Here is a 115,343-nt window from a genome sequence, read left to right as displayed (position 1 = left end):
CAGAAGCAATGTGCCTAGAATACATGCTTTCCTGTGACGTACCTGAGGGTTCGCTTTTCTATCAACACACAAAACGACGAGAAATTGTTACATTCAATACTGAACTGCGTGAACAAGTGCAACAATACTGCAAGCAAATGCACGACTACTTCAACAGAGGCTACACTCCCAAAGCAAAGTTTCGTCCACGTTGCAAATCATGTTCACTACTTGACATATGCCAACCCAAAATGTTGAATTCAACAAGCGCAAAAGCGTATATTCAGCAAACTATCAACCAGTAGCATTGCCTAATAGCAGCAGAACAGGTTCTCTTTTTTACCCATAAATAGCGCCCACACATATGTAATGGATGCAAAAACTAGGTCCTTAAATTCCCTTGAGCAAATCAATTACAAGAGATCCGTATTACTGTTACCGACCTTTTGTAACAAGCCAGATTCGAGAACAATATGAAACAATTATTACGAACGCTCTTCATACTGAGTGAAAATACCTATCTAACCTTGCACCAAGACAATGTGGTAGTCAAGCAAGAGGAACGCACACTTGCCTCTATCCCCTTGCGATCTTTAGATGCGATTCTATGTTTCTCTTACAAAGGAGCTTCTCCAGCTTTAATGGGAGCTTGCTGTGAGTTTGGCGTACAATTGTCGTTTTTCAAACCAACTGGACGCTATCTTTGCTCAGTACTAGGAGAACATCAGCGCAATATTATCTTACGTAAAGAGCAGTTTGCCATTAGCAGCGCTCCTGAAATGGCATTACCATACGCACAGTCATTTATTACTGGAAAAATTTACAATGCTCGATGGGTTGTTGAACGTACAAAAAGAGACCATGAACTACGTGTTAATGTAGAGCGTTTACAACATACCAGTGCAACACTGCAAAAACTACTTACTGCTCTAAAAGACTGCGAATCCATTGATCAGTTGCGTGGTATAGAAGGTCTCGCAGCGCACGAATATTTTGCAACATTTGATGATCTCATTTTGAGAGATAAAGAACATTTTTATTTCACAGAACGAAGCCGCAGACCTCCATTAGATCCCATGAATGCGCTACTTTCCTTCATTTACGTACTCCTACAGTCAAGCTGTGCAAGTGCGCTTCATGGCGTTGGATTAGATCCTTATGCTGGTTTTATGCATACAGATAGACCTGGAAGAGCATCATTATCGCTTGATGTAATGGAAGAATTACGTCCATGTCTTGCCGATCGATTTGCGCTAACCTTGGTGAATACAGGAGTTATTCAATATAAACATTTTGAGACACAAGAAAATGGAAGTGTCTTGCTTAGCGAGCTGGGGCGAAAAACTGTACTTACAGCATGGGAAAAGAGAAAGCAAGAAACTATTACTCACCCATTTTTACAAGAGAAAATCTCTTGGGGACTGCTTCCCTATACTCAAGCACTGCTCTTAGCACGAACAATTCGAGGTGATCTAGATGCATACCCGCCATTTTTGTGGAAATAAAGATACACGATGCACTGAGTGTTTGAGAAAATTGAGCAAGAAGGTATTGCTGAATACTTTCAAACTATGTTGTACTTTTGCACAATTCCACACCTTGGTTGGAGAGTAACATGCTCGTTTTAGTAACCTATGATGTTAATACTGAAACTGCACAAGGAAAACGTCGGCTGCGCAATGTTGCAAAAGCCTGTACAAAATACGGGCAACGCGTGCAGCAAAGCGTATTTGAATGCGAAATTACGTCATCCCAAAAGCTGGAGTTGATTCACGAACTGTTGGAAATAATAGATAGCGAAAAAGACAGTATCAGGTTCTATAATTTAGGCAGCAAATATTCAACAAAAGTAAGCCACTACGGTAGGCAGACTCATCACCCCTTAGATGAGGTGTTGATTATTTAGACGTAGGTGCATAGCGGGGCATAATGCATAGTTATATGTGGGTACGAAATTATGCATGCAATGCGAATTGGAAATGCTGCGAATGCCCCTAAGTGTTACCATAAACTTCTTGCTAAGAACCTATGCGAACCGCAAGTACTCATCAATACACGGAGTGTTCGCACCAGATAAAAGCATATTTTGGTATTCGCCGACGTTGTTTGTTCATTATTGCAATCGTTGTTTGATAATTTCAGAGTGAGATATAAGGACAACATAAACAAGGAAGTAGTATTTATGCTTCCTCGTGGAAATTATTCGTCACATATGGCATAATATGTGCTCGTATAGTGGATAATTTGTCCATCTATGCGGTCGCACCCCTCACGGGGTGCGTGAATTGAAATGATGACAGTGGTGCGTGTTTTCAGGTCGTCAAAGTCGCACCCCTCACGGGGTGCGTGAATTGAAATATTGAACGAGGAAAGCGCATCTTTAACTCCACAATCGTCGCACCCCTCACGGGGTGCGTGAATCGAAATTGTGCTTGATGGTAAACCAGTGCCGCATTCTGGCGTCGCACTCCTCACGGGGTGCGTGAATCGAAATCACAGCACATGCAAAACGCCGCCAACAGTATTGAAGTCGCACTCCTCACGGGGTGCGTGAATCGAAATGTTTGACGATTGGGCAAACGTAGTGGACGACTTTGTCGCACTCCTCACGGGGTGCGTGAATCGAAATCAAACATGGCAAGCGAACTCACGCACATAGGGCAGGTCGCACTCCTCACGGGGTGCGTGAATCGAAATACATTTGGTACTACGAGTGGTGATTTACGACTCTGTCGCACTACTCACGGGGTGCGTGAATCGAAATAACACTTAAGCGTGCGCTCACTCGCATTTTTATCGGTCGCACTCCTCACGGGGTGCGTGAATCGAAATAAAAGTGGTTAGGCACTCCGTATGACATACCCGTGTCGCACCCCTCACGGGGTGCGTGAATTGAAATACCACACGTGAGCTCATGCGCGGCGCTTGAAGGTCGTCGCACCCCTCACGGGGTGCGTGAATTGAAATTTGACGGTAACGCCTTCATTCGTTTAGTGCGTTTGTCGCACCCCTCACGGGGTGCGTGAATTGAAATACGCTTATAGACATTATTACTAATCGTATGCCATGGTCGCACCCCTCACGGGGTGCGTGAATTGAAATTTCGCAAAGTTGTTTGATTATTTGTTCTTGGCTTGTCGCACCCCTCACGGGGTGCGTGAATTGAAATGTAACCACGCCACCACATGACGTGTGTTTGTAACGTCGCACCCCTCACGGGGTGCGTGAATTGAAATAACTCAGCATTCACTCGCTTCACCGTTTGTAAGGTCGCACCCCTCACGGGGTGCGGTTCATATGTGGATGACGTATGGGTTGTACTGCTGCTTCTCGTAATGCTGCCTGAGCTTGTTCGAGTCGTGCCGCAAGCTTTGCAGCACGCACAGTCATCTCTTCTTCACTTCCCTCACCAATAAGCGCCTTGTCTTCATCAGTAAGGATAGGGTGGGCTTGCTTAATAGACACCCAAACTTGTTCCTTCTTATAATTCGCGATAGCCTGATGCGCCTCTTCAAGATCACGTTGCAACCGCTCTGTCTCACTGAGTTTCTCATCCTCATAGGTTTTCAACTGCAATTTATAACTATCGTTCATTTCTTTGATTTTGGCGTTATCAGCACGCAAGTTCTGAATAAGATTCCACGCTTTAGCAGGGTCGAAGTCCACGCCGTCACGCTCCCACGGTGGCGTGGATGCTTCTTGGTCTGTTTGACTCTCACTATGTTCGCCTGTGGTTGGTTCTGTCTGCTCTTCTTCTGGTTCTTGATTATCCAATCGTATTCCTTTCTACTCCTGGTAGTAAAAGTTGAGCCCACAATGCGTATCTCACACACTGTGGGCTCAACTGTTAAGGATTACTGTTTTACTTATCGTTTCGGCTCATGCTCAAATAGGTAGTCCGCAAAAACATGCAAACGATCTTTAAGGTAATCGTTCTTCCGAACTTCTTCATACAAAGCAGCGGGCAATAAATCATACAACTGAGGATGATCTTGAGCATAGATGATGATATCCATTATCGCCCCATCACCCTCACCAGCTTCCGCTTGATCTCGCGCTAGTTCAGTATCAAACTTTTTATCAGTTTCATCAGAGAACGAAGCTGCCACATCAACGCATTCATCAACAAGCTCCATGAAAGCAATAACAGATGCAGTATCATAATTATTACTCATCATGCTCCAATCCAAACTTTAGCACGTGACTTCTTTACCTCGATTTTATCACCATTTTTCATATTCATAATAACGCCCTCACCACCAACAGGGTATGCACGCTCAATAACATAACGACCTTGATACAAGAATGCTTTTACTTCAATTTGCACACCATCAATTTCAGCACCAAATGTTGTAGGTCTAAACTCGTGAGCAGCTTTCCTTACCCATAATGGACGTTCCATCACTTGCGCTATCGAACGCTTAATACGCGTAGCATCCCAGCTTTCAGAAAATTCCCGTTTGCCAACAATACCCTGACCATGCAGATGCCCACCAATATTACGCTTTCTATCCCCATATAGAACGTGATCAAGAATCTGGTCGCCTATCGGATGCGTGGTTGCTGGCCAGTCTATACGAGGTTTCCCATCTCTCTTGATAAACGACTGCATATCAGTAACAAACTTACTACTCCGCTGCTGCGCACTGATTTGCTGCCGAACAAAAAATGAAAACTTCCGTAACCTATACTCTAGAATAATTATCATATTGTATTCAAAAAGTTTGTTATCCAACAAACAAACGCAAAACTTAAGCAGACACTTCCCTACGGCAGTTTGCACCACAGTTTACAGCATACTTGCGGTACGATAAGAGCAGTTATAAAAACACTATCGAAAATTTGATAAGCACAAAGAGCCATTAAACAGCCTCATAGCGCGTGAAGAAATACCATCTTTGATAGGTGTACCTTATGTGCCATAATAATGACTGGATAGTGGACACACTTGTTCATTTACCACTGTCGCACCCTTCACGGGCGGCAGTAGTGCAAAATACAAATACTTTATATTTAATCCAAATAGTAGGGTTAGAGTGCCACGGACGATAGTCAAAAAGTCTGTATTAATTGCTAATGTCTCCACTAGTTGTGACATGGCGCATAATTTTATGTCATAGCAGATTAAGCAAATCAAAATGTACAGGTAGGACGACCTATCTGCTTCTTTCAAAGAGGACGGCCTCATAAAGAAAGGAGTATCATGTTTTCTTGGATCGTCTTAATTCTTTCAGGTTGTTTAGAAGCTGTTTGGGCTACAGCACTGTCCTACAGTGAACATTTCACACGGCTTATCCCTACTGTGGTGTTTTTTGTTGCGTGCATCTGCTCAATGTTGGGGTTGAGTTATGCCCTCAAAATAATTCCTGTTGGCACAGGCTATGCTGTATGGGTTGCTATTGGAGCTTCTATTACTGCGCTATGGGCTATGATTACCGGTGCAGAAGACTTTTCGATACTCAGAGTACTGTTTATTATCGGGATTATTGCTTGTGTCATTGGATTGAAACTTACAGCATCAGCAACACATTAATTATTCCATCAAATAAGAACGCTCAGCATGACAATGTTCAACGCGCCTATCGACTTGTAGTTTCGTATTTCACTGAATCGGCATGAAAAAAGGGTTTCAAGCGTTTGCCTGAAACCCTTAGAAGTGGAGCCGCCGGGAATTGAACCCGGGTCCGATAATCGCACCCATAGTCTTCTACGTGTGTAGTCTGCTGACCATTTGGTTATCTGTCTGCCCCTATCGATGACGCAGACAACTGATAGCGGGCATAGCTACTGTTAAAGTCCTTGATTCATCCAGCAACTCAATGAACCAAGCAAGTTCTCTAAACGACGCCCAGATTCCTTCCGAGAACGAGTTGGAGTGGACGGAGTGATATCTTGCCGGTTAAATCCTAGCGCGAAGCTTAGGCAGCAAGAGCAAACTCAGTGCGGTTAGATTTAGCACTTATTTTTTACAGGAGCACGTTAACGAGTGGACCCCTGCATTCTCGACACGCTTCCCTACAGCGAACAGATCACCGTCGAAACCGATCGACCCCATATTGTGTTATCAATCACCAATGTGTTTATAAACACACGAGCTAAGCTCGAACACTTTATAATACACTATATACGATATTCTCGCAAGTCGTCCTCTCAAGAAGTTACAACCCATCTAGATAAGTGTTTTCAATTCGCAGTCGCTCAAATAACAGTCACTCCAATACAACCCTCTCCTAAAAACTACCCACCATAGTACACACCACATAAAGCACGCTACCTTAAATCAGTCCTGCCGATACAATACCCATATGCAGCAAGAACAATTACTTCGCACCACAGTTATTTGGGTAGCAATATTAAATTTTTCGTATTTTATTCTTGAAGGCATTGTTGCGCTAACGATAGGTTCTGTTAGCCTATTTGCCGATAGCGTAGATTTTTTCGAGGATTTTGCCGTCAATACGCTCATAGCCATTGCTCTCGGTTTTTCACTACGCACACGAGCTATTATTGGCAAAATCATGTCAGGTATTATACTGCTTCCAGCAATAGCAGCCCTCGTGCAAGCTATTATCAAGTTTTCACACCCCACCGCCCCAGATCCATTACGTTTAATGATTACTGCCGGTGGAGCTATTGTTATCAATACAGTGTGCGTACTACTTCTGGCACGCTGCCGCAATGAGGGTGGTTCATTAAGTATTGCAGCATTCCTTGCCGCGCGCAATGATATCGCCGCAAATGCAGCCATCATTATCATGGGTATTGTCACGTATTACACCCTTTCTGGCTGGCCAGATATCATTGTTGGACTGTGTATTACTGCACTCAACTACTCAGCCGCCAAAGAGGTTTGGGAAGCCGCAACCAGTGAATCACTCAAAGCTCGCGCCCTAGCCGGAGAAGATATTGACTAGCTAACTACTCATTGCGTGTTTCTACCAAAACCCAGTAATATTACTACTACAATCGAAGTTGATACCCTACTCCACAGCATGTGGCACACAGTATTGCATTGCTTTACGTCTGCCATAGAGCCGTGTCTTGCAGTAATGCACTTATAGACGACATTGGTAATTACAACCTCAAATAGCGAGAACTTACCATCCAGAGAGCAAGAGTAGAACCCGAATCTGCTACCGCCATGCACGCGCTTGGTACGTGATATTTCTGACATATATAGTATGTGTGTCACGGTTATATTTCGTGCTTAGCCCCTGATACCCTTGGGTTCTTATGTGGATTTTTATAAGGAGGCAACGATGAAACATCGTCTCAACACCACGTTCATTTTTGTGTTCGGAGCCTTGGGCGGTATGCTATTCGGTTTCGATACCGGTATTATTTCTGGCGCCTCACCTCTTATTGAGAAGGACTTCCATCTAGGAGCTGCACAAACAGGATTTATCACCTCGTCCGTGCTGATTGGCTCAATGATTGGCGCGCTTGTTATCGGCGGACTTTCTGATAAGTATGGTCGTAGAAAGCTACTTATAGTCTCTGCAATACTTTTCCTCTTGGGATCAGGTTTGTCGGCAACAGCTATTGGATTTTTGCCAATGGTGCTGGCTCGTATCCTCTTAGGCCTAGCTGTAGGTGCTGCATCTGCACTCACTCCAGCTTATCTTGCAGAACTTGCACCTAAAGAGCGACGCGGTTCCCTATCGACGCTATTCCAGCTTATGGTTACTTTTGGTATCCTGCTGGCATATGTCTCTAATCTTGCATTCCTCAATCATAATTTGCTCGGATTTAGAGATTGGCGCTGGATGCTTGCATCGGCTTTAATTCCTTCAGCTCTGCTGCTTATTGGCGGTATCCTTCTTCCAGAATCTCCTCGCTATCTCGCTAAGCTTGGACACACTGAAGAGGCATATCAAGTACTCTTGGCCATTCAAAAAGACGATGCAGCTGCCTCACAAGAACTCAACGATATCACTCGAGTTGCGTCTGAAGAGTCTCATACTGGTAGCGCTACAGAGCTCTTCACCGTTGCTCGCCCTGCAATTATTGCAGCAATTGGCATTATGCTTTTCCAGCAACTTGTCGGTATTAATTCAGTTATCTACTTCCTGCCCCAAGTGTTTATTAAAGGCTTCGGATTCCCCGAGGATCAGGCTATTTGGGTTTCTGTTGGTATTGGTATTGTTAATTTTGCTTCTACTATTATCGCCACAATCTATATGGATCGCTTTGCTCGCAAAACCGTACTAATCTTTGGTTCGGTAGTGATGGCGGTGTCACTGTTTGTACTTGCTGCAATCAATTTCTTCGGCGATGTATCACACGCTGCTATCCCAACTATGGTGCTTATTGGTATTTATATTCTGGGCTTCGCAGTTTCATGGGGACCTCTTGCTTGGGTAATGATTGGTGAAATCTTCCCACTTTCTGTCCGCGGCATTGGCACGTCTATCGGTTCAGCAGCAAATTGGATTGGCAACTTCATTGTTTCACAATTCTTCTTGATGCTCCTTGCCGCATTCCACAATAATGTAGGTGGACCATTTGCTATTTTTGCTGTGTTTGCTCTACTTTCTATACCATTCGTAATCCGCTTTGTTCCAGAAACAAAGGGACATTCTCTCGAAGAAATTGAAGAAGAGCTTACAGCACATGCACGCAAATAAACATATCAATTAGTCATTTAAGCCAGCCTACTTTTGGCTAGCTTTTCTCATTAATATACAATTTTCTATTTTCCTATTGCCAAAACTCGCCCTCCATGCTACTTTAAGAGCGAGGCACTTTGACCCTGACTTATGGCTACACTCCTGCCACTTAGTCAGGGTTTTACTATAACTACTGTTACTATCTGATGCTATGCGTATTATTCTTCAACGAGTTAGCCAAGCAAGTGTTACCAACCTTGATACACAGGAACAAACCACTCGCAGTATTACACAAGGTCTGCTACTACTTGTTGGCATTCAAGACAGCGATACTGAACAACAAGCTCGATGGTTGGCACACAAAATCACTCACCTACGTGTTTTCCCAAGCGATCGTAACCCACAAGATAACTCTGTGCTTGACCTTAGAGGGCAAATACTATCTATCCCACAATTCACCTTATTTGCGCATACCAAGCATGGCAATCGTCCTGATCATACTGCAGCAGGAACGCCTGAACATGCTGAACAATTATGGCATCAATTCAATACTCTATTAGAACAAGAAGGCGCAACTGTCCATGAAGGATTCTTTGGCGCTCATATGAGCGTTAATCTCATAAACGACGGCCCTTATACGATTATTTTTGATACACAAGAACTTGGAATCTAGCATCCACTGTCACTACAATGCTACTTAATAATTGGTCGGTCGGGGGCAGAGACATCGATAGTCGTTGCTCCCGCAAGAGTATCAGGCTGAGACAGCAATGTAGTAACAATAGCCATCTTAAGTTTTAATTTACTTGCATCTCCCCAAATAATAGTCAACGCATTATCATCAAGCTTTGTAGTAATCGAATCACGTGTTTTTGCTTCCACAGTACTAATCCGCTTTCGCGTATTTTCATCAAGTGAACCTAAAATTTGTACAGCTTGATTGACCGAAGTCTGCTTAAGTGCTGATTCAATTTGTGAAACTTCAATAACTGGGATACCGTCAACTGCAGTATGCACATCGTTGAGGATACGACCCTTATTATCAACTGCAACCATAGTGCTATCAGCCTTCAATATTGCAGCAGGAACTTGCGCCTGCACATGTACTGTTAGCCCATGCGGATAGTTTTTAGTAACTTCAGCTTGTGTAACTCCAGGCAATGCACGAATTTGCTCTTCAAGCTTGCCACTTTGAATAAGCAATAATGACTTGCCTGCCTGATCAGTTACCAGTGCTTTTACTCGAGCATCAGAAACCCAAGTATTTGTCCCTCCGATATGAATTTGAGTACTATCGAGCACTAGTAGCGGTGAGAATAACAATCCCCAAACTAGAGCGCATACTGTTGCAATAGCAAGCACTGTACTTACTATACGAATAGTGAGGACTCTATGTTTGGTGTGAATACGCTCACGTTCACGCTGAGGAAAATGAATTACCTTAGACCTAGCTAAAAATCCATTATTACCGAATGTAGACTCATCAATTTGTGAGCCCACACTCCTACCTGAAGCCATACTACGCGCATCAACAAATTCGCCAGGTTTGCTAGCACTCTCCCTAGCTTCTGACGCAACAACACGACCAACTCGCTCCGCGGAAATATCACGCACATCAGAGGTCTGATCTTGTTCTTTAGTTTGTGACAAATGCTGATCACGATGTGAAGATGAACGTATAGTACGACCCGCCATAACAACTCCTACACCGCGTTATTACCGCTGTTGCAACGCAGTAAGCATTACTGATGCCATATTCGTAATATCGCCAGCACCTACCGTAATCAGCACATCTCCCGATTGCGCACGACCAGCCAATCGTACTGCATCCTCATGCATATCACTTCCGGCCTCAATATGCTGCCCAGTACTAGCATACTTGACAATAGTTGCAGCACTAATGCCAGGATAATCACTAGCTTGCTCACGAGCTGCAAAAATACCAGTAACAATAACATCATCCGCGAGCGCTAATGCCGACGCGAAATTTTGCGCAAAAAACTTGGCACGAGAATACAAATGAGGTTGGAATAATACTCGAATATTGGCATCTGGGAATCTTCTACGAGCCGCGTGAAGCAATGCTGCAATCTCTGTTGGATGATGTGAGTAATCATCAACCACAGTAATGCCATCAACTACTCCGCGGATTTCAAAACGTCGAGCAGCCCCATAAAATTCTGTTAATGCTTGTGCTGCAGCTTGAGCAGATACTCCCACTAGCACACTTGCAACGACAGCTTGTGCCGCATTACGTGCATTATGTACACCAGGAACACGTAATTGTAAAGTAACGCTACGCTCTTGATCTCCAGCTACAAACTGTGGTAGGTGGACAAGGCATGATTCAACAATGCCACTTGCTGCTTGCTCAACAGTACGTTCACGTTCTTGTTCAATACTCACTATATGAGCTCCTCGCAATTCGCGCTCATGGTGAGTAGCAAAAACTTGAGCATCCTCAGTTGTAACAATAACGGTATGCGCAGCTTCATCATCTGATAGGCTTTGTAAAAGCCTCCACGAATTAGCGTCATCTCCACAGAGCACTATTGCTCGCTGAGCGTGTTGTGCATGCGCGACAAATGCCTCAATATAATGAGCCTCATCACCATAGTGATCTAAATGTTCTGCCTCAATGTTTGTGATCACTGCAACCTGTGGGCGGTATTTCACAAAGCTGCCATCCGATTCATCAGCTTCCGCAACAAATACTGACCCTTTGCCAGCGTGACCACCATCAGTATGACCATGAGCTGATTGCAAAGACCCACCAATCGCATACGAAGGATCAGCAAGCGCTCCTTGACCCGCATGAGTAATAATAGTTGCAATCATGGCGCTCGTTGTCGTTTTCCCATGAGCGCCAGCCACAGTAACCGTATCACGCGCTCTCATCAGCCAAGCCAGCACATCTGAACGATGCCAAAGTACACTACCCTGCTGCGCAGCTGCAATAATTTCAGGATTATCCGCTTTAATTGCGCTCGACCAAACCACAATATGAGCATGGGCAACATGTTCGGCCTGCTGTCCAATAAATACGCGAATACCAAGCTGCTCTAAACGATCAGTTTTTGCACTACGTTCACGATCAGAACCTTGCACATCAACGCCCATGCCATGCAAAATCTCAGCCAGTACACTCATTCCGGCTCCACCAATACCGATAAAATGCACTGTTCCCAAGCCATCAAGTTTCGTTGTATTCCAGTCTGTTGGTACTGCTGTTGGATCCAAAATAATATCTGTCATATCGTTATCCTTACTACCACAATGCATTACTTACTGAGGTGTATTACATCACGCATTATGTGTATGTTGATAATCTTTGGCCACGCGAACAATATGTTCAGCCATAGACTGTGCCGCATCACGAATACCATGTTCAAAAGCATGCTGTGCCATAAATTGCAAACGTTGTGAATCTGCTAATAAAGCCGGAATAGTATGCGATACCCATTCGCTAGTGAAATCTCGGTCAGCAACCATAATACCGCCACCAGCGTCCACAACACCAGCAGCATTAAAACGTTGTTCACCATTGCCAATAGGTAATGGCACGTATACTGCTGGAACGCCAAGTGCTGCTAATTCAGCACAAGTACCGGCACCAGCCCTACAAATCACCAAATCAGCACACGCAAAAGCTAAATCAATTCGCTCTAAATAAGGTGCGATATGATAGTCTCCCTGATTGGCGAATTCGCTGCCAACACCAGCAATAACATCAGTACCCGCAGAAGCTTCAACCAGGGTTTTAACCTGTTGATCTTTAGACCTTCCAGTTAAATGAATAACCTGAGCGGTGCGTAAAATCTCTTGCGCAGTATTAGCTACTGCAGTATTCAAGCTTTGAGCCCCCAATGATCCGCCAGTTACTAATACAATAGGACGATAAGGATCAACGCCAAGCTCCATAGCTGCTTGAACACGTGTTGCAAACTTATTATTCTGCATACGTTGAGCAATATCTGCAATAGCAGGACGAAGAGGTAAACCTACTCGGCATACTGTTGCACCGCGAGCGCTCTGCAAACCGGTGTGCTCATATACTGTACCTACGAACTGTGCCCATCGTGCACCAAGTTTATTGGCCATACCAGCTCGGGCATTTTGCTCATGAATCACCAGCGGGATACCCAGCTGATGTGCGGCAATATAGGCTGGCGCAGAAGCATAGCCGCCTACGCCCACAACTACATCGGCATGTGAAGCGATTATAATTTGCTTTACTCGTTTGATCTGCCGAGCGAGCTTGAATGGAAATACAAATGTTTGCGGAGTAATGCTACGTGGAAATGGAACTTTCTCAATTGTTTGTAGCGGATATCCTGCCTGCGGAACAAGTGTATGTTCTAGTCCTACTGCTGTTCCAATCACATTGATTGATGCAGTTGGCTCCTGCTCACTGATTGCTTTCGCAATCGCAAGCAACGGATTGACATGACCAGCAGTACCGCCGCCGGCAAGCACAATATTTACTCCTTGAGACATATGTCGAGCATAGCGCGAACGGCAGTCACAATTAACGCTTTGATGTTGCTGCACGAATCTCGTCCTGAGAACGCGCCATAGCAATAGCCGTTCCTGCAGCAGCTAGACACATAACCAACGCAGTACCACCATATGATACAAACGGCAGTGGCAAACCCATAACTGGAAGAATACCTACTACAACAGCGATATTGATAAAGCCCTGTCCAACGAGCCAAACCATAATGCACATTAAAACCATACGCGCATACGCATTTTGGTGTCGCATCGCAATATTAATCAAACACCAACCCATAATAATGAACAGCACTATTACAGCAAGCGCACCAAGAAAACCAAGTTCCTCGCCAATAACAGCAAAAATAAAATCATTGAATGCAGCTGGCAAATAATTCCATTTCTCTCTGGAATTCCCTAATCCAACACCAGTTAAGCCACCAGAAGCCAATGCATAATTACCATGGATCGCTTGATAACACAATCCTTGCAAATCGTCTCCAGAGCACTCAGTATACGTTGCAAGAATACGATTCATTCGATTTGAACTGCCTTGCACAAAAACCAAGACCACACCTAATGCGCCAACTACTCCTAGACCGACAAACCAACGTAGCGGAAAACCACCCACAAATAATGCTACTGCGCCAATAAGCACAGTAATCATTGCGCTACCCAGATCACCGCCAAGCATAATGGCACCAAATGCTGCCACAAACGAGACAATTGGCACTGCGTATTGACGGATAGTGCCAGCATGCTGGTTTTTTCTCGTTAATTGCAATGCATACGGCATCCACACGCAAAGTGACCATTTGAGAATTTCTGCAGGCTGGAATCGAAGTGGACCAATAACAATCCAGCCAACGTTACCGCCAGCTGCAGAACCCAAACCAGTAATAGTTAATGTCTGCAAAAACAAACCAACGCCAAGCACAATTGGCGAAGATCCTCGCAACATATCAGGTGAAATACGCGAAAGTATAATAGCAGCAATCAGTCCTAAAATAGCAAAAATGCCTTGCTGAAGCACCTGTGCCCACGGATTGTCTCCTTGTGCAATGAGATCAACTGTGGAACTGGAAAATACCATAATCAAACCGAATACGCATAATGCCATCACGCTGAGAATGAATCCATAATAGCACCATACTGGATTCATAATTATGCGCCACCCATGCCACGAGACCATCTGCTGATGGCGTTCTCGATCTACCGGTGCGCCTTGTACCACAGCATGGACAGCCCGATCCCATCCGCGCAATGAACCTTCTTGAGACTTAGACGTTGTTTCGGACTGACGATCACGCAGCTTCAGTGATTGCGTTTTCCTGCGTATAGGCTTATCTGCCATGAGCTTCCACCCATGTACGTGCTGCTTTCGCGAATTGATCGCCACGATCAGCATAAGACACAAACTGATCCATTGATGCGCATGCCGGCGCCATCAGCACTACCTGCCCACCGCGCGCATATTGCCCTGCAGCTTGTACAGCACGTTCCATTACTGTTCCTTTTGGTTCGGTAGCAATCCGCGTTACAGGAATGTCTGGAGCTTCTTGAGCAAGCGCATGGAGCATTGGCTCTTGATCGACACCGATAACTACCACTGCTGACAGCTTGTTGTGCATCTGTGCAATTAAATCTTCAAAACGAGAGCCTTTAGCAAGACCACCTGCAATCCAAACCACCTGCCCATCAGCAAAGCTTGATAATGAGGCAAGAGCAGCATGTGCGTTCGTTGCTTTTGAATCGTCAATAAAGCGTATTGATTGCTCTCCTGCCCCTAAAGAAGCAACTGTAGCAATACGGTGTCCGCCTGGCGAAAAAGACTTCAAAGCCTCAACAACATCTTCTACAGCAATGCCATAGCCCAGTGCTAAAGCCATAGCACACAAGGCATCAGCAAGTAAATGTGGATAGACTGTGCCATCAGGCTCGCATAAATGAGTAAACTGACTGATAGAAGCAAGAGCAGATCCTTGCTCATCGCTCACAAGTCCAGATCTGTCTATAATTACGCCGTCAACAACACCAATTTGACCAGATTGAGGTTCATGTAAGGTAAATCCTACCGTGCGGCATCCAGGCGCTGGTTTGGCATTCATTGCAAGTGCAGTCACCCGCTTATCATCAGCATTGTATACCAAAACATCAGTAACACCGTGATACACCTTAGCTTTTGCAGCAGCATATTGCTTAAACCCACCATGCCAATCAAGATGATCATCTGCGAGGTTTGTTATTGCCGCACAACGCAAACGCAAACTATCAGTGGTATGCATCTGGAATGAACTTAATTCAACCACACACGCATCAACGCTACTATCAGTAACAACTTGGGATACTGGAACACCAATATTACCAACTGCTGGAGCATGAAGTCCTGCATGCTGCAACATTGCTGCTGTCATTTCAGTTGTTGTTGTTTTGCCGTTTGTACCTGTTATACCAATCCATGGTGCATATGAGTGATCAGGATGTTCTACGCGAATATGCCACGCTAATTCAACTTCACTCATCACGCGAATATGGTGTGCTATAGCTTGTTGCATTAACTCACTTGTTGGCGCAAAAACAGGGGACACCACCATTATGGTAATTGATGACCAGTCAATATCACGTTCATTATTCCAAGTAGCTTGCGCATGAGCATCAAAAGTGCTGACCATTGCCCCTAAATGTTCACATTGGGCTACGGCGCTCTTGCCAGAAACACCAAGCCCAGCTACAAGTACATGCTCGTGCTGCCAAAGAATTGGATTATTGTGATTCATCGCTACCTACTTATGTTTAAAACTCAAATTCATGGTTCAATGTGTACACAATCACATGCACATACTCGCAACTACTCAACTACACTAAGCCTGATTCTACAACCCAATGCGCATAGAATACACACAAACCAATAAATACAAACATCATTTCAATCATCCAAAAGCGCACTACAACTGTGTTTTCACGCCAACCTAGTAATTCAAAATGATGGTGAATTGGCGCCATCTTGAACACACGTTTATGAGTAAGTTTGAAATAGCCTACTTGAATAACATCGGAGCATGTTTCTAGCACGAACAAACCGCCAATAAGTACTGCAAGAATTTCTGTATGTGTGGTAATAGATAGTGCTGCAAACAATCCACCCAATGCAAGAGAACCGGTGTCTCCCATGAAGATTTGTGCCGGATTCGTGTTATACCATAAGAATCCAAAACAAGCAGCAACAGCACACGCCGCAATAATTGCTAAATCCTGTGGATCTGCAACATGATATTGCATACCAATCGATGGGCTACCAAATAAATGTTTACCTTGCCACACAGCAATAAATGTATATCCTAGGAATGCAATCATGGAACTTCCTGCAGCAAGCCCATCGAGACCGTCTGTCAGATTTACAGCGTTCGTCCACGCAGTCATCAAAAAATTAACCCAAATAATAAATAGAACAAGTGCCGCAATTTTACCAAGCTTAGCGAAATCAATAATCGGATATTCAATAAAGGAAACTGCTGCCTGTGCACTTGGTATACGAGAATGGGTTGGCATCAGTACAGTAACAATAGCCAATACTGTTGCAATAATAAACTGCCCGGTGAACTTGCCAGCAACACTCAATCCTTCATTTTGTTTTTTTCGTACTTTGGCAAAATCATCAATAAAACCAAGCAATCCCATACCAAACATTGCTAAAAGCACAATAATTGCAGTAGTAGAAATCGGCTCGCCATTGGCGAAGAAACGGTACAGCGCAGAAACAAGCCAACCCAAAATAATGGCTAGTACAATAACTACACCACCTAATGTTGGAGTGCCGCGTTTTATTTGATGCGATTGCGGACCATCTTGGCGAATGAACTGACCATAATGCAACTTATGTACCACACGAATGAGTGCTGGTGTTCCTGTCAGTGTAACTACAAGTGTAATGGCAACAGCAAGCAGTAAAGCTATCACTGCAATATCCCCTCTCGTGTTTGCACATCATGATGCCACTGTTCGGCAAGCTTGCCTAGACCGGAAGCATGTGAACCTTTTAATAAGATTACAACATGCGCATGAGGCTGAGCTTGCAAAGCCATAGTCATATACTCTTCAATAGCGTGTTGGGCAGATTCAATTGTTGGTACATGGGTAGCAAAGCTCTTGTGCTCAATCTCGTAATGTGCCTTACCATCATAGACAGTTTGGGCAGTTGTGACTATTTCTGCTTTTTGCTCAGCTCCTTGAACTAAGGCTTTTGCAAGAGGAGATAGCTCCTGACCTTCTCCAACACTAATCAACGCATCAATGCCTAAATCCACAACTTCTGCGCCAATTTGCTTATGGAGTTGTTTACTCTTTTCTCCGAGCTCAAGCATTGCGCCTAATACAGCAATACGAACCATAGGAATGGCATTACCTTGCTCATCAGTATCTTGCCAGTGAGCCAAAGCCTGTAAACCTGCACGCATAGAATCTGGATTAGCATTAAAAGAATCATCAATAACAGTACATACTGCAGTACTACTCCCATCTTGCTGGTCAGCATCTTGATGATCGAGTAGCGTAAACGCTTTAGTAAACACATCCATGCGATGTGCACTTTGTGCTCCAGCATGTGCAAGCACGCGCACAATATTATCCATGCTCACGCCCACATATTGGGCAACTGCAGCAGCAGCAAGAGCATTCATCACATGGTGCTGACCTGATAATGTCAAAGTTAGTTCTGCAGTATTGCCTTGCGTATCCATAAGAGTAAAGTGCGCATGATCATGACCATCGAGCGTGATATTGCGAGCAGTAACGAACTGTTGTTGCAACGCACTATCGTGTTGGCATTCAACCCCAAACCAAATAATCGATCCAGGTGCTACATGAGCCATACTAGCAACTCGTTCATCATCGGCATTAAGTACTGCAACACCATGTTCATCTAATGCTTCAACAATCTCTTGTTTTGCTTTTCTAATATTGTCTGGCGAACCAAATTCACCAACATGAGCAACGCCCACTTTTAAGACCACTGCAATATCCGGGCGCACTAGAGAGGTTAAATATCGAATCTCTCCCATGTGGTTGGCACCCATTTCAGCTACCAAAAACCGTGTATGTTCATCTACACGCAATGCAGTAAGCGGCAACCCGATTTCATTATTGAACGATCCTACTGGAGCAATAGTGGGGCCAACAGTGCTCAACAAGTTGTTCAATAAATCTTTTGTGGTAGTTTTTCCTACAGAACCCGTTATTCCAACAACGCTAAATGGACCATATGTTGCAATGCCACTGCGACGCAATGCGATATTCTCTCGCGCAAGTACCCCTAATGCCTTAACAGTGTCTTTAACAACAATCTGCACCATTTGTCGAGCCAACTGCTCATCTGCAATATCGACTGGATGTGACACCAATGCAGCACGCGCACCAAGTTTTGCCGCTGCCTCAAGAAAATCGTGACCATCTACATGCTCGCCTGCAATCGCAACAAAAACACTATCAGGCTGTACTTGACGAGAATCAGTTACTGCACTAGTCACAACCGCCTCAAGATCGCTCTCTGTACATGGTGCAACCTGACCACGGTACGCCGTAACGCATGAACCCTCAACTGTCTTAGCAACATGTGCTACTGTCATCTGCAGCATATCGACCCCTTAATCCATCTCTTTAGCAACTTTAAGCGCGCTACGAATATTATTTTTTCGTACTCCTGCGGCCATTACCATAGCCAGGCATGTTGATAATACTGCCAGCTCATCAGGATCAGCATGAGGCTTAAATAACTCAGCCAGCTCATCGGAATCTGCAGTGCGCGTTGCAATGGCGATTTTCTCACCAATAACTGCCCCATAGTACGCAGCTGCTTCATTAATACCCGCATGACCAATATGGTCTTCATCACGAATTAGAGCACAAATATCTACGCCAATACAAGAAAGCGCACCCTGCTGTAAGGTCTGCTGATCTACACCAATAACTGCTGCCGCAGCACCGTCCTCTACAATTACCGAAAGAAGTTTCTGCATTGCCACCGAAGAAAGTGGCATATGCGTATACAAATCAGTATCAAGAGACTTGGTCATAGTGCTACTAATAAGACCCACTGGGTTACCCAAAATATGTAAAATATATGCAAGCTGACTAGCATAACGTTCTGTGTGCTGACCAATAATCGCAAAAATTGCAATTGCTTGTGCAGGATAATGATATAGCGTAGCCGCTAGAGTTCCTAGCTCCTGAGCAGATAGTGACCCAAAAAGCACTGGAATACTAATTTGAGCACTATCAACTACAGTCTGACGGTCAACTAGTACAGCATATGCTCCGCGCGACTGTGCCTGCATAAAATAGGGATCTTCACTTATCGCTTGTTTGCTAGGTATATACAGCGATCCTTGAGTTACATCATCGAGTGACAAAGCTATAGAAGTGATCGTCACCGGTCCATAGTCATGATGCAGTGTCTCTATGCCATACTGCTCTCGCAACAGTTGAATAGTAATATTCGAAGAACCCGAATCATTTGCGTAGCTCACGTTGTCCTCAATTCCTCAACACTGCACTCATTGATGCTTACCACTCTGTAGGAATAGCATCTGTTCTTGGAGCAGAAGCTGGAATCTGGTATTTCTGCATAAGGAATTCACCAATCTGCGCAAAAACAGGACCTGCAGTAACAATACCATATAGACCTTCAGGATCTCGGTAGACCACAGTAATGACAAACTGAGGATTATCAGCAGGAATAGCTCCAATAAAGTCAGCCATAATACCCGATAAAGAGCCACCTTCACCAGCAACTTCTGCTGTGCCAGATTTTCCAGCAATGCGATAACCTGGCATATTAAGAAGCTTCTGAGAGGCTTGTGCTACAGATTCCATCATATTCATCATTTTATTAGCATTATCCTCATCAATAACACGAACAGGTTGAGCACTTTGAGGAGTAACGTTATTACCCTGCGCATCAGTCGCAGAAGCAATAAGTCGCTGGGCATTGCGCACACCTTTATTGGCGATAGTAGCGACAACATTCGTCATCTGTAGTGCAGAAGCAGAATACCCCTGACCAAATAGTACCGTTTGACGAGTGCGCAAATCCCACTGGCTAGCATTATCAACAATCTGACCAGATGACTCGCCGGGGAACTGAATGCCTGTAGATTCACCGATACCAAATTTTTTAATATATTCAAGTCGTTTATCATATGAAAGATTTTGCGCAGACATCAGTGTACCAACATTTGAGGAAACCTTTAATATACCGCCGAGAGTAAGCTGTTCGACGCCATGTTCGTGCGAATCATGAATAGTTTGCCCATCAACTTTAATAGAGTACGGTACAGAAAAATGATCTGCCGGCTGATGTAATCCTTCTTGTAGTACAGCTGCTGCCGTAATTAACTTGCCCGTTGAACCTGGCTCAAAAACTTCTGTAATTGCTCTCGATGTATGCGTTTTTGCATCATCGCTACCAGCTTGATATTCATCGGTATCAGCAATAGCAACAATTTGTCCATCAGAAACTCTTTGTACAACGGCAATGCCATATTGCGCATGGTATTTGTTTTTGCCATCCACAAGCGCTTTTTTCACATACCATTGCACATCACGGTCAATGGTAAGCTGCACTGTGCCACCCTGTTTAGGATCGCTCGATTCAGTACGTGTTCCAGGAATTTCCTGCCCATTACGACCTCGTTGATACACCACATGACCATCATGTCCGACAAGTGCTTCATTTTCCATGAGCTCTAAGCCTGCAACGCCATTGCCGGTGTTATCAACTCCTCCAAGAATCGTTCCTAAAAGACCATCATCCGAATATTCCCTATTTGAAGTCAGCTCAAAACCAATGATACTGCTAATATTGAGTTGATCAATCTGCCGTTTAACTTGAGGTAGCGCGTTACGCTGTAAAATCACATAACGGTTTGACCCTGTTAATTTGGCTCCAAGTTCCTTAACATCCATTTGTAGAATAGGCGCAAGCATACGGGCTATCGATGCAGGCCCTTCAACTTCAAATACCTTCTTCTGCGTAGTTTCCTGGCATATGCCGTTATTCCTACCTTTGCAAGCTACCGGTTTAAATTGAGATGCAGCCTGCTGATCGGCAAAAATCGTATAACTCTCTATGCTCTGCGCAAGCGTTACATTATTGATATCTGTTATCGTACCGCGCACACCTTGTAATCTACGATCTACTGTCCTCGATTGTGCTGCTTGACTTGCTAAAGCAGAACCGTTGTACAACTGAATATATGACAGCTTCACCACACAAGAAAGTGCTATTACTACAATAACAAGCCCGATAGCAAGGGTGCGCCGTCTGAAAATATCGCCAAAACTTCTTGTTCGTTTTGCCATTAGTGCGTAGCCTTCACTGCCCCAGAAACGTCAATAGTAACCGATTCAGCACCAGGAACCATTCCTAAATCTGAAGCCTTATTGGGTAGTGATGCTTGCAGTTTTTCAAGTTGTACTTGCTTCTCTTGAATATCCTGTGTCAGCCTACCTATTGACTGTTGCGTTTGTGTAATAGCAAATGAATCCTGAACCATCTGCGTACGCAGTAATAGCGAACCAAATAAACTAGAAACAAGTATAACTACTGCAAGTACTACATGGACAGCTCGTACTCGCGCAGCAGCAATAGCTTTTCCTATACGCATAAGAGCTGAAACACTATTGGCACGATGCGCTGTTTTCGCCTTAAGCCTGGGTGCCCCATACATTGCAATACCGCTATTGCGTGATTGTGGTCGTGATTTCGCAGATCGTTCACTAGCGGATCTTACTGGGGATGAAGTACCTGATAACAGAGTAAGTTGCGATCGCCGCATAGATGAACTGCTTCGAGAACTTATCGTAGACCTCGTAATGCGTGGTGCTGCACTTGCGCTCATTGCTTACCCCTGTCAATGTGTATTCGTATTACAAAATCGGTTGGATTTGAAGTATCTGCAATTATTCGGTTCGTTTGTGCCTTATCTACGTTTATGACGTGAACCTCGATGATGCTGTACGCTATAGTATTCAGCCTGCGATTGCTGCATAAAGGTTTTTCGCCATTTATCTGGAATTGGTCGCGTGAGTTCAACGGCTCGAAGTCTTACCGATCCTGATCTTGAGTTTCTCTCGATTTCCTCACGGCCTGCTTGTAATGCACCATGTGTAATATCTGCCAAAAATGGCTCTGCATCCTTTGGAATTACTGGCATATCAGGCGGCACATCAACGGTCAGTCCCTGTGCCATAGCTCTTTTTACGATGGTATCTTCCAGCGAGTGGTATGACTCCACAACTAATCTGCCATGCATTGCTAAATGCAACATCGCCTGTGGCAGCGTTTGTGCAAGTTTATCCAATTCGCCATTTACTTCAATTCGCAATGCTTGAAACACTCGTTTAGCAGGATTTCCTGCAGGACGATGGGCTTTAGGTACCACACGATCAACAAGTTGGACAAGCTGAGCAGAAGTCTCAAAAGGAGTTACTTCACGTTCTTTCACTATCGCTTTGGCAATAGGCCCAGCAAATTTTTCTTGTCCGTATCGTTGGAATATTGATTTTAACTGAGCAACATCATAGGTACGCAAAATATCACTAGCACGCATTGATGTTGAAGTATCCATACGCATATCAAGCGGCGCATCATGAGAATAGGAAAATCCTCGTTCCGCAGTGTCAATTTGCAGACTTGATAACCCCAAATCCATAAACACTGCATCTACATAGTCGATATGGTGTTCTGTTAATGCATTACTTAACTGGTCGAACGGCGCATGTACTGGTATGAAACGGTTTTGAAGCCCTTCTTGACGCATACGTTCAGTCGCTAATGCTAGTGCCTGCTCATCCCTATCAATACCGAGCAAAATCGCCTGCGGTGCAGCGTGCAAAAATGCCGTAGCATGTCCAGCAAGCCCTAGAGTACAATCAACTATCACAGGATGATGGCGCACACTATCTGCATTCCAAATATCCTGCTGAATGTGGTCGGTAACTAATGCAACGCACTCACGAAGCAATACCGGTTGATGGATAGAAGATGTTGTTCGTTGCAATTGTTCGAATTGTAGAGTTTGTTCATGCGCAGTGGTTACGTCAATATCACTCATAGTTGACCCTCCTGCGGCATATCAAACGGCGCTAACACATCCATTTCCAAATTGGCGTATTCCTGTTCCTGATTGTGTAAGTATGTTTCCCAGGACTCACGATTCCAGATTTCAGCACGTGTACCTACTCCGATAACAACAATGTCGTCACCTAATGAAGCATATTCACGTAAATTTGGGGCAATTAACACACGACCTTGCTTATCGGGCACTTCTTGACTTGCACCAGAAAGAAACACACGTAAATAACGGCGTGCAGCCATATTGCCCATTGAAGTTCGTTGAATTTGCTGAGCCATACGGCGGAACTCATCTTGTGGCAAAATAGTCACGCAGCGCTCTTGACCACGAGCAAGCACGAGTCCAGAGCCAAGACGTTGTCTGAATTTAGCTGGAAGTGTTAAGCGCCCCTTTGCATCAATTTTTGGTGTATAGGTACCAAGAAATAAGTCTGGCATTGCACCTTCACCAAGAATATCGTCAATCACATCAGATGATTGCGTTGCACGGTTATCGCTCATCACACCTCCTTTACATTCAGTCGTTTTCGTACTCTGTGCCGTTATTCAGCATGCTGTTGTGGATACAGCATACACAATATGCTCCACTTTACCCCACTTCCAACTACTTTTCCCCACAAAACACCATATTAATACATTTATTTGCACGTCACCACGCTATACATTCATCAAATATCGCCATCTGAAAATAAGCCATGACCCAAAAATCGCTATTTTGCAATGTTTTTCCAACAAACTAAGCATCGTGGAGCAAAGTGGGGAATTATATTGGAATGCGGATATAGATTTGTGGGTAGCTGCCCGTATACTAGAATGCCGAATTATTGACAACTCCCAAGGAGCCAATAGGGATGACAAACTACGCCTCACAAATTCGAGAGGAACAAAAAACTGTCGACCGGGCATACAACCGACTTGATGCACTGCGAGCACAGAATAGATCCCGATTAGACGCAGTTCGTTTAGCCGGAGCACATGGCTCCCCTACCGCGCGCACCGAACGTGATTCCTTCGCCACGATGTATGAAGATCGACTTATGCAGTTGCGCGCCGTTGAAGATCGTTTAGTATTTGGCAGACTCGATACCAAACAAGGTATTAAACGTTATATTGGCAGAATTGGCTTATCGGACAGTGCACATCAACCAATACTCATTGATTGGCGTGCAGATGCAGCTCGAGCATTCTACGAAGCTACGCCAGCTAACCATGGCGATATCGTATTACGCAGACATATTAGTTTGCGCATGCGCGAAGTTGTAGGCATTGAAGATGAAGTGCTCGACGTGCATAATGACGCCATTTCACAAGCAGCAAGCCATGGCACACTCACTGGTGAGGGTGCGTTAATGGCCTCCTTAAGCTCCCGTCGCACTGGTCGCATGACTGATATTGTTGCCACCATCCAAGGAGAGCAAGATCGTATTATTCGCTCTGCCTCCGATCGACCAGTTGTAGTACAAGGCGGACCAGGAACTGGGAAAACAGCAGTAGCACTACATCGTGCAGCATATCTGCTGTATACACATCGCAAAGCACTATCTCATTCTGGAGTGCTTGTTGTCGGTCCAAGCTCTGCATTTTTACATTATATTGACCAAGTGCTCCCCTCTTTGGGTGAAACCGGCGTAGTAAGCAGAACTATAGCTGAGTTGATTCCTGGAGTAGTTGCAACAGCACATGACACACCTCGTGTTGCAGCTCTTAAGGGTGACGCACGCATGGCACAAGCAATTGCTCATGCCGTCGCAGCAAGAGAACGTATCCCCCAGCAACTGCCACAGTTGCGTATCGACGGGATGCGTGTCGATATACTGCCTAGCGATATTCGCCAAGCCCGCAGTGATGCACGACGAACTCGGCAGCCCCATAATAAAGCGCGAGAGACGTTTGTCGATTCCATGCTTCATACGCTGCTTGCTAGAGCTATTGAACAGCTTGATCACGATCCAGAACGAGAAGAAGTAGATCAAATTAAAAGCGCACTTCGGATGAACGAACAATTGCGCATTACCCTTAATCTCGCCTGGCTGCCAATGAGTGCGCAATGGTTACTCGAAGATATGTGGGCAAAACCTCATAAACTCCGCCAGTATGCTCCATGGCTTTCACAACAGCAACTTGAACAACTCTATCGACCAAAGGGTTCAGCATTAACTGTTAGCGATATTCCGCTGCTTGACGAAGCCATGGAATTATTAGGTCCTGACCCTCGCGAACTTGCTTCGCAACAAGCTGCAGCACGCAAACGTGAATACGATGAGCAAATTGCTAAAGAAACTCTGTCACAAGCAGGTATTGGCAATGGTATTGTTTCTGCTACAATGCTTCTTGATCATCTTTCAGGGGAAGAAAATTCTAATGCTGCCATGAAAGCCGCAGCTGATCGTCAATGGACCTATGGTCATATAGTTATTGACGAAGCACAAGAACTCACTGCCATGGACTGGAGAATGATGCTCAGACGTTGCCCGAGCAGATCATTTACTATTGTGGGTGATATCGCCCAAACATCTTCTCTTTCTGGAGCTACTTCATGGCAGCGCATGCTAAATCCGATTTTTGGTGCTGATGGTTGGGATTTATATGAACTCACCATTGATTACCGAAATCCTCGGCAGATATCCGATACTGCAACCAATTTTGCACAGAATGAAGGCCTCTATGTTTCTACTGTGCATGCAGTACGCGATGTGCAAGATAGCGTTGAACAAATACAATGTTCTTCTCTTGAAGAAGTGCTTCGTACATCAAGTGAGCATATGTCGGATTTAGCGGTACGTTTTGTTTCAGAGGATGGTACTGGACGAATTGCTCTTGTTGCCGATAGTAGTATACTCGAACCTGTTCGCGATGTGCTTTGGCAGGCAATCGAATCTCGTTTAGGTTCACAGCGTGCGCAACAATTGCGCGATCAGCCTCAATGGGATCAGCAAATTGCACTATGTACTCCACAGGAAGTTAAGGGTCTGGAATTTGACGCAATAGTTCTCCCTGAACCAGGACTTATTCTGGAAAATGGGGCTTCTCGCCGTAGTGCTGCTGCTGATCTTTATGTTTCCATTACTCGACCAACGCAACGGTTGGTCATTGTTCGGACAAATGAAGATTATGGTCGCGTTACCTTATAACATGGTGGTATGCCTCAAGCACTGTTACTAGAGAATATTCATCCTGTTGCCGCCGAAAACCTGCGAGCTCAAGGATATACCGTTACTCAACTTCGCTCAGCTATGGACGAATCCGAGCTTATCGACGCTTTAGAGGGTGTTGATCTACTCGGTGTACGTAGCAAGACGAATGTTACCAAGAAAGTACTGCAAGCACGCCCAAATCTTAGCGCTGTTGGCTGTTTTTCTATTGGCACTAATCAAGTTGATTTGGATTATGCAGGTCAGCTTGGTGTTGCCGTATTTAATGCACCATATTCGAATACTCGCTCTGTTGTAGAACTCGTTATTAGTGACATCATTGCATTAATGCGTCGCATCCCAGCCCATGCACACCAAATGCGTACTGGACTTTGGGATAAATCAGCGACTGGTTCTCATGAAGTTCGTGGTAAAACACTAGGCATTATCGGTTACGGTAATATTGGCTCCCAAGTGTCTATTCTTGCTGAGGCTCTCGGCATGAATGTTATTTTCTACGATATTGAAGAAAAACTTGCCCTAGGTAATGCTACAAAAGTTGCAAGCTTGGATGAACTCCTTCGCAATAGTGATGCCATCACCGTGCATATTGATGGGCGCAAGTCAAATACCGGATTCATTGCAGAACCGCAATTCGCGAAAATGAAGCAAGATGTAGTTTTCATCAATCTGTCTCGCGGATTTATTGTCGATTTAGCTGCCCTTGATGCTCATTTATTATCTGGACATTTGTCTGGAGCTGCAATCGATGTCTACCCAACTGAGCCAAAGAGTGCAGGTGATCCATTTACCACGGATTTGACAAAGCATGAAAATATAATTCTCACCCCTCATATTGGCGGCTCGACGCTTGAGGCTCAAGAAGCTATTGGCAGATTCGTATCACACAAACTGCTTGATTATGCACAGAGCGGTAACACATCACTTTCGGTTAATTTGCCTAATTTGACGATGAACCCTGTTCGCGGCGTTGCACGCATTACACATTTGCATGATAATCTGCCAGGTATATTAGCGCAGGTAAATCAGGCGCTTGGCGCTGAAAATATCAATATTCTTGCACAGTCGCTTGCTACTGAAGGTGAACTTGGCTATGTAGTTACTGATGTTGATACTCTTCCTGAAAGCTTAGCATTGGATCAGCTTCATCAGATTAAAGGCACTATTCGCGTACAAGTATTACAAAAGTAAAAGAAAAGTCAATTATCAATTGACGTAATGATGGGTGTGTATTAACGGTAGTATACACACCCATCATTTATAAATAATTATAGGTAAAATCTTTAATATATTACCTAATAGACGTCGTTCTGCAGACTAAAAATTGATATTACTCATGCTTCAGTTGATGATTCATCAGACTGATTATCTTGCTGCTGATGTTCTTTAAGCTCTTCTATAGCGCGCTCAAAATCATCAAGATTATTAAAACCTTGATATACGCTAGCAAAACGCATATAAGCAACAACATCAAGATCACGTAATGGTTTAAGAATTGCTCTACCGACCTCATCTGAATCAACTTGAGCAAGACCGCGCGAACGCAAATCCTCTTCAACCTTTTGACCAAGTTGCTTTAAGTCTTCATCTTTAATAGGTCTACCTTGACTTGCTTTGCGCACACCAGTAATAACTTTATCTCGGTTAAATGGCTCACTAGCACCAGAGCGCTTCAAAACCATCAACGAGGCAGTCTCTACTGTAGTAAATCTCCTACCACACTTTGGACACTCACGTCGACGCCTAATGGCATAACCATCATCACCAACTCGAGTATCCACTACTTTTGTATCTGGGTTTTGACAAAAAGGACAATGCATATCCATACCATAGCGTTTAGGGTGGAATTGGGCAATGTCCTGTTTCATAAACATATGTACTACAACTACGCCTCATCTACAGGAATGACAAGTGTTTGACCAACTTCTAAATCATAGGTATGCAAATCATTCATACGACGAATACGTTCAATCTGGCGCTTAACGCTTATACTATTTGACGTCTGTTGTGCGTATTGCCATAACGTGTCACCCTGTTGCACTGTATAGGTAACAGTGTGCTCGACATGATCTTCACCGTGAGAAATGGCAGGGGCAAGTACAAAGCCCAACATGGCCAGTAGCACAGAGCACACACTTGAAATGCATAACACCACGATTGATCGCACTCTACCAGCTTTTGAACGCATCACCGTTTGCAATTGCATCAGTACTCCTTTACCGTAATCGAACATTTGTACTATAGAACATATGTTTGTATTGTTGCATAGAGTTCGGCGACACGCAAGTGCATTCGAACATATGTTTGCATTATGTGTAATAGTGCGCTACAGTGTACATAACGAAAGGAGTACCGATGAACAGCCCAAAACAGCCCTCTACTCCCGACAGTCATGCAGTTCCATCACCTATGTCATTAATTGATACAGCACCAGTATCTGAAACTGCGAGCAATTCGTCTAAACTGACCACACGTCAAGTACAGATTCTTGAAGCTATAGCAAAACATATTAGCGAAGAGGGTTTTGCGCCATCGGTACGTGAAATAGGAAAAGCTGCTGGGCTAAAGAGTCCTTCATCGGTCTCTCATCATTTAACACGTCTAGAGCATATGGGCTTTATCCGTACCAGCGCCAACAAAGGGCGCGCAATTGAGCTGCTTGAACCAGCATGGAATGCAGTACATTTTAGCCAACCTACAGCAAATAAACGTAGTGCGACTTCCGAGTCAGACACCCAAGAGCAGCAAAGCCGCATTCTCTATCCAAACTGGAAACACGAGGGCAATACCATTCAAGAAATACCCCTTGTAGGTCGTATTGCAGCAGGTGTACCTATTACTGCCCAGCAACATGTTGATGATGTATTTGCGCTACCAGCACAATTTACCGGCAATGGCAATTTATTTATGCTTGAAGTCCACGGCGACTCCATGATTGATGCAGCCATATGCGATGGCGATTATGTTGTAGTAAGACAGCAGCATACAGCAGAAAATGGTGATATTGTTGCTGCATTACTCGGCGATGAGGCAACTGTAAAAACGTTCCGCAAAGAACATGGACATGTATGGTTAATACCGCATAATCCAGCATATGCACCTATTGATGGTACGCACGCCACAATTATGGGCAAAGTAGTTACAGTACTTAGAAAATTATCCTAAATTCACTCAACACGAGCCGAGCAAGATAGGAAGATACAAACCATCATACTCAGTGTTTTGCTAGCAAAATGCTGAGTGTTAAATTTGGGGAGTTACATCTCGATAACTCCCCATAAACTTATTACAATCCTGCTTCTAGATGTTTTGCTTCTAACAACTCATTTGTCTCTAGAAACCAAACTGTGCTGCAGTTTCACGAAGTGTTTCAGCAGAACGCTTCAACGCAGCCAACTCCCCATCAGACAGAGGCGTATTAATGCGAGTATTAACACCATCACGGTTCAACACTGATGGCACTGACATGCATACATCAGAAATGCCATGGAAATCGTCAAGTAGAGAACTCACTGGAAGAATACGGTTGGAATCCTTCAAAATGGATTCAACAATATCAACAGCACTCATAGCAATAGCGTAATTCGTTGCGCCTTTACCCTCAATAATGCGATAAGCAGCATTCTTAACTTCTTGATGAATCTGCTCACGTGTTGCTGCGTCCAGTGGACCGTGCCCAGGCAGTTCCTTCCAATCGAGCATTGGAACGCCACCAATCGTAGCACTGCTCCACAGAGGAACCTCAGAATCGCCATGTTCGCCAGCAATATAAGCATGAACATTCTTCACGTTTACACCAGTCTGCTGAGCGATAAGGAAGCGCAACCGCGCAGAATCCAGATTAGTACCGGAACCAAAAATTTGATTTGCTGGTAAACCGGATAGCTTCATAGAAACGTGAGTTACAATATCTACTGGATTGGTGACCAGCATATAAATTGCGTTTGGAGCAACTTTAACAACATTAGGAATAATTGATTTCATAATGTTAATCGTGGCTCCAGCCAAGTCCAAACGTGTTTGCCCTGGCTTTTGACGTGCACCAGCAGTAATAACTACTACATCAGCGTCACGGCAAATTTCAACATCATCTGATCCCTCAATAGAAACAGTAGGATAGAAACTAGAACCATGCTGCATATCAAGTACTTCAGCGTCTACACGCTCACGCGCAATATCCTCAAGTACAATTTCACGTGCTAAACCACGCTGTGCTGCAGCAAACGCAATAGTGGATCCGACTGCGCCAGCACCAATAATCGCAAGCTTGGTGGGGCGAATCAATGATTCTGCCATTCAGATACCTCTCTTTTAACTACAAGGATGGCATTCGACCATTCCTCTAGATACTATACCATTGCCAGACGAAGCAACGAAAGTAATCAATCACCGTGTTGCTTACCAAACACACAATACCGTTACATATGCAATCCATATATATTTGCAAAACTGACGGTATTCAACTGCACACAGATATAGTTAGTTTTCTACAGCACCCACTTCGGCTGCAGCTTTCATCAATTGCGTAGCAAGAGACTCATCCACGAAACCGTGAATAGCAATGCCTTCAGCAAGCCACTGCACACGATCTAGGCTTCCCCTATCCTGTGCCTTAGAAACGAGAGAGCCATACGTATACGGAATTGTGGCTTCAATTTCAATATGAGGCACAGGAAGCATATGCTCAATCTGTGCCAACAATAACGGTATCCCCGCCCCTGTAGCTGCAGATACCATAATGCTTTCAGGATACGCATTATGCAAACGCTCAAGCACCGCTAGCGATGCCGCATCCATCTTGTTAAAAACAATCAGCTGCGGGATTGTGCTCACACCGTCAATTTGTGCAAGAATCTGATTAACAGCAACAATCTGTTGCTCAGGTTGAGGATAGGTGGCATCTACCACATGCACAATTACATCAGCGAGCGCCACTTCTTCCAACGTAGACTTGAACGCTTCAACAAGCTGTGTAGGCAGTCTGCGTACGAAACCAACGGTATCAATAACATTACACGGACGACCATGCGGCGTGCTAACTCTACGCACGGCAGTATCAAGTGTGGCAAAGAGTGCATTACCAACAAGTTCATCAACACCGGCAAGTCGGTTAGTTAGCGACGACTTCCCCGCATTCGTATATCCAACAATCGCAACTGTTGGAATTTGCGAGCGTGTGCGAGATGCGCGTTTAACCGCTCGCTGCGGCTCCATTTTTGCAATTTTTTTGCGTAATTTACTCATGCGCGTGCGGATAACACGCCTGTCAAGCTCAAGCTGGGTTTCACCTGGACCACGTGAGCCAATACCGCCGTCCTGTCCTGCTGCTTGTCCGCCTGCCTGCCTTGACAGTGATGCACCCCAACCACGCAGTCGCGGCAACATGTATTCAAGCTGTGCAAGCTCTACCTGCGCTTTACCTTCTTTACTAGTGGCATGTTGGGCAAAAATATCAAGAATTACTGCTGTGCGGTCAACAACTTTTACTTTGGCAGCGTCTTCGAGACCACGTCGCTGCGACGGCGCTAAATCAGCATCAACAATAATCGTATCAGCATCATGTGCAGCTACAATATTGGCAATTTCACGTGCTTTTCCAGAACCCACATATGTAGCAGCATCAGGTCTTGCCCGATGTTGTAAGACGCCATCGACAACAACTGCTCCAGCGGTTTGTGCTAAAGCTGAAAGCTCCCGCAGAGATTCTTCTGCTTCCTGCAGTGAAGAATCTTGACTCGACCAAATACCAACTAAGACGACACGTTCTAATCGAATTTTGCGATATTCGATTTCGCTTTCTTCGTCAGCAGTAGTGATGCCTGAAATATGACGCAGTTCATTACGCGATTCTCGTTGTTGCCAATCATCACTGAGTATTGACGAAGAACTATCTGTCCCGACTTGTCCGGTACGACTATGCTGATCTAATACTGCACTTTGTTCTTGTAAAATATCTTGTGCTGATGATGTCTGGTCGGGCACTACATCAAATGCTGGTGTCAATCGTTCTCCCCATTGGTACGTTACCATATTGGCGCTTTTCTGTTATACGTGTACTGCCAACTTCTCGCAGTACTACTACCATAGTAAAATATTACTTCGCGCCAAATACTGCAAGTTTTGCTTACAGCACGAGCAGTTACACGTCCACGCACGAACAGTATTAAATGAGGATGGTATGAGCAAGCAGCACAACACCAAGCATACATCACAAGCACGCAATGAACAGTATTTCACTGCTCAGCCGCAATCTGCAGAACAGCATCTTGAATTCGATGTAATGCTTCGAGGACATCAAGTTCATGTGCAATCCAGTGCTGGCGTATTTTCCTCACACCGATTAGACCCCGGCACAGCAGTGCTGTTAAAAGGAGCGCCAGAGTTACCACAACAAGGTAACTTTTTAGATTTAGGATGTGGCTGGGGACCAATTAGTATAGCTATGGCTTTAGAATCCCCCCGAGCACAAGTGTGGGCTTTAGATATCAATGAGCGTGCTTTACAACTTACTACTGCTAATGCGAAGCACTTGGGGCTTAATATTCATGCAGGTACTGCCGATAACATTGACCCAGAACTACAATTCGATGTTATTTGGTCAAATCCCCCAATTCGCGTTGGTAAAGAAATATTGCACTCATTGCTACTAACTTGGTTACCTCGTCTTGCAGCCGGAGGCAATGCGTATCTAGTCGTACAAAAACATTTAGGTTCTGATTCACTTGCCGCATGGTTACAAGAGACGCTGCCCGACGAATACGCTGTGAGTAAATACTCTAGTAGTAAGGGGTATCGTATTTTATCAGTACATCGTGCGGCTTAAGCGCAGCCGTCAACACCCCTTAGAAATATTGACGTTGGTATAGCGGAGAAACATGCAATTTACGTATCCTGAGCAGCTACCAGTTTCAGCACATAAAGATGAGATTGCCAGTGCTATAACTGAACATCAAGTAGTGATTATTTCTGGTCAAACTGGTTCCGGAAAAACCACACAAATTCCAAAAATCGCACTTGAATTAGGATTTGGCTCTCACGGTAAACAGATTGTACACACCCAGCCGCGTCGTATTGCTGCACGCAGTGTGGCTAGTCGCATTGCTGAGGAGTGTCAGGTTCCTCTTGGTCAGGAAGTTGGTTTTCAAGTACGATTTGAAGATACTTCTGCGCCATCAACACGCCTTAGAGTAGTAACTGACGGTATTTTGTTAGCGCAAATCCAACATGATCCTCGTCTTGAAGCCTATGACCTCATCATTATTGATGAAGCCCATGAGCGTAGCTTAAATATTGATTTTTTGTTAGGTTATCTTTCTCAGCTCTTGCCTACACGTCATGATTTGAAATTGATTATCACCTCGGCAACTATTGATGCTGAAAAATTCAAAGAACATTTTGAGCATGTGATCCATGACACTGTCCCTGTTATTGAAGTTTCAGGACGCACATATCCAGTGGAAATCCTGTATGAACCGATTGATGGGCCGACTAGTCTGCTACCTTCTGTTCGCGGATTTCACAATCCTGCAACAACCAATCTCCAGCAAAATTCATCGACTGATATAGACGCAGATAGTCAACTTGATATGCCACAGGCAGTAACACGTGCATGTGCCGAACTTATTGCATATTCGCAGCACGTTGATGGTCCGCGCGATATTTTGGTATTTGCCGCTTCCGAACGCGATATTCATGACTATCAAACACAGCTCACACGCTATTTTGGTCAACGAGTGGCAGATACATCTCGCCATGATGCCATAGAAATTGTGCCGCTCTATGCAAGACTTTCAACTAAAGAACAGCATCGTGTTTTTGAACCACACCAACATCAGCGTATTGTACTAGCAACAAATGTGGCAGAAACATCACTTACAGTTCCCGGCATTCGCTATGTGGTAGACACTGGTCTTGCACGTATTTCCAGATATTCTAAGGCCTCCAAAGTGCAACGATTACCTATTGAGCCGATTAGCCAGGCCAGTGCCAATCAGCGATCGGGTCGTTGTGGTCGTCTTGCTGATGGTATTGCAATACGACTATACAGCGAAGAAGACTTCGCTTCACGTGACGTGTTTACCGAGCCAGAAATCTTACGAACTTCGCTTGCTTCTGTTATCTTACATATGCTGGCTGTGGGAGTGGCTCATCATATTGATGATGTTACCAATTTTGGCTTCATCGATAGCCCCGACACCAAAGCAATTGCTCAAGGCTTCCAAGATTTGCTTGAATTACGGGCTGTGAAACGTACTCGCGGCAAGGTAATGCTGACTCATATTGGCCGACAAATCGCACAACTACCTATTGATGTGCGCTTTGCTAGAATGGTAAATCAAGCCTCAAGAAATACGCCGAATACGCTTGCTGCAGTATTAGTGATTGTGGCGTTTTTAAGTTTGCAGGATCCACGAGAACGCCCACAGGAAGCTCAGGATGAAGCTGACCGTATTCATAACCGGTATGCTGACCCTACCAGCGATTTCTTAACCATACTCAACATTTGGGATCGTTTCTTCCAGCTCGATGGTGATCCAACGAACAGACTGCTGAGGGCGTTATGTAAACAAGAATATATGAATATGCTGCGCATGCGCCAATGGCGAGATTTGGTTGCTCAGCTCACCCGCTTGTGCAAGAACTTACATATGCGTGTTGGCGCACCTGTACCAAGTGCACGCCCCGATTTTGCTATTGTTCAATTGCCTCTCGCGCAGCAAGGCGCACATAGCATGGTGTGCAGTTGGGATAGTGAAGGCATTCATCGTGCTATGCTTGCCGGCTTGCTTTCTAGTATGGGTATGCAGCGCGTTACTGAGCCTAAAGCCTCACAATTTACAGGTCTTTCGGGAGCTGCAAAAGCTAAAGCAATGCGTATTGCGGCAAAACGTGCACGCAATGAGTATGTTGGCTCTCGAGGTACACATTTTGCACTCTTCCCTGCTTCAAGCTTGGCTAAACATCCACCTGCTTGGGTGATTGCTGCTGAATTAGTGGAGACTTCACGACTATGGGCTCGTTTTGCTGCAAGTATCGATCCTGCTTGGGCGGAAGATTTGGCTGGAAATTTAACTCGGACCACCTATGCTGAGCCCCACTGGTCTGCTTCTCGTGGCAGTGCCATGGCTCAAGCAACAGTGCTGCTTTTTGGTTTACCTATTGTTACAGGTCGTACAGTACAGTGGGGTAAAATCAACCCTGTTGAAGCTCGAGAACTGTTGATCCGACAGGGGTTTGTTGAAGGTCAGTACCAGCAACATTTCCATGGCGAATCTATTATTGCAGCAAACCGTGCAGTATTAGAAGAGTCTGATAATGAAGCTCATCGCACACGTCAAGTAGCCTTGCAGATTACTGACCAAGACTTGTTTGATTTTTACGACCGTGTGCTGCCGGAGCATATTGTTTCTATTGCAGCATTTGCAGCATGGTGGAAACAAGAGCAACACCAGCAGCCTCATCTTCTTGATTTTGATGCTGAAAAAGTTGAACGACTGCAGGATAGCGAGCATGCTGATTTAGCTGACTACCCAGATACTTGGCATACTACAGGCACTGATGGCTCACCAATCGCACTGAAGTTAAGCTATCTCTACAACCCTCAGTCCGAACAAGATGGGGTCACTGTTCATATTCCGCTTCATGCGCTTTCACGTTTATCAGAGGATGAATTTACTTGGAATGTTCCAGGTTTACTTCAAGAGCAGATTGTGGCAACAATTAAAGCACTTCCTAAACCATTGCGTGTACATTTTGTACCAGCTCCAGATACAGCTTCGGCTATGCTTGATTGGTTCGATTCGCATCAAAGTGCACCTGAGATTGCCAATATTCGCAGTAGTGAAGGACAGCCTGTCGATACACCTGCCATCAAGCCATTTTTTGAATCATTTACACAAGCCGCTTTAGAAGTTGTGCAAGCGCCAATTCATCCAAGTGTGTTTGACCAAGCGCTTATAGAGCGCCTACCTGCGTATGTGAAATTGCATTTTAGTATTGAACAAACCATTCCAACTGGAAAGGCTAAAACCCAGTCTCATCATCGCAAACACACTGCACCGCAAGTGCGTGTACTAGCAACTGGAGATAATCTGCACTCGCTTCGCACTCGTTTTGCCCAACAGGCTGCTCAATCGGCACGCGCTACAGTAACTAAACGCGCTCAAGCTGTTGCGCAGCAAGGCAACGTTATCGAATCTGCCAATATGCTTCATCAAGCAGGAGCTACACTACATACTCGTGCCCAAATGGTATATCAAGCGCTTTATAACGCTTTAGCGCTTCCTCCCGAGCGCATCTCTTCACGATGGCTAGGCAAGGAAGCATTGGTTCTTGCAGCAGCACCTTACGATTCCACACAACACTTGGTTCACGACATGCAATATACTGCTGTACAGCGTTTGGTACCACATCCAGAACGAATTGGCGATGATGAAGCATTAGCGCTCACACTTGCTGATATTGAACATCGCTTTGAAGATACTGTTTACGAAATTGCTCATGACGTCATTGCTATTATTGAGCGTAAAGCACAAGTTGATCAGGCGATTAGCGGTCCTGCTCCCCTTCCATTACTTGCCGTATTGCAATCCATTCGCGAGCATAGTGATGCATTGGTACATTCTGGTTTTCTGGCTGATACTCCAGCAGATGTGTTGCCTTTGATACCGAAGTATTTACAGGCTGATGTACTGCGATTAGAGAAGGCAAAACGCGATGCGGCTAGAGATGCTACATGGACTTGGCAAGTTCAAGAAGCACAACAGCTTGTCGAACAGGCTGAGGAGCAAGCAAAGCATACGCCAGCAGGAGTGGAACACGATCAGGCGATAGAACGTGCTAGTCAAGCTCGTTGGATGCTTGAAGAATTCCGCGTCTCGCTTTGGGCACAAGAGCTGGGAACTACACAGCCTATCAGTCTCAAGCGCATTCGTAAAGCCTTACAGTAGCGTATTGCACAACACACAAAAGTAAAGAGTTCTTCTTACCGAGGATCAAAGCAATGTGGTGGTTATAGTTACTCACTACAGCCACCACATTCCGTGCTAGGTATAATACAACATTTTAGTCTAGCTGATTTGGCATTGCTTTAAGTGCTTGACGTGCATGCCGTGTATTTTGATTATTCATAACGGCAAAATTCACGCCAATGAGTAGCCCTCCGCCAATGAAATTACCTATAATAACCACAGCAATTACACCAATTGCGTGTAATGGTTCTACAGCACCGTACAGTGCCATAATTTCAAATAAAATGGAATCCGCAATAGAATGTTCAAATCCCATAAACGCGAACACAAACACAGCAACAACCATAATAATGCACTTGGTAAAATCATTACTGAGTTTGCCGTTATATACCATCAACATTGCAATATTGATGCAAAAATTACAGAAAATAGCGCGCACTAATAAATCACTGATACCAAATACACCAGCATCAAGATAACCTGATTTTGTAGCTACAGCAGCAGTCATTTTGGCAAATGTTGCCGGATCAATTACCGATGAGCATCGTACTAGAGCCGCAATGAGCAGACCGCCAGCGAGATTACCAATAAGGCACAGCAACAGCATTTTTATACCATGCAACCATGTAATGCGCTTGTAATAAGCACCGATGGATACCACCATCATATTGCTTGTCAGCAGTTCAGAGTTGGTGTAATAAATCAATACGAGTGCCCAACCAAAGGTTGTCGCTGCCAGTACAGACCCAACTTGTGCCATAGCTGGAGAGCCAGTTCCTGCAAATTTTGCAATGATAACAAAATAGGTAGTAAAAAATAGTCCAGCAAATACACCTGCCATAAATGCACGTTGCAGATAGATACCGCGCATTTTGCCAGTCATCGTGTCTTTACTCTCTAACGCATCTAGCACCGTGCTGATAAACACACTACCAGGAAAAAGCGGGTGAATTTTTGGGCTGCTATTTATCTGATCTGATGCAATACCTGATTGCGCTGCAGTTTCTTCTGTTGTCATATCCCTATACACTTACTCTCAGATTCTCGTACACTTTAGGGTAAGCTAATCACAGATAAATTGCAAAACACACTCCATTGCCTAACCGTGATTCCTCTCACACTACGCAAAAGAGGCCAGTCCAAAAACTGACCTCATATGGCTGTAACCATATTGTATTTTGACAAACGCAACACCAGCAATTAGAGACGCGGTAGGAAATGCTCTAATTCATACGGCGTCACTTGCATGCGATAGTCTTCCCACTCTTTGCGTTTATTACGGATAAAGTAACGGAACACATGCTCACCAAGCACATTAGCCACAAAATCAGAACCTTCCATAATGCGCAAAGCCGTATCGAGAGAGTCTGGAAGTGGCTCAATACCCATTGCACGGCGCTCATCATCAGTAAGCTCCCAGACGTCATCACTTGTTGGCTCTCCAAGCTGCAATTGGCGCTCAATACCATCTAGACCTGCAGCCAATAGCAGAGAATAAGCCAAATATGGATTGGTCACAGGATCGAGAGCGCGGAACTCCATACGTGCAGAATTGCCTTTACCAGGCTTATATTGTGGCACACGTAGCAGAGCAGAACGGTTATTATGTCCCCAACAAATATAGCTTGGAGCTTCGTTACCGCCCCACAGACGCTTATACGAATTTACGTACTGATCGCAAACTGCTGTAATTTCAGCTGCATGAGCCAAAATACCAGCAGCGAATTGGCGAGCAGTTAGTGACATATTAAATTCTTGACCTGCTTCATAGAAGGCATTCGCATCCCCTTCAAACAGGCTTAAATGCGTATGCATACCAGAGCCCGGCTTATCAGCAAGAGGCTTAGGCATAAAGCTGGCGTGAATACCGCGCTCAAGAGAAATCTCTTTTACTACAGTGCGGAATGTCATAATATTATCCGCCATAGTAAGCGCATCAGCATAGCGCAGATCAATTTCGTTCTGTCCAGGACCGCCCTCATGATGTGAATACTCAACAGAAATGCCCATCTGTTCAAGCATATTCACTGTCGCACGGCGGAAATCCATACCTGGTGAGCGTGGCACATGATCAAAATAGCCGCCTTCATCTACCGGCTTTGGTGGTCTGCTCCAATCATCCTGCATTTCAAAGAGATAGAATTCAATTTCAGGATGAATATAGAAAGTGAACCCCATCTCTTTTGCACGTGCAAGCGTACGCTTTAACACATGGCGGGGATCCCCCAATGATGGCTCTCCCTCAGGAGTAAGCACATCGCAAAACATGCGTGCAGTACCCTGCCTACCACCACGCCAAGGCAAAAGTTGGAACGTAGATGGATCAGGACGCACAATCATGTCATCTTCAGACACGCGAGTGAGACCTTCAATAGCAGAACCATCAAACCCGATACCCTCTTCAAAAGCCGATTCGAGTTCTGCTGGTGCAATAGCCACTGATTTCAATGTTCCTGAAACATCAGTAAACCATAGGCGTATAAAACGCACGTCGCGCTCTTCAACAGTGCGGAGCGCAAATTCCTGCTGTCTATCCATAATTGCTATCTTGTCACATCCGTATTCCGAGTATGTTAATTACTAAGAGTGTCACCCAAGTTTTGCTATTGTGCAGCTACTTCAAGCGCCTGTTGCAAGGTGAACGCTTTTGCATACAATGATTTTCCGAGAATCGCGCTATCAACACCATCTTGTGTAAGACTATTAATAGCACGCAAATCATCGAGTTTAGCAATACCGCCAGAGGCAGTAACCTTAGCTTCAGTATGTTGAGCTACTTGGCGCAGTAACTCAATATTCGGACCGCTCATCATACCATCGCGTGTCACATCAGTTACTACATATCTGCGGCATCCTGCTTGATTTAACATTTCAATAGTTTCGAACAGATCGCCGCCTTCTTTAACCCAACCGCGTGCTGCAAGTGTAGTACCTCGGACATCAAGCCCAACAGCTACTCTATCGCCATATTCCTGAATTACCGCACATGTCCACTGAGGATTTTCTAATGCTGCTGTTCCAATATTCACACGGGATGCTCCTGCATCAAGAGCTGCACGCAAACTCACATCATCGCGGATACCGCCACTCATTTCGATATGAACCTTGGTGCCTAACTCTTGTACAATATCACGCAGTTGAGCGCGATTGTCACCCGTGCCAAAAGCAGCATCAAGGTCTACTAAATGAATCCAAGTCGCACCTTGTTCATACCACGAACGAGCTGCTTCTAGTGGTGAACCATAATCAGTTTCTGATCCTGATGCTCCCTGTCGCAATCGCACTGCTTTGCCATCGCGAACATCAACTGCTGGAAGAAGTGTAATCATCGTTGTCTGCCTCTCATTAGTACAGGTAGTATTGGTGCATTATTGGCGCCCTGTTTACTTTACTGCAGTGCATTGCAGTATCAGTGCTTTAGAGTATTCGTAACCAATTTCGCAATAATGCCGCCCCAGCATCTCCTGATTTTTCAGGATGGAATTGGGTGGCACTTAATGGACCTTGTTCAAACGCTGCTACAAAAGTCTCATCACCATAGTGACACGTGGTAATATTCAGCGGATACTGTTGCAGCAATTGCCACTGTCCATGCTGCATATCAGTCGCTTGTCTACTCTCTTCTGACGCATTGTTTTGTAAAGCAAGTACTTCATCTGCTTGTGCAGCATATGAATGCACAAAATAAAAACGCTGATCTTCAAGACCTTCAAATAAAGTACTTTTAGGCGCACTAGAGAGCGTATTCCAACCCATATGGGGCACCACAGGAGCATCAAGCTGTCGAACAGTGCCGCGAATAAGGCCTAAACCCTGGCATAAAATATCATGTTCAACACCTTGTTCAAACATGATTTGTAAACCAACGCATACGCCGAGAACTGGCTTACCTTCTTGCAATCGTTCGTAGATAATACGATCTCCATCTACTGCAGTTAATCCTCGCATTACCGCAGCAAACGCACCAACACCTGGAACAACTAGTCCATCGGCGTCTCTTGCCTGCTGAACATCACTCGTTAAAGTAACATCAGCTCCGACATTGGCTAGAGCTCGAACCATCGAACGAACATTGCCAAAACCGTAGTCTAATACGACAACAGAGGTCATGCCCACTCCCCTACTCTTGCGAGTCAACGTAACTGCTTCTGTACATGTACTTGTGCAAGACAGTTTAACTTACTCGAGAACCACCTTTACCAGCTCTTCCAAATCGCGTGTGCTGCGCGATAACAGCAAGAGCACCCTTGCGATCAAGCGAACCAGAATCCACTGCATCCTCTCGTGTTTTCAACGCATCCAAAGTTGTTGAACCAATCATCATATCTTCAACAAAATCAGGCGCATTCATAAACATAATCGGAGGAGCAATATCATCAGCTTTCTGTCCATTTGCCCATAATGTAGCTTCAATATGATCTGCGCGATTTACAGCCAAGGCTAGGCTGAGTCCTGAAACAACAGTTGTTAAATCGCGGGCGGCTGCCTCCGGACCGTCACCATCAAGATTGCGCAATAGTGCTACTGCACCTTTGTCGCTGGCAATACACGTTGCAGAAATATCAGAAAGCTGGCAGAATGCAGCTAATAACTGTGCTGAAGAAAGTCTGGTAACCAGCACTGCACTTTTTGCTTTATCGCCTAACACTCCCGCAAGTTCGTCTTCAAAGTTATCGATTCCAGAAAAGTCTCGCTCAAAACCTTCTAACGCCGCATTGATTTCTTCATCGCTTAGAAAATAATCGTCGCTCACAATGCCCCCTTTGTGCTTGGAATGCCGTCCACACGCGGGTCAGGTTCAAGAGCAAAACGCAAAGCTCTTGCCAATGCCTTAAACTCTGCTTCCGCAATATGATGTGGATCACGACCAGCTAACACTTGTACATGTAAGCAAATTCCAGCGTGCATTGCAATAGATTCCATAACATGTCGCACTAAAGAACCAGTAAAATGCCCTCCAATTAAGGCAAATTCAAAGCCCTCAGGTTCACCGGAACACACACAGTATGGTCTACCCGAAATATCAACAACAACTTTTGCTAAGGCTTCATCCAATGGCACTGTTGCGTCAGCAAAACGGCGAATACCTCGCTTATCGCCCATTGCTTTGCGCAAGGCTTCACCAAACACAATAGCCGTATCTTCGACCGTATGGTGAACATCAATATCAGTATCACCATGTGCACTAATAGACAAATCAATCAATGAATGCTTACCTAAAGCCGTCATCATATGATTAAAGAACGGCACTGAAGTATCTATATCTGTTTTACCGGTACCATCAATATCTAATGACAAGCGAATAGATGATTCACTAGTGGTTCGCTCTATTACTGCACTTCGAGTAGACACTATAACTTCCTTTACTTACGACACTTATAGTAATGCAAGTACTTCCCTGAATGCATCACGGAAGCGTTCCATTTCTTCATCAGTACCCATGCACACGCGAAGCCAGCCAGTTGGACCGACGTCACGAATGAGCACGCCACGCTTCAGCAATTCGTTAAAAACAAACTCCCTATCAGGAAAAGTTCCAAAGAATAAGAAATTTGATTGTGAATCAGCGACACGAATAGGATTGCCGTGTACTTGCAATGATTCAAGCCACTGTTTGGTTTCCTCACGAGTTTGTCGCAAATGAGCCACTTGCGCTAACTGCTCATCTGCATGTTCAAGCGCTGCCAATGCAACCGCCTGTGTAACCGCACTTAAATGGTATGGCATGCGAACAATGCGCACAGCATCAATAATGCCTTGACTTGCTGCAAGATAGCCAAGTCGAGCTCCGGCGTATGCAAAAGCCTTGCTCATTGTCCTACTTACTGCAAGATGAGGATGTTCAGCAATCAATGTTGTTGCTGAAGGCACATCAGCAGAGCGGAACTCAATATATGCTTCATCAACTACAAGAATCGGGTGTACTCCAGAAGCTGCACCAGCAACTTGTGTACGCTCACAGGCCGCTAAGAGTTCGAGCGTATCCTCCATTGATAAAGGTGTACCAGTGGGATTATTAGGACTTGTGGCCAGCACTATTGAAGGACCGATGTCTTCAATAGCTTTAACAGCGCGTTCACGATTCAACGTAAAGTCGTCATTGCGCTCTACAGTTTGCCAGCCAGTAAAAGTGTCACGAGCATATTCAGGATACATGGAATACGTCGGAGCAAAGCCCAATGCCGTAGTGCCAGGTCCTCCGAATGCTTGGAACAGCTGGAGCATAATCTCATTGGAACCATTAGCTGCCCACAAGCATTCCGCAGGTAAATCTACATGAGACTCTTGAGCTAAGTACCTTGATAATGCCTTGCGTAACTCAATATGTTCGCGGTCGGGATAGCGATTTAGTGTTCCTGAAATATCGTGAACATGCTGAACAATAGCATCGATAACCTCAGGTGAAGGGGCATACGGATTCTCATTGACATTCAGACATACTGGCACATCGAGCTGCGGGGCACCATATGGTTCTTCGCCCCGCAGATCTGCTCGTAACGGCAGACTTGATGGAATCATACTAAACCTGCCTTAGCAATTTGTTCATCAAGTGTGTCTTTATCATATGGATCATCAACAAAGCGTGTAAGTACGCTTTCACCATGTGCTGGCAAATCCTCACTTACTGCAAAATTGTTAATACGATCAGCAATAGCACCCAAACCAGTAGCATCATATTCGATAACTTCTACTGGCTTCATAAACGTATGAACGCCAAGTGCTGCTGCAAATCGTGCGGTACCACCTGTAGGAAGCACGTGATTCGAGCCGGACATATAGTCGCCCAAAGGCACTGGTGAATAGCCTCCGCGGAAAATAGCTCCAGCATTACGAATTTGCGGGATAACTGCATCTGGGTCTTCGGTTTGAATTTCCAAGTGCTCTGCCGCATATGCATTAGCTACAGCAATGGACTGCTGTAAATCATCCGTAATAATAATTGCTGATTGCTTACCAGAAAGTGATGTTGCCACGCGATCTGCATGCTTGGTGCGTGGCACTCGTACAGCCAACTCATCAAGCACTTGCTGGGCAAGATCAGTATCATCGGTAATCAGTACAGAGCCAGCAAGCTCATCGTGCTCAGCCTGACCGATTAAATCAGCTGCAAGCCAGCCTGGATTAGCCGTTGAATCTGCAATAATACCAATTTCTGTAGGACCTGCCACAGCGTCAATGCCAACAATGCCGGATACCAAAGATTTTGCAGTAGCCACGAAAATATTGCCAGGACCGGTAATCTTATCGACTGGCTCGCACAGAATCTCGCCATCTTGTGGCTCACTACCGCGAGCGCCATAGGCAAACATTGCAACTGCTTGAGCGCCGCCAACAGCATATACTTCGTCTACACCCAAAATTGCGCATGTTGCCAGAATAGTGCGATCTGGTAAACCATCATTATTGGATTTGCTTGGAGGGGTAGCAATAGCAAGCGATTCCACGCCCGCAGCTTGTGCCGGTACCGCGTTCATAATCACTGAGCTTGGATACACAGCTTTTCCACCTGGAACGTATAAGCCTACTCGTTCTACTGGAATCCAACGTTCGCTCACTCGAGCACCATCAGCTAAATCGGTATAGAATGGCTTTGGCACTTGTGTTGCTGCCACGGCACGTGAACGTCGTACGGATTCTTCAATTGCAGCGCGAACCTTAGGATCTAGTTGCTCTAATGAGCGTTCAAGCTCCTCCTTAGGCACACGCAAATAGTGAGGACGAACGCCATCGAACTTCTCACCGTAGTCGCGTAATGCAGCAGCTCCGCGTTCTTTCACATCATCGAGAATAGGACGGACGAGGTCTGTTGCTTCAAATGTACCCATTTCTGCTCGAGGCATTGCTTCGAGCAGCTCGGCACGTGTTAGGGTTGTTCCGCGCAAATCAATGGTGCGCATTATTTGTTCTGTAGATTCAGCCATATCAAAATCCTATGGATTTCCACAAACAGTGTCGAGCTGAACAAGCATTTTTCTCACAGTACGGTCTTTTCTCTTCTGTTGGACGTGCGTTTACATCCATTACAATCACAATGTGCTTGGTAAACAAGCTGGACCAAATACTGTTTTTAATTCAGCAAATAACGCACTTTCACGGGCAATCCTAAAATTGTCTCCCAAGGTCATTACCGTTACTTTGCCTGAATCATGCACCAAAGCAAGACGCACTTCACAATTGCCAGGATAGGCATGCAGCACATGAGTGAGCGACTGTACTCGGGCTTGATCTAAGCCTGTTGCCGGGAAAAGCAACACTAATGGCTTCGTATCCTGTGCTTCTAATGATGGCACCTGCATATCCTGAGCACGCAGTGATACAGTCTCATCTCTTGCCTCTGCGAAACCACGAATTTGCACCACTGTGTCGAGCACTAATTGTGAAGCATGTTCTTCATATGCTTTGCCAAAGAATAGGCATTGCATAGAGCTTTCCATATCCTCGATTGTTACTAATGCCCAAGGATTACCTTTTCGGGAGACTTTACGCTCGACAGCAGTGATTAGTCCAGCTACAGTAACAAGCTCACGTTCTTGCAGTTGGTCAGCTCGATCAATCAACTGTGCTAACGAATAATCACGCAAACCAGCCAAAATTGATGCCATACCGCTTAGCGGATGATCGGAAACATACAATCCCAGCATTTCGCGTTCAAAATTGAGCTTGGTTTTCTTATCCCACTCCTCTATCTGCGGCACAACAATGCCTGCGTCTTGCAGTAAGTCCTCCTGCTCGCTTTCATCGCCAAAACTTGAGAACAAATCGAATTGTCCTTCTGCTTCTTTGCGTTTCAGCGGCACTACTTGATTGATGGCTGACTCGTGAATGGTTACTAATGCCCTACGGTTTGGGTCAATAGAGTCAAATGCCCCTGCTTTAATCAGCGACTCCACTAATCGTCTATTTAATGCTGTTAATGGGACGCGCTTAATATAGTCTGCGAAATTCACAAATTTGCCGCGTGAAGAGTTACGTTCAGCAATAATATCTTCAACAGCTTTATCACCAACATTTCTAATTGCACCCAAACCAAAGCGCACTACATCACCTACTGCTGAGTATTCCAGTACTGACTCATTAACGTCTGGAGGCAAAACCTTAATACCCATACGGCGTGCTTCACCGAGATATAGTGCTGTTTTGTCTTTGTTCGTGCGCTCGTTTTGCAACAGTGCTGCCATAAATTCCACAGGATAATGCGTTTTCAAATACGCAGTCCAATATGAAATCAAGCCATATGCTGCGGAATGTGCCTTATTAAAAGCGTAGCCTGAGAACGGCACGAGCACATCCCACACCGCTTGTGCAGCTTCTTCAGAGTAGCCATGCTCTTTCATACCTGCAAAGAATGGCACCTTTTCTTTAGCCAGTACTTCTGGCTTCTTCTTACCCATAGCACGGCGCAACACATCTGCCTTACCAAGCGAATACCCGGCCAAAATACGTGCTGCAGACTGCACCTGTTCCTGATAGACTATCAGACCATAAGTCTCATCCAGCACCTCTTTTAACGGTTCACTTAATTCTGGATGTATTGGTTCAATCTGCTGTAATCCATTCTTACGCTTGGCATAATTATTATGCGAGTCCATATCCATAGGACCTGGACGATACAGAGCAATCAGTGCAGAAATATCATTAAAGTTATCGGGCTTCAAACTTTTCAGTAGCGCCCTCATACCATCAGAATCCAGCTGGAACACACCCAAAGTATCCCCTCGAGCTAATAATTCGTAAGTTTGCTTATCATCCAATGGGATTTTGGTATAGTCGATTGCCTCTTTACCATTACGCTCAATATTTCGTAAAGTATCGCGAATTACCGTCAAATTAGATAGACCTAAAAAGTCCATCTTAACCAAACCTAGTGTTTCACAAGTATGGTACTCAAATGTGGTCGTCACCGTACCGTCTGTGCGTTCAAGTAACGGAGACGTATCAGTAATTGGCTCGGAACCCATAATCGTCGCGCAAGCATGCACACCGGTTTGGCGGATCAGACCCTCGATACCTTTTGCTTGCTCGGTAATACGAGCAGCATCAGAATTCGATTCGATAAGCTCACGGAATTCTCGCGCCTCATCGTAGCGTTTAGAATGCTCATCAAAAATATCAGAAAGCGAGGCATCTTTACCATTTTTGCTCGGAGGCAGCGCTTTGGTAAGAGTTTCACCCATCGAGTACTCGTAACTCATAATACGTGCAGCATCTTTAAGAGCCTGTTTCGTTTTAATCGTGCCATAAATCACACATTGTGCTACCTTGTCGTGACCATACTTATCAGCCACATACTCCAATACTTTTGCCCTGCCATCAGGATCGAAATCAGTATCGATATCAGGCAAAGAAACACGTTCAGGGTTAAGGAACCTTTCAAAAATCAAACCATGCTCAAGCGGATCCAGCTCGGTAATACCCATCGCATACGCCACCATGGAACCAGCTGCTGAACCACGACCAGGACCTACCATTACGCCATGTGCTTTTGCCCAGTTAATATAGTCAGCAACAACAAGGAAGTATCCGCAGAACTGCATCTGGCAAATAACACCACATTCATAGTCAGCCTGTTGCAATACATATTCAGGCACATTGCCGTTATACCGGGCTTCCAAGCCTTCTTCAACTTTTTTCAAAAAGAGTGATGTCTCATCCCAACCCTTAGGACACGGGAATTGCGGCATAAAGGCGCCATCTTCATTATCATCAAACATTACGTTACAGCGTTCAGCTATACGTAGTGTGTTATCGCAGGCTTCAGGAAATTCCTTAAATAAAGATCTCATTTGCTCGGCGGTGCGGATAAAATATCCGGAACCATCAAACTTGAAACGGTCTGGTTCGTCAAGCTTAGCATTGGAATTAATGCATAACATGGCATCTTGAGCACTACTGTCTTCTTCAAGTACATAATGAGAATCATTCGTTGCAAGAAGTGGAGCATTCAATCTTTTTGCAATCTCCAGTAAATCTTTAGTTACACGGCTTTCTATCTCTATGCCGTGATCCATGAGCTCGATAAAGAAACTATCCTTCCCAAAAATATCCTGCATTTCTCCTGCATAGCGTAGAGCCTCATCAAACTGACCTAAACGAATGCGCGTCTGAATAACTCCTGACGGGCAGCCAGAAGAAGCAATAACTCCTTTTGAGTAGGTAGACAGTAACTCCTTGTCCATACGAGGATAACGCATCACACGACCCTCAAGATTTGCACGCGATGAAGATTTCATGAGGTTTACAAGACCCTCATCATTTTCTGCCCACAGCGTCATATGCGTGTACAAACCGCCGCCGGAAACATCATCAGGATTACGTTTACGATGCTTCTCATCCATATCTGGATTCCACTGTGTATCCCAATTCACACGACTTGGATCACGTCTGGAAGTTTCAGGAGTAACATACGCTTCAATACCAATAATCGGCTTTACACCCTGCTTCACACAGGTAGACCACATTTCATATGCGCCATGCATATTACCATGATCAGTAATGGCTACTGCTGGCATACCTAATTCACGCACGCGAGAGACAAGATTAGGAATTTTACTTGCACCGTCAAGCAAAGAATAGTGCGTGTGATTATGCAAATGTACGAAATTTGAAGAAGCAGCCATGCGTACTACCATACCGAAAAACTACACATGTGCAAGTAGCACTTCTATATCAGCTTAAATTACAAACAATTATGGCGTTTCGCCTCACCTTAGACAAAACGCCATACAGTTTGCATCTGCAAAACCAAAAAACCATGCTTTACGCACGAATTACTGCTAATGCATGTGAAAGGTCAGGCGGGTAAGTGGAATCGACTGTAGTCCATACTCTGGTACGAGGATGACGGAATTCCAAGCGCATAGCATGAAGCCATTGACGATCGAGACCAAGGCGTTGTCCTAACTGTGGGTTTGCGCCATACATTGGGTCACCCACCAAAGGATGACCGATAGAAGACATATGCACGCGAATCTGGTGCGTACGCCCTGTTTCCAGCCCCACTGCCACTAAAGTAGCCTCTCCAAAACGCTCAAGCACATCCCAATGAGTGATAGCCTCTTTTCCGGCAGGAGTAATGGTGAATCGAAAATCTCGCACACTATCCCTACCAATAGGTGCATCAATGGTTGCGTGATCTTGTTCTAAATTGCCCTGTACTAGCGCATGATAGGTCTTTTTCACTTCGTGTTCGGAGAATTGCCGGCGCATCTCCTTATACGCAAGCTCGGATTTACATACAAGCATCAGCCCGCTTGTACCCACATCAAGACGGCTGACAATACCTTGCCGTCCAGGAGCACCATATTCAGTAATATGCACGCCACGATCTAATAACGAGCCTAATACCGTTGGTCCTGTCCAACCCACAGACGCATGTGCTGCAACTCCTACAGGCTTATCGACAACAACAATATCATCATCTTCAAATACGATAGCCATATCCTGCGCTACAGGTTCTTGCTGTTCTTGCACAGGAGCGATATCAAACTCTACAAGGTCGCCAGCTTGTAAAATAGTAGCTCGGTCATAGCTTCTTGCAACGAGCCGAACCTGTTGCGTATCGATATAGTCACGTGCGCGAGTACGAGACTCTCCCATCATTTTGGCAACAGCGACGTCAAAGCGCTGACCTATAAGCGCATCAGGAGCTGGAACAATCGATTGCATGACTACCTCAAAGACCTTTTAGCTCACTTGTTGTCGTCTTGTGACTGTGTCTTATGCCATAGCCCAGAGGGTACAGCGCAAATAGTTAACACTACAATGCCAACCGCAGCAATAACAAGCCAAATATCAGCAACATTACCAATAGACCAGCCGTAATCCAAAAAATCAACAACATGTCCATCGAGGAAGCCTTTGGCATAGTACACTCGATCCGTAAAATTACCGAAAGCTCCAGAAGCAGCGAGTGATAAGCAAACAGTCCACCATAAAGATGTGGCACGCACAGCAGCAACACTGAGAGCAACCGCAGCAATTAAAGCAAATATGGCAAGCACTGGGGTCACTGCAGATCCCATGCCTAAGGAAGCGCCGGGATTACCAATCAAACGCAGTGACAGTACATGTGGAATAACTGTATGTACACTGCCATCACCCAGCAGCTTAATAGCAAGCCATTTTGTCCATCGATCAATACCATATGACACTAATAGCAATACGACAAAAACAGCCGTGTAATGACGCGGCTGTTTTGTCGAAGTGTCAGAACGTGAATCACTCATCTACTGGTTTATTCTCCATAGACTGGTAATTGTTGGTTCCAGAAATCTGGTCGCGCAACTGACCCAAGAATTCGGTCAAGCGGCTACGATACTCAGTCTCAAACTGCTTAAGACCTTCAATATTGCCTTCAATAACCTTAGAGTCGGTGTACAGCTTCTCCTTTACCTGCTCAGCGTAGGAATCTGCACCCTGACGAGTACGACGATCATACTCATCAGCAGCATTACGAATCTGCTTGGAGTACTCATCTCCATCAGCGCGAGTCTTCTTTGCATAGGCTTCGCCATCGGCACGAGTCTTCTTGGAGTACTCATCTGCCTCTTGACGGGTCTTAGATGCATAGTTATCGGCCTCATTATGCACACGCGTTGCATAATTATCAGCATCAGTGTGAGTGCGCTTTGAGTATGCATCTGCCTTCTGTACTGCCTCTTCCAATCGAGCATTACCATCAGCAATATACTGATCGCGCTGAGTCTTGCCCTTATCAACATACTGGTCATGCAGCTGCATAGCCAAAGCCAGCATTGCGGTAGCACGTTCTGGCTCAGTAGAAGCAGTAGCACCTGCACCAGCAATCTTGCGCAAACTACCAGTTTCTGTGCTTGGCTCAACCTTAGCAAGCTGTGCACGGAGCTGTTCTTCACGCTTGCGAGATTCTTCGAGTTCAGCAGTGAGCTTAGCAACCTGCTCACCTGCTTCGCCACTAGAAGCTAAGCGCTGTTGCAAAGTCTGAACCTGCTGCTGTGAGGACTGCAACTGGTTAGCAAGCTCTGCAGAACGCTTACGCTCTTCAACCAAGGCAGAGGCATCAGCATCGCCTTGAGCAGACTGTTTTGTGAGCTGGTCAATCTGAGCATTGAGCTGATCGACTTGACCTTTAAGCTGTTCGTTCTGCTGAGCAAGCGTAGTCACGCGATCATCAGCATCTGCTGACTGGGCGCTTTTCAGCTGCTTATTTTCCTCAGTAAGTTGTGCAATTTTTTCATTTAATTGAGCAACATCCGGGCCCAAGGACTGCGTAGAACCAGACTGGACAGCTTGACTACTCAAAGCTTCAACAGTCTCGGTTACTTCATCGAGGAAGTCGTCAACTTCGTCGATATCATAGCCTTCCTTGAAACGTACCGTCTGAAACACTCGATTTCGGATATCATTTGGTGTTAGCAGAGCCATAGCGGATCGCGACCTCACTCTCAGCTGATGACAGCGTCGTAAAACTTACTTTCTCGTGCCTATGCTAGCACGAACTCATCCCTCATGGTGGTAATTTCGCGCAAAAACATGAGTTTTTTCAAGAAATACCCTACTTATTTCACTATACATACTTCTTCGCATGCGCATTATCACTTGCGTCACCGCTAAATAATGATACGCAACACAGCAAGGATAAAATACAACACAATAAACGCAATATCAAGGGAGACTGCGCCAAGAGGCACAGGAGGAATGTACCTACGCAAGAAGCGCAAAGGCGGCTCTGTGAGCTGATAGATAAGCGATATCAGTGTTGCAATAACTCCTTGTGGACGAAAACTTGGGACAAGAACCAGCACCCAATCCACAATCATACGAACGAACAACACGGTAATATACGCATCAATCAGCCATCGTGCGATAGAACGAATAGCTAGAATAATTGATATTGCGAGATACGACATGGCTTAAACATACCGATACCCGTGGAATTGCCACGGGTATCTTATATGCAATCAAACTTACTTGTTGAATAAATCAGTATTATCGCTATCTTCTACATGGATATCGACCTGTGCAGGAGAAAGCAAAAATACGCGTGGTGTAACGCGCTCTATACGTCCACGAACACCAAACACCACTCCTGCAGAAAAATCAACAATGCGATATGCAATTTTCTCGTCCACACCGGTAAGATTCAGCACTACTGGAACGCCATCTCGAATAGCACGACCCACCTGTTGTGCTTCCTCATACGTTTTCGGATGAATCGTGGTAATCCTTGACAGCTTACCCTTAAATGCTGATGCACTAGTCGCTTTTGCAGTAGTAGTTGCTTGCGGGGTATGCTGGACAGGAGGCGTTACAGTACGGTCATTGTCAAAGCTTTGATTTGCCTTTCCCGTTTCCTCACGCTGCTGAGGCGCTTCATCATCGTCTGCAATATCAGAAAGCGCAAAATACGACATCGCATTCTTCATAAAGCCAGCCATACTATCTCCTATCCTTTAGCCTCTACTATCGCAAGAAGTCAGGAATAATTTGTTCATCGTCTTCAAAGTCATTACCCTGATATGGACTATGATGCTCTGGGGCGAACCCTGAAGGCGCTGGCGCCTGAGTATCGAGGTGCAATTCAGGCACACGAGGCAGATTCGAAGGTTCAGACTCAGCTGGCTGCGCAGCAGGCTCAGGAGTAGTTGGCGCAGCATCAGTTGTTAGTGTCGGCATCGGAGTTGGCATTGGCTTGTCTTTGACCAATTCAAAACCAGCAGCAATAACTGTTACACGCACCTCATCACCAAACTCATCATTCAAAGTAAGACCCCAAATAATTTGAGCCTCAGGGTGAATAGAGCTGCTGACCACCTTCACTGCTTCATTCACTTCAAGCATGCTCAAATCAGTTGGGCCTGCAACATTAACCAAAATGCCATGAGCGCCATCGATTTGAGCTTCCAACAATGGAGAGCTAATAGAGATTTCGGCAGCCTTTGCCGCACGCTGTTCGCCACGAGCTGCACCGATACCAAAGAGTGCTGTGCCAGAATCCTTCAAAATTGCGGTAACATCAGCAAAATCAGTATGAATATAAGAATTAGATGTAATAATATCAGTAATGCCCTGCACACCAGCAAGCAATGCAGAATCCGCAGTTTTGAATGCGTCAATAATAGTAATGGTATGGTCTGCAAGTTCAAGCAGGCGATCATTTGGAATAACAATAATCGCGTCTACTTCCTTGGAAAGATTTTCAATACCAGAAGCTGCTGATGCTGCGCGGCGAGGACCTTCAAAACTAAATGGCCTCGTCACCACTGCAATAGTCAATGCACCGAGTTGACGCGCACAACGCGCCACTAGTGGACTTGCACCTGTACCAGTACCGCCGCCTTCACCACAGGTGACGAATACCATATCAGCACCCTTAAGCGCTTCTTCAATATCTGACTGATGATCCTGAGCTGCTTTAGCACCTTTTTCAGGGTCTGCACCCGCACCTAAGCCGCGGTCTTTTTCGTCAGAAAGTGCAATCTTCACATCTGCTTCGGAACGCATCAAGTCCTTGGCATCAGTGTTAATAGCAACGAACTCAACGTTCTTAAGTCCTTCTGCGACCATGCGGTTCACTGCATTACCGCCGGCGCCGCCAACTCCAACCACCTTGATGACGGTTCTATCGTCTATGGTTACCTCGTTCTGGGCTTTGTCGCTCACTGTATGCTCCTGTCACTCACGATTATGCACAACTCTATCGCAAATCTTAGCCTAAACGTGTTCACATGTCCGCGTGTTGCACATTATTTTCTCAACTTTGTTAATACGAAGCGTCCAAGGGGTCAGCTCCAATAACCTGTTCACGCTCCTCTTGGGTTAAATGCTGGGAATCTAACCATCCTTGAGGAAGGTGCACTTTTCGAGCAAAACTCGTTCGCCCTCGCGGCTTGTCCTGAATTTGTTCAGGATAAGCAATATCTGGATCAAATTGGCTAAGCACACGCTCAACATCAACTAATGATTCGCAAGACATTAATGCCTGACGAGTAGAACCTCCCACAGGGAAGCCTTTGAGATACCAACCGACATGCTTACGCAAATCACGCACAGCCATCTGCTCATTGCCATGGTAAAACTCAACCAGTAACTGTCCATGACGCACAATCGTTGCTGCAACCTGACCTAGAGTAGGACTTGGTGGCAAAGGTTCTCCTGCAAATGCTGCTTTAATATCAGCAAAAATCCAAGGACGACCTTGGCAACCTCGACCAATAGCAACCCCAGCACAACCGGTTTGCGTAACCATATCAATGGCATCTTGTGCACTGAAAATATCACCATTGCCGAATACTGGAATATCTAATGCCTGGGCTAAGCGAGCAATATGTTCCCAATGCGAATGCCCACCATAATACTGCGCGGTTGTTCTTGCATGTAAAGTAACTGCTGCACACCCAACATCCTGCGCAATCTTACCAGCATCAAGATAAGTGGTATGCTCATCGTCAATACCAACTCTAAATTTTGCAGTTACAGGAATCCCTGCAGGCTCGCACACACGCACAACTGCTTGTAGTACATCTTTGAGTAAATCAAGTTTCCAAGGCAGAGCCGAACCGCCACCACGGCGCGTAATTTTTGGCACAGGGCAACCAAAATTTAAGTCAATATGGTCAGCCATATGTCCATCAACTACCATACGTGTTGCTTGCTCCATAATAGAAGGAGAAACACCGTATAGTTGCAAAGAGCGCACGCGCTCAGTTGGAGCAAATTCACAGAGTTGCAACGCTTTAGGATTGCCAGCAACTAGAGCACGAGATGTTACCATTTCTGCCACATAAAGCCCATCAGGGCCTTGCTCTTCACACAAGACCCTGAATGGCCAGTTCGTCACCCCCGCCATTGGCGAAAGCACAACTGGAGTTGGAACGTCGATATTACCTAATCGCACAGCAGGTAATAACGACGCAGTACGTTCACTGGTGGATTTATTCACCACCGGCCTCCTCAACCTGTACTGGTGTAAATGCCTGACCTTGTTCTGCATTAACGTCAGCACTACCATCTGCCCCAGCATTGCCCGTAATATCAACAGGTCCTTCTGGGTAACGAGTACGCTTCTCACTAATGCGTTCAGCAACATAACGTTCTACTTGGTCAAGGGCTACACGCTCTTGTGTCATAGTATCGCGATCACGAATCGTTACTGCCTGGTCATCGATCGTATCAAAATCAACAGTAATGCACAATGGAGTACCGATTTCGTCTTCACGGCGATAACGACGTCCAATCGCACCAGCTTCATCGTAGTCAATCATCCAGTCGTTCTGGCGCAAATCTGCTGCCAAATTATGAGCAATAGTCTGCAACTGAGGCTTCTTACTCAGTGGCAATACAGCTGCCTTCACCGGAGCCAGGCGCGGGTCAAGACGCAATACTGTACGGGTATCAACACCACCCTTGGTATTTGGAGCTTCATCAACATCGTAAGCATCGACCAAGAATGCCATCAGCGAACGGGTAAGACCTGCAGCTGGTTCGATAACATATGGTACAAAACGCTCACCAGTAGCCTGATTGAAGTAGCTCAGGTCTTCGCCTGAATGCTTCGAATGAGCAGTCAAATCATAATCAGTACGATTGGCAATACCTTCCAACTCACCCCACTGGGATCCTTGGAAACCAAAACGATACTCAATATCAACAGTGCGCTTGGAATAATGGCTTAACTTAGCCTTTGGATGCTCATAATGACGCAGATTTGCCGGATTGATACCCAAATCCACATACCACTGTGTGCGCATATCAATCCAGTACTGATGCCATTCTTCATCAGTGCCTGGAACAACAAAGAACTCCATTTCCATCTGCTCAAATTCGCGAGTACGGAAAATAAAGTTTCCTGGAGTGATCTCATTTCTAAAGCTCTTACCCATATTGGCAATGCCGAATGGAGGCTTTGAACGAGATGAAGTCATCACATTCTTGAAATCAACGAAAATACCCTGAGCAGTTTCTGGACGCAAGTAGTGTAAGCTATTTTCATCTTCAACAGGACCGAGTGATGTACGCAGCATCATATTAAAATCGCGTGGCTCAGTCCACTTGCCTTTAGCACCACAATCTGGGCAGACAATTGAAGCTAATCCATCAGCTGGCTCAGCGCCATGCTTCTCTGCATAGGCTTCTTCCAACTTGTCCTCACGATGACGCTTATGGCAGTTCAAGCATTCAATCAGCGGATCGTTAAATACGCTCACATGCCCTGAAGCAACCCATACAGCTGGAGGTAGAATAATGGATGTATCAACACCGACTACATCTGATCGCGTGGTAACCATTGCACGCCACCACTGACGCTTAATGTTATCCTTTAATGCCACACCCAATGGACCATAGTCCCAAGCGGAGCGAGTACCACCATAAATCTCACCTGCTGGGAACACAAATCCACGTCGTTTTGCTAACGATACAACCGCATCAAGCTTTGATTCAGCCACGATGTCACCTTTCGGCCATTCACATGCATATAACGCGACTAACTCTAATGCGTGACCATGACACTGTAAGCATTCATACTTTGCGCACTAATGGTACATAATCGACGCTCAAATAGTTCTTGTTAGCACCGAGATAGTTGCTTAATCTAGTATTAAAACTTTACTATTAGCCTCGTTATACATCTCAGCCCTCGTTATATTTCAACGCTCCTTTGAGCGTGCATACCCATTGCAATACATGTAGTAACAACACCATCTTGCATAATTACAAAGTTCCATTACAATAAACGTTGTATTCAAAGCGAATGCAGGGGTACGTGCATGCACGTTGAGATGGAGTAATCCAACCCTTTGAACCTGTTGGTTAATACCATCGTAGGGAGCAGTAAGCTATGGCTAAACTTAGCATATCTTATTTTGACCATCAAACTCATGAAACTACTCATGAATCCGAGCCTTCTACAGTGAGTTCTACTCTTTTGTCCCATGCCATGAGACAAGCAGCTGAGACATTACGTCAGCAAGCGCCACTTGCACTATCACTAACTAATACAGTAACTATTAATTTTGTCGCCAATGCTCAGTTGTCGGCAGGAGCTGTTGCTGCCATGGTTACGAGTGCCAGTGAAGTGGAAGATATGTTCCGCGCTGGAGCAGCACAAGGCATGTATATGAATTTGGGGACGCTGCAGCGTGAATATGAAACTGAATATCCACTAGCTGCAAAAGTAGCGAACGAGTACCATATTCCATGGGTGCTAGACCCAGTAGGTGTTGGCGCTGGTGCTGTGCGTACTAGCATTGTGAACGCGCTGGCCCCGAATCCTCCAACAATTATTCGCTGTAATGCATCTGAGGCGATCGCTCTTGCACAAGCATGGCAGCTTGAAGTGTCACAATCAGCAACGCAAAGTGCCCATGAGCATCATGTTGGCGTCGAGTCTCACGATGATGTCGATAGCGCTATTGCTGCAGCTTGTGCACTTGCCCAGTATTGCCATGGTTGCGTTGCTATTTCTGGCGAAGTCGACGCCATTGTTGATGAACAGCATTGCTATCGACTGCATGGTGGCTCTGCCATGATGACCAAAGTAACTGGTGCAGGATGTTCGCTTGGTGGCGTAGTCGCTTCATATGCATGTATTGCAGAGCCAACATTGGCAGCTCTAACAGCGAGCGCGCATTATAATATCGCCTCTGCTCGAGCACAACAATATGCTGGCGGACCAGGTTCTTTCGCTAGTGCATTTCTCGATGAGCTCTATAAAGTTACGCCACAGGATTTGGTACAAGAAGCCGCAATATCTGCAATATCTGTTGACTTTTAGGTATTGGGTTGTGGGCACCAGCCTATTGGACTATCAATATTGTCAAGTTACTAGAGTTTTACTAGAGTTTACGAATTGAGAAAAAATGAGCCGGTATTGTGATATTTCATCATATTTGGTGGTTGGACCAGAAGATACTCATGGTCGCCCGGTGGTTGATATTGTACGTGTAGCATTGCAGGCAGGCATTACAATGGTGCAGTTGCGTGCAAAACATAGTGATGCCAAAGCAATGATTGCCTTATGCGAGCAGATTGCTCAATGTATTGCTCAGGAGGGCAAGCAGGAGCAAGTCAAATTTGTTGTCGATGATCGCCTCGATGTGGTACTCGCAGCACGCGACGCTGGTATTCGCGTTGATGGTATTCATGTCGGGCAGTCAGATATTCCTGTTCAAGTGTGCCGCAAGCTACTTGGCCCTGATGCTATCGTAGGATTAAGTGCTCATACTGTAGATCTTATCTCTATGATTACAGAGCTTGAACCGGGAATTATTGACTATGTTGGCGCTGGCGCTTTGCACCCAACATCAAGCAAAGCTGATGCACATCTGATAGAGAATGCAAGTGAAGATTCGCATGCTTTGGCGGATATTGCAGCCCTATGCCATGTATGCCCCTACCCTGTTGTGGTAGGGGGTGGCGTAACCGTAGCTGATTTGCCACAGTTAGCACAAGCGGGAGCGCAAGGCTGGTTTGTGATTTCTGCTATTGCAGGGGCAGATGATCCTTATCGTGCTGCAAGTGAGCTGGTTAGTACTTGGAGAGAAGTTACGAAGGATACTAGCACTCCTGACCAATCTCACGAAGTTTCTGTAATTGATTCGACTAATGTAGTTGATTCTGCTGCTTCGACTGCTAAGACTGACGACAAAGACACCTATATTAATACCCTCGCTCAGGTTGCTATCTGGCCAGTTGGCACCGGTGAAGAATTAAGCTCTCATGTTGCTCAGGCCGTCGCTATTATTCACCAGAGTGGACTTCCTGCACACACCCACGCTATGAGTACCGATATGGAAGGTGACTTTCCTAATGTTATGCATACCATTGAGCAGGCAATACTTGCTCTCTACCACGCTGGTGTGCGCACCCAAGCAAGTATTCAGCTTGATTTGCGTGCAGGGGTGCGCAATCAGATTCATGAAAAAGTTACCGCAGTAGAGCGTATTTTGCAGCAAGATGTACGCTAAATCGTGTGCTACATCATGTTCTGAGTTCAAGATGCGTCTCATCAATCAATCCATTTTGATAACCACTAATCTGCATAAATGAATAATGCGTGACACGCTGGAGAGTATGGAGTTTGCAAGGTTTTTCCATACTCTCCTTTTTTCAGCTATTTTTTTGTTACCCTTAACAGCATGGCTACTTTGCGACAAATTGCTGAACAAACCGGGGTTTCTATTTCCACTGTTTCTTTAGTGCTCAATCACCGTGATCAAGGTCGCGTGAATCCTGAAGTAGCTCAGCGCATTCGTCTGGTAGCACAACAACTCGGATACCGACCTAATACGCTTGCACGGTCGCTACGTACCAACCGTAGTCATATTTTGGGCTTTATTAGTGACGAAATTGCTACTACCCCATATGCTGGTCGCCTTATTTTAGGCGCACAAGATGCAGCGCGATCTATGAACTACATGCTGTTTACTGTTAATACAAACGGCGATAGAACTTTAGAAGAGCACGAAATTGACGCCTTAAAACAGTATGGTGTTGAGGGCTTTATCTATGCTCGCATGTTTCATCAGGCCACTACTATTCCTTCGTCTTTACATGATGCACCAACTGTGCTTGTTGATGGTTTTGATGTTGATCATCGTGTGCCTTCTATCGTCCCTGATGAGCGTGCTATTGGTTTTGATGCTACTGAATATTTAATTCAATCCGGAGCACAGCGTATAGCCTATATTGGTGCTGCTGACCGAGTAACTATTGCCGATACATTACGTTACGAAGGATATACACGAGCATTACGGCAATATCGTATCAACCACGATATGGCACTTACCACTAGCGTAACTTTCAACCAAGCCGCTCAGGATAAGGTTAGCGCTTTGATTGAGCAAGAGCGCCCAGATGGGGTGCTGTGCTTTAACGATGCTCGTGCTTGGTATGTGTATTTTGCTGCTGCTCAATTAGGATTGCGAATTGGCAAAGATCTTTCTGTAGTTGGAGTAGATAATCATCGTGTCAGTGCAGAGACTATGGCACCGCGCCTGACCACCGTAGACTTACCTCATTATGAAATGGGGTATTGGGGTGCGATGCGACTTATTAGCATGATTGAACAGGATGATAAGTCAGCACATATACCGCAAGCGTTGCGCGATACTCTACCAAATCTGCAAGAGCAAGAGGCTCATATTCATTGCACATTGTTGAAAAAAGACTCAGTTCGGCATCAATAACATACCAAATATGCGATCAAGATATTATGAGTAGCCAGTTACCGACAAAGCAAAAGAGCAACCGCAAGCATAACACCACGTCGTAGTACAAACTATATTGCTTACACAGGGTATAACTAAAATCTGAGGAATGTGTTAGGGGGAAACATATGAGTGAGCAGAGCGCCACCATAGCAAGCAACGTAGTGGCAGCTAGTAGCCAAGTGAACCAATACGTATCGTTAGAGCAGGCGCAACGTGTCTTAGACCAACAGGCAGCACAGCGCAATAATCGCTGGTATCCACGGTTTCATATTGCTCTGCCTGCAGGAAAAACTGCGCAGCCATTTGGATTATGTTATTTTCAAAACCGCTGGCATGTGATGTTTCAATCCAATATTGATAGCTTGTCAGATGATGCGCCATATGTTGCTCATGTTTCAAGCGATGACCTTATCCACTGGCAGTCTGAGCCTCTCCTACTTGCCCCTGATGCTCCAGAAGATAACGGCGGCATATACGCAGGTTCTACAGTAGTAAGCGATGACGGACAGCTCTGGATTTTTTATACTGGCACTCATTGTGATGATGATGGCACCTATGATAATATCTGCGCGGCAGTCAGCACTGACGGTGTTCATGCAACCAAGCTGGGAGCAGTGATTGAGTGTCCTGAGGGCTACCGCGCTTTTCGTAACCCTCGTGTAAGCCGACTTCAGCAGCATTGGGTTATGGTTGTGGGAGCGAGCACTGATGATCACCGTGGTCAAATCTTGAAATTCACTTCTGATAATTTACGCATTTGGCACTTTGACGGTGTGCTATATCAGCACCCAAATCCTGGTGTGTATATGCTGGAATCCCCTGATTTCTTTAGTATTAAGGCTCCTGACGGCCATGATGCGTGGGTTCTTGGTTTTTGTGCACGCGGCGAGCATCCTAATGGCTTTTCTAGTAGAAATCTGCGTAATGCTGGCTATATTATTGGCGATTACACTGCAGATGGATTTATTGCTCGTACAGAATTCCGCATGTGGGATTGGGGACATAACTTTTATGCGCCTACAACGGTTGCTGCCCCTGATGGCAGGAGGCTTCTGATTGCATGGATGAGTTCGTTTGTCCCACCAATTGTGACCGCTATGGAAGATGGTTGGTGTGATCAGCTTTCGTGCATACGTGAGATAATGCTTGACGAATACCACTGTCTGCGTTTCCAACCATTACGTGAGTCACAAGCATTACGCTATAGCACACAAGAATTTGGTGCGATGTGTATTGCAATTAATCAAACTATACAACTTGCCGACCGTATCGAAGCTGCGGAAGTGATTGTCGATATCAATCTTGATGCCTCTACTGCAGAACGTCCTGGTATTAATGTGCATGTTAATGGTGAGGGGCATTGCAGTGTGTATTACGATAAACTGATTAATCGTGTCGTACTTGATCGCGCAGCAAATCCGCATGGAGACCGTGGATATCGTGCGGCGCCATTTACCAGTCAACGTTTACGTTTGCATATTCTTTTAGATGCTGCGTCTATAGAAGTATTTGTCAATGATGGAGAGCAAGTACTTTCTTCATATTCGTATCCGCATGAAGGTCCTACTTCCCTGTGCTTGAGTAGCGAATCAGGAACTATGGATGTGGAGCATATTACCTTGCACCGTTTGCGCGTGTAGTTTCGAACGTGTAGTCTATAAAGTTCTTGTGCAACACGCCGATTTGCAAGCGTCAATACACTGCGCCATAATTTAAGTCAATCGTTTTACGTCAAACGTTTGATGTATGGATTCACCATACCAGCCGGTTACAGTAGTACCGCAAGGTAGCGGATCAGAGGAGACACCATGAATCGGTTCACCACACCATTTAAATCCCCGTCCTATTTACAGAGCTCACTAGGCATTTTTATGTTCTTCTGCTCATGGGGTATCTGGTGGTCATTCTTCCAGCGTTGGCTCAACACCATCGGTCTTGATGGAGCCGAAGTTGGACAAATCTATTCCATTAACTCACTGGCAACCCTGATTATCATGTTTGTCTACGGCACTATTCAAGATCAGCTTGGTATTAAGCGCCGTCTCGTAGTTATCGTTTCTGCAATTGCAGCTCTTGTAGGACCATTTGTCCAATTCATTTACGCTCCTATGATTCTCGCCGGCGGTAGCACTCGCTTTATTGGCGCACTGATTGGCTCCGTTGTCCTCTCTGCAGGATTTATGGCAGGCTGCTCACTCTTCGAGGCCTTCACAGAACGCTACTCGCGTAAATTCGGTTTTGAATATGGTCAATCACGTGCATGGGGTTCCTTCGGTTACGCTATCGTCGCCCTTATCGCTGGACATATTTTCAACGTTAACCCACTGCTTAACTTCTGGATCGGCTCTATTTTTGGTGTTGGTATGCTCTGCGTTTACCTCTTCTGGGTACCAGCAGAACAGCGAGAACTCATTAAGCAAGAAGCCGATCCAAATGCTGCGCCAACTAATCCTTCATTCAAGGAAATGATTCATGTACTAAAAATGCCAACGCTGTGGGTGCTTATTGTCTTCATGCTGCTTACTAACACGTTCTACACCGTATTCGACCAGCAGATGTTCCCAACATACTATGCTAGCCTGTTCCCAACTGTAGAAATTGGTAACGCAACCTACGGCACGTTGAACGGTATTCAGGTATTCTTGGAATCCGCTATGATGGGTGTAGTACCAATTATTATGCGCAAAATTGGCGTGCGTAATGCCCTCTTACTCGGCGCATTTGTAATGTTCGCTCGCATTGGCTTGTGCGGCGTATTCCATGATCCAGTCGGCGTATCCATTGTCAAGTTGTTCCATTCTATCGAAGTGCCACTCTTCTGCTTGCCAGCATTCAGGTATTTCACCTTGCACTTTGACACCAAGCTTTCTGCTACGCTGTACATGGTTGGCTTCCAGATCGCTTCCCAGGTTGGGCAGGTAATTTTCTCCACACCACTTGGTGCATTGCACGACAAGCTGGGAGATCGACCAACCTTCTTCACTATCTCTGCTATCGTGTTAGTAGCATTGATTTACGGACTCTTTGTTATCAAGAAAGACAATGAGTCTGTAGAAGGTGATCCATTCTATACTGATAAGCAATTACGCGAGCGTCAGGCACAAGGTATCACTGACTAAGGAACATACATCAGCGCGACTTCCTGTGTAGTACAGCATATTAAACCGCGAGTTTCTGCACAGGAAGTTGCCTCCACAAGGCAGTGTTCACACAACACAGCTAGGTCCGTATTTTCAACTACCAGTTACACTCAATTACACAAAACTAGATGTAATCTCATCTGCAATATATTGCAATGCACTCAACGAAGAGGTACTCATGAACGAATTACTTACTCCGCACGAATTCACTAATCACGATGCAGCGTTAGCTAAAGCCGAACAAGGTGTCGCCAATCTTGCTAGCGTACGCAATAACCGCTGGTATCCTCGATTCCATATCGCTTCAAACGGCGGGTGGATTAACGACCCTAATGGATTATGCTATTACGGCGGGCGCTGGCATGTTTTTTACCAATTACACCCATATGGTACGCAATGGGGACCAATGCACTGGGGACATGTTTCTAGTGAAGATATGTTGCATTGGCAACGCGAACCTATTGCCTTTGCGCCAAGTCTGGAAGAAGAACGCAACGGCGTATTCTCAGGATCAGCAATTGTCGACGAACATGGCGATGTACGATTCTTCTACACTGGCCACCGCTGGGCCAACGGTACAGACAACACCGGCGGAGAGTGGCAAGTACAAATGCTTGCCACCCCAGAGAATCCAAACGATGCTCATTTGCAACGCTTGACTAAGCGCGGCGTAGTAGTGGACTGCCCACGTGAGCAAGTACACTGGCATTTCAGAGATCCAAAAGTGTGGAATACTGATGGCACATGGTATATGACTTTCGGTGTTTCTAGCGCAGACCAGCGCGGTCAAATGTGGCTTTATACCTCGACAGACCTTGAGCATTGGAGTTTTGATCGCGTACTCTTTGAGCATCCTGATCCAAATGTGTTTATGCTTGAATGCCCTGATTTCTTCCCTGTTACTGCTCCTGATGGTAGCCAAAAATGGGTTATCGGATTCTCCGCTATGGGAGCAAAAGCAGATGGGTTCATGAATCGTAATACTAATAATGCAGGATACATGATTGGTACCTGGAATCCAGGCGAATCGTTCCAGCCTGAGACTGAATTCCGCTTGTGGGATTGGGGTCATAACTTCTATGCTCCACAATCTTTTACTGCCCCAGATGGTCGACAGATTATGTACGGATGGATGAGCCCATTTGTGCAGCCAATTCCTATGGAAAACGATGGCTGGTGTGGACAGCTCACTCTTGCCCGAGAAATCACTCTCGGTGAAGATGGTGATTTGCACACTACCCCAATGCGCGAGCTAGAAGGGTTGCGCGGCTCTACCAAGGACTTTGACAATAGTACTCTAGGCGTAAATGAGGAACTGCTTATTGCAGATACTGCTACTGCCACTGAGCTTGAAATCGAGTTTGATCTTACTCAATCTACTGCTGAACGTATCAGCTTACATGTACACGAAACGCAAGATGGTAGCTTTACCAACGTTGCTTTCGACGCACAAATGGGCAGAATAGTGCTTGATCGTGTAGCTAATGCTCGCGGAGACAAGGGATACCGTGCTGCACCACTTGATGCTGCTGAGCTCCAGTCTAGTCATTTACGCCTGCGTGTTTTTGTTGACCGCGGCAGTGTCGAAGTATATGTAAACGATGGACATCAGGTACTCAGCTCGTATTCACTACCTTCAAGCGGTCCACGTGCTATTCGACTAATTGCTGAATCAGGAACAGCAACTATCAATCGACTAGTGAGGCACGAGCTCAAGTCCATAGGCTTAGAGTAATAGTCTGTAAGTGCTTATAGCTAGATATGGTAATAGGGGTAGCAACCGCTACCCCTATTACAATATTGCTGACTCATAATTCCAAATGCACGAAGTGCATACAGTACGCACTACTTTGCCTTAACCCCACCAAAACGACGATCACGCTGAACATAATGTTCAATAGAGCGCCATAACACTTCCCTGCCGCATTCAGGAAAAAGCTCAGGAACAAAATCCAGCTCAGCATAAGCAGCTTGCCAAGGCAAGAAATTAGAAGTGCGCTGCTCGCCAGATGTACGAATTACCAAATCACAATCAGGAATATCCGGATTATACAAGTGATCGGCAATCATGCGCTCAGTCACACGGTCGCCAGAAATCTTGCCATCACGAATCTGTTTTGCAATACTTGCCGCAGCATCCGCAATTTCCGCCCTACCACCGTAATTGATACAAAATACGACATCAATCACGCTATTATGCTTGGTGCGTTCCATCGCAGACTCAAGTTCGGTAATTACTGACTTCCATAGACGAGGCCTTCTACCAGCCCAACGCACACGTACTCCCCACTCATCCATTTGAGCAACACGTCTGCGAATAATATCACGGCTAAAACCCATCAAAAAGCGCACTTCTTGCGGCGAGCGCTTCCAATTTTCAGTAGAAAATGTATACAGGCTTAAATAGCGCACACCAGCTTCAATAGCTCCAGCAATAGTGTCAAATACTACAGGTTCTGCGGCTTGGTGACCTTCGGTGCGTATCAATCCACGCTGCTGTGCCCAACGACCATTACCATCCATAATAATGCCAACATGTTTTGGCACTGTCCCTTTGGGAAAGCTTGGAATACGCTCAGGATGAGCGAACGGCGCATCAGGTACGTCCAGCGACTTGTAGTCAACGTGTTCAAAAGCCATACTACTAATCTAACAGGCGTGCAGAACGAATAGGCTTTTCTAAATAAAATTGTGCCCAATGTTCAACAATTGGTAATGCTATATGGCGTGTTTGGTCAAATAACGGCTCCTGAGCATTTGTATCAAGCATCTGCCAGTTACCGGCAAGCCATAATTTCAATGTTTGTAACACACCTTGATCAATATGCCTTGCGTCAGGGGTTCTATCAAGCGAACACATTACACCACCAGAAGCATTGGATAGCGATGTCAGCTTATCGGTTCTGCCACATACCACACAAGCATCTAAGCGCATTTGCCAGCCCGCTAACGCTAACGCGCGTAATATATACGATGCTGTGATATCAAGACTATGATGTAACTGCCTAGAAAGCGCAGAGATAGCAGCAACTGCAAGCGTGTACTGTTCTTCATCAGGTTCATCAAGAGTTGCAACTACACTTTCAGCAACTTCTGCAATAACATTAGCTGCAATATAACATGAATATTCTTGCGTAATAGCGTCAGCATATGCAGCAATTGTGGCACTTTGAGAGATGACATCGAGAGAACGACCTGTGGCAATAAGCACATCTTGGCGCATGAATGGTTCTAGTCGACCGCCGAACCGCGAACGCACTTTGCGCACGCCTTTTGCTACAGCTCGCACTCTGCCGTGATGTTTGGTAAGTAATGTGATAATACGGTCAGCTTCGCCTAAATCAATGCAATGCAAAACTAATGCTTCATCTCTATATAATGGCACGCTACCCTACTATTCCAACTCGTTGCTATTGCTTACCGCTATCCTCATGTTAGTGTGTTGCAAAACCAGTACATCACTACCAGTAAATATACAGTCCCCAGAATGCTAGTACAAATAGTTGCAACATCATCGTCACGCAAAGCGTAATAAAAACAATAATACCAAGCCTCGTAGTTGCAATGACTGGGATATGCCCATGTCCTGGTTGCTGCTGTAATTGCTTATTGAGACTGACTGCTTCGATAATGCGTGCAAAAACTCGCGCCCACGCCCAGACAACTACTATTGCAGCAGCTTGCAGCACATACCAACTCCAGTAAATCATTCCCGGACGAACAGGAGCAGCCCCCCAAATCAACGAAACAATGCGCATAATAATTTGTCCGACTGCTGCACAAAACAGTACTACAGAACCAAGCGTCACCGAACATATAGTAATAAGCACTGCTCGAAAACCATGAACGAAACCAATGCGCGCGCTTTTATGCTTGCATACAAACCAGAGTTTGCGCAGTAGCATAGCAATACCAAGTAACAGGGTAACTACTAGTGCAAGCAATGCACCAATATGCAACAGAGCACCATATATTGTTAATGCCCGATGTCCATGTAGCGAAGTTGGCACGCTCATCGGTTGGTGAATAGTAGCCCCAGCAATAACTGCGGAAGTCTGACGAGCGCCCAGCACCGTGCCTACTGCCCAATCCACCATATCGCGTTCATAAAAATCAGCCAGTGGTGTACCTTCTGTGGCTTCATCACCAAGTCGAATAACATGATTAGCCATGCTATAGACGCGCACACTCACATTCGTGTTGCCATCGCGATGTGCTAGTGACTCAATAGTTCGTAAGCCATCAGCCTGCGCGGTCATCACATCCTTATCACCGTATGCTACCAATGTTGCAATACCATACGAATTAGGAAGCCCTACCTGAATATCTAGATTCGTCAGACCTACAATTGACGGATCGGCACTAAATACCCTATCCACAAATGCTTTATACCCGTCATGCGCTCCAATAATAGCCAAATCTTGCGCTACGAAAAATCCAAGTGAATGCCGCGGCGTGAACACCATAGGCGAAGGTAAAATTTGAAAAGCAATGCGTTTGTCAAATTGCAACATCAATGGTGCAATCCAAGTAGCCTCACTTGTAGCATAGAGTCCAACATGATTCCCATCAACTTCAGGGAGCGAACGCAAATACTCTACAACTTGATCATAAGCGTGTGCCGAACCAGGATAATCGCGGCTAATATCAGTAGTATTCCACACTGGTTTATCTACTCTGGCAGTAACAAAGCCAGCGGAAGCGAGGTCAGCAGATACATCACCAAAGGAGTTTTGAGCTGTACCATACCCTGCGCCATGCATAAAAACTACAGCAGGTAGTATATGGTTAGCAGGCTTAGATTGCGGTAATTTAGGGGCATCAATAATAACATGCGCACGCTGTGTTAGGCCTGTTGATGGTTGAACGAGATTGATCCATGTATCTTTTGATTCCACTTCATACGAGCCCAAGTGAGGCACTTGACCTAAATACTGTAGTAACTTTGCCCCACTTTCACTGACTTGTGTGGTATCAAAAGTTACAGCAGTATCAGCATCTAGCGTGCGGATAGCATTTGCAGATTCATGCGATCCGTTTGGTACTGTGGTAATCATGGAAACCGCACAGAGCAAAGCCATCAGTACCACAAAAATCGGTAGACTTACTACTATGCGCTTGCCAACACTCCAACGCTCGGTAGACTGCTGTGCCGACGTTGTGTTATTAGCATCGTCTTCAGCAACCGTTTGCTGTGCAGCATGAGGCGTAGTTTTAGGATCCTCATGTTGCCGTTGACATATTTGCATGATCTACCATTTGCTTTCGTACAGGTTTTCATCAAAATGCCCATTGCATAACACAATGGGCAAATGAGAAACACAATGTCATTCGACGCAGCACGTGTACTTACCTACGTCGAATACTGTTAGCTTAAACGCGGTTGTGCAGCATCCTCTTCTGGAGTATCAGCACTCGGGAATACCAAGTTGGGAATGTGGAAATCATTAGATTCGATACTATCCATGCCAAGTAGTTTGGTGAAATAATCATCATCAATAGGAGCAGCTGAGCTTGCATCTTGATCTTGATGCTGGTGCTCTTCTGCACCTTGTGCTTGAGCATCTACCTTTTCACTAGCCTGATTAGCAGCTTCTTCGCGAATATCTGCCGATGTGGATTCATGTGCCGTGGAGCTTTGTTGTTGCGCAGCATCTTGCTGCTGCACAGAAGAGGCACTACCAAACTCAGGATCATCGAAAATCGGAGTAAACGAAGTAGTCCGCTCTCCTTCTTGCTCCGGTTCCTCCTGATACTTCGCTTCATCATTACGCTGGGATTGCGGTTGCTGAGTACTAAACTCAAAGTTAGCAGGAGCAAACACAGGAGGCTGAGCTACAGCCGGCTGAGACGCGTTAGATTGCAACACGGACTGTGCTTCTGACTGCGACACCTTGTCTACACTGAACTGCTGCATTGCTGACTGCTGCGATGGTTCAGATTGAGCATCTTGATTAAAAATAGCCTGTTCTTGACGGCGCAATGCCTCAAACGAGTTGGATTCGTCATCGGTAAGAGAAGATATCGAAGAAGAAGCATCACGAACATCCTGAGCTGGTACATTACTTACAGAAGCCTCTGTAGTTGCAGCAGCGTTAAAAATAGAAGTTTGCTGGCGAGCTTGAGTAGCACCATCTGCCAACGTTTGTGTAGCTGAGTATTGGCTTACATAGCCGAACTCTGGGTGCTCTTCCTCTCGCTGACCTTCAACTGTAGCCTGAGGGAATAGCGGCACAACAGGATGCAGAGCCTGCGTTGCAGCATCAAAGGCATCACTTTGCTGCTCAGCATCACGAGATTCTTCAATATGATCAAGTGACTCTTCCAGCCTTGCATACGATTCCAATCGAGAAAAGACCTGAATAGCCCTATTTAAGTAGGCATCTACCTGGCGCTCTGCATAGCCATGCTTGCCTTTACGCTGTGTAAAAATCACATTAGCAATGCTCGATGCAGTAATTTGCGAATCAGCCTGAGCTGTTTCATTATCCTGGGGCTGCTCATCAAAGCCAAGCTCGCGATTAAGCTTGCCCACAATTTGATCCACAAAGCGATCCACTTGCTTACGATCGTATGAAGGCTTGCGTGCTGGACCATCAGCAAAACGCTGCTTAGCTGCACGACTGGCACGTGGAAGGAGCGTCTGAGCAAGTGATTGTGTCTGTGCTTGCCATGCCACGCGACCTGCTTGAGCAACATCCCATTGCGTTTGCTTGTCTACAACTGCATTTTCAAGACGATGTAACGCTGCATCAACTTGGCTAATCACATAACCATTCTTTTGCAAAGAAAACGCTGTATTTTGAATATCAGACTGAGAAATCTTTGGCTCGTCTTCTTCATACAAGGCATGAACGCGCTCTAAAAATTCATCAACTTGAGAGGTATCATACCCCCACTTGCGCTTGCCTGCTCTCGCAAGGGTTGAGCCATTATGCTCCTGCTCGGACGCTTTGGCCATGCCAACCTCCTTCAGTGGGAAAACTTCTACCAGATACAATACTCGATATGCTGGTCGAGTGCTGAACATGGTGTGCCATCTACGGGTTTACTCTGGCGACTACTATACGACAACACGCTGATGCTTTCCACTAATAACACGAAAATCTCTATTTCAACACGCCGAGATGTGACCAAGTACAACTTATGATGTACAGTATCTTTTTGTTCGGGCGATTAGCTCAGTTGGCTAGAGCGCCACCTTTACACGGTGGATGTCAGGGGTTCGAGTCCCTTATCGCCCACAAATTAACCTCTTGCTACAGATTCTGCGGCAAGAGGTTTCGCGTATTCGGTTGATACATAGTTTTGCCATCTCACTCTTTTACCTTAACTAAAGAGGTTCTTAGGATTTGAGGGTGATAGGGTTTGGATGTTTTTCCTGAGAGCAGTCTTAGCTTGTATGGTTTGTACTAGGTACTGGTCTAGGGATATACAAAACCATGGGCTGCAATGTATAAGTGAAACTAGTAGCTGGTTTGAGCAGGCAGTTTTTGGGCTCGAACATGTATGCGTGAAACTAGTTACTAGTTCGGATGATCAATTTAAGCAGGCTTTTTGTATGAGCAGAACCAGTTACTCGTTTGAGCAGTGATTTCTGACACCAAACATGTATGAGTGAAACCACATACTGGTCCAAAGTATGCAAAACACCACCCAAACACCCAACCACCACTAAAACCCGAAGAACCACTAAAGGCAATACCCCCTGACAAACGCCTGTTTTGAATAGCAGCCATTCAATCTAGTACATAATGCGAATACAGGCTACTAAAACCCACTAGTGTCCAATAACAACCGGCAGCAAGCAATACATCCCCTCAAAAGGAACCAAGCTTATAGGGCATATAGGCAAGAAACAGAATGCAGCACACCATACACAATAGAAAAAGTCTCGAGAAATTCAAGAACTGAATAACTCAAGACTTTAGGAATGTGCCTCCGGCGGGACTCGAACCCGCACGCACGTAGCGGCTGATTTTAAGTCAACTGCGTCTACCATTCCGCCACGGAGGCAACGTACTCTATTATGCCATACCCTTGGACTTAACCGCACCTATACACGCCGTAGCATGCGTCGCCCCAAATCCAGTACAATCCCATCTAACAACCCATGTTCAGAAATAAGCAACTCGTTTAGCTCACCGCCTGACGCTACAACACGTTCTTGAACACGCGCAATTACACGGTTCAGTACTAAAGCACCGCCTCCGACAACATCGACGCGCCCGGGATGAATAGCCTTATATACTCGACGCTGCTCACGTGACATATGCAAAAACTTCGTATCGACTTGCTCTACTTGAGCAAATGGCAAACGGATACCATCAACACGTGACGCATCATATTCCGGTAAATTCAGCGCCAGAGCTGCCATAGTGGTGACAGTTCCAGACACGCCAACAAAGGTACGGGTTTGCTCAATAGGAATATGCGCACAAGCCACATCAAGATACTCATCGATGTCAGCTATTGCAGCTTCCACACTGGCATCATCCGGCTGATCATACAAATGATGACGCTCTGTCATACGTACTGAACCAACATTCATAGAGTAACTCGCCTGCACCTGATCGACAGCCGTATCAACACCATCTCCTCCGAGCACTAATTCAGTAGAGCCACCACCTAAATCCATAATCAACGCTGGATACTGTATCTGATCGCGTCCAAAAGCACTGATTGCACCCATATAGCTCAATCGAGCCTCTTCTAAGCCAGAAATGACTTCAGGACGCACGCCGAGCAGATGCTCCATGTCATCTTCAAATACTACCCTGTTCTCGGCATCACGTGTTGCAGAAGTAGCCACAAAGCGTAGTGCCTGCACGTTATATTCCGATAAAATCTGCGCAAATTCCTCTGCTGCAGCATGTACACGTGCCAGTGCACCGTCAGCAAAACGTCCAGTAGCATCCACCGATTCACCCAAACGCACAACGCGTAATACTTTTGGCACAATATCAGTCATATCTTGCTCATCTACACGAGCAATTTTTAATCGAATAGAATTTGTTCCACAATCAATACCGGCAACAATAACGCTGTTACTCATATTCACTGCCTTACGCTCAACTCAAATTGTGTGCATTACTGGACTTTGTATATAGCGTATATAGCACTACACTACTGCTCGCTATGCTGATACGGTTCTGCACACCGACATACAGCTGGGTCAAACTCTGCTTGAACGCGGTGTAACACATCATCGCCCACCGGATTGACACCAGGACCCATAACTAGCGATTGTCCAACTAATGCATGCAAGCATTTCACACGAACTGGCATACCGCCCGCACTAATACCAAGAATATGCTCTTGTGAATCACCAAGTATACGGGCAACTTCGTCACGAAATGCTAAGTATGCTTGGTGTGCTGCCTCATACCGTTCGTGCATTTCGCCTTGACTTACTTGTTCACTATACTGAGCCATCTCACCTGCGGCTTCGAGTTTAGAAACTGCTTTTACCGCCTGCAGGGAGGTAAGATAACAGGTAGTAGGGAACGGAATTTTGCCATCTACTAGAGGTCTTGTTACTACTGCCAGAGGATTACCGCATACACACCTTGCCCCTACAGCAACCATACCCCGAGGGAAACGTCCCAATTGCTGTTCTACAACTGCTACATCATGTGGATCTAGCGGGGTGTGTAATAATTCCTGCGCTTTTTGTGCAATATCCATAGGTACTCCGCTTATCTTCGCTGTTACTTCGCTATTACTCAGCTTTATCTCTTTTATCTCTACTTATTTCACTGTTCCAGAATCATCCGCTTCGTGAATGGACAACATCATGGTGTGATACCAAGGATTCTGTACACTCTGCTGTCCCGATTGCTTGGCATTATTCTGTTGCTGCGTATCTTCTTCAATTTTTTCCGCACCCAATACACGTACTGATTTCTCACCAGGAAACACGAAGCCAAGACGTTCACGTGCTTGTGCAGTAATATACGCTTTATCATCCCATCGTTCAATATTGTGTTCTAACTGTTCTTTTTGTTCGATTAATGCCGCTTCTTGATTACGTAGCGCATTGAGCTGAGCTAAATTCAGAGCATACGTATGAAATACGGAAAGCAACTGAATACTTGCCAAAATCACCACTATAAGCGCCGCGAAAGCTGTAATTGGCATACGCGAAATACGCCTGCCAGATGCTTCTTGGCGTTGCGGTTGCTGTTGCGACACTGTATTGCTAGACGCTGGATTACTGTCACTGGATGCTTTTTGAGTACGTGCCTTGCGCGACTGAGTATCGTTTTTCGCGCGAAACTGCTCTTCCTGCTGATGAGCTTTTTTGCTACGCGATGATTCAGACACAGAGCGTTGTGCTCCAAAGAACTTCCATGCCATACTTTGACAATACCGAGGAGACCTGACACATGAAAAAAGCCCGCCGAAGCGGGCTTAACACAGTGCTACTACTATGTTTATAACTTGCTTGTAGTTAAACTACACCTAGCCAGCATTTATAACTTACATATATACTGACCAGTTGAGCTACTACTAGTCCATATACTTCTTGCAAGCCTTGAATGCGCTGTAACCAGCGTACTGTGCGGTAGAACCGAGCTCTTCTTCAATCTCGAGCAAACGGTTGTACTTAGCAATACGCTCGCCACGTGCAGGAGCACCAGTCTTGATCTGGCCAGTGTTCTTTGCTACTGCCAAATCAGAAATAGTGGTATCTGGGGTTTCACCAGAACGATGGGAAACCATGGAGGTGAAGCCATTCTTGGTTGCCAATTCGATTGCGTCAAGAGTCTCAGTTACGGTACCGATCTGGTTGAGCTTTACCAGCAAGGAGTTTGCTGCACCCAATTCGATGCCCTTAGCAAGACGCTTTGGATTGGTTACGAGCAAGTCGTCACCTACGAACTGCAAACGATCGCCCAAGCGTGCGGTGATAGCAGCCCAATCTTCCCATCCTTCTTCCTGGAATGGATCTTCGATGGAAACAATTGGGTACTCGTTAATCAAGTTCTCGTAGTAATCGAGCATGTAGGATGCATCGCGCTCTTCACCATCGAAACGGTACTTACCAGTTTCCTTGTTGAAGAACTCAGAAGAAGCCACGTCAAGGGAGATACCAATCTGCTTGCCTGGCTCGTAGCCCGCTGCAGCAATAGCGTCCATGATGAACTTCAAAGAATCCTCATTGGACTTCATCTTTGGAGCGAAGCCACCTTCATCACCAAGACCAGTTGCCAAGCCCTGCTTCTTCAATACGTTCTTCAAGGTGTGGTATACCTCAACACCTGCGCGCAATGCTTCGCTGTAGGAGTCGAAACCGTATGGAGAAATCATGTATTCCTGAATATCGGTTGCGAAATCTGCGTGAGCACCACCATTCATGATGTTCATATTTGGTACTGGCAAAATATGACCGTTGGTACCGCCCAAGTAGCGATACAATGGCATACCTGCTGACTCAGCAGAAGCATAAATTGCTGCCAAGGAAACACCGAGGATTGCGTTTGCGCCCAAGCGACCCTTGTTTGGGGTGCCATCGAGCTCAATCATAACTTCGTCTAATGCACGCTGATCAGAAGCATCCATGCCAATGACCTTTGGTGCGATCTCTTCGTTTACAGCCTTAACTGCATCCAAAGTACCCTTGCCCTGGTAGCGGCTCTTATCACCGTCGCGACGTTCCCATGCTTCTGCTTCGCCTGTAGAAGCACCAGAAGGAACTAAACCAAGACCCTGAGCACCATCCTCAGTATCGAGTACAACCTCAACGGTTGGATTGCCACGAGAATCGAGAATTTCGCGCGCGTATACGCTCTCAATAGCTGCCACAGCTACTCCTTCATTAGATTGTGATTTCGGTCACTAGCCTAATGCCTTTTATGGACGTTTGTGCGTAGGCGAGCCACCACGCCATGTCAAGTCATCTAAAAGCTGCGATGTGAAGTCCATCACATCTTTGCTCGACATTGGACCTTCACCAAATGACCCTTGGAATGGTGTCGGAATCATATACATATGCGTTACAGGTCGATATTGCAAACCCTTGTAAATACGCGCCATTCGTAGTTTCACCGAATCTTGCGGATCAATCGGTCCTACACGCAAAAATCGTCCCTGCACTACCACATCACTAATGCCCATCTGCTGTGCTCGCATGCGCAGTTGTGCAACACGCACTAAGGTATGCAATTGTTCAGGAGGCTCACCATAACGATCAGTCAATTCTTCAAGAATTTGTTGCAAATCCTCATCACTATTCGCGCTGGCAAGTTTCCGATACACTTCAAGGCGCAAGCGGTCTGCGTCAATATACTCTGGAGGTATCGAAGCATCCACTGGAATATCGATGGTAGCATGAACTTCTGGTCGTTCATCCGGCTGCTTATAGGCTTCAACCGCTTCAGAAACCATACGAACATACAAGTCAAAACCGACGCCCTCAATATGACCTGACTGCTCACCACCAAGCAAATTGCCAGTACCGCGCAATTCCAAATCGCGCATAGCCACGTCATAGCCAGAGCCCAGAGCTGTATGCTGAGCAATAGTGGTTAGTCGATCATGTGCTGTTTGTGTCATTGCTCGACCTGGAGTGTACAAGAAATACGCATAGGCACGTTCTCTACCACGACCGACACGCCCGCGCAACTGATGTAATTGTGATAGCCCAAAGCGATCAGCATGATCAACAATCAGAGTATTAGCATTAGCAATATCTAGTCCTGTTTCAATAATGGTGGTGCACAGCAAAATATCAATATCTCGATGCCAAAAATCACGAATCACCGCGTCAAGCTGCTTCTCCCCCATTTTGCCATGCGCCACACCGATACGGGCTTCTGGAACAAGAGTCATCAGCTTTTCTGCTACAGACCCAATATCATCGACACGATTATGCACATAAAAGACCTGACCGCCACGCAGTAGCTCACGTCGAATAGCCGCAGTAACCTGAGCATCTTCTTGGACGCCAACATAGGTAAGCACTGGCAAGCGATCCTCAGGAGGTGTAGCTAATGTGGACATTTCTCGAATACCCGTCACCGCCATTTCCAAAGTACGAGGAATAGGTGTTGCAGAAAGAGAAAGCACATCCACATTAGTGCGCAATGCTTTGAGTGCTTCTTTATGTTCCACACCAAAGCGCTGCTCTTCATCAATAATAAGTAGCCCCAAATCCTTAAAAGCAATAGCAGGATTTAAGAGCTTATGCGTGCCAATCACGACATCAATAGAACCATCTTTCAATCCTGCAATAGTTGCTTTGTTTTCTTTGGCAGTTTGGAATCGGCTCATCGCCGCCACGCGCACCGGAAAACCTTCAAAACGCTCACTAAACGTTTCGAAATGTTGCTGCACAAGTAATGTTGTAGGAACCAAAACTGCCACTTGTTTTGAATCTTGTACGGCTTTGAATGCAGCACGCAAGGCAATTTCAGTTTTTCCAAAACCAACATCACCACAAATCAGCCTATCCATAGGAATTGGCTTTTCCATATCAGCTTTTACTTCTTCAATAGTGGTTAACTGATCTGGGGTTTCTTGATATGGGAATGCATCTTCAAGCTCATGTTGCCAAGGAGTATCCTTGCTAAAAGCAAAGCCCTGTGTGCGCTGACGCGCAGAATACAGCTTCACTAAATCCTGCGCAATTTCTTTAACGTGTTTGCGAGCTTTAGCCTTTGTTTGCGCCCAATCAGAGCCGCCTAATTTATTGAGTTTAGGAATTTCCGCGCCAACGTACGTGCTCATTCGATCCAACTGATCTGTAGGCACAAATAATCTATCTGCAGGCCCTCCACGTTTCGATGGCGCATATTCCAATACGAGATACTCACGTTTAGTCGCACTTGCACCACTACCTATAGTGCGTTGAATCATAGCAACAAACCGACCAATGCCGTGCTGATCATGCACCACATAGTCGCCTTCTTTTAAGGAAAGCAAGTCAACCGCATTACGACGTTTTTTCGGCGTTTTGGTATGCCCCACGGCACCGGCATGTCCGGTGATATCACGCTCAGTGATCAGGGCTTGCCCGGTAGTAGTATCTACAAAACCGTCTTGCGCAAAAGAAACCACGGCATCAATATGGCGAGCACCCGCTGCCTTCAACATGCGACTGAGTCGAGTAAGCGTACCAGCAGCTGCCGCACTGACTGTAATATGTACGCCCTCTTGTTCAAGTTTTGCCACCCCTTGTGCAGTTTGCTCTTCATCAGCACGCCACTGTTCTGGGACACTGGCATCCAACGCTACGGTATGGTCAAGGTCTGTATCAACTTGGAAGTTTGTCAGTTTCCAACATGCAATGTCCCCATGTTGCAACGTTTCTAGCGTCTGTTCGAAAGAGTAGAAACTTGCAGTTTCAAAACTAATCGGCGCTTGAGCACGTGAACTTGAAGCAGCAACATGCCAGCCTGCTGCTAAAAACTCTTCAGCTGTTTGTTGCAAATCCTCACTTGCCCTGGCCAAACGAACATCATCGCATAATAAAGCAATTGATCCGGAAGCAAATAGCGAGCTTACTGGTATCAAATGATCTACTAATGCTGGTAGGAGTGATTCCATACCTTCTACAGCAATGCCTTCGCTAATAGAAGCAAGCATATCGTCAGCATTAGCAATCGTACCAATAAGCGAATGTGCCTTAGCACGAATCTGCTCATCCATCAGCAGTTCGCGACATGGAGTTGCCCAAATTCGTTCTAGAGGTTGACCAAATGTGCGTTGATCGGATGCATGGAATTGGCGAATCGTATCAACTTCGTCACCAAAGAATTCAATACGTACTGGAAAATCTGCTGTTGGAGCAAAAACATCAATAATACCGCCTCGAACGGCAAACTCCCCTCGATCCATCACTAAATCAGTACGTGTGTAGGCACACTGCACCAGTCGTGCAACAGCCTCCTGCATCGATAGTTCAGCACCTTGAGCGAATACTAAAGGCTCAATTTCAGCAATATTCGACACAATTGGCTGAATCAGTGAACGAATAGGTGTGACTATAACTTTTACAGGAGCAAATACTTCATCACCGGGTACTGGGTGAACAAGTCTGCGCAATACAGCAAATCGTGTAGCAACTGTATCTGCACGAGGAGAAAGTCTCTCATGTGGCAGTGTTTCCCAAGCGGGCAATACTGCAATATCGCGAGGATCTCCCTCATACCAAGACCGTATAGCTAGCGCAGTTTCTTCTGCTTCACGACCAGATGGCACTACTACCAGAACAACTGGTTGAGCATCATGTGAAGAAGCCTGATCAGAAGTTATCTGTTGCATAGTAGGTAGCCCTTGAGCTAGTGAAGCAGCCAGAGCTGGACGTATACCATCAACAGCACTAATAGTGAGCATAGACGACTCACGTATTGATGAATCTCCTTTGTGATAAGCGGTATCAGACTGCAGCTTGGCGTGCTGAGCTCGGACTTGCGCACAATATTGCTGTGCCTGTGTTAGTAGGTTAATATACTGCGGTTCTTCTTCTAGTTTATGCCGCAACGAAACTAATGTGCCAATACCACGCTCTTGTTGTTTATGCTGCGCGCGCTGTTCTGACTGCAAATCTTCTTGATGCTCCTCGGCGCCTGTATGCTGCAAACTTTGTGCCTTCCTGGTTCTATACACTCTATAAAGTAATCCAGCTACTTTCTATTAAACTGCTCCTGAGCACGAGATATTCCGTGAATAATTACTGTCTCGACAGCATCAGCTCCGTCGGCTAACACTTGGGGAAGCTCTTTGCTCTGTGCTGCATTAAAGCCTCCTAACACCCAGTTGATCGTATTATCATGTGCATGGGCACCGCGTTGTGCATGACCAACTCCAAGTCGAACACGAGCATATGCGTTCGTGCCTAGTGAGCGGTCTATGGAGCGAATTCCATTATGTCCGCCAGCAGATCCTCCAGTTTTCACCTTGATTCTGCCAAAGTCCAAATCCATGTCGTCATGAATGATAACTACATGCTCGGGAGCAATATCGTAATATGCGCAAATTGAAGCAATAGCATCTCCTGAAGCATTCATAAAAGTTAATGGTTTTGCGATAAAACATGGTACACGCTGACCATCAAGAGCAATAAACCCTTTTCCAAGCAGGCTTAAGCCTTTGTGGTCAGAAAATGTGACAGACCAGCGCTCAGCAAGCACATCAGCACACATGAATCCCATATTATGCCTTGTACCTTCATATTTTTTTCCGGGATTTCCTAAACCTGCTATGAGATAAAATTGTGAACTCACGTATTCCTCGTATTCTTCGCTTTTACTATAAAACTCAAATTACTTAAGACGCTTATTACTACGCTATTGTGCTCACTGATTCACAGAATGACGCTCTAGCTACTGGGCTGATTGCTGTACGGTTACTTGCACAGTTTCACTCCCTCGAATACCTTGCTCAGCCTCACTACGCGCTGTTTGTGCATCTTTACCATCGGTTAAATCGCGATACCAATATGCCACGTCCATAATATGCTCGCCATTGCGGCATGCTGCCGGCAAATATCCATATCGAGTAAAGCCATATTTTTTCATCAGTGCAGTAGATCCAGCATTATCCGCAAACACTACACACACGGCAATTCTAAAGCCAATGCGTTGTGCAGTGTCAATTAACCATGCTACTAATCGTGTTCCTAAGCCATGCCGAGCCCAAGCCTTGTCAATATAATAGCTAAATTCGCAAATCTCACTATATCCTGCGCGTGCATGATATTTTGACAGTGATCCAAATCCTGCCACTACCCCATCAACTTCGATCACAACCACCGGATACATATCGCGCGGATTATGTGAATCAACCCACTCTCTGCGCTGCTCCATATTGCGCACTGTTAAGTCCGCAGTCGAACGACCAGCAACCACTGCAATATTATAAATTCGCGTTATTGCACTGATATCGCGCTCCCCGGCATCACGAATAACGATAGTTCTGCCATGAGAGTATTCACGCACATAGGTTTCACTCAAAATCTGCACGCCACTAGTCTAGCCAGTGGGCTGAATTTAGCTACTACACACTTCGCCATGTTCACTGATAGCACTGCATGAGTAGAGCACCTATCCCCAAAACCGCTACCAAAGCAGTCGCTGCAACAGTAATATCGCATCACATCCAACGTGTGCACAAACAAATGTGGGATAGCAAACATGCTATCCCACTCTTATCATCAGTATTCAGCCATCAGCCACTAACCATCAGTATTACCTCGCTAACACGTGCATACCAAGAATGCTTAGCTTAGTGAGTGTATACACTGAGGTTACCTACTCAACTGCACCGCCTTATCCAGCGATTTCTGCAATTGTTCTTGTGCCTTACCATATGATGCCCAATCACCATCTCGACGAGCTTGGTCAGCATCTTTCATGGCCTGTGCCGCATCTTGAAGTGCTTGCTGTAACGCACCACTTACCGATGACGATCCAGCTGATGAGGATCCAGATTCTTGAGACTGCGATGTATTCTCTGATGTATCTGGCTTCTGGCTTTGATCAGCGCCCTCATCCGTTGACTCAGTTGCTGTTCCTGTTGCACTATTGTCAGCATCGCCTGCTTTTGCACCAGAATTACCGCCAAATACCTGGTTGAGCGACTCATCAAGCGTATCAGCAAAACCAACTTGATCGCCGAATGCAACCAGCACCTTCTTCAATAACGGGTAGCTAGTCGAGCCACTAGACTGCACATATACTGGCTGCACATACACTAAGCCACCGCCCAGTGGCAGGGTAAGCAGATTACCGCGCACCACATTGGTACTGCCGGATTCGAGCAGATTAAGCTCTTTAGACACATCAGCATTCGCATTGAAATTATTTTGTGCCTGACCTGGACCTGGCACATTGGTATTTTTCGGTAATTCTAAAAGCCGAATAGTACCGTAGTCAGGACCGATAGTACCCGCAGTATTACCTGCATCAGAATCAACAGAAAGGAATCCAGTAAGAATTTCTCGTGTAACCGATCCTGCAGGAATATAGGTGGAAGTCAGCGAGAAAATTGGCTTATCGGTACCTGGCGTTTGCATAGTCAAGTAGTAAGGTGGCTGCAAAATACCCTGCTCTTGTTCCTGCTTGGACTCCGTAGGATCCGTTGGTGTCTGCCAGAAATCCTCTCCAGAGAAATACTGACTTGCGCTAGTCACATGATACTTGCTCAACAGCTCACGCTGCACTTTGAACAAACTTTCTGGATAGCGCATATGGCTTATCAAATCACCAGACATCTGCGAAATTGGTTTGTACTGCCCCGGGAAAATCTTCTGCCATGCTTGTAATACTGGATCTTTGACATCCCAAGCATACAAATCAACAGAGCCATCATAAGCATCTACTACTGCTTTAACGGAATTACGAATGTAATTTGCTTCCTGAGAGCCTAAACCTTGCACAGTTTTTGAACTTACCGTAAGCGAGTCAGTAGTAGCTTGCCCTAAATCAGTTTTCTGTGAATATGGATACGCATCGGAAGTAGTAAACCCATCAACAATCCACTTCACTCTGCCATCCACCACTGCAGGGTAGACACGGCCGTCAAGCGTCAAATATGGCGCAACCTTCTGCACACGAGTACGAGGGTTACGATCATAGAGAATCTGTGAATTATTAGTCACACGATCTGAGAAGAGAATCTGATCGGAACCAAATCGGATAGCATACAGCAAGCGATTAAACAGGTTACCTACCGAAGGTCCGCCATTACCATCAAAGGTATTCGTAGCACCCTTAGAGCCAGTTGGGTAATCAAATTCCCAAGCGCTTTGACCTTCTCCCGCACCAACAATAGAATATTCCGGAGCGTTCGGCGAGAAATAAATACGCGGTTCATACTGCTGCGCTTGCGTTAAAGCGCCCTGCGTTGGTATACCTTGTTCAAAGAACATTGGTTGACCGTCAGCAGTCACCTTATTACCATAAGCAGCTACCACTCCATAACCATGCGTATATACAGTATGATCATTGACCCAATTACGATTATCATTGCCGTCAAGATTAAGTTCACGCACACCAATAACAGTGTCCTGACTTACACCATCAATATTGTATTTATCAACAGCAAGTGTGTCTGCAAAAGTGTAATACTGCTTAGACTGTTGTAATTGCTTGAATGTCGGTGAAACTACTTGAGGATCCAACAAACGAATCTGCGCTGTTGTCTCAGTTTCTTGGCTAAGCGCACCAGACTTACCTTGTGTGGTTGCATCATATTCTTCAACTTTTACCTTATTCAAGCCATATGCTGCAGTAGTTGCATCAATATTGCGCTGAATATAGGTAGATTCTAATTCCTGCGCATTAGGGTTAACGCGGAAACGCTGCAATAATGCCGGATAAACTATTGATAGCAACAAACCAGCAATAACAACAACTGCTACTGCAACTACTGGAGTACGCCACTGTCGCAATGCCGCTGCTGCACTGGTAGCCGGTGTGGTATTGGATAGTGAGCGCGTTGTCATCATCCAAACGCCAATTACAATACCCATTAGTGCAAGTAATATTGCCATAACAAGTGTTGTTGGAATAGTGGCATGTACTGCGGTATATTGAGCACCCGTAATGCGATCATCTTGTCCAGTAAGCGAACTAAACACGCTTAGACCTAAGCGCACCGCCCACGCCAACATGGTGGCGATAAACCAAAGAGCAATCTGACGGCGTGCACGAGCGGTCATATCAAATAAGGATTTACCACGAACTGGCATTGCAAGGCGAATACCGCCCATCAATGCGTGCGTGGCAATAGAAAAGATTAGTCCCATCGTCAGCATCGTGCATACCATGGTAACAATCATCATCAGGCCTGGTAGCACAAATACATAGAATCCAGTGTCCAAACCAAACTGAGGGTCTTTACTACCAAATTGCTGAGCATGGAACATCAACAGTACTTCAGACCAGTTGGCGTTAAACTGTGCGCCTACAACAGCACCAACAATAAATGCAATACCGGTGGCTAGTCTTCGTGCGGTTTTCGAGCTCATACCAGCATCGATCTGCAATATGCCGCCCTTTACCCGAACTTGTGACCCATCGCTAAACCCTGGTCTTGCTCGGATTGCGAGTCGAGCTGCAATCGACGCAGTTAGCGCCACTATAAACGCATAGAAAATCCACAAACCTACACGCACCGCGAGCTGTGTCCATATTACTGAACTGTAGCCAAGCTGATTAAACCACAATACTTCTGTAATAAATGTCGATAATCCAAAAATGAGAGCAATCAGTGCAATAATGGCAATCAGTATGCCAATACCGATTTTCTGTCCTTTACTCATCGACCCTTGTTTAGTACGCGAAGTGATTTTCGGTCGCTTATTAAATAATGTTGATGCATCAAAATGCGGCATCTGCTGTTCGTGTGTGCGTCGATTAGCGGAAGATTGAGACTGCTGAGCCGATGGCTGTTCATCGCCGTCAGCTACAACATCGTCAATGGTGATAGCGTCATCATCCTTTGCAGCACGACGTTTACGTGATTGATTGTTTCCAAACTCATCATCGTCTGGAAACATCATGCCGAATATATCAAAAAAGGTCATGCCTTAAGGCTACCGTACTACTTCACACAATGCACACTATTCTTCATATTGCTTACTAGCTTTATACAAACTCATAGCTTGTAAACACATAGCTTGTAAACACGGTATTACCAAATCACATTGTACTTTGGATAGGTGTTATGAGTAAGGCAGCAATAAGGTCATATCATCATTGTGCTGAGGATGCATCCGTTTCCACTACTACTGACTCATCCGGCAAATCTATAGAAAATCCTCCAACTGCCACAGTAGCTATAGAAACTGTAGAAAGCAGCAAAGCGACAACAATAAGAGCACGTGTAGCACCATCAAACAGGCGTAAAAAAGAAACAATCTGTGGTAAAAGCGTAAGTTTAATTAAAGATTTCCATCTTCTACGACGGGTAGATATTGTTTCACTATGCTGTGTTGATTCGTGCATTACGCCTCTTTCTAGGTAGTTTGCATGATACAAATAGAGTATGACGCATCTGGTACAGCACAAACATCAATATCGTGTTATACAAGTAGTAATAACTGCAACAACACTACTTGCACTAGTTTCAGGCTGTTCCATGCCACTAACTTTGCCAAACCATACTTCATCAGCACCATCTCAAAGTCAAACAGAACGCAGTCAATCGCACAATCAATACAAGCAAGCTACCCCAAAACCCAACTCAACCGGCAAGTCACAAGCTGATCAACAACACACAGATAGTGCACAGCATCGAGCACAAACAGTATTGCGTTCCATGAGTCGGCAGGAACGTATTGGTCAGCTGATTATGGCGCCACTGTTTGCGGGCAGCAATGCTTCTCAAATCAAACCCTGGTTTGATCAATACCATATTGGGTCTGTTCTATTACTTGGCAATTGGAATACTGGAGTGCAGGGTGTGGCAGCACAAGCACAAGTATTACAAACCTATGCCCATCCACAAGCTCGCTTATTCATTAGCGCAGATCAGGAAGGCGGTGCAGTACAACACCTGCGTGGTGTAGGTTTTGATCGAATGCCAACCGCGGTGCAACAGGGGCAGCTACCCCTTGAGAATTTACGCGCGCAATCCAAGCAATGGGGATTACAACTTGCACAAGCTGGAGTAAATCTTAATCTCGCTCCTGTTGCAGGCACAGTGAGTACTTCTAGCCGACAAGCTAATGCCCCTATCGGCATGTATGACAGGGATTTTGGATTAGATCCTTCCAATAATGGTGCTCACGCGGCTGCATTTATTGAAGGAATGCATGATGCTGGGGTACTTACTGCAGTAAAACATTTTCCTGGCTTAGGGGCGATTACTGGCAATACAGATTTCACCGCTGACAGTATTGTAGATACAACAACTGCCTTGGATAATACTGGTCAAATGTTAGGTTTTACTACAGCGTTGCAATCTCATCCTGATATGGTGATGATGTCGCTGGCAACGTACGCCAATATCGATGCTGATCATCCTGCTGCACTATCACATACTATTGTTCAAGGATATGTGCGCAATACTTTGCATTTCCAAGGCGTGATTACATCAGATTCTATGTCTGCTGCCGCATTAGCGAGCATTCCAGCTGAACAACTAGGTACACAATTCATTGAAGCAGGTGGAGATTTACTATGTATCGGCGCCAGTGAATATGTGGCACCTATTGCTCAGGGGCTGATTCAAGCAGATAGCAGCAATCCAGAATTTGCTCAACTGGTAGATCAGGCAGCACTTCGCGTGCTCACGCTTAAAGCTCGAGCTGGACTCCTATAGCCGAATTGTTCTAAGATAATCAGAATAATAACAATACTCAGAGTATTTTTGCGAGTACAAAGTTGCGGGGAGCAGTTCATCAAAATGAACTACTCCCCCATTACTTGTTGTCTGTACTTGTAATGTACACAAGCCAGCACAAGCTATCGGTGTATTACTAACAACTAGGCATGTACCACCAATTAGGCATTGATTTCTGGACGACCTTCTTCAGCCCACAAAGTGTGGAATGTGCCTTCCTTATCTACACGCTGATATGTATGCGCACCAAAATAATCACGCTGACCTTGAATCAAAGCCGCCGGCAAACGATCAGCACGCAAGCCATCAAAATAGCTCAATGAAGAAGCAAACACTGGCGTTGGGATACCGTACTGTGCAGCGCGAGCCACAACGCGTCGCCATGATGCCTGAGCCTGCTCAATAGCTTCTTTGAAGTATGGAGCAAAGAGCAATGAAGTTTCTGCTTGACCAGATTCAAAGGCCTCTGCGATACGATTAAGGAACTTTGCACGAATAATGCAACCGCCACGCCAAATACGTGCCACAGCTGCAAGATCAATCTTCCAATCGTACTCTTGTGCCGCGGTAGTAATTTCATTAAAGCCTTGTGCATAAGCTACAATCTTTGATGCATACAGTGCATGACGAATATCTTCAATAAAGCTCTCGCGCTCTTGCTCGCTGAGCTGTAAAGAACCATCTGGCCCAGCAAAATCAATAGCTTGAGCGCCTTGACGTAAAGCAGTCTGTGAAGACAGTCCACGGGCAAACACAGCCTCAGCAATACCAGTAACTGGCACACCAAGTGACAATGCTGTTTGCACAGTCCATGTACCAGTACCCTTCATTCCAGCATGGTCTAGAATGATATCAACCAGCGGTTTACCAGTAGTCTTATCCTGCTCATGCAGTACATCGGCAGTAATTTCGATTAAATATGACTCAAGTTCGCTCTTATTCCACTGCTCAAACACATCGCCAATTTCATTGGCAGACATACCCAAACCACGACGCATTAAATCATAGCTTTCAGCAATAAGCTGCATATCAGAGTATTCAATGCCATTATGTACCATTTTCACAAAATGGCCAGCACCGTTAGCTCCGATATGGGTCACGCATGGTTCACCTTCAGCCTTCGCTGCAATAGATTCCAAAATTGGTTTTAAGGTTTGCCATGATTCCTCAGTACCACCAGGCATCATTGAAGGACCTTTAAGAGCGCCTTCTTCACCGCCAGATACACCACAGCCTACAAAATGCAAACCACGAGCGCGAATTTCCTTTTCGCGACGCATTGTGTCTGGGAAGTATGCATTACCAGCGTCAACAATAATATCCCCCGGTTGCATGAGGTCTGCGAGCGCGTTAATCATTTCATCAGTTGGTTCGCCTGCTTTTACCATAATAATGGCTGTGCGTGGAGGAATAAGACTATCGACAAAATCTTGTAGTGTGTATGAAGGAACGAACGCGCCTTCGTCACCATGCTGTTCCATCAAGGTATCAGTGCGCTTTGGTGTGCGATTGTAGATAGCAACAGTATTGCCATGGTGTGCGAGATTTCGTGCCAAGCTGGCGCCCATTGCCGCAAGTCCTACTACGCCAACGTTTGCTTGTGCTGTCATTATGCCTCCAAACATGAGAGTCGACTAAGCTTCTCCTCTAGTGTACCCACTCATAGGCTAGTTTTACTAGTGACTATCTCACGGCTTAACCATAAATGCGTAACCATATGCATATTTAGCCGTGATGGCGTGATGCATTAAATGGTGCACGTTTTGATATCCGCTTTCGATGCTGTGTATTATGACGTGCCCCCTGCGCCCCACGTTCATGCTGTTTTCCTGCAAACTGCAGTGCGCGTCGTTCTGCACGATTTCTTGGCTGATTTTGACGCTCAGATTCACTGCGGTGCCCATGATGTGCATTGGCCCGATGTGTATTCGCCCGACGCTTGTGCTCATTTTGAGCTTGAGCACTGGAACGCTTCTTACTACCCTGCCCTTTATAGAGGTGAGCACGAGGTGTCCGTTGCAAAACTGGTAGCTGCCAACCATACTCTTTTTCAGCAACCGTACCTACAAGCTCTACAAGTTCACGATCACTGAAACTAATATTCATTGGTTTAACATGGATTCCAGCTTGTGCCATAAGCCGTCGCGTATAACGGCGTTGATTAGGCAATGCTAAGGTAACAACATGACCGCTCTGCCCTGCTCGTGCGGTGCGACCTGAGCGGTGTGTAAAGGATTTACTATCCTGAGGCGGATCTACTTGTACTACAAGCTCAACATCAGAGACATCAATACCACGAGCAGCCACATCAGTAGCCACCATAACCCTAGCTTGTCCACGTTCAAAGGCTTGTAAGTTCCGATCACGTTGACTTTGATTCAAATCACCATGCAGTTGTGCTGCAGGAATACCATGATCAATAAGGTACTGAGCAAGACGCTGTGCTTGGAATTTTGTCCGAGTAAACAAAATGCGTTTACTTACTCCACTAGCAAGCGCTGTAACAATCGTATTCTTTTCTTTTGGTGAAACGATGAACACGTGGTGCGTCATGGTTGCAACAGGCGCATCAGCTTCATCAACATGATGCACGCGAGGGTTATGTAAAAATCGCTCAACGAGGGTATCAACCCCATGATCAAGTGTTGCCGAAAAGAGCATTTTTTGTGCGCTTTGATGCACTTGCTCAAGCAGACGCGTTACTGGCTCGATAAAGCCCATATCTGCCATTTCATCGGCCTCATCAATGACCACACACCCCACACAGTCAAGAGCAATAGCATCTTTGCGAATTAAATCTTCAAGTCGCCCTGGACAAGCAACAACAATACCTGCATGTGCAATTTTACGAATCTGTCGATCATAGCGTACACCGCCATACACTGCTGCACTTCGGATACCAAACCGTGCAGCCAAAGGAGCAAGTACTTCATCAATTTGATTAGCCAGCTCACGAGTTGGAGCCAAGATAAGACCATACGGTCGAGCAATATGCTTTGACTTTGATGATGTGGCTTTGGATGGTGCAACAGTTGCTGCTCCCTGTTGGATCTCGGTATCCAGCATACGCAAAGCGCTACCATTGGCAATGCGCGCAATCATTGGCAGACAAAACGCTAAGGTCTTACCTGAACCTGTGCGCCCTCTGCCGAGTACATCTCTTCCGTTCAATGCATCGGGAAGTGTGTCTGCCTGAATAGGGAAAGCAGTGCGTTTGCCGTCTGCTTTGAGTGCATACACGAGTTTATCTGGTACGCCTAGTTGAGCGAATGTTGGAGCCTGATCTCTTGAGATTTGTATAGATTGACTTGGTGCGTCTTGTTGCTCGCGCTGTGCAAATTCTTGTGGCACGGGGACCTTTCGATAATGCCTTTCGGCTGGAATATATAATGCTGGCACAATCGATAAGGTGCCTGCTCAAACTGTATAACTGTATCGTAAGGTCACCACTTGTGCGTGTTGCGACTATTCGACCTACTTGACAGCAAAAAGAAAACCAATCTTGCCTGCTACCGTGCAAGTAATAAGCAAGATTGGTTGAAATACCGTGCTAGGTTTAGCGTAATCAGCGCTCGTAACTGTAGTCGATTATTCGATAAGCATTACGCTTCTTGAGGAGTATCTTCTCGAGTAACTGTTCCTGTCAAGCGACCAATAGCGCTTAATCCGTGATACATCACCAGTACCACAATGGTGCCAATTGCAATACCATTAAATGCAATGCCCTGAATGGCGAAGCTGAAATCAGCAATACCAATAATCATGACCACTGCCGCTGTCATCATATTGATTGGCTTATCAAAATCAACATGGTTTTCAACCCAAATGCGCACACCAATCATACCGATCATGCCGTAGAGCATGGTGGTAACACCACCGAGTACGCCTGCAGGAATGGTGTTAATGAGTGCGCCAAACTTTGGGCACAAACTCAGCAATAATGCAAAACCTGCAGCACACCAGTAGGCTGCTGTCGAGTAGACTTTTGTTGCAGCCATCACGCCAATATTTTCACCATAGGTGGTTGTTCCGGAACCACCACCAAAACCGGCAATTGCAGTACCTAAACCGTCAGCGAACAGCGCAGTACCAATTTGACCGTCATAATCGCGACCAGTCATTTGTGCTACGGACTTAACATGTCCAATATTTTCTGCAACAAGCACTAATACTACTGGAATGAACATTGGCAAAATGGAAATATCTGGTTGTGGCATGTGGAAATGCGGCAAACCAATCCATGCTGCCTTTTCAATAGCACTAAAATCAACTTGTCCGCGAATACAGGCGTAAATATAGCCGATAATTACACCGATAAGAATATTCAAACGTCCAAGTAGTCCCTTAAATAGCACTGCTATAAGCATCACGGCAACAAGGGTTACTACCGCGGTATCAGGTGCTTTCGTAAAGTTATTCCACACGCTTGGCGCAAGATTAAAGCCGATAATTGCCACAATAGCGCCATTAACCACTGGTGGCATAATCACGTCAATCCAACGAGAGCCAGCCACATGGACGAGTAAACCAATCAATGCCAGCAAAATACCGGTAACCATAATACCGAAACTTGCTACGGCAATACCTTTGCCAGCAGAAGCTACAGCTGCAATAGGTGCTATAAAACCAAACGAGCTACCTAAATAACTAGGTAGCTTGTTTGCATTAATCAATAAAAACAGTGCCGTACTCAACGCTGTAAAGAACAGGGTGGTTGACGGATCAAAATGAGTAAGAATTGGAACTAAGAATGTTGCACCAAACATTGCAATAACATGCTGTGCACCAATTTCAATAGTTCGTGGCCAAGTTAATCGCTCATTTGGCTCGACAACTTCGCCAGGATGTAAGGTTTTTCCATCGCCGTGCAGGCCCCAAGAAAACAGGTGTGCCAATTGCTACTCCGTCCCTCATGGGCGCGGGCCCGTGTGGCCCACGCGTCCGAGGATATTCTAGTCAGCCGGTGGACGAATTATCCTACGCTAATAATACCGAGCATTGTTATGTGAAAACAATATATGAGATTACAAGAAGTTAAGCGTTTTATCATAATCTCACCTCTCGGCATGTCGCAACAAGAATGTGCGCAGATTGGTATTACCACGATTACAACACGAATAAAAGCGTTCCTGTGATAATTACATATCCCCTGTTATCTACAAATGAGGATCAACCCTGTGAACCACACTGACTAAATCACCATTAGAGAGCAAAGGTCGCTTAAATTCGCGCCACAGCTCGACAACAACCTTCCAATGCCCTGTTTGAGGATCTAACTGAGGACGTGCAGTTTGTTCCCAACGCAACCGTTTCGAGGTTCTGCCAGTTACCGGATCGCGCCTAGAATAATGCAAACACGTACAATTGGTAATTCGCCAGTCATAGCTGTCTGCACGATGTAAAAATTCCTCGTCCGAAATATCTTCTAAGGTCAGCATCAACGCTTGCATAAAATCACCATGGGTGACAATAACCACCGACTCAGCCTCAGATCGGCGATTGAGTGATGTCAATAAATTGTGCACACGGTCCTCAGCAACATCAGCAATTGATTCTCCAGCAGGCGGTCTCCAATACAGTGGATCGGTGCGCTTAAACATCCAATTTCGCGGGTAATTCGCGCGAAAATCATCTTGGGTAATAGTGCTAATTTCTCCCCAAGAACGTTCTCGAAGCACTCTGGTTTCCTCCCATTTAGCTTTGGGAAGCGCCATAGTTGCTGCCGTTTCGCGGGTTCTCACATACGGAGAGACTAAGTAGCGGTCAAACAGTGGCTGCTGACTGACTAGCCATTTACCAATACAATCAGCTTGTTTGCGTCCTGTAGCAGTTAAGCGCCACGAGCGATCTGGCACGGTAACATTATCTTGAGTAAACAGCGAATTATCTCCTTGTTCGCCTGCTTGAACAATGACATTCGCTTCTGATTGCCCATGTCGAATAACATACATATCGAGTGGCATGCCCATAGAAACTCCTTACCAACTCACTACGATGCACTATAAGCCTATCACGTGCTAGTGTTAGTACTATGACTCACAGTAGCGCAGCTGATACCAAATCGGTACGCATGGATGCAAACCAAGCACAGCATCGTGTAACACTTCCTGTTCGATCACGTCTTGCACTTACTATTACCTTTTTCTCCATGTTTTTTGGTGCAGGAAATTTAATTTTCCCGCCATTTTTAGGAGCACTTGCTGGCACCAATACCCCACTAGCTACATTCGGCTTTATTTGCTCTGCAGTAGGTTTGCCTATTTTGGGCGTGCTCGCAGTTACTCAAGCTGATGGGTTTGAACGTCTTGCAGGATCGATCGGTCCACGCTTCGCAGCTGTTCTTGCAATGGCTATTATGCTCACTATTGGCCCATTCTTTGCTATCCCACGCACCGCAACAACATCATTTGAAATGGCAATAGCTCCTCATATGCATTCCTCCAGCCATGCGCCATTACTTGTCTACTCGTTGATATTCTTCGCACTGGCTTGGGGCTTTGCACAATTCCCAGGAAAACTTAGTAATACGCTTGGTAAAATCACCGGCCCTGTGCTGCTTGTGCTCATTGCAATACTAACTATTGGGGCATTATTCAGCATACATCTACCGTTTGCACCTGCAACAGGCGCCTATCAAGGTAGTACGCTACAGGCATTTACCCAAGGTTTTATAGACGGCTACCAAACTATGGATCTTTTGGCAGCACTATATTTTGGCATTATTATCGGTGTCAATATCCGTGCTATGGGGGTAACGGACACTCGGCAAGTGCGATCCTATACTGCCCATGCAGGGCTAGGTACGGGCATTATGCTGACTCTCGTTTATGCGGCTTTGGCAGTACTCGGTGCCTTATCTGGAGCACTTGTACCGCTTGATTCAGCAACAGATACAGGTGCCACTGCATTAACTCATATAACACATGCAGTATTTGGGCAACCTGGAACCATACTTGTCGGCCTGATTTTTATTATTGCGTGCCTTAATGTGTGTACTGGTCTTATTTCAACCTGTTCAACCTTTATGACTACAAAAATTCCGCATATTGGTTCTCTTCCAATGAGCTATCGCGCATGGAGTATTGTGTTCGCACTGTTCTCACTGCTTGTTTCCAATGCTGGACTGAGCATGATTATTAAAGTTTCTATTCCAGTATTGATTGCGCTCTATCCTATTGCTATTGTGCTGGTCATTGTGGGTCTTGCTTCCACTTGGATACGCGCTCATATGCCATATCTTCCTATCTGCATGATTATTCCAACTACACTGGTAGCTCTTGCTGATTGCTGTGTTCGTCTTTTAGAGCTTGTTGGCGTGCAACTCCCGCAAGTCTCATATTTGCTGCATCTTCTTCCAGGATTTGATATTCAACTCGGCTGGATAGTACCTGCACTTATAGGCGCTGCAATCGCTGCAGCACTGTATGTGTTCCAGCGTATCCGTTCTCACCAACACTAGGTATACACAAGCTACTTATAGACCACTGTTCGCATCGACTTCAAGGAGTACTATGCAACTTTCACAAGTACGTATCGATGAGCTTGATGATGTTATGGAAATTGTGCACGATGCTCAACAATTGCTCGCTGCCGATGGTGTGAACCAGTGGCAAGATGGCTACCCGAACACTCAAATTCTTCGCAATGATATTGAGCATGATCACCTATTCGTGTATCGGTTAGATGGTAAACCTGTTGCCATGGCTGCTATTTTGCCTGGACCAGATCCTGATTATGCCAATATTACCAACGGTACGTGGGATTATCCTCACGCGAATTATACGGTAATTCATCGTGTTGCGGTCGCTAAGAGCGTACGTGGCAAGCATATTGCTGGACTATTCTATGATGCTTGTATTGATTACGCTTTTGCGCAAAGATGTAGTGAAATACGTGTTGATACGCATCCTGATAATATGCGTATGCAAGCTCTTATTACTTCGCGCGGCTTTATACGCCAAGGTCTTATCTCTGTACGCGGTGACAGCAGTAATATCCGGATAGCGTACGCTTTACGACACTAATATGTGCAATACGTTGTATTTTTAATACTTATTTGAATGGTAGCGATGCATATCGCCGTTTTCGTGTGGCTACAGATGAATACCCGTTATAAACAGTGGCGGGATAATTATCCCGCCACCACAATAATGAAACTGAAGCGATACGATTACATTTTAGAAGAACAGCCATGCTGCCGCAATAGAGAATGCGAGCAAGCACACAGAAGCAATAAAGCTGGCAATAACTGCATTCCTACCATGAGACAACATCGCTTTGAAATTCACATTCAAACCCAATGCCGCCATAGCCATACCAAGGAAAATATAACCAGCATCCACTAACTGCGGAGCCCAAGCATGAAATACTGGCACTACAGTACCAAGTACAGATGCTGCAATAAACCCAAGCATAAACCAAGGAATTGGTAGCTTCTTAGGCCCTGTTGCTCCTTGACCATTATTAGAACGCTTAGACCACCACACAGCAATAACCAAAGCTGCAATAATCAGCATAAGCACACGAGAAAGTTTCATAATAGTAGCAATATCGACAGCGCCTAGAGCGTCACCTGCCGCTACAGCATGTGCAATTTCATGCAATGACGCGCCTGCAACAATACCTCGTTGCGCAGTAGTCAATGGCAATAATGGCAGTAGTGCAATATCGATAAGCGCAAAAACAGTACCCATTACTGCCACTGTTGCTACAGCCATCACTTCATCATCAGCGCGAGACTGTTGCTCTTCATCACTAACTTCTTCACTATCAGTCGAATTCATGGAACCTGAAATAGCCATTACTGCTGCGGCTCCGCAAATTCCTGTACCGCCTGCAGTAAGCATAGCTAAGCGAGGCGCAACATGCATGGCACGCGCTAATGCGTATGTACCAACAATAGTGAGTGTTACTACAACTGCGGCCAGTGGTAAACTCTTCAAGCCCTGGGTGAAGAGAATCTGTAAATTCAGCTTAAACCCGAGCAAAATAATACCGAGACGAAGCAGCTTATTAGCGATAAGTCCTGCAGCTCCCGAGACACCTTTAGAGCGATCGACTGAAGCATTCATATAGAATTTGCGCATCGGCCACTGACAAAGCATACCAATAAGCAGCGCAATAATGAGCGCACCGAAAAGGTTAAGCACTGGTAACTGTTTCAGTAGCGCACCGGCAATAGAAGCCAGCAAACATAGGATTGCGGTAATCAGCATATACGGAGTCGCAATGCGAGTCCACCAAGTTCGGAAAAATTGAGTCATACTGTAAGTCAAGCGTATAGCATGTACATAATCTTCACAATTATTGCTACTGCTTATATATCTTATATATTGGGATTCGTGATGCTTCTCCAGCAAGACTCGTTAATTACATCAGTTCGTTATCTATACAGCACTTGCCTGTTGCAAATATTCCAATAACACACGCACATGGTTGATTTGAGGATCTTTCGCCGCATACACTAATGTTATCGTGCCATGCTCATGTTCTGCTTGTACTAATGCTTGAACTGCTTCGGGATGAGCATCAAGTTCTTCAATATATTGTCTGCTAAACTCTTCAAAACGATCAGCACGATGAGCAAACCACTTGCGCAATTCGGCACTCGGTGCAATATCTTTATCCCACCAATCAATTGCTGCGCGCTCTTTGCTCATTCCCCTAGGCCATAATCTATCTACTAATACACGATAACCATCTGTGTGTTCTGCTGTTTCATACACTCTTTTCATAGCAAACATACTGCCATTGTAAAACCGATATCATGAGACTTGAGGCATATGTCTGCAAATAGACATTTCTTGCAAGTTTTTATTAACTGCAATGCAGTAATATGCTACGCAAATACTGTTTGTATCAAAATCATGTATGCGATAGTGCCAGCTGCTAATGAAAGCATCATATTATGCTTCCACCAATGCACAACAACTACAAGAATTACTGCAATAGCCTGAGGAATGCCATATGGACAAGCAGTAAGCACCGTGTCTTTAAGCGAATACACTACTAACAAGCCTGTCATAGCAAACGGCAAGATCGTGCCTAAAAATTCGATACTTTTAGGTGTCCGCTTACGTTCAGGAAACACCAAAAATGGGATAAATCGAGTAAGCATCGTACCAGCTACTACCGCTGCAATGGTAATAATTGACTGCGTAACACTCATGCTTGCTCCAATCGTGAACGCAAAGCCAAGCACAAAAGCACAATACCAAGTAATGCCGGTATCATAAACTGCGCTGATCCAAAGATTACCAAACATACTGTAGTAACCACAAGCCCAAGAATAATGCCAGTTCTTCCAGCAACGGCTTGTGCTCGCCATTGATCCATAGCAATGACAACAAACAGAGCAGTAAGTACAAACTGCAACCCTTCAGTATGCTGCGGCAGACGAGCACCTATAAGGCCACCAAGTGTGGAGCTTGAAACCCAATATGCTTGATTGAGCAGTGTGGTAGCCAGCATGAATTTTTTCTCGTCAATACCTTGCGGTGCCACCGTGGAAACATGCAAAGCAAATGTTTCATCGCATAAGCCGTAAATGAGCAACGGCTTGATCCAACCTGTTTCCGCGAAACGAGGCAACATGGCAATACCATAAAACATATGACGCGCGTTAACCATAATTGCTAGAGTAAAGGCTGCAATCGGATCAAATGGGCTAAGCAACAAACTCACCGTTACAAATTCCATAGAGCCTGCAAAAATAAGCGCGCTCATACACAACGGATACAGGACAGAAAATCCATGCACTCCCATCAGCATGCCGTAGGAACATCCCAAAAAAAGAAAACCAAGACCAACTGGCGCCGTCAATGGGAAGGCAGCACGAAACGCCGCAAGCCAAGGATGGCGCGCTTTATCAAACAATCGCATCTATTAATGCCCTTAAACCCAAACCACGATACAGCCTACCGACTTAGTACATCGGCTTATGCAGTAGCTTTGTACGCCAACTTGCACTTGCTCATTCAGTGAAACCAAGGAAAAACCGTCTGATACAACTGTGCGTTGGTTGCCAAGGCATTACCTCCCCAAGGGCCAGGATTGCCATCTAAATCAGTAAATACACCACCAGCTTCTTCCACGATTGGCACAAGTGCTGCCATATCATACAAATCAAGCTCCGGCTCAGCACAAATATCAATAGCGCCTTGAGCAAGCAACATATACTGCCAAAAATCACCAAAACCACGCAGACGCCATACTTGATCAGTAAGTGCGATTACTCGATCTCGATTACCTCGCTCTTTCCACCCGGAAAGACTGGAAAGTGACAGTGATGCATGATCAAGCGTACCTACTTGAGAGACATGAATACGCTGCGGTGCTTGCCCCTCACGCATCATATACGCACCGCCCCCACGCACAGCAAACCAGCGCGTATGCAGCATTGGCGCTGAAACCATGCCAAGAACAATCTCATCATCTACCTGCAACCCAATCAAAGTAGCCCACGCATCAAGCACACGCACATAGTTTTTAGTGCCGTCAATCGGGTCAATAATCCAGCGTCTACCGCGGCTGGCCTGCTTACCAAGCTCTTCGCCATAGATGCTATCTTGCGGGCGTTCTTGTGCCAAAATATCTCGAATAGCCCGTTCAGTCGCACGATCGGCATCAGAAACCGGAGTATGATCAGGTTTATCTTCTACATGCAAATCGAGAGCGGCAAAACGCGCCGTAGTAATTGCATCTGCAGCATCGGCAAGACGCATTGCTAAGCGGATATCCTCATGCCAAGGGCTTTTTGCTACGGCTGTTACCCAATCTCCTTGCAACATATCCTGCCATAATTGCACAAACTGTGGCATAGTCTTACTCGTAGTAGCAATATTTTCTACTTGTGTACCTTCTAATACAAGCCCAATCATTGCACCAAACGTTGCCATACGGTGATCGGCATACGACTGCATAATAGTGCCATGCATTGCGTCCAGTGGTACTGGAGTGATACGAATGCCATCTGCAATTTCTTCAGCATGCCCGCCTATTGCCGTAATTTGCTCAACTAATGCCTGCAGACGATTAGTTTCATGTCCTCGCAAATGTGCAATGCCATGCAGTGTTGTTGGGCTATCTGCAAATACAAGCATAGCTGCAAAGGACGGAGCAATTTCACCTGCTGCTGCAATATCAAAATCACCTAATCCATGAAGCGCATGATTAGTGTCATGCACCCCAAAACCACGCACATGGAGCGTACCTGTTGCCGAGTTTGTAGCATCAGCTTGCCAAGTAACTTGCGCTCCCATAGCACGAATATATTCCGGCAGTAAACCACCAGGCTGCGTGGTATGTTCTGGCCAATGTGCAATACGCACACGACCACCTGCTAGCAGCGCTGCGCCAATAAACGGGGCTGCATTTGATAAATCAGGTTCAACAACTACACGTTCTGGCAGTTGCACTTGCCCGGCTGTAACATGCCATGTGTTGTCATGCATGTCAACTTGAATATGCGCTGATTCTAAATCAGCCATCGTCATACGAATATGCGGCAAACTTGGCGTATGTGCTCCAGTATGCGTCAGCTGCAAGCCACTGCGAGCTCCTGCAAACAGCAGTCCTGAAATAAATTGGCTCGACCCGGAGGCATCGATAGCAACCTGAGGTGCTGTTGATTGAGCATTACGAGCCACAGTGTTAGTATTATCTGCTTGCTTCGGCGGGGTAAGAATAAACGGCAAAAATCCTGGCTCACCTAAATAGGTAATCGTCGCTCCAAGCTGTTCTAATCCGTCAAGTAACGGTTTCATTGGTCTGGCATATGCCTGAGCATCCCCATCAAAAGTCACCGGCCCAGACGTACGCATTGCAAGCGCTGGAACAAAGCGCATTACTGTTCCTGCAAGACCACAATCAATAGTAATATCACCTTGCAAAACACCATTTGCTGGAGCTGTAACCCAAACATGTGTCGGATCCTGTGTATCCTCTTGCACTTGCACGCCCAGAGCACGCAACGCGCCAATCATTAAATCTGTATCTCGAGAACGCAGCAATCCAAGAAGCTCTACTGTTCTGCTTCCCATAGCAGCAAGAATGAGATATCGATTAGAAAGCGACTTACTGCCAGGCACTGTTACTGTAGCATCGAGGCTCGTATGTGCTACAGGAGCATTCCACAGTGGCAAAGTAGTGGCAGCATTATGTTGTTGGGATTGTGCTTCATTCATAGTTGTAGTGTACCGATACCAGTTGTCAGTGACCATAATCTTCTCATAAAGTGTCATGCATAGCGTCTTTGTGCGATAACCACACAATTGAAGGAAAATGCGCTAGACTAACAGTATGCAAATCAGACCAGGATCAATGTACCCTCTTGGAGCGCGCTATGACGGCGCTGGGGTAAATTTTGCGTTATATTCTGAAGCCGCTGAACGTGTCGAACTATGCCTATTCGATGATGATGCGCATGAAACACGAATCAATATGACCGAACAAAATTCGTATGTCTGGCATAACTACCTTCCCGGTATCCAACCAGGCCAACGATACGGGTATCGCGTGTACGGACCATATGATCCTGCAAATGGATACCGATGTGATCCAAGTAAACTCCTACTCGACCCTTATGCCAAGGCTATCGAAGGCATGATTGACAATGATGCTAGCTTGTACTCCTATGACATCAATCATCCAGATCAGCCACAGCTGCGTAATCAAGAAGATTCAGCGCCGCACACCATGAAATCCGTGGTCATTAACCCATTTTTTGATTGGGGCAATGACACACATCCCAATATTCCTTATCACGATTCTGTTATTTACGAAGCTCATGTACGCGGGCTTACCAATTTGCGTAAGGACGTGCCGGCTGAAATCCGCGGCACCTACGCTGGCTTAGCGCATCCAAGTGTGGTGCAATATTTGAAAGATTTAGGAATTACAGCTCTTGAGCTGATGCCAATTCACCAATTTATTAATGATCCATTTTTGCAATCTAAAGGATTAAGCAATTACTGGGGATACAATACCATTGGATTCTTCGCCCCACACAATGCTTATTCTTCCGGCGGTCAGCTTGGTGAGCAGGTTAATGAGTTCAAATCTATGGTCAAAACCTACCATCAGGCAGGCATTGAAATCATTCTCGACGTAGTATACAACCATACTGCCGAAGGAAACCATATGGGACCAACCCTAAGTTTCCGCGGTATTGATAATCGTAACTATTATCGCCTTGTAGACGGAGATCAGGCACACTATTTCGATACCACCGGTACCGGCAATTCATTGCTGATGCGCTCACCAAACGCACTGCGTCTGATTACTGACTCGCTACGGTATTGGGTTACCGAAATGCATGTTGACGGATTCCGTTTTGATTTAGCAGCCACACTAGCTCGCCAATTCCAAGAAGTGGATAAGCTTTCTGCATTTTTCGATATTGTCGAGCAAGACCCTATTCTATCTCATATTAAATTGATTGCTGAGCCATGGGATTTGGGTTCTGGCGGTTACCAAGTTGGCGGTTTCCCTTCCAGCTGGTCAGAATGGAATGGTCGATACCGCGATTGCGTGCGCGATTTCTGGCGCTCACAGCCTTCTACCCTGCCTGAGTTTGCAAGCCGTCTGCTCGGTAGCTCTGATTTATATCAAGCTAATGGTAGGCGTCCTGTTGCATCGGTGAATTTCATTACTGCGCATGACGGTTTCACTCTTAACGATTTAGTAACGTATAACGATAAGCATAATGATGCTAATGGCGAGGGCAACCGCGATGGTGAATCGCATAATCGTTCATGGAATTGCGGCGTAGAAGGACCAACTGATATTGCTGATGTGAATGCTTTACGGCAGCGACAGTTGCGTAATTTTATCGCAACGCTTCTTGTCTCTCAGGGCATTCCTATGATTAGTGGCGGCGATGAAATTGGCCGCACACAGCAAGGCAATAATAATGCTTATTGCCAAGATAATGAAATTTCTTGGATTGACTGGGATTTAGACGATACGCGCAAAGATCTCCTTGAATTTACTAAGAAATTCATCCATCTTCGCCTTGAACACCCAGTGTTACACCGCAGGCGCTTCTTTACTGGCAGAGCTGCTGGGGATACTTCGGAGCACATTCCTCAGGCTGAATGGTTTGATCATACCGGTCAGATTATGGATCGTGAAGACTGGAGTAATACCCATGCCCTTTCAGTTATGGTGTTTTTGAATGGACATGATATTCCAGAAACTGACTGGTTTGGCTCTCCTATGAAGGATAACAGCTTCTTACTGATTTTTAACGCGCATTATGAGCCGATTGTGTTCAAGCTGCCAGATGAGCGTTATGGTTCTACTTGGACATTGGTTGCTGATACGTATAATCCGCATGGACCAGAATTGACGTATGAAGCTGGGTTTGTTATCACTGCTCAACCACGTAGTTTCTTGCTACTGATGAGCAATGAGAATGCTGAACTTGGTAAAGATACGACTCCAAGGCACTTTGCCCACTAACTATTATTTGTTTGAGAACGCAGAGCATCGCTGATGTTTGGGCTTGTAGGTAGGTGAGCTTTTCTATCTATAAGCCCAAACTGTTATTTACTGAGTCCATCAAAGTGTTTATAGTATCCATAGCATGATATTTAGTTGAGTAGCTCATCTTTCCTTATCTTGATAAGTTTTTCAACTACATCATCTGCTACATGCCACTGTCTTTTTGTTAATGCAAAATAGTAACTAGCTATCTCTTTTTGAATTTCTATAATTGATAGACTTTCTAATTCGTTGACATGGAGAGCAATAAATTTATCAATACACTGCTCTTCTTCAGGTTGCACCCTATATTTTATAAGAATTGTTTCATATGTTTCTATCCCATATTTCTCAGCAATTTCATCAATTACATTCATAATCCAAGATAATTCTATTAACACTTCTTCATCAAAGTTATCTTTAATTAATCCAGCCATACATCACCTTCACAATAACCACTCAAGTGCCATACGAATCCAGATAGCCGCCTGCCTGCCAACCACATGTGTTAATTGATCCTGAACAGTCTGCCACACTAAAGTATCATACTTAAGTAACTGGTTTAACACGGGAGTAGCCTTAGCAAAATTTTTCTCTACAACTTTCGCAGCATCATCTCCAATCCATCTCGCGGCAGATTTTACTAAATCATCACTGTGACGCAACGCCCACTTAATAGCATTTTTTACTGCTGCAGTACCAACGCTTCTTGGTGCTAGCTGATTTTTCTCTATTGAAGCATTTACTTCATTAGTACTCATCGAATCTGAGATCTCACTTGCATAGACCGAATTAGCACCTGCGCTAAAACAAATCACAAATCCTAATAACACGGACAAAATTTTTTTAAACTTATTGTTCATTATAGATTCTTCCTGTTTTAAAATGTATTATTATTGCGAATAATTGAAATAATCCGAAATACATTTCTATTCCAATATATCTAGATAGTTCATTGTTTTGCCTTCGCTCATCAGTCTCCTCCTTCCTCTTACCATATGCCTGTATCCTGAAATGTTTTGATAGTATAAATAGTTGTAACGCTTAAGACCCAACCACTTATGCCAATCTTTATGTATAAATCATTTTGATATCTTTCTGCTCATTCGCAATTTGTAACATCCATTTCTTGTCATTCACGGCTTCTTCGCCAACTGATATTACTTTAAACCAAATTATTCTTCCATAAAGCCTGATTTAAAGACTAATTAATTCAAAAATAAATTGGTAATAAATAACTGGTACTCATATTATCACATAAACCAGTTGCGGCAAAGACCCCCGAGGTTCTATTTTGAAGTTCAACAATTGTTTGGGGTGGTTGTTGATAGTAACACGAAACGGGATACGAGAGCGACCAGCGTTACGACCACTATGATAGCGTCTTATACTTCTTGGTGCGCACTAAAAATGCTGGTGTAATGCTAACGAGCGTTGCGATGGAGCGTATATCCACTGATACAAGCACTCGTGACTGACCCGCATACGCACATCGTGTGGATATTCGAGTCTGAGTCTGCCTTCAATAAGTAGTGGACTGTAGCCTTTACGTAGCGTGTCTAACACCCATGAGCGTAATCTATCATGATTCATACGATGGGGGTTTCGAGCAATATGAGCTCGTGCTTGCGCTTTCCTGTTGTATAGATTCCTTCTGTCTTATAAGGAGAATGCGTCATATTACCTCACAGCCAAAACATATACATACAGAAGAACATAATATGAAACGCTTCACATTTATCGCGTGCGAACAAAGCGACGTATGCATGCTTAAATGAAGTACTAGAGTTCAGGACTTAAACGCGAATCTGCCTTATTGAGTATTGGATGCATTGCCGTTAATTGTATTTGCACACGGTCTGCTTCCATAGCTGCAATTTGCCTCGAAAATACCACAAACCAACCTAAAAAGAGCAAACAAGCCAGCGCTTCCACATTCGTCAGCGTATCCGCATGCATTAACCAGCGCACCCCTGCTACTGCAATAATAACAATAATGCAATCCGAAACCACGTAGATTGAGCGAGAAAACTGCGGCACTAGCCAAGGCAACAGTATCATCAGCAACGACATAGGGATAGTAAGCCCCCGCGCACACACATTATGCATAATCGGATGTGGAGAATATCGAAATATTCCCACGCCAGCAAAACACAGTCCTGCAGCCACAAGGAGTACAGCAAGCACAATAATACGAGCCTTAAAATGCTGTATTGCCAGCATGCGGTCAAGTAAATGATGCTTGGTAGTTAGTGTATACGCTACTTCATCTGACAATCCTGTAGTCTTGCGTGCCGCATGTTCCTGTTCGTTGATTTGTGCTAATTGTTCACTTTCTTGTATATTCGTGGCACGCCAAAATTCCCACATACGATGCGTGGTTACTAATTCAGAAATCGCAAAGTAGCTGACAATAATAATGCAAATCCCAGCTAAGACAATAGTAACGTTAAACATGGTTGCAGCAAAGGTAGTGCGGTCGCCCAGCTGAGAAAAATTATTCTTCCACCAATTGGGGTCATCGCTCGATAACCCTGCGGTACTTACGCCAGCAATAATAAAAACCGGCAAAAGCGAAGCAATAGTTTTTGCGCTGAGATTATCAGCCTGCACATACCCCATATACCCACTTACTGCGGCAAAACCAGCGGTAAGCGCTGCAATATATTGTTTGACTACAGCAATGCCGACAATACTATCAATTACGCCAAGTAGTGCAAATACGCATAAATAGACTGTCGATGCGTACACCGTTGTTAATGCGGCGATTTCAACAATACGGCGTAGTGGCGTCCACCATCCATGGGCTAGTGTCCAAGATCCAGAGCGCCGCGCATAGCCGACAATGAATGACAATGCTGTACAAAGTGCTACAACAGCACAACTCATTAAATACAAGCGACCTGAGACTAAACCAATAGCTGGAGCGCCTTGTACGTACATCGTGAGCAGTGACCATGCGAGCACACCGCAAAGCACACACGAGAGCAATCCCGCTGTTTCTGCGCGTTGATGTCGTCCCATGGCTGCTCCCCTGCCAGATGTACTTATGCTATGTAAAGTATCACTTCATACTGTACTTTGCACTTTACCTTGCAGTATGTAACATACTCTGAGCTCACAACGTTAAACAACCGCGCGGTTCATTCCAAGCACTATCATCTTTAGCGTAAGAAAAAGGGAGAGACCCGACAATCCGAATCTCTCCCTATCGGCTACAAATACTGATAGCAGTATGAGCGCAAGCTACTTAGTTTCACCAGTAAAATCAAGCACCATACGACCGTTGATCTTGCCCTGACGCATTTCTTCGAAAATTGCAGGACCATCTTCAACTGGACGCTTCTTAACAACTGGCACTACGATACCACGGGCACCGAAATCGAATGCCTCTTCCAAGTCCTTACGAGTACCTACCAAGGAGCCAACGATACGAATGCCATCGAGTACTGTCTTGACGATGGAAACATCCATAGTTTCGGATGGCAATGCCACGCAAGCTACGGTGCCGCCAGCACGTACAGAATCGATTGCTTGGTTAAATGCAATCTTAGCGACAGCTACTACAACTGCACCATGTGCACCACCGTTGGTCTTTTCCTTGATAACATCGGTAACGTTCTTGGTTTCCATGCTGTTGATAACAATGTCAGCGCCGGATTCCTTAGCCAACTCCAGCTTGTCATTGTTGATATCTACAGCGATGACCTTGGCACCGAACACCTTCTTCGCATACTGTACTGCGAGGTTTCCAAGTCCACCTGCACCATAGATTACAATCCACTCACCTGGAGCAACCTGAGCTTCCTTAATAGCCTTGTATACTGTTACACCTGCGCAAGTGATAGAAGATGCCTGAGCGGAATCAAGTCCATCTGGAACCTTAACTGCATAATCAGCTGGAACTACGCAGTACTCAGCCATACCACCATCTACTGTGTAGCCGCCATTTTCTACAGAACGACACAAGGTCTCACGACCAGTGGTGCAGTACTCGCAGTGACCGCAGCCCTTGAAGAACCATGCAATAGAAGTACGATCTCCAACCTTAAGGCTTGTTACGCCCTCGCCAACTTCTACAACTTCACCAATACCTTCGTGACCGAGAATTCGCCCTGGGACCTTTCCAAAATCGCCAGCAGCAACATGCAAATCAGTGTGGCATACGCCGCAGCACTCAACCTTTACCAGTGCTTCACCGTATCCGACGCTGGGTACTGGTGCGTCATCAATGACTTCAACACCGGTTCCTTCTTGATTTACTACAACCGCTTTCATTATTTCCTCCATTGGCATATAATTTTGAACGGACATTGATTATTCTAGACCCCCCTTGTGCAAAAATCAAACACTATTTGGAATAAAAATTATGCTGTGTGCCGAATATTGAACTTGCATCTCAAAACGAATTTTGGTATAAGCCACAAATGCAGATGTACTTATTTAGCCGTTAAACTACAAAATCTATTTGAGACTTTTTTAAAAAAATAGTGTTAGCAGTTATTCAGGTTGAGTGACAGTTGAGTATATTCGGGCATATAGGCAGGAATCGAATGAGTTGTCAAGAATCAGGTTCTTCCAAAACACAAAAACGCGGTTCATATGAACCGCGTTCCAAATGGTCGGGCTGGCGGGATTTGAACCCACGACATCTTGTACCCAAAACAAGCGCGCTACCAAGCTGCGCTACAGCCCGTTGTTATCGGCATGCCGTAACCAAGAGAAGAGATTACCATATTCTGCATATAAAGCCAACTTACGGGGTGTCTTAAGTATTTGCAACGTTTTTATAAAACTGCACACCCCATAAGATATGGAATGTGCAGTCGAAACAACATGGACTACAGATAAAGAATGTTTAGGCTGTTCTACGTGGGCGCAAACGATATGCTGCAATAGCACAAATTGCCGCAACCACATACGAAGCCGTACTTACCACCAGAGATGGTGTATATGAACCAAACGCGTCAAACATGGCTCCATGACCAACATTAGCCAACGCATATGCCACACTGCCAGATACTGTAGTTACACTGAGAATAGTTGAATAATCTTGTAGTCCGAAGAATTGACGCACCATCCACGGCACAGCTACCAACACTACCCCTTGACCAAGGCCAGCTAGAAATGCTGCCGCAACATCACTGACAGGATTACGCACTACAACAAAGCAGCCCCAGCCAAGTAAACCAATAATGCTATAGAGTGCCACAACTAGCTCCGTAGGGAGACGATCAAGCAAAATACCTATAGTTGCCTTGCCAATTGCAGCACCAAGCATGATGCCAGAAACCACAAGCGCTCCCTGCTCCAACCCTAATCCTCGTGAGCTTTCCATAGCAGACAAATGCACCACAAACCCAGAAATTGCCTGCAAGAGCACAGCAACGATAATAATAAGCCATAGCGAGCGCGTTTTCAGCGACTGCGCTAAAGTCAAATCTTGCACACTGCTCGCATTAGTTTCCGCCTGTTCTTGCACAGCTTTATCATGCCCATATGCGAACTCACCTTTTGCCTCATTCGGACGGAATTTTAAGACAGCAATAGCAAAAGGCAAAATACATACTGCCAGCACAAGAGCAGTGAGACGGTATGAAGTTCGCCAGCCAAAATGAGTAATCCAGGAAGCAACTACAGGATTGAGTATCATACCACCCAGTCCGCTTACTCCTAACGCAATACCCATGGCCAGACCTAATTTGTCCTTGAACCAGTTTGCCAGCAGGACGCTTGGTCCCATGGTGACTGGAATAACGTAAAACACACCCATCAGAGCAAATGCAATATCAAACTGCCAAAGCTGGGTAAACATGGACATAGCTAAAAACAGCAGAGCGCATGCACTAACACATACAGTGAGCAATATGCGTGTATCAATGCGCTTAATAATATTTCCAGCGACAAGTGTAGTTGGGATAGCTGCAAAAGAAAGTAGCGAGCCAGCAAAGGACACCGCAGTTCGGGAAACTTGTAAATCCTCGCCGAGCGGCGTGTAATACAAGCCCATTGTATTGACAATAAAACCGAAACCAACAAAAGATAAGACGCCGCAACCAATAAATACTAACCATGGGCGCCAGTTATGCGTTGCTTGAACGTTCACCTGAACCTCTATTCACTTCAACTCTTCAGCTTGAGCTTTTTGAGCGTAACCGTGTTTATTCTAATAATCAGTTTGTGAACATTTGGAGTACATACAGCAAAGCTAACACTCTTCATCATACCTACATATTTTCACCACTAAATATACATAAATCAGGACCTTCTTTCTAAAATGTGAAATGAATCACAAACTCATTACACAATATTGACACGGTGTCACATACACGATACTGTTATCACTAGCAATTGTGACACAGTGTCACAATAATAGTTGAACGAACTCTACCGAGGAATTATGGTTACACCGACTTTTTTGCGACTTCCAGAAGCAAAACGAGAGCATATTGAGCAGGCACTACTCGATGAGTTTTCACGTGTACCCCTACCCCAAGCCCAAGTAAGCAATATTGTGCAACAAACCGGTATTGCAAGAGGAGCTTTTTACCGATACTTCACAGATATTGATGACGCATACCAATATATGTTGAACTTGGCATTACGCGATATTCACTCAGGTATTAGTGCTTATGAGCGTCCTGAACAATCACATATACAACCACAAATGCAATCACAATCAACATCAAAGCCAGTCACACAATCTCAGGAACAAAATCAGCACACTTCATGTCAACGCAACAACGAATTACAACAGTACTATCAGCGCACCGCCGATTTTATTCATACAACAGCAAACTCACGCTACTACCGCATGATGTTCTGGTATTACCAAGATAATGCTGCTCAGTACGCCAACCAACAACCCAACCCGCAGATCGATGCGCACAATTGGACTATTGCTACACTCACCCATCAGACCATCCGAGACTGCATGTTAGACCCAGACAACAGCAGTAAGTATTTAGCACGATTAGAACAATCACTACATCTTTTGCAGCCATTACCTTAGCTAGTGACTAGCCAAGGATTGCAACTTAACAATATATTCACAATTTTCAAAGAACACTGAGCAAGTTCAGTGCGCCTACCTTAGCCCAACTGTATGCATATCGCATGCGATGCTCGCGCGCTGCCATTTGCTATCTACTGTATTGAGGAAATACTATGCTACTTGCATTCAAAGAAATTCAACGCGAAAAACTACGCTATAGCCTCATTATCGCGCTTATCGCACTTATCAGCTATATGATGCTGGTACTTTCAGCATTAGCTCTGGGTCTAGCCAATCAAAATACGTCAGCTATTTACGGATGGCACGCTCATTCCATTGCGCTCAATGAACAAGCTGATGGCGTCATGCGTGCATCTATGCTCACTCAAGATCAAGTCAACAGCATCAAAGAGCACACTACCGGACAAACAGCAGAAATTGGATTTACCAGCACTCGGCTTACAAGCAAATCCGATACAAAGCACAGTGTTAATTTCCTCGGAAGCACTGCGCAATCATTCATGTTCACCAATACCACGCTCAGTGAAGGACGTATGCCACAAGCTACTCATGAACTTGTAGTTGATAAAGCACTTGCACATAGTGCTCAGCTCGCTGTCGGACAACAAGTTACACTCGGCTCAGACAATACACCATACAAGATTGTCGGCATTGCTCAAGATGCCAAATTATCAGTAGTTTCCGTTGTATATGGCTTACTGAGCGACTGGCACAATATTAGTCCTGTATCGCCAACTATTGCCGCATCAGCCGTTATTTCAACCAGTGGTTTTACCAGCAAAAACGGCACAATTACAACATCGGGGCAAACCACAGCGAATAGTGCAGTCAGTACCTATACTATTGCACAATTCATTCAACACTTGCCAGGATATAGCGCACAAAATGCCACATTTATTCTCATTATTGCTGTGCTTGCTATAGTTACGCTCGTTATTATTGCCGTGTTTCTGTATATTATTGTGCTACAAAAACTCCCTAACATTGCAGTGCTTAAAGCGCAAGGCATTCCTACACGATACCTTATTCGCAGCACACTTGTTCAAGGCACTTCTATTGTCACAGTAGGACTCATTTTAGGTGGTATTGCCACATTAGCTATTGCATGGTTCATACCTGAAAGCGTGCCAATGTATTTCTCACTGCCATTGCAAGGAGTTACTGCACTTGGATTAATACTCATGGGATTACTCGGCTCACTATTGCCTGCATTGCAAATACGAAAAGCTGACCCTATTGCACTCATCCAGTAATTCATGCTGCTTCACACCGTGGCGTCGCACAAACTGTTATCAATATACCAATAGCATTTACTTCTCTTACACCATTTTCATAAGAAGGAACAATGACAACACCTACTAATCCTGAACACTATGCGCTCGCAATGCGCGATGTCACCAAAACATATGGATCAGGTAATGCACAAGTTATGGCATTACGCCATGCCACATTGAATATTCCACACGGACATTTGGTACTGATACTAGGTCCTTCCGGATCTGGAAAATCCACATTCCTTACGATTGCAGGAGGCTTACAAACACCAACTTCAGGCAAAATCACTATTGATGGTCAAGATATCAGCACGCTGAGTAAACATGAACTAGATCAGCTGCGGTTAGCACATATCGGCTTCGTTCTACAAGCACATGATCTTGTACCATATCTGACTGTAGAAGAACAATTCAAACTCGTAGATAGCGTCAAACCTAAAGGTAATCTTTCCAAAACACAGTTGAATGCACTATTGCAAGAGCTTGGCGTAGACCAACTCAAGCATACGCTGCCAAGCAATATGTCTGGAGGGCAACAACAACGAGTTGCACTTGCACGTGCTTTGTATACCAAGCCATCATTAATTCTTGCTGACGAACCTACTAGCGCACTTGATAGCTCTGCTGTACACACCGTGGGAACATTACTGCAAAATATTGCTCATACGCAGCACACCACTATTGTGGTAGTCACCCATGATACGCGCTTAGCGTCATTAGCTGACGACGTCTACCATATGCAAGATGGCGTACTCAGTTACAGTCTCGGTCAATATCATCAATAAACAATAAACATCCACAATAATCCAACAAAAAGTCACTCACACTGGTAGACTAAAGGCGTTTACTTCACACAATGAGAAGGAATTCAATACTATGTCAGCAGAACAATCAACATCTGCCCATGCAAAGCCGACACTTCCAGTGCGTGTACTTGCAGAGCTTGTAGGTACATTCATGGTGTGTTTTGTGACCTATGCGGTTACCACATATGTACTTACCCTCACTGGAAATACCAATAATATTTTGTTGGTAGCACTTACTATTGCAGCAACGTACGCATTAGCAACACTGCTTTTTGCCCGTTATTCTGGTGCACAATTTAATCCAGCAGTAACACTTGCATCGCTCTTCATCGGTCGTACCCATTGGCTCGATGCTTTGCTTTACGTTATTGCCCAAGTAGTGGGCGCTATTGCTGCCGGTGCCGCGGTAATTAAGTTCTTACCTGTTTCAGAACAGCTCAAACTGTCCATGTGGCTCAGCGCTAGCGGCTATAGTTCATCAGTCAACGGCTTTGGCACTGCTTCCCCATCTACGGTAATGTTACAAGGTTCAGGTGCAGAATTTAGCCAAACTTCAGCTATTATTATTGAACTCGTTATGACGTTACTCGTTGTAGCAACTGTTATTGCCACGTTGAGCCCAGCTGATGGGAAATCCAATGGTAACCGTCAAGCTATAGCTTCTGCTCTTGCATATGGCATTGCTACACTTATTGCTTTCCCAATTACCGGAGCTTCTATTAACCCAGTTCGTGCCACTGGTATTGCACTGTTTGCTCAGGGACAAAGTCTAACTGTAGAACCATTAAGCCAGATTTGGCTCTTCTGGGTATGCGCTTTGCTCGCAGGTGCCATTGTTGCACTATGCATTATTATCGTGCGCGTGCTTGCTGCCCAGTCCAATAAACCAAAGAAAGCCAAGTCACCAGCTGTTGTTGAACAGGAAGATACTGATACATCAGCAGACGATGAGACAGCACAGCAAACCGAAAGCAGCGACGCAGAAGATACTGCCACTCCAACTTCTACCACAGACGAACAATCTGTTGCATCTGAAGAAACTTCCGAAGCAACAGATGAGGCATCAGCCCAAAACACTGCTGAAGATACTGCAGTAACTTCTGAGGATGCTGCAGTTGAAGAGGCTAATACCCAAGAAACTAAGTAGCTTCACGAATTAAGTGAAAACTAATATCACTTATACATACGATTAACCGCATTCAAGTTGAATGCGGTTTTTCATTACCATGCTAAAAAGAAAATACTTAACACCGTAATCAGCAATCCGACACCCAGTGAAAAACCAAAGAAACAGTCAAAACCTACGGAACGAATTTTCCACGGACTATGTTCTCTCATTATAAGACGTATCGCTGCTGTACCAATCGCTGTTGCAGCCATGATGCCAACAGCCCAAATCACATGCCCTGCAAGCGCTGTAACTGCGCAAACTACCACACACAGCGCAACAACCCATTCAAATGCCGGAGACCCCTCATGAGCTTCCGAAACGAAAGGCTGTTGTTCGTTATTTTTAGTCGCTGGTGTTTGCACGGTACCTCCTTAGGCTATCTTCAACTACTATACATGAAAGATAGATATCACTACAATGAATAGGGCGCATGCCCAAAGACATACGCCCTATAAAAAGTGTCCTTACTGGCACTACCTACCAACTCAGTGGAAGAAGTGTCGTGTTCCCGTCACATACATAGTAATACCAGCAGCCTGTGCTGCTTCGATAACTTCTTCATCACGGATAGAACCACCAGGCTGAACAATTGCCTTAACACCTGCATTGATCAGAATCTGAGGTCCATCAGCAAATGGGAAGAATGCATCAGATGCAGCCACTGCACCGCGAGCACGCTCCAATCCGTCAGCAAGAGTATTAGCACGCTCAACCGAAAGATTGCAGGAATCTACACGATTAACTTGTCCCATACCAATACCGACAGTTGCTTGGTCATGCGCTAGTAAAATAGCATTAGACTTTACACAGCGCACCGCGCGCCAAGCGAATTGCAAATCCTTCATAGTCTGCTCGTCAGCAGGTTGACCGCTCACTAACTTCCATGAGGATGGATCATCACCTAATGCATTAATCAAATCTGTGTCTTGTACAAGCAAACCGCCATCAATTTGACGAATTTGACGAGACGACATTGGAGGCTCTTGCACCTTCAAAATACGTAGATTCTTTTTCTTGGTCTGGAGCAATTCCAATGCTTCTGGCTCATAATCAGGAGCAACAATGACTTCAGTAAAGATTGGGCGCACGCTTTCAGCCATTGCCAAAGTCACTGTAGTATTAGCTGCGATAACTCCACCGTATGCACTGACTGGATCGCAAGCATGAGCCTTCTTATGTGCTGTTGCCACATCATCGGCAACTGCAAGACCACATGGATTATTATGCTTAACTACGGCAACAGCAATGCTTGGTGCAAAATCCCAAACAGCACGCCATGCTGCATCGGCATCAACATAATTGTTATAGCTCATCGGTTTGCCACCGAGTTGCTCAGCGTGAGCGAATCCTTGACGATGCAGAGGATCAATATACAATGCTGCCTGCTGGTGCGGGTTCTCGCCATAGCGCAACACATGAGCTAGATCCCATGTTCTCGTATAAGTTTGCGCAAATTGCAAGGATTGAGCTTGGTCATCATGCTCTTGCGCATCTGTTGTTGCTGCTGCCTGTAATGTGAAGCTATCTGGGCGCTGCCATTGGCGCTCAGTCCACTGAGTAATGGTGGCGTCATACGCAGCAGTATGCGCGAATGCTTTAGCAGCTAGATACCTGCGCTCTTCAAGAGTAAAGCCAGTTCCTTCGGTAACACGCTCAGCTACCAGTGCATAGTCCTTTGGATCAGTAATAACGGCAACGGTTGCGCTGTTTTTTGCAGCACCGCGTACCATAGAAGGACCGCCAATATCGATTTTCTCAATGGTTGCTGCTTCGTCAGCGCCTGAACGTACCGTGTCAGCAAATGGATACAGATTAACGACTACTAGATCAAATGGCTTAATACCCAGCTGTTCTAATTGCTGCGCATGCTCCGAATTTGTCATATCAGCAAGAATGCCAGCATGCACATGCGGGTCAAGTGTTTTTACACGACCATCGAGGCTTTCTGGAAAGCCTGTGACCTGCTCTACTGGGGTAACTTGTACACCTAATTGGGCGAGTTTTTGTGCGGTTGAACCTGTAGAAACAACTTCTGTACCAGCTTGTACAAAAGCCTGAGCGAGTACTTCAATGCCTTCTTTATGGAATACGGAGACCAAAGCGCGATGAATTGGTCGACGGCTGTTAGCCATTTGTCCTCCTACATTGACGGATCAATGGGTACAGAAGTAACACTACGCGCTGGTCTTGAAGTGTGCGATTCTTGTGATGCATTTTCATCACTATGTGGCGAGTTTTCAGTCTTTTCATACTGAATATTACTGGATACTGTCCGAGGAACTGATACTGTTTGTTCGCTTTCTTGTTCTTTTTGTTCAGTTTGCTGATTGCTTGACTGACTGTTGTCATCTTGTGTGTATTTATCTGATTTGTCCTTATTATGAGACAACACCCGTAATCTAATGGATACCCAGACATACTGCCCAGATAAGGCAATCACACTAACCAACCATGCTGCAAAGCATCCTACTGCACTCGGTCGCACAATTGCGCCAGTCGTTTGTGCGATATTCACACCTAAATTATTCAGCTGTTCAAAACCAAGAGAGCCATTGCTGGCTAAAGCGCACAGTGTCACCACTACAGCAATATTGATAATTGCACCAAATGCCATTAACAAAGGCATGCCAAGGCGCAAAAGCAAACCCCGCCAATCAAATGAATGCTGCTCAAGTGCAAGGCGTACCTCTTCCCAAGGTTGTACGATGCGATAATACTTACGCGAAAACAGCATTACACATAGCACTATAAAGCATGTAATAGCTGGTATCAGCAGTGCAATAATACGCCATGCTGAATGCTCAACAGCCTGAGGAAAAATTGCAAACAACGGTATTGCCGGTACATGTTGAGCAGTATCAGACCACATGGTGAAATGAGTCAGCGAACCGAGCACAAAACCACCGCCTGCTAACCAGCTTGCTGCCCACATCAACAGATTCGGTAACCAAATAATATATAGCACACTAGTAAGTACACGAGAACCAGTATCCATACCGAGCTGCTGCCACACTAGTACAACAGCATCTTGTCCGCGGTATATCCATACACAAAGCGTAATCAAAGCGCAAAGCGCCAGTACACTACAGCTGATATTTGCAAGAATAAAACTGCTTCGCGCCATCTTGCGCAGCATAACGGGTAGCTGCGTCCACTGATTGTGCAGCCACTGATGTAATGGTGTATCTGAGTACATCCATGCAAGCATGTATCCGACAATCATTACTGCCGATGTTTTAGCAAGTGCACTACCAATCGAGTCAGTACGCTCAAAAAGTGCAAGCTGCATAAACCAGTACTGCAAAGCATCCCACGCACACACAGCACTTATCAGAGCAATAATACTTTGTCGAGTACGCGCAGCAATAGCTCTCACTAATGCAATTAATGCCAAACAAATACCCCAAGGCACCAGCGTCAATGACATGGCACTCGTGCGAATACCGACGCCTTGACCGTAGAGCAAAGCACTTGCTGCAAATCCAACAGACTGGTCAGTAAGTGTTGCGACTCCCTCCTCCATTGAGGTAACCAGCAGGAGTAGTGCACTGAAACTGAGCACCACAAAGCCGTACATCAATATGGTAACGAGTGCAACACTCAGTCCTGAGCCAATCTGTTTGAGGATTTGTCGCATGA

Annotated in this window: 92 protein-coding genes, 3 tRNA genes, 1 other RNA gene, 1 pseudogene, 1 CRISPR repeat array and 1 riboswitch (1 of these 99 cut by a window edge); of the genes and pseudogenes, 27 read left to right on the top strand and 70 right to left on the bottom strand. The window is 45.3% G+C overall.

Going from position 1 to position 115,343, the window contains the following annotated elements:
• The 3 genes from cas4 to cas2 form a co-directional block, all read left to right on the top strand.
• On the top strand, nt 1-284 hold the 3' portion of the coding sequence (gene cas4 / locus IEU85_RS02150; protein WP_188354583.1) for a CRISPR-associated protein Cas4. It extends 400 nt beyond the left edge of the window; only the last 284 of its 684 coding nucleotides appear in the window; the start codon falls outside the window, past its left edge; its stop codon occupies nt 282-284.
• Nucleotides 285-452: 168 nt separating this feature from the next.
• Complete coding sequence (cas1c, locus tag IEU85_RS02145; protein WP_188354582.1) at nt 453-1,484, top strand: type I-C CRISPR-associated endonuclease Cas1c; 1,032 nt, start codon at nt 453-455, stop codon at nt 1,482-1,484.
• Nucleotides 1,485-1,594: 110 nt separating this feature from the next.
• Complete coding sequence (gene cas2 / locus IEU85_RS02140; RefSeq protein ID WP_188354581.1) at nt 1,595-1,885, top strand: CRISPR-associated endonuclease Cas2; 291 nt, start codon at nt 1,595-1,597, stop codon at nt 1,883-1,885.
• Nucleotides 1,886-2,238: 353 nt separating this feature from the next.
• Nucleotides 2,239-3,215: direct repeats of the CRISPR family, unit length 33 nt; unit sequence GTCGCACCCCTCACGGGGTGCGTGAATTGAAAT.
• Between the two features lie 43 nt (nt 3,216-3,258).
• Here the strand turns inward: cas2 and IEU85_RS08915 are convergent.
• From IEU85_RS08915 to IEU85_RS02130, 3 genes are all read right to left on the bottom strand, one after another.
• A complete protein-coding gene (locus tag IEU85_RS08915) occupies nt 3,259-3,753 on the bottom strand; it encodes a hypothetical protein (protein ID WP_443093418.1) in 495 nt (164 codons plus the stop codon).
• Nucleotides 3,754-3,845: 92 nt separating this feature from the next.
• A complete protein-coding gene (locus IEU85_RS02135) occupies nt 3,846-4,154 on the bottom strand; it encodes a hypothetical protein (RefSeq protein WP_188354580.1) in 309 nt (102 codons plus the stop codon).
• A complete protein-coding gene (locus IEU85_RS02130) occupies nt 4,154-4,591 on the bottom strand; it encodes a hypothetical protein (RefSeq protein ID WP_188354579.1) in 438 nt (145 codons plus the stop codon). Before IEU85_RS02130 ends, IEU85_RS02135 begins: the two co-directional genes overlap by 1 nt.
• Nucleotides 4,592-5,182: 591 nt before the next feature.
• Here IEU85_RS02130 and IEU85_RS02125 point away from each other — a divergent pair.
• Nucleotides 5,183-5,512: a DMT family transporter gene (locus IEU85_RS02125; RefSeq protein WP_188354578.1), complete on the top strand. Its 330-nt coding sequence runs from the start codon at nt 5,183-5,185 to the stop codon at nt 5,510-5,512.
• Nucleotides 5,513-5,633: 121 nt separating this feature from the next.
• On the opposite strand, the gene ssrA is transcribed toward IEU85_RS02125, so the two are convergent.
• Nucleotides 5,634-6,032: a transfer-messenger RNA gene (gene ssrA, locus IEU85_RS02120) on the bottom strand.
• A gap of 252 nt (nt 6,033-6,284) precedes the next feature.
• On the opposite strand from ssrA, the gene IEU85_RS02115 reads away from it, so the two are divergent.
• The 3 genes from IEU85_RS02115 to dtd all read left to right on the top strand — a co-directional run bounded on the left by IEU85_RS02115 (nt 6,285) and on the right by dtd (nt 9,261).
• A complete protein-coding gene (locus IEU85_RS02115; RefSeq protein WP_188354577.1) occupies nt 6,285-6,893 on the top strand; it encodes a cation efflux transmembrane domain-containing protein in 609 nt (202 codons plus the stop codon).
• Nucleotides 6,894-7,238: 345 nt separating this feature from the next.
• Nucleotides 7,239-8,606, top strand: coding sequence for a sugar porter family MFS transporter (locus IEU85_RS02110; protein WP_188354576.1), 1,368 nt, complete (start codon nt 7,239-7,241; stop codon nt 8,604-8,606).
• Nucleotides 8,607-8,799: 193 nt separating this feature from the next.
• Nucleotides 8,800-9,261 carry a D-aminoacyl-tRNA deacylase gene (gene dtd, locus IEU85_RS02105; RefSeq protein ID WP_188354575.1) on the top strand — a complete coding sequence of 154 codons (462 nt, stop codon included), beginning with the start codon at nt 8,800-8,802 and terminating at the stop codon, nt 9,259-9,261.
• A gap of 20 nt (nt 9,262-9,281) precedes the next feature.
• Here the strand turns inward: dtd and IEU85_RS02100 are convergent, their stop codons facing one another.
• From IEU85_RS02100 to mraZ, 12 genes are all read right to left on the bottom strand, one after another.
• On the bottom strand, nt 9,282-10,283 hold the full coding sequence (locus IEU85_RS02100) for a cell division protein FtsQ/DivIB (RefSeq protein ID WP_188354574.1): 1,002 nt from the start codon (nt 10,281-10,283) through the stop codon (nt 9,282-9,284).
• A gap of 21 nt (nt 10,284-10,304) precedes the next feature.
• Nucleotides 10,305-11,843: a UDP-N-acetylmuramate--L-alanine ligase gene (gene murC / locus IEU85_RS02095; RefSeq protein ID WP_188354573.1), complete on the bottom strand. Its 1,539-nt coding sequence runs from the start codon at nt 11,841-11,843 to the stop codon at nt 10,305-10,307.
• Nucleotides 11,844-11,891: 48 nt separating this feature from the next.
• A complete protein-coding gene (gene murG / locus IEU85_RS02090; protein ID WP_188354572.1) occupies nt 11,892-13,085 on the bottom strand; it encodes an undecaprenyldiphospho-muramoylpentapeptide beta-N-acetylglucosaminyltransferase in 1,194 nt (397 codons plus the stop codon).
• 31 nt (nt 13,086-13,116) lie between these two features.
• On the bottom strand, nt 13,117-14,436 hold the full coding sequence (locus IEU85_RS02085; protein ID WP_229714687.1) for a peptidoglycan glycosyltransferase FtsW: 1,320 nt from the start codon (nt 14,434-14,436) through the stop codon (nt 13,117-13,119).
• Nucleotides 14,426-15,859 (bottom strand): UDP-N-acetylmuramoyl-L-alanine--D-glutamate ligase, encoded by a 1,434-nt coding sequence (murD, locus tag IEU85_RS02080; RefSeq protein ID WP_188354571.1) that lies wholly within the window; start codon nt 15,857-15,859, stop codon nt 14,426-14,428. The genes IEU85_RS02085 and murD overlap by 11 nt, the downstream gene beginning before the upstream one ends.
• 79 nt (nt 15,860-15,938) lie before the next feature.
• Nucleotides 15,939-17,039, bottom strand: a complete 1,101-nt coding sequence (mraY, locus tag IEU85_RS02075; protein ID WP_188354570.1) for a phospho-N-acetylmuramoyl-pentapeptide-transferase — start codon at nt 17,037-17,039, stop codon at nt 15,939-15,941.
• Nucleotides 17,036-18,712 carry a UDP-N-acetylmuramoyl-tripeptide--D-alanyl-D-alanine ligase gene (locus tag IEU85_RS02070; protein ID WP_188354569.1) on the bottom strand — a complete coding sequence of 559 codons (1,677 nt, stop codon included), beginning with the start codon at nt 18,710-18,712 and terminating at the stop codon, nt 17,036-17,038. Before IEU85_RS02070 ends, mraY begins: the two co-directional genes overlap by 4 nt.
• A gap of 9 nt (nt 18,713-18,721) precedes the next feature.
• Nucleotides 18,722-19,603 (bottom strand): hypothetical protein, encoded by an 882-nt coding sequence (locus IEU85_RS02065; protein WP_188354568.1) that lies wholly within the window; start codon nt 19,601-19,603, stop codon nt 18,722-18,724.
• A 37-nt stretch (nt 19,604-19,640) separates the two neighbouring features.
• Nucleotides 19,641-21,437, bottom strand: a complete 1,797-nt coding sequence (locus IEU85_RS02060; protein WP_188354567.1) for a peptidoglycan D,D-transpeptidase FtsI family protein — start codon at nt 21,435-21,437, stop codon at nt 19,641-19,643.
• Complete coding sequence (gene ftsL / locus IEU85_RS08650) at nt 21,437-21,913, bottom strand: cell division protein FtsL (protein ID WP_229714686.1); 477 nt, start codon at nt 21,911-21,913, stop codon at nt 21,437-21,439. Before ftsL ends, IEU85_RS02060 begins: the two co-directional genes overlap by 1 nt.
• A 144-nt stretch (nt 21,914-22,057) precedes the next feature.
• Nucleotides 22,058-23,191: a 16S rRNA (cytosine(1402)-N(4))-methyltransferase RsmH gene (gene rsmH, locus IEU85_RS02050; protein ID WP_188354566.1), complete on the bottom strand. Its 1,134-nt coding sequence runs from the start codon at nt 23,189-23,191 to the stop codon at nt 22,058-22,060.
• Nucleotides 23,188-23,712, bottom strand: a complete 525-nt coding sequence (gene mraZ / locus IEU85_RS02045) for a division/cell wall cluster transcriptional repressor MraZ (protein WP_188354565.1) — start codon at nt 23,710-23,712, stop codon at nt 23,188-23,190. The genes rsmH and mraZ overlap by 4 nt, the downstream gene beginning before the upstream one ends.
• Nucleotides 23,713-24,062: 350 nt before the next feature.
• Here mraZ and IEU85_RS02040 point away from each other — a divergent pair, with 350 nt between their 5' ends.
• Together IEU85_RS02040 and serA are read left to right on the top strand one after the other, a co-directional pair.
• A complete protein-coding gene (locus tag IEU85_RS02040; protein WP_188354564.1) occupies nt 24,063-26,342 on the top strand; it encodes a HelD family protein in 2,280 nt (759 codons plus the stop codon).
• 9 nt (nt 26,343-26,351) lie between these two features.
• Nucleotides 26,352-27,554, top strand: a complete 1,203-nt coding sequence (serA, locus tag IEU85_RS02035) for a phosphoglycerate dehydrogenase (protein WP_188354563.1) — start codon at nt 26,352-26,354, stop codon at nt 27,552-27,554.
• 143 nt (nt 27,555-27,697) lie between these two features.
• Here serA and nrdR read toward each other — a convergent pair whose 3' ends face one another.
• Both nrdR and yneA read right to left on the bottom strand, forming a co-directional pair.
• Nucleotides 27,698-28,183 (bottom strand): transcriptional regulator NrdR, encoded by a 486-nt coding sequence (nrdR, locus tag IEU85_RS02030; protein WP_188354979.1) that lies wholly within the window; start codon nt 28,181-28,183, stop codon nt 27,698-27,700.
• 65 nt (nt 28,184-28,248) lie between these two features.
• Nucleotides 28,249-28,569: a cell division suppressor protein YneA gene (gene yneA / locus IEU85_RS02025; protein WP_188354562.1), complete on the bottom strand. Its 321-nt coding sequence runs from the start codon at nt 28,567-28,569 to the stop codon at nt 28,249-28,251.
• 203 nt (nt 28,570-28,772) lie between these two features.
• On the opposite strand from yneA, the gene lexA reads away from it, so the two are divergent.
• Nucleotides 28,773-29,528 carry a transcriptional repressor LexA gene (gene lexA, locus IEU85_RS02020; protein WP_188354561.1) on the top strand — a complete coding sequence of 252 codons (756 nt, stop codon included), beginning with the start codon at nt 28,773-28,775 and terminating at the stop codon, nt 29,526-29,528.
• Nucleotides 29,529-29,696: 168 nt separating this feature from the next.
• Here the strand turns inward: lexA and IEU85_RS02015 are convergent, their stop codons facing one another.
• Both IEU85_RS02015 and hflX read right to left on the bottom strand, forming a co-directional pair.
• Nucleotides 29,697-30,659 carry an L-lactate dehydrogenase gene (locus tag IEU85_RS02015; RefSeq protein WP_188354560.1) on the bottom strand — a complete coding sequence of 321 codons (963 nt, stop codon included), beginning with the start codon at nt 30,657-30,659 and terminating at the stop codon, nt 29,697-29,699.
• 183 nt (nt 30,660-30,842) lie between these two features.
• A complete protein-coding gene (gene hflX / locus IEU85_RS02010) occupies nt 30,843-32,393 on the bottom strand; it encodes a GTPase HflX (protein WP_188354559.1) in 1,551 nt (516 codons plus the stop codon).
• Between the two features lie 148 nt (nt 32,394-32,541).
• On the opposite strand from hflX, the gene IEU85_RS02005 reads away from it, so the two are divergent.
• Together IEU85_RS02005 and hrpA are read left to right on the top strand one after the other, a co-directional pair.
• A complete protein-coding gene (locus IEU85_RS02005; RefSeq protein ID WP_188354558.1) occupies nt 32,542-33,186 on the top strand; it encodes a class I SAM-dependent methyltransferase in 645 nt (214 codons plus the stop codon).
• A gap of 52 nt (nt 33,187-33,238) precedes the next feature.
• The gene (hrpA, locus tag IEU85_RS02000) at nt 33,239-37,312 is read left to right on the top strand and encodes an ATP-dependent RNA helicase HrpA (RefSeq protein ID WP_188354557.1); all 4,074 of its coding nucleotides are present in this window, start codon (nt 33,239-33,241) and stop codon (nt 37,310-37,312) included.
• 115 nt (nt 37,313-37,427) lie between these two features.
• On the opposite strand, the gene IEU85_RS01995 is transcribed toward hrpA, so the two are convergent.
• The 17 genes from IEU85_RS01995 to IEU85_RS01915 form a co-directional block, all read right to left on the bottom strand.
• On the bottom strand, nt 37,428-38,351 hold the full coding sequence (locus tag IEU85_RS01995; protein ID WP_188354556.1) for a formate/nitrite transporter family protein: 924 nt from the start codon (nt 38,349-38,351) through the stop codon (nt 37,428-37,430).
• A 182-nt stretch (nt 38,352-38,533) separates the two neighbouring features.
• The gene (locus IEU85_RS01990; protein ID WP_188354555.1) at nt 38,534-39,871 is read right to left on the bottom strand and encodes a glutamine synthetase family protein; all 1,338 of its coding nucleotides are present in this window, start codon (nt 39,869-39,871) and stop codon (nt 38,534-38,536) included.
• A gap of 65 nt (nt 39,872-39,936) precedes the next feature.
• The gene (gene priA / locus IEU85_RS01985) at nt 39,937-40,662 is read right to left on the bottom strand and encodes a bifunctional 1-(5-phosphoribosyl)-5-((5-phosphoribosylamino)methylideneamino)imidazole-4-carboxamide isomerase/phosphoribosylanthranilate isomerase PriA (protein WP_188354554.1); all 726 of its coding nucleotides are present in this window, start codon (nt 40,660-40,662) and stop codon (nt 39,937-39,939) included.
• An 88-nt stretch (nt 40,663-40,750) separates the two neighbouring features.
• Complete coding sequence (gene hisH / locus IEU85_RS01980) at nt 40,751-41,443, bottom strand: imidazole glycerol phosphate synthase subunit HisH (RefSeq protein WP_188354553.1); 693 nt, start codon at nt 41,441-41,443, stop codon at nt 40,751-40,753.
• A 64-nt stretch (nt 41,444-41,507) separates the two neighbouring features.
• A complete protein-coding gene (locus IEU85_RS01975; RefSeq protein WP_188354978.1) occupies nt 41,508-42,089 on the bottom strand; it encodes a hypothetical protein in 582 nt (193 codons plus the stop codon).
• On the bottom strand, nt 42,083-42,685 hold the full coding sequence (hisB, locus tag IEU85_RS01970) for an imidazoleglycerol-phosphate dehydratase HisB (protein WP_188354552.1): 603 nt from the start codon (nt 42,683-42,685) through the stop codon (nt 42,083-42,085). The genes IEU85_RS01975 and hisB overlap by 7 nt, the downstream gene beginning before the upstream one ends.
• A gap of 24 nt (nt 42,686-42,709) precedes the next feature.
• Nucleotides 42,710-43,852 (bottom strand): histidinol-phosphate transaminase, encoded by a 1,143-nt coding sequence (locus tag IEU85_RS01965; protein ID WP_188354551.1) that lies wholly within the window; start codon nt 43,850-43,852, stop codon nt 42,710-42,712.
• Entirely contained in the window at nt 43,849-45,255 is a 1,407-nt protein-coding gene (gene hisD / locus IEU85_RS01960) for a histidinol dehydrogenase (protein WP_188354550.1), read from the bottom strand. The genes IEU85_RS01965 and hisD overlap by 4 nt, the downstream gene beginning before the upstream one ends.
• Nucleotides 45,256-45,360: 105 nt before the next feature.
• On the bottom strand, nt 45,361-48,951 hold the full coding sequence (dnaE, locus tag IEU85_RS01955; RefSeq protein ID WP_188354549.1) for a DNA polymerase III subunit alpha: 3,591 nt from the start codon (nt 48,949-48,951) through the stop codon (nt 45,361-45,363).
• Nucleotides 48,952-49,090: 139 nt separating this feature from the next.
• Nucleotides 49,091-49,999, bottom strand: coding sequence for an RluA family pseudouridine synthase (locus IEU85_RS01950; protein ID WP_188354548.1), 909 nt, complete (start codon nt 49,997-49,999; stop codon nt 49,091-49,093).
• Between the two features lie 23 nt (nt 50,000-50,022).
• Nucleotides 50,023-50,559 (bottom strand): signal peptidase II, encoded by a 537-nt coding sequence (locus IEU85_RS01945; protein ID WP_188354547.1) that lies wholly within the window; start codon nt 50,557-50,559, stop codon nt 50,023-50,025.
• Complete coding sequence (locus tag IEU85_RS01940; RefSeq protein ID WP_188354546.1) at nt 50,552-51,736, bottom strand: DivIVA domain-containing protein; 1,185 nt, start codon at nt 51,734-51,736, stop codon at nt 50,552-50,554. The genes IEU85_RS01945 and IEU85_RS01940 overlap by 8 nt, the downstream gene beginning before the upstream one ends.
• 185 nt (nt 51,737-51,921) lie before the next feature.
• Nucleotides 51,922-52,221, bottom strand: a complete 300-nt coding sequence (locus IEU85_RS01935; RefSeq protein WP_188354545.1) for a YggT family protein — start codon at nt 52,219-52,221, stop codon at nt 51,922-51,924.
• A 57-nt stretch (nt 52,222-52,278) separates the two neighbouring features.
• Entirely contained in the window at nt 52,279-52,749 is a 471-nt protein-coding gene (locus IEU85_RS01930) for a cell division protein SepF (protein ID WP_188354544.1), read from the bottom strand.
• A 25-nt stretch (nt 52,750-52,774) separates the two neighbouring features.
• Nucleotides 52,775-53,974: a cell division protein FtsZ gene (ftsZ, locus tag IEU85_RS01925; RefSeq protein WP_188354543.1), complete on the bottom strand. Its 1,200-nt coding sequence runs from the start codon at nt 53,972-53,974 to the stop codon at nt 52,775-52,777.
• Nucleotides 53,975-54,074: 100 nt separating this feature from the next.
• Nucleotides 54,075-55,304, bottom strand: coding sequence for a tRNA dihydrouridine synthase DusB (gene dusB / locus IEU85_RS01920; RefSeq protein ID WP_188354542.1), 1,230 nt, complete (start codon nt 55,302-55,304; stop codon nt 54,075-54,077).
• The gene (locus tag IEU85_RS01915) at nt 55,246-56,757 is read right to left on the bottom strand and encodes a glycine--tRNA ligase (protein WP_188354541.1); all 1,512 of its coding nucleotides are present in this window, start codon (nt 56,755-56,757) and stop codon (nt 55,246-55,248) included. Before IEU85_RS01915 ends, dusB begins: the two co-directional genes overlap by 59 nt.
• A gap of 299 nt (nt 56,758-57,056) precedes the next feature.
• A riboswitch (TPP riboswitch) is annotated at nt 57,057-57,156 on the top strand.
• Between IEU85_RS01915 and thiM the strand changes: the two genes are divergently transcribed.
• From thiM to IEU85_RS01885, 6 genes are all read left to right on the top strand, one after another.
• Complete coding sequence (gene thiM, locus IEU85_RS01910) at nt 57,150-58,085, top strand: hydroxyethylthiazole kinase (RefSeq protein WP_229714684.1); 936 nt, start codon at nt 57,150-57,152, stop codon at nt 58,083-58,085. It overlaps the preceding riboswitch by 7 nt.
• Nucleotides 58,086-58,170: 85 nt before the next feature.
• On the top strand, nt 58,171-59,277 hold the full coding sequence (locus IEU85_RS01905) for a thiamine phosphate synthase (protein WP_188354540.1): 1,107 nt from the start codon (nt 58,171-58,173) through the stop codon (nt 59,275-59,277).
• Nucleotides 59,278-59,448: 171 nt separating this feature from the next.
• A complete protein-coding gene (locus tag IEU85_RS01900; protein ID WP_188354539.1) occupies nt 59,449-60,498 on the top strand; it encodes a LacI family DNA-binding transcriptional regulator in 1,050 nt (349 codons plus the stop codon).
• Between the two features lie 149 nt (nt 60,499-60,647).
• Complete coding sequence (locus IEU85_RS01895) at nt 60,648-62,162, top strand: glycoside hydrolase family 32 protein (RefSeq protein WP_188354538.1); 1,515 nt, start codon at nt 60,648-60,650, stop codon at nt 62,160-62,162.
• Between the two features lie 168 nt (nt 62,163-62,330).
• Nucleotides 62,331-63,641 (top strand): MFS transporter, encoded by a 1,311-nt coding sequence (locus IEU85_RS01890; protein WP_188354537.1) that lies wholly within the window; start codon nt 62,331-62,333, stop codon nt 63,639-63,641.
• A gap of 199 nt (nt 63,642-63,840) precedes the next feature.
• Nucleotides 63,841-65,397, top strand: coding sequence for a glycoside hydrolase family 32 protein (locus tag IEU85_RS01885; protein WP_188354536.1), 1,557 nt, complete (start codon nt 63,841-63,843; stop codon nt 65,395-65,397).
• A gap of 110 nt (nt 65,398-65,507) precedes the next feature.
• Here the strand turns inward: IEU85_RS01885 and IEU85_RS01880 are convergent, their stop codons facing one another.
• The 4 genes from IEU85_RS01880 to IEU85_RS01865 form a co-directional block, all read right to left on the bottom strand.
• Nucleotides 65,508-66,302, bottom strand: a complete 795-nt coding sequence (locus tag IEU85_RS01880) for an isoprenyl transferase (protein ID WP_188354535.1) — start codon at nt 66,300-66,302, stop codon at nt 65,508-65,510.
• A gap of 4 nt (nt 66,303-66,306) precedes the next feature.
• Entirely contained in the window at nt 66,307-67,047 is a 741-nt protein-coding gene (gene recO / locus IEU85_RS01875; protein ID WP_188354534.1) for a DNA repair protein RecO, read from the bottom strand.
• 76 nt (nt 67,048-67,123) lie between these two features.
• Nucleotides 67,124-68,911 (bottom strand): alpha/beta hydrolase family protein, encoded by a 1,788-nt coding sequence (locus IEU85_RS01870; RefSeq protein WP_229714683.1) that lies wholly within the window; start codon nt 68,909-68,911, stop codon nt 67,124-67,126.
• A gap of 119 nt (nt 68,912-69,030) precedes the next feature.
• Nucleotides 69,031-70,623, bottom strand: coding sequence for a DivIVA domain-containing protein (locus IEU85_RS01865; RefSeq protein ID WP_188354533.1), 1,593 nt, complete (start codon nt 70,621-70,623; stop codon nt 69,031-69,033).
• 209 nt (nt 70,624-70,832) lie between these two features.
• On the opposite strand from IEU85_RS01865, the gene IEU85_RS01860 reads away from it, so the two are divergent.
• Nucleotides 70,833-70,906, top strand: a tRNA-Val gene (locus IEU85_RS01860).
• Between the two features lie 692 nt (nt 70,907-71,598).
• Here IEU85_RS01860 and IEU85_RS01855 read toward each other — a convergent pair.
• From IEU85_RS01855 to IEU85_RS01810, 10 genes are all read right to left on the bottom strand, one after another.
• A tRNA-Leu gene (locus IEU85_RS01855) sits at nt 71,599-71,678 on the bottom strand.
• Nucleotides 71,679-71,718: 40 nt separating this feature from the next.
• A complete protein-coding gene (locus IEU85_RS01850; RefSeq protein ID WP_188354532.1) occupies nt 71,719-72,717 on the bottom strand; it encodes a Ppx/GppA phosphatase family protein in 999 nt (332 codons plus the stop codon).
• A 71-nt stretch (nt 72,718-72,788) separates the two neighbouring features.
• Nucleotides 72,789-73,349, bottom strand: coding sequence for a DUF501 domain-containing protein (locus IEU85_RS01845; protein ID WP_188354531.1), 561 nt, complete (start codon nt 73,347-73,349; stop codon nt 72,789-72,791).
• 63 nt (nt 73,350-73,412) lie between these two features.
• The gene (locus tag IEU85_RS08645; RefSeq protein ID WP_229714682.1) at nt 73,413-74,021 is read right to left on the bottom strand and encodes an FtsB family cell division protein; all 609 of its coding nucleotides are present in this window, start codon (nt 74,019-74,021) and stop codon (nt 73,413-73,415) included.
• 153 nt (nt 74,022-74,174) lie between these two features.
• Nucleotides 74,175-75,470 carry a phosphopyruvate hydratase gene (gene eno, locus IEU85_RS01835; protein ID WP_188354530.1) on the bottom strand — a complete coding sequence of 432 codons (1,296 nt, stop codon included), beginning with the start codon at nt 75,468-75,470 and terminating at the stop codon, nt 74,175-74,177.
• A 48-nt stretch (nt 75,471-75,518) separates the two neighbouring features.
• Nucleotides 75,519-79,055, bottom strand: a complete 3,537-nt coding sequence (gene mfd / locus IEU85_RS01830) for a transcription-repair coupling factor (protein ID WP_229714731.1) — start codon at nt 79,053-79,055, stop codon at nt 75,519-75,521.
• Between the two features lie 236 nt (nt 79,056-79,291).
• A complete protein-coding gene (gene pth / locus IEU85_RS01825; RefSeq protein WP_188354529.1) occupies nt 79,292-79,891 on the bottom strand; it encodes an aminoacyl-tRNA hydrolase in 600 nt (199 codons plus the stop codon).
• Between the two features lie 99 nt (nt 79,892-79,990).
• Nucleotides 79,991-80,629: a GNAT family N-acetyltransferase gene (locus IEU85_RS01820; RefSeq protein ID WP_229714681.1), complete on the bottom strand. Its 639-nt coding sequence runs from the start codon at nt 80,627-80,629 to the stop codon at nt 79,991-79,993.
• Between the two features lie 284 nt (nt 80,630-80,913).
• The gene (locus IEU85_RS01815; protein WP_188354528.1) at nt 80,914-84,195 is read right to left on the bottom strand and encodes a UPF0182 family membrane protein; all 3,282 of its coding nucleotides are present in this window, start codon (nt 84,193-84,195) and stop codon (nt 80,914-80,916) included.
• A gap of 169 nt (nt 84,196-84,364) precedes the next feature.
• Nucleotides 84,365-84,616 (bottom strand): hypothetical protein, encoded by a 252-nt coding sequence (locus tag IEU85_RS01810; RefSeq protein ID WP_188354527.1) that lies wholly within the window; start codon nt 84,614-84,616, stop codon nt 84,365-84,367.
• Nucleotides 84,617-84,656: 40 nt separating this feature from the next.
• On the opposite strand from IEU85_RS01810, the gene IEU85_RS01805 reads away from it, so the two are divergent.
• On the top strand, nt 84,657-85,934 hold the full coding sequence (locus IEU85_RS01805; protein WP_229714680.1) for a glycoside hydrolase family 3 N-terminal domain-containing protein: 1,278 nt from the start codon (nt 84,657-84,659) through the stop codon (nt 85,932-85,934).
• 182 nt (nt 85,935-86,116) lie between these two features.
• Here IEU85_RS01805 and gnd read toward each other — a convergent pair whose 3' ends face one another.
• The 4 genes from gnd to IEU85_RS01785 form a co-directional block, all read right to left on the bottom strand.
• Nucleotides 86,117-87,565, bottom strand: a complete 1,449-nt coding sequence (gene gnd, locus IEU85_RS01800; RefSeq protein ID WP_188354526.1) for an NADP-dependent phosphogluconate dehydrogenase — start codon at nt 87,563-87,565, stop codon at nt 86,117-86,119.
• A gap of 115 nt (nt 87,566-87,680) precedes the next feature.
• Complete coding sequence (locus tag IEU85_RS01795; protein ID WP_188354525.1) at nt 87,681-89,306, bottom strand: DEAD/DEAH box helicase; 1,626 nt, start codon at nt 89,304-89,306, stop codon at nt 87,681-87,683.
• A 251-nt stretch (nt 89,307-89,557) separates the two neighbouring features.
• On the bottom strand, nt 89,558-90,850 hold the full coding sequence (locus IEU85_RS01790; RefSeq protein ID WP_188354524.1) for a uracil-xanthine permease family protein: 1,293 nt from the start codon (nt 90,848-90,850) through the stop codon (nt 89,558-89,560).
• Between the two features lie 261 nt (nt 90,851-91,111).
• Nucleotides 91,112-91,924 carry a histidine phosphatase family protein gene (locus tag IEU85_RS01785; RefSeq protein WP_188354523.1) on the bottom strand — a complete coding sequence of 271 codons (813 nt, stop codon included), beginning with the start codon at nt 91,922-91,924 and terminating at the stop codon, nt 91,112-91,114.
• A gap of 101 nt (nt 91,925-92,025) precedes the next feature.
• Between IEU85_RS01785 and brnQ the strand changes: the two genes are divergently transcribed.
• Together brnQ and IEU85_RS01775 are read left to right on the top strand one after the other, a co-directional pair.
• Complete coding sequence (gene brnQ, locus IEU85_RS01780) at nt 92,026-93,414, top strand: branched-chain amino acid transport system II carrier protein (protein ID WP_188354971.1); 1,389 nt, start codon at nt 92,026-92,028, stop codon at nt 93,412-93,414.
• Nucleotides 93,415-93,466: 52 nt separating this feature from the next.
• Nucleotides 93,467-93,979: a GNAT family N-acetyltransferase gene (locus IEU85_RS01775; RefSeq protein WP_188354522.1), complete on the top strand. Its 513-nt coding sequence runs from the start codon at nt 93,467-93,469 to the stop codon at nt 93,977-93,979.
• Between the two features lie 153 nt (nt 93,980-94,132).
• Here IEU85_RS01775 and IEU85_RS01770 read toward each other — a convergent pair whose 3' ends face one another.
• The 6 genes and pseudogenes from IEU85_RS01770 to aroA all read right to left on the bottom strand — a co-directional run.
• Nucleotides 94,133-95,218, bottom strand: a complete 1,086-nt coding sequence (locus IEU85_RS01770; RefSeq protein WP_188354521.1) for a YeiH family protein — start codon at nt 95,216-95,218, stop codon at nt 94,133-94,135.
• Nucleotides 95,219-95,341: 123 nt separating this feature from the next.
• Complete coding sequence (locus tag IEU85_RS01765) at nt 95,342-95,698, bottom strand: DUF488 domain-containing protein (RefSeq protein WP_188354520.1); 357 nt, start codon at nt 95,696-95,698, stop codon at nt 95,342-95,344.
• 95 nt (nt 95,699-95,793) lie between these two features.
• Complete coding sequence (locus tag IEU85_RS01760) at nt 95,794-96,123, bottom strand: branched-chain amino acid transporter permease (RefSeq protein ID WP_188354519.1); 330 nt, start codon at nt 96,121-96,123, stop codon at nt 95,794-95,796.
• Nucleotides 96,120-96,836 (bottom strand): AzlC family ABC transporter permease, encoded by a 717-nt coding sequence (locus IEU85_RS01755; protein ID WP_188354518.1) that lies wholly within the window; start codon nt 96,834-96,836, stop codon nt 96,120-96,122. Before IEU85_RS01755 ends, IEU85_RS01760 begins: the two co-directional genes overlap by 4 nt.
• A gap of 95 nt (nt 96,837-96,931) precedes the next feature.
• A complete protein-coding gene (locus tag IEU85_RS01750; RefSeq protein ID WP_229714730.1) occupies nt 96,932-97,678 on the bottom strand; it encodes an inositol monophosphatase family protein in 747 nt (248 codons plus the stop codon).
• Nucleotides 97,679-97,735: 57 nt separating this feature from the next.
• Nucleotides 97,736-99,139 (bottom strand): annotated as a pseudogene (gene aroA / locus IEU85_RS01745) (3-phosphoshikimate 1-carboxyvinyltransferase); the annotation flags it as partial.
• 115 nt (nt 99,140-99,254) lie between these two features.
• Here aroA and glgX point away from each other — a divergent pair.
• Nucleotides 99,255-101,417, top strand: a complete 2,163-nt coding sequence (gene glgX / locus IEU85_RS01740) for a glycogen debranching protein GlgX (protein ID WP_188354517.1) — start codon at nt 99,255-99,257, stop codon at nt 101,415-101,417.
• A 131-nt stretch (nt 101,418-101,548) separates the two neighbouring features.
• Here the strand turns inward: glgX and IEU85_RS01735 are convergent, their stop codons facing one another.
• From IEU85_RS01735 to IEU85_RS01710, 6 genes are all read right to left on the bottom strand, one after another.
• Nucleotides 101,549-101,875: a hypothetical protein gene (locus tag IEU85_RS01735; protein WP_188354516.1), complete on the bottom strand. Its 327-nt coding sequence runs from the start codon at nt 101,873-101,875 to the stop codon at nt 101,549-101,551.
• A gap of 9 nt (nt 101,876-101,884) precedes the next feature.
• The gene (locus IEU85_RS01730; RefSeq protein WP_188354515.1) at nt 101,885-102,301 is read right to left on the bottom strand and encodes a YqxI family protein; all 417 of its coding nucleotides are present in this window, start codon (nt 102,299-102,301) and stop codon (nt 101,885-101,887) included.
• Between the two features lie 919 nt (nt 102,302-103,220).
• Nucleotides 103,221-104,462: an ABC transporter permease gene (locus tag IEU85_RS01725; protein ID WP_188354514.1), complete on the bottom strand. Its 1,242-nt coding sequence runs from the start codon at nt 104,460-104,462 to the stop codon at nt 103,221-103,223.
• 222 nt (nt 104,463-104,684) lie between these two features.
• Nucleotides 104,685-105,716, bottom strand: a complete 1,032-nt coding sequence (gene adhP, locus IEU85_RS01720; protein WP_188354513.1) for an alcohol dehydrogenase AdhP — start codon at nt 105,714-105,716, stop codon at nt 104,685-104,687.
• Between the two features lie 341 nt (nt 105,717-106,057).
• A tRNA-Pro gene (locus IEU85_RS01715) sits at nt 106,058-106,134 on the bottom strand.
• A 162-nt stretch (nt 106,135-106,296) separates the two neighbouring features.
• Nucleotides 106,297-107,544: an MFS transporter gene (locus IEU85_RS01710; protein WP_229714678.1), complete on the bottom strand. Its 1,248-nt coding sequence runs from the start codon at nt 107,542-107,544 to the stop codon at nt 106,297-106,299.
• Between the two features lie 294 nt (nt 107,545-107,838).
• Here IEU85_RS01710 and IEU85_RS01705 point away from each other — a divergent pair, with 294 nt between their 5' ends.
• The 4 genes from IEU85_RS01705 (at nt 107,839) to IEU85_RS01690 (ending at nt 111,680) form a co-directional block, all read left to right on the top strand.
• Entirely contained in the window at nt 107,839-108,450 is a 612-nt protein-coding gene (locus tag IEU85_RS01705; protein ID WP_188354512.1) for a TetR/AcrR family transcriptional regulator, read from the top strand.
• 155 nt (nt 108,451-108,605) lie between these two features.
• Nucleotides 108,606-109,706, top strand: a complete 1,101-nt coding sequence (locus tag IEU85_RS01700; protein ID WP_188354511.1) for an ABC transporter permease — start codon at nt 108,606-108,608, stop codon at nt 109,704-109,706.
• Nucleotides 109,707-109,798: 92 nt separating this feature from the next.
• Nucleotides 109,799-110,512 (top strand): ABC transporter ATP-binding protein, encoded by a 714-nt coding sequence (locus IEU85_RS01695; RefSeq protein WP_188354510.1) that lies wholly within the window; start codon nt 109,799-109,801, stop codon nt 110,510-110,512.
• Between the two features lie 91 nt (nt 110,513-110,603).
• Entirely contained in the window at nt 110,604-111,680 is a 1,077-nt protein-coding gene (locus tag IEU85_RS01690; RefSeq protein ID WP_188354509.1) for an MIP/aquaporin family protein, read from the top strand.
• Between the two features lie 74 nt (nt 111,681-111,754).
• Here IEU85_RS01690 and IEU85_RS01685 read toward each other — a convergent pair whose 3' ends face one another.
• From IEU85_RS01685 to IEU85_RS01675, 3 genes are all read right to left on the bottom strand, one after another.
• Entirely contained in the window at nt 111,755-112,066 is a 312-nt protein-coding gene (locus IEU85_RS01685) for a DUF3017 domain-containing protein (protein WP_188354508.1), read from the bottom strand.
• Between the two features lie 123 nt (nt 112,067-112,189).
• Nucleotides 112,190-113,836: a bifunctional phosphoribosylaminoimidazolecarboxamide formyltransferase/IMP cyclohydrolase gene (purH, locus tag IEU85_RS01680; RefSeq protein ID WP_188354507.1), complete on the bottom strand. Its 1,647-nt coding sequence runs from the start codon at nt 113,834-113,836 to the stop codon at nt 112,190-112,192.
• A gap of 8 nt (nt 113,837-113,844) precedes the next feature.
• Nucleotides 113,845-115,341 carry a cell division protein PerM gene (locus tag IEU85_RS01675; RefSeq protein ID WP_188354506.1) on the bottom strand — a complete coding sequence of 499 codons (1,497 nt, stop codon included), beginning with the start codon at nt 115,339-115,341 and terminating at the stop codon, nt 113,845-113,847.
• Between the last annotated feature and the right edge of the window lie 2 nt (nt 115,342-115,343).

It is taken from the genome of Galliscardovia ingluviei, assembly GCF_014635685.1.
Classification (GTDB): domain Bacteria; phylum Actinomycetota; class Actinomycetes; order Actinomycetales; family Bifidobacteriaceae; genus Galliscardovia; species Galliscardovia ingluviei.
This window is presented reverse-complemented; position numbering and strand designations above follow the sequence as displayed.

Excerpts from the sequence above, each read along its gene's own strand:
- rsmH (WP_188354566.1), bottom strand. The coding sequence starts at position 23,191 with ATGAGTGATATTGACGTAACCACTGCGCATGAACAAACTCTACAATTC.
- IEU85_RS01865 (WP_188354533.1), bottom strand. The coding sequence starts at position 70,623 with ATGGCCAAAGCGTCCGAGCAGGAGCATAATGGCTCAACCCTTGCGAGA.
- cas1c (WP_188354582.1), top strand. The coding sequence starts at position 453 with ATGAAACAATTATTACGAACGCTCTTCATACTGAGTGAAAATACCTAT.
- IEU85_RS01845 (WP_188354531.1), bottom strand. The coding sequence starts at position 73,349 with ATGGATATTGCACAAAAAGCGCAGGAATTATTACACACCCCGCTAGAT.
- IEU85_RS01810 (WP_188354527.1), bottom strand. The coding sequence starts at position 84,616 with ATGCACGAATCAACACAGCATAGTGAAACAATATCTACCCGTCGTAGA.
- IEU85_RS01690 (WP_188354509.1), top strand. The coding sequence starts at position 110,604 with ATGTCAGCAGAACAATCAACATCTGCCCATGCAAAGCCGACACTTCCA.
- priA (WP_188354554.1), bottom strand. The coding sequence starts at position 40,662 with ATGATTACACTTCTTCCAGCAGTTGATGTTCGCGATGGCAAAGCAGTG.
- gnd (WP_188354526.1), bottom strand. The coding sequence starts at position 87,565 with ATGACAGCACAAGCAAACGTTGGCGTAGTAGGACTTGCGGCAATGGGC.
- IEU85_RS02005 (WP_188354558.1), top strand. The coding sequence starts at position 32,542 with ATGAGCAAGCAGCACAACACCAAGCATACATCACAAGCACGCAATGAA.
- lexA (WP_188354561.1), top strand. The coding sequence starts at position 28,773 with ATGTCATTAATTGATACAGCACCAGTATCTGAAACTGCGAGCAATTCG.
- hisD (WP_188354550.1), bottom strand. The coding sequence starts at position 45,255 with ATGGCTGAATCTACAGAACAAATAATGCGCACCATTGATTTGCGCGGA.
- IEU85_RS02060 (WP_188354567.1), bottom strand. The coding sequence starts at position 21,437 with ATGGCAAAACGAACAAGAAGTTTTGGCGATATTTTCAGACGGCGCACC.
- IEU85_RS02125 (WP_188354578.1), top strand. The coding sequence starts at position 5,183 with ATGTTTTCTTGGATCGTCTTAATTCTTTCAGGTTGTTTAGAAGCTGTT.
- IEU85_RS01700 (WP_188354511.1), top strand. The coding sequence starts at position 108,606 with ATGCTACTTGCATTCAAAGAAATTCAACGCGAAAAACTACGCTATAGC.
- IEU85_RS01815 (WP_188354528.1), bottom strand. The coding sequence starts at position 84,195 with ATGACCTTTTTTGATATATTCGGCATGATGTTTCCAGACGATGATGAG.
- hflX (WP_188354559.1), bottom strand. The coding sequence starts at position 32,393 with ATGGTAACGTACCAATGGGGAGAACGATTGACACCAGCATTTGATGTA.
- nrdR (WP_188354979.1), bottom strand. The coding sequence starts at position 28,183 with ATGCATTGTCCTTTTTGTCAAAACCCAGATACAAAAGTAGTGGATACT.
- cas2 (WP_188354581.1), top strand. The coding sequence starts at position 1,595 with ATGCTCGTTTTAGTAACCTATGATGTTAATACTGAAACTGCACAAGGA.
- murD (WP_188354571.1), bottom strand. The coding sequence starts at position 15,859 with ATGAATCACAATAATCCAATTCTTTGGCAGCACGAGCATGTACTTGTA.
- IEU85_RS08645 (WP_229714682.1), bottom strand. The coding sequence starts at position 74,021 with ATGGCATGGAAGTTCTTTGGAGCACAACGCTCTGTGTCTGAATCATCG.
- IEU85_RS01940 (WP_188354546.1), bottom strand. The coding sequence starts at position 51,736 with ATGGCTCTGCTAACACCAAATGATATCCGAAATCGAGTGTTTCAGACG.
- IEU85_RS01995 (WP_188354556.1), bottom strand. The coding sequence starts at position 38,351 with ATGACAACAGAAGAAACTGCAGCGCAATCAGGTATTGCATCAGATCAG.
- IEU85_RS01895 (WP_188354538.1), top strand. The coding sequence starts at position 60,648 with ATGAGTGAGCAGAGCGCCACCATAGCAAGCAACGTAGTGGCAGCTAGT.
- adhP (WP_188354513.1), bottom strand. The coding sequence starts at position 105,716 with ATGAAAGCGGTTGTAGTAAATCAAGAAGGAACCGGTGTTGAAGTCATT.
- hisH (WP_188354553.1), bottom strand. The coding sequence starts at position 41,443 with ATGACCTCTGTTGTCGTATTAGACTACGGTTTTGGCAATGTTCGTTCG.
- murC (WP_188354573.1), bottom strand. The coding sequence starts at position 11,843 with ATGACAGATATTATTTTGGATCCAACAGCAGTACCAACAGACTGGAAT.
- brnQ (WP_188354971.1), top strand. The coding sequence starts at position 92,026 with ATGGATGCAAACCAAGCACAGCATCGTGTAACACTTCCTGTTCGATCA.
- glgX (WP_188354517.1), top strand. The coding sequence starts at position 99,255 with ATGCAAATCAGACCAGGATCAATGTACCCTCTTGGAGCGCGCTATGAC.
- dusB (WP_188354542.1), bottom strand. The coding sequence starts at position 55,304 with ATGCAGAACAAGGTCAGGCATTTACACCAGTACAGGTTGAGGAGGCCG.
- IEU85_RS01765 (WP_188354520.1), bottom strand. The coding sequence starts at position 95,698 with ATGTTTGCTATGAAAAGAGTGTATGAAACAGCAGAACACACAGATGGT.
- hrpA (WP_188354557.1), top strand. The coding sequence starts at position 33,239 with ATGCAATTTACGTATCCTGAGCAGCTACCAGTTTCAGCACATAAAGAT.
- IEU85_RS01730 (WP_188354515.1), bottom strand. The coding sequence starts at position 102,301 with ATGAACAATAAGTTTAAAAAAATTTTGTCCGTGTTATTAGGATTTGTG.
- IEU85_RS01750 (WP_229714730.1), bottom strand. The coding sequence starts at position 97,678 with ATGCGTCTTGCCGATGCTGCAGATGCAATTACTACGGCGCGTTTTGCC.
- IEU85_RS02110 (WP_188354576.1), top strand. The coding sequence starts at position 7,239 with ATGAAACATCGTCTCAACACCACGTTCATTTTTGTGTTCGGAGCCTTG.
- dtd (WP_188354575.1), top strand. The coding sequence starts at position 8,800 with ATGCGTATTATTCTTCAACGAGTTAGCCAAGCAAGTGTTACCAACCTT.
- thiM (WP_229714684.1), top strand. The coding sequence starts at position 57,150 with ATGGCTAAACTTAGCATATCTTATTTTGACCATCAAACTCATGAAACT.
- IEU85_RS01785 (WP_188354523.1), bottom strand. The coding sequence starts at position 91,924 with ATGGGCATGCCACTCGATATGTATGTTATTCGACATGGGCAATCAGAA.
- IEU85_RS01850 (WP_188354532.1), bottom strand. The coding sequence starts at position 72,717 with ATGAGTAACAGCGTTATTGTTGCCGGTATTGATTGTGGAACAAATTCT.
- IEU85_RS01770 (WP_188354521.1), bottom strand. The coding sequence starts at position 95,218 with ATGACTCAATTTTTCCGAACTTGGTGGACTCGCATTGCGACTCCGTAT.
- mraZ (WP_188354565.1), bottom strand. The coding sequence starts at position 23,712 with ATGAGCGATAACCGTGCAACGCAATCATCTGATGTGATTGACGATATT.
- purH (WP_188354507.1), bottom strand. The coding sequence starts at position 113,836 with ATGGCTAACAGCCGTCGACCAATTCATCGCGCTTTGGTCTCCGTATTC.
- serA (WP_188354563.1), top strand. The coding sequence starts at position 26,352 with ATGCCTCAAGCACTGTTACTAGAGAATATTCATCCTGTTGCCGCCGAA.
- IEU85_RS01705 (WP_188354512.1), top strand. The coding sequence starts at position 107,839 with ATGGTTACACCGACTTTTTTGCGACTTCCAGAAGCAAAACGAGAGCAT.
- IEU85_RS01885 (WP_188354536.1), top strand. The coding sequence starts at position 63,841 with ATGAACGAATTACTTACTCCGCACGAATTCACTAATCACGATGCAGCG.
- yneA (WP_188354562.1), bottom strand. The coding sequence starts at position 28,569 with ATGCAATTGCAAACGGTGATGCGTTCAAAAGCTGGTAGAGTGCGATCA.
- IEU85_RS01890 (WP_188354537.1), top strand. The coding sequence starts at position 62,331 with ATGAATCGGTTCACCACACCATTTAAATCCCCGTCCTATTTACAGAGC.
- IEU85_RS02070 (WP_188354569.1), bottom strand. The coding sequence starts at position 18,712 with ATGCTGCAGATGACAGTAGCACATGTTGCTAAGACAGTTGAGGGTTCA.
- IEU85_RS02100 (WP_188354574.1), bottom strand. The coding sequence starts at position 10,283 with ATGGCGGGTCGTACTATACGTTCATCTTCACATCGTGATCAGCATTTG.
- murG (WP_188354572.1), bottom strand. The coding sequence starts at position 13,085 with ATGTCTCAAGGAGTAAATATTGTGCTTGCCGGCGGCGGTACTGCTGGT.
- IEU85_RS01755 (WP_188354518.1), bottom strand. The coding sequence starts at position 96,836 with ATGCGATTGTTTGATAAAGCGCGCCATCCTTGGCTTGCGGCGTTTCGT.
- dnaE (WP_188354549.1), bottom strand. The coding sequence starts at position 48,951 with ATGGCTGCTTCTTCAAATTTCGTACATTTGCATAATCACACGCACTAT.
- IEU85_RS02130 (WP_188354579.1), bottom strand. The coding sequence starts at position 4,591 with ATGCAGTCGTTTATCAAGAGAGATGGGAAACCTCGTATAGACTGGCCA.
- IEU85_RS01870 (WP_229714683.1), bottom strand. The coding sequence starts at position 68,911 with ATGCAAATATGTCAACGGCAACATGAGGATCCTAAAACTACGCCTCAT.
- IEU85_RS01930 (WP_188354544.1), bottom strand. The coding sequence starts at position 52,749 with ATGGCTGGCTTTATGAAGAATGCGATGTCGTATTTTGCGCTTTCTGAT.
- IEU85_RS02085 (WP_229714687.1), bottom strand. The coding sequence starts at position 14,436 with ATGGCAGATAAGCCTATACGCAGGAAAACGCAATCACTGAAGCTGCGT.
- IEU85_RS01900 (WP_188354539.1), top strand. The coding sequence starts at position 59,449 with ATGGCTACTTTGCGACAAATTGCTGAACAAACCGGGGTTTCTATTTCC.
- IEU85_RS01945 (WP_188354547.1), bottom strand. The coding sequence starts at position 50,559 with ATGAGTGATTCACGTTCTGACACTTCGACAAAACAGCCGCGTCATTAC.
- IEU85_RS01990 (WP_188354555.1), bottom strand. The coding sequence starts at position 39,871 with ATGGATAGACAGCAGGAATTTGCGCTCCGCACTGTTGAAGAGCGCGAC.
- IEU85_RS01675 (WP_188354506.1), bottom strand. The coding sequence starts at position 115,341 with ATGCGACAAATCCTCAAACAGATTGGCTCAGGACTGAGTGTTGCACTC.
- IEU85_RS02135 (WP_188354580.1), bottom strand. The coding sequence starts at position 4,154 with ATGAGTAATAATTATGATACTGCATCTGTTATTGCTTTCATGGAGCTT.
- IEU85_RS02115 (WP_188354577.1), top strand. The coding sequence starts at position 6,285 with ATGCAGCAAGAACAATTACTTCGCACCACAGTTATTTGGGTAGCAATA.
- IEU85_RS02040 (WP_188354564.1), top strand. The coding sequence starts at position 24,063 with ATGACAAACTACGCCTCACAAATTCGAGAGGAACAAAAAACTGTCGAC.
- IEU85_RS01965 (WP_188354551.1), bottom strand. The coding sequence starts at position 43,852 with ATGATTCCATCAAGTCTGCCGTTACGAGCAGATCTGCGGGGCGAAGAA.
- IEU85_RS02015 (WP_188354560.1), bottom strand. The coding sequence starts at position 30,659 with ATGGCAGAATCATTGATTCGCCCCACCAAGCTTGCGATTATTGGTGCT.
- IEU85_RS01950 (WP_188354548.1), bottom strand. The coding sequence starts at position 49,999 with ATGCAATCGATTGTTCCAGCTCCTGATGCGCTTATAGGTCAGCGCTTT.
- IEU85_RS01935 (WP_188354545.1), bottom strand. The coding sequence starts at position 52,221 with ATGTCGTATCTCGCAATATCAATTATTCTAGCTATTCGTTCTATCGCA.
- IEU85_RS01775 (WP_188354522.1), top strand. The coding sequence starts at position 93,467 with ATGCAACTTTCACAAGTACGTATCGATGAGCTTGATGATGTTATGGAA.
- IEU85_RS01905 (WP_188354540.1), top strand. The coding sequence starts at position 58,171 with ATGAGCCGGTATTGTGATATTTCATCATATTTGGTGGTTGGACCAGAA.
- IEU85_RS01760 (WP_188354519.1), bottom strand. The coding sequence starts at position 96,123 with ATGAGTGTTACGCAGTCAATTATTACCATTGCAGCGGTAGTAGCTGGT.
- ftsL (WP_229714686.1), bottom strand. The coding sequence starts at position 21,913 with ATGCGGCGATCGCAACTTACTCTGTTATCAGGTACTTCATCCCCAGTA.
- IEU85_RS01735 (WP_188354516.1), bottom strand. The coding sequence starts at position 101,875 with ATGGCTGGATTAATTAAAGATAACTTTGATGAAGAAGTGTTAATAGAA.
- IEU85_RS01880 (WP_188354535.1), bottom strand. The coding sequence starts at position 66,302 with ATGGCTTTTGAACACGTTGACTACAAGTCGCTGGACGTACCTGATGCG.
- IEU85_RS01805 (WP_229714680.1), top strand. The coding sequence starts at position 84,657 with ATGACGCATCTGGTACAGCACAAACATCAATATCGTGTTATACAAGTA.
- IEU85_RS01725 (WP_188354514.1), bottom strand. The coding sequence starts at position 104,462 with ATGGGACGACATCAACGCGCAGAAACAGCGGGATTGCTCTCGTGTGTG.
- IEU85_RS01695 (WP_188354510.1), top strand. The coding sequence starts at position 109,799 with ATGACAACACCTACTAATCCTGAACACTATGCGCTCGCAATGCGCGAT.